118 protein-coding genes, 1 tRNA gene and 1 other RNA gene (1 of these 120 running past the window's edge) are annotated in these 108,625 nt (G+C 63.6%); 53 read left to right on the top strand and 67 right to left on the bottom strand.

The window, feature by feature from the left end; all coding sequences use genetic code 11:
• Positions 1–85: 85 nt before the first annotated feature.
• Genes ACJRPG_RS05505 through ACJRPG_RS05490 form a run of 4 tightly spaced genes read left to right on the top strand, consistent with a single transcriptional unit; the run spans position 86 to position 2,928 of the window.
• Positions 86–1,198, top strand: a complete 1,113-nt coding sequence (locus tag ACJRPG_RS05505) for a DUF3466 family protein (protein ID WP_407999034.1) — start codon at positions 86–88, stop codon at positions 1,196–1,198.
• 3 nt (positions 1,199–1,201) lie between these two features.
• A complete protein-coding gene (locus ACJRPG_RS05500) occupies positions 1,202–1,723 on the top strand; it encodes a VOC family protein (RefSeq protein ID WP_407999033.1) in 522 nt (173 codons plus the stop codon).
• A complete protein-coding gene (locus ACJRPG_RS05495; RefSeq protein ID WP_407999032.1) occupies positions 1,713–1,946 on the top strand; it encodes a hypothetical protein in 234 nt (77 codons plus the stop codon). Before ACJRPG_RS05500 ends, ACJRPG_RS05495 begins: the two co-directional genes overlap by 11 nt.
• A gap of 28 nt (positions 1,947–1,974) precedes the next feature.
• Entirely contained in the window at positions 1,975–2,928 is a 954-nt protein-coding gene (locus ACJRPG_RS05490; RefSeq protein WP_407999031.1) for a tetratricopeptide repeat protein, read from the top strand.
• A 33-nt stretch (positions 2,929–2,961) separates the two neighbouring features.
• Here ACJRPG_RS05490 and ACJRPG_RS05485 read toward each other — a convergent pair whose 3' ends face one another.
• The 3 genes from ACJRPG_RS05485 to rpoD form a co-directional block, all read right to left on the bottom strand.
• On the bottom strand, positions 2,962–3,357 hold the full coding sequence (locus ACJRPG_RS05485; RefSeq protein WP_407999030.1) for a GFA family protein: 396 nt from the start codon (positions 3,355–3,357) through the stop codon (positions 2,962–2,964).
• The gene (locus tag ACJRPG_RS05480; protein WP_407999029.1) at positions 3,354–3,563 is read right to left on the bottom strand and encodes a DUF7661 family protein; all 210 of its coding nucleotides are present in this window, start codon (positions 3,561–3,563) and stop codon (positions 3,354–3,356) included. Before ACJRPG_RS05480 ends, ACJRPG_RS05485 begins: the two co-directional genes overlap by 4 nt.
• 81 nt (positions 3,564–3,644) lie before the next feature.
• Positions 3,645–6,059, bottom strand: coding sequence for an RNA polymerase sigma factor RpoD (gene rpoD, locus ACJRPG_RS05475; protein ID WP_407999028.1), 2,415 nt, complete (start codon positions 6,057–6,059; stop codon positions 3,645–3,647).
• Positions 6,060–6,409: 350 nt separating this feature from the next.
• Here rpoD and ACJRPG_RS05470 point away from each other — a divergent pair, with 350 nt between their 5' ends.
• Positions 6,410–6,865, top strand: coding sequence for a ProQ/FINO family protein (locus ACJRPG_RS05470; RefSeq protein ID WP_407999027.1), 456 nt, complete (start codon positions 6,410–6,412; stop codon positions 6,863–6,865).
• A 5-nt stretch (positions 6,866–6,870) separates the two neighbouring features.
• A complete protein-coding gene (locus tag ACJRPG_RS05465; RefSeq protein ID WP_407999383.1) occupies positions 6,871–7,524 on the top strand; it encodes a 3'-5' exonuclease in 654 nt (217 codons plus the stop codon).
• 106 nt (positions 7,525–7,630) lie between these two features.
• Here ACJRPG_RS05465 and ACJRPG_RS05460 read toward each other — a convergent pair whose 3' ends face one another.
• The gene (locus ACJRPG_RS05460) at positions 7,631–9,031 is read right to left on the bottom strand and encodes an aminotransferase-like domain-containing protein (RefSeq protein ID WP_407999026.1); all 1,401 of its coding nucleotides are present in this window, start codon (positions 9,029–9,031) and stop codon (positions 7,631–7,633) included.
• A 69-nt stretch (positions 9,032–9,100) separates the two neighbouring features.
• Here ACJRPG_RS05460 and ACJRPG_RS05455 point away from each other — a divergent pair, with 69 nt between their 5' ends.
• From ACJRPG_RS05455 to ACJRPG_RS05445, 3 genes are all read left to right on the top strand, one after another.
• Complete coding sequence (locus ACJRPG_RS05455; protein WP_407999025.1) at positions 9,101–9,805, top strand: c-type cytochrome; 705 nt, start codon at positions 9,101–9,103, stop codon at positions 9,803–9,805.
• Between the two features lie 10 nt (positions 9,806–9,815).
• Positions 9,816–11,087, top strand: a complete 1,272-nt coding sequence (locus tag ACJRPG_RS05450; protein ID WP_407999024.1) for a c-type cytochrome — start codon at positions 9,816–9,818, stop codon at positions 11,085–11,087.
• A 129-nt stretch (positions 11,088–11,216) separates the two neighbouring features.
• On the top strand, positions 11,217–11,993 hold the full coding sequence (locus tag ACJRPG_RS05445; RefSeq protein ID WP_407999023.1) for a head GIN domain-containing protein: 777 nt from the start codon (positions 11,217–11,219) through the stop codon (positions 11,991–11,993).
• Between the two features lie 65 nt (positions 11,994–12,058).
• Here the strand turns inward: ACJRPG_RS05445 and ACJRPG_RS05440 are convergent, their stop codons facing one another.
• Genes ACJRPG_RS05440 through purU form a run of 6 tightly spaced genes read right to left on the bottom strand, consistent with a single transcriptional unit; the run spans position 12,059 to position 17,093 of the window.
• Complete coding sequence (locus ACJRPG_RS05440; protein ID WP_407999022.1) at positions 12,059–14,266, bottom strand: TonB-dependent receptor; 2,208 nt, start codon at positions 14,264–14,266, stop codon at positions 12,059–12,061.
• A gap of 9 nt (positions 14,267–14,275) precedes the next feature.
• Positions 14,276–14,740: a YcnI family copper-binding membrane protein gene (locus ACJRPG_RS05435; protein WP_407999021.1), complete on the bottom strand. Its 465-nt coding sequence runs from the start codon at positions 14,738–14,740 to the stop codon at positions 14,276–14,278.
• Positions 14,741–14,753: 13 nt separating this feature from the next.
• Entirely contained in the window at positions 14,754–15,203 is a 450-nt protein-coding gene (locus ACJRPG_RS05430) for a copper chaperone PCu(A)C (RefSeq protein ID WP_407999020.1), read from the bottom strand.
• Positions 15,204–15,242: 39 nt separating this feature from the next.
• The gene (locus tag ACJRPG_RS05425; RefSeq protein WP_407999019.1) at positions 15,243–15,650 is read right to left on the bottom strand and encodes a DUF2946 domain-containing protein; all 408 of its coding nucleotides are present in this window, start codon (positions 15,648–15,650) and stop codon (positions 15,243–15,245) included.
• Between the two features lie 15 nt (positions 15,651–15,665).
• Positions 15,666–16,208, bottom strand: coding sequence for a YaeQ family protein (locus ACJRPG_RS05420; RefSeq protein ID WP_407999018.1), 543 nt, complete (start codon positions 16,206–16,208; stop codon positions 15,666–15,668).
• Between the two features lie 12 nt (positions 16,209–16,220).
• Positions 16,221–17,093 (bottom strand): formyltetrahydrofolate deformylase, encoded by an 873-nt coding sequence (purU, locus tag ACJRPG_RS05415; protein WP_407999017.1) that lies wholly within the window; start codon positions 17,091–17,093, stop codon positions 16,221–16,223.
• Between the two features lie 120 nt (positions 17,094–17,213).
• Between purU and ACJRPG_RS05410 the strand changes: the two genes are divergently transcribed.
• The 3 genes from ACJRPG_RS05410 to ACJRPG_RS05400 all read left to right on the top strand — a co-directional run bounded on the left by ACJRPG_RS05410 (position 17,214) and on the right by ACJRPG_RS05400 (position 18,894).
• A complete protein-coding gene (locus ACJRPG_RS05410; RefSeq protein ID WP_407999016.1) occupies positions 17,214–17,759 on the top strand; it encodes a hemerythrin domain-containing protein in 546 nt (181 codons plus the stop codon).
• 115 nt (positions 17,760–17,874) lie between these two features.
• Positions 17,875–18,201 carry a KGG domain-containing protein gene (locus ACJRPG_RS05405; protein WP_407999015.1) on the top strand — a complete coding sequence of 109 codons (327 nt, stop codon included), beginning with the start codon at positions 17,875–17,877 and terminating at the stop codon, positions 18,199–18,201.
• A gap of 180 nt (positions 18,202–18,381) precedes the next feature.
• Complete coding sequence (locus tag ACJRPG_RS05400) at positions 18,382–18,894, top strand: Dps family protein (protein WP_407999014.1); 513 nt, start codon at positions 18,382–18,384, stop codon at positions 18,892–18,894.
• Here ACJRPG_RS05400 and ACJRPG_RS05395 read toward each other — a convergent pair.
• From ACJRPG_RS05395 to ACJRPG_RS05335, 13 genes are all read right to left on the bottom strand, one after another.
• Positions 18,888–19,922 (bottom strand): hypothetical protein, encoded by a 1,035-nt coding sequence (locus ACJRPG_RS05395; protein WP_407999013.1) that lies wholly within the window; start codon positions 19,920–19,922, stop codon positions 18,888–18,890. The two genes, ACJRPG_RS05400 and ACJRPG_RS05395, sit on opposite strands and share 7 nt — an antisense overlap.
• Complete coding sequence (locus ACJRPG_RS05390) at positions 19,919–22,126, bottom strand: FAD-binding protein (RefSeq protein ID WP_407999012.1); 2,208 nt, start codon at positions 22,124–22,126, stop codon at positions 19,919–19,921. Before ACJRPG_RS05390 ends, ACJRPG_RS05395 begins: the two co-directional genes overlap by 4 nt.
• Positions 22,127–22,135: 9 nt before the next feature.
• Positions 22,136–22,498 (bottom strand): DUF805 domain-containing protein, encoded by a 363-nt coding sequence (locus ACJRPG_RS05385; protein WP_407999011.1) that lies wholly within the window; start codon positions 22,496–22,498, stop codon positions 22,136–22,138.
• 90 nt (positions 22,499–22,588) lie between these two features.
• On the bottom strand, positions 22,589–23,398 hold the full coding sequence (locus ACJRPG_RS05380; protein WP_407999010.1) for a TOBE domain-containing protein: 810 nt from the start codon (positions 23,396–23,398) through the stop codon (positions 22,589–22,591).
• Positions 23,395–24,075: an ABC transporter ATP-binding protein gene (locus ACJRPG_RS05375; protein WP_407999009.1), complete on the bottom strand. Its 681-nt coding sequence runs from the start codon at positions 24,073–24,075 to the stop codon at positions 23,395–23,397. The genes ACJRPG_RS05380 and ACJRPG_RS05375 overlap by 4 nt, the downstream gene beginning before the upstream one ends.
• A complete protein-coding gene (gene modB, locus ACJRPG_RS05370; protein ID WP_407999008.1) occupies positions 24,072–24,749 on the bottom strand; it encodes a molybdate ABC transporter permease subunit in 678 nt (225 codons plus the stop codon). Before modB ends, ACJRPG_RS05375 begins: the two co-directional genes overlap by 4 nt.
• Positions 24,746–25,492, bottom strand: coding sequence for a molybdate ABC transporter substrate-binding protein (gene modA / locus ACJRPG_RS05365; RefSeq protein ID WP_407999007.1), 747 nt, complete (start codon positions 25,490–25,492; stop codon positions 24,746–24,748). The genes modB and modA overlap by 4 nt, the downstream gene beginning before the upstream one ends.
• A 52-nt stretch (positions 25,493–25,544) precedes the next feature.
• Positions 25,545–26,396 carry an endonuclease gene (locus ACJRPG_RS05360; protein ID WP_407999006.1) on the bottom strand — a complete coding sequence of 284 codons (852 nt, stop codon included), beginning with the start codon at positions 26,394–26,396 and terminating at the stop codon, positions 25,545–25,547.
• A gap of 42 nt (positions 26,397–26,438) precedes the next feature.
• Positions 26,439–26,837, bottom strand: coding sequence for a hypothetical protein (locus tag ACJRPG_RS05355; RefSeq protein WP_407999005.1), 399 nt, complete (start codon positions 26,835–26,837; stop codon positions 26,439–26,441).
• A 31-nt stretch (positions 26,838–26,868) separates the two neighbouring features.
• The gene (locus ACJRPG_RS05350; protein WP_407999004.1) at positions 26,869–29,532 is read right to left on the bottom strand and encodes a polysaccharide deacetylase family protein; all 2,664 of its coding nucleotides are present in this window, start codon (positions 29,530–29,532) and stop codon (positions 26,869–26,871) included.
• Between the two features lie 30 nt (positions 29,533–29,562).
• Positions 29,563–30,006: a hypothetical protein gene (locus ACJRPG_RS05345; RefSeq protein ID WP_407999003.1), complete on the bottom strand. Its 444-nt coding sequence runs from the start codon at positions 30,004–30,006 to the stop codon at positions 29,563–29,565.
• Positions 30,007–30,318: 312 nt separating this feature from the next.
• Positions 30,319–30,612 carry a hypothetical protein gene (locus ACJRPG_RS05340; protein ID WP_407999002.1) on the bottom strand — a complete coding sequence of 98 codons (294 nt, stop codon included), beginning with the start codon at positions 30,610–30,612 and terminating at the stop codon, positions 30,319–30,321.
• Positions 30,613–30,615: 3 nt separating this feature from the next.
• Positions 30,616–31,110 (bottom strand): hypothetical protein, encoded by a 495-nt coding sequence (locus ACJRPG_RS05335; RefSeq protein ID WP_407999001.1) that lies wholly within the window; start codon positions 31,108–31,110, stop codon positions 30,616–30,618.
• An 82-nt stretch (positions 31,111–31,192) separates the two neighbouring features.
• On the opposite strand from ACJRPG_RS05335, the gene ACJRPG_RS05330 reads away from it, so the two are divergent.
• Positions 31,193–31,690 (top strand): YgjP-like metallopeptidase domain-containing protein, encoded by a 498-nt coding sequence (locus tag ACJRPG_RS05330; protein ID WP_407999000.1) that lies wholly within the window; start codon positions 31,193–31,195, stop codon positions 31,688–31,690.
• Here ACJRPG_RS05330 and ACJRPG_RS05325 read toward each other — a convergent pair whose 3' ends face one another.
• From ACJRPG_RS05325 to ACJRPG_RS05290, 8 genes are all read right to left on the bottom strand, one after another.
• On the bottom strand, positions 31,691–32,311 hold the full coding sequence (locus ACJRPG_RS05325; RefSeq protein ID WP_407998999.1) for an FxDxF family PEP-CTERM protein: 621 nt from the start codon (positions 32,309–32,311) through the stop codon (positions 31,691–31,693).
• Positions 32,312–32,434: 123 nt separating this feature from the next.
• The gene (locus tag ACJRPG_RS05320; protein ID WP_407998998.1) at positions 32,435–32,974 is read right to left on the bottom strand and encodes an LOG family protein; all 540 of its coding nucleotides are present in this window, start codon (positions 32,972–32,974) and stop codon (positions 32,435–32,437) included.
• Positions 32,971–33,636: a TetR/AcrR family transcriptional regulator gene (locus ACJRPG_RS05315; protein ID WP_407998997.1), complete on the bottom strand. Its 666-nt coding sequence runs from the start codon at positions 33,634–33,636 to the stop codon at positions 32,971–32,973. Before ACJRPG_RS05315 ends, ACJRPG_RS05320 begins: the two co-directional genes overlap by 4 nt.
• A gap of 60 nt (positions 33,637–33,696) precedes the next feature.
• Positions 33,697–37,317, bottom strand: a complete 3,621-nt coding sequence (locus ACJRPG_RS05310; RefSeq protein WP_407998996.1) for an EAL domain-containing protein — start codon at positions 37,315–37,317, stop codon at positions 33,697–33,699.
• A 151-nt stretch (positions 37,318–37,468) separates the two neighbouring features.
• A complete protein-coding gene (locus ACJRPG_RS05305; protein ID WP_407998995.1) occupies positions 37,469–38,377 on the bottom strand; it encodes a lipase family alpha/beta hydrolase in 909 nt (302 codons plus the stop codon).
• A 1-nt stretch (position 38,378) separates the two neighbouring features.
• The gene (locus tag ACJRPG_RS05300; protein ID WP_407998994.1) at positions 38,379–40,001 is read right to left on the bottom strand and encodes a GMC family oxidoreductase N-terminal domain-containing protein; all 1,623 of its coding nucleotides are present in this window, start codon (positions 39,999–40,001) and stop codon (positions 38,379–38,381) included.
• Entirely contained in the window at positions 39,998–40,513 is a 516-nt protein-coding gene (locus ACJRPG_RS05295; RefSeq protein ID WP_407998993.1) for a hypothetical protein, read from the bottom strand. Before ACJRPG_RS05295 ends, ACJRPG_RS05300 begins: the two co-directional genes overlap by 4 nt.
• A gap of 80 nt (positions 40,514–40,593) precedes the next feature.
• The gene (locus ACJRPG_RS05290) at positions 40,594–41,355 is read right to left on the bottom strand and encodes an RNA methyltransferase (RefSeq protein ID WP_407998992.1); all 762 of its coding nucleotides are present in this window, start codon (positions 41,353–41,355) and stop codon (positions 40,594–40,596) included.
• 160 nt (positions 41,356–41,515) lie between these two features.
• Between ACJRPG_RS05290 and ACJRPG_RS05285 the strand changes: the two genes are divergently transcribed.
• The 7 genes from ACJRPG_RS05285 to ACJRPG_RS05255 all read left to right on the top strand — a co-directional run bounded on the left by ACJRPG_RS05285 (position 41,516) and on the right by ACJRPG_RS05255 (position 47,386).
• Positions 41,516–42,298 carry an inositol monophosphatase family protein gene (locus tag ACJRPG_RS05285; RefSeq protein ID WP_407999382.1) on the top strand — a complete coding sequence of 261 codons (783 nt, stop codon included), beginning with the start codon at positions 41,516–41,518 and terminating at the stop codon, positions 42,296–42,298.
• A 153-nt stretch (positions 42,299–42,451) separates the two neighbouring features.
• The gene (locus ACJRPG_RS05280) at positions 42,452–43,954 is read left to right on the top strand and encodes a DEAD/DEAH box helicase (protein ID WP_407998991.1); all 1,503 of its coding nucleotides are present in this window, start codon (positions 42,452–42,454) and stop codon (positions 43,952–43,954) included.
• Positions 43,951–44,730 (top strand): 2-oxo-tetronate isomerase, encoded by a 780-nt coding sequence (gene otnI, locus ACJRPG_RS05275; protein ID WP_407999381.1) that lies wholly within the window; start codon positions 43,951–43,953, stop codon positions 44,728–44,730. The genes ACJRPG_RS05280 and otnI overlap by 4 nt, the downstream gene beginning before the upstream one ends.
• A 71-nt stretch (positions 44,731–44,801) precedes the next feature.
• A complete protein-coding gene (locus ACJRPG_RS05270) occupies positions 44,802–45,620 on the top strand; it encodes a hypothetical protein (RefSeq protein ID WP_407998990.1) in 819 nt (272 codons plus the stop codon).
• Positions 45,617–46,042 (top strand): hypothetical protein, encoded by a 426-nt coding sequence (locus tag ACJRPG_RS05265; RefSeq protein WP_407998989.1) that lies wholly within the window; start codon positions 45,617–45,619, stop codon positions 46,040–46,042. Before ACJRPG_RS05270 ends, ACJRPG_RS05265 begins: the two co-directional genes overlap by 4 nt.
• A gap of 27 nt (positions 46,043–46,069) precedes the next feature.
• Entirely contained in the window at positions 46,070–46,435 is a 366-nt protein-coding gene (locus tag ACJRPG_RS05260; protein WP_407998988.1) for a TraR/DksA family transcriptional regulator, read from the top strand.
• A gap of 45 nt (positions 46,436–46,480) precedes the next feature.
• Positions 46,481–47,386 (top strand): universal stress protein, encoded by a 906-nt coding sequence (locus tag ACJRPG_RS05255; protein WP_407998987.1) that lies wholly within the window; start codon positions 46,481–46,483, stop codon positions 47,384–47,386.
• Between the two features lie 35 nt (positions 47,387–47,421).
• Here ACJRPG_RS05255 and ACJRPG_RS05250 read toward each other — a convergent pair whose 3' ends face one another.
• The 4 genes from ACJRPG_RS05250 to ACJRPG_RS05235 form a co-directional block, all read right to left on the bottom strand.
• Complete coding sequence (locus ACJRPG_RS05250) at positions 47,422–47,781, bottom strand: hypothetical protein (RefSeq protein ID WP_407998986.1); 360 nt, start codon at positions 47,779–47,781, stop codon at positions 47,422–47,424.
• A gap of 117 nt (positions 47,782–47,898) precedes the next feature.
• On the bottom strand, positions 47,899–48,453 hold the full coding sequence (locus ACJRPG_RS05245) for a glycine zipper domain-containing protein (protein ID WP_407998985.1): 555 nt from the start codon (positions 48,451–48,453) through the stop codon (positions 47,899–47,901).
• A 93-nt stretch (positions 48,454–48,546) separates the two neighbouring features.
• Complete coding sequence (locus ACJRPG_RS05240) at positions 48,547–49,440, bottom strand: M90 family metallopeptidase (protein WP_407998984.1); 894 nt, start codon at positions 49,438–49,440, stop codon at positions 48,547–48,549.
• A gap of 92 nt (positions 49,441–49,532) precedes the next feature.
• Positions 49,533–50,177, bottom strand: coding sequence for a winged helix-turn-helix domain-containing protein (locus ACJRPG_RS05235; RefSeq protein WP_407998983.1), 645 nt, complete (start codon positions 50,175–50,177; stop codon positions 49,533–49,535).
• Between the two features lie 262 nt (positions 50,178–50,439).
• On the opposite strand from ACJRPG_RS05235, the gene ACJRPG_RS05230 reads away from it, so the two are divergent.
• The 3 genes from ACJRPG_RS05230 to ACJRPG_RS05220 all read left to right on the top strand — a co-directional run bounded on the left by ACJRPG_RS05230 (position 50,440) and on the right by ACJRPG_RS05220 (position 52,950).
• Entirely contained in the window at positions 50,440–50,721 is a 282-nt protein-coding gene (locus ACJRPG_RS05230) for a hypothetical protein (protein ID WP_407998982.1), read from the top strand.
• A 232-nt stretch (positions 50,722–50,953) separates the two neighbouring features.
• Entirely contained in the window at positions 50,954–51,985 is a 1,032-nt protein-coding gene (locus ACJRPG_RS05225) for an OmpA family protein (RefSeq protein ID WP_407998981.1), read from the top strand.
• Between the two features lie 62 nt (positions 51,986–52,047).
• The gene (locus ACJRPG_RS05220; protein WP_407998980.1) at positions 52,048–52,950 is read left to right on the top strand and encodes a YihY/virulence factor BrkB family protein; all 903 of its coding nucleotides are present in this window, start codon (positions 52,048–52,050) and stop codon (positions 52,948–52,950) included.
• A 3-nt stretch (positions 52,951–52,953) separates the two neighbouring features.
• Here ACJRPG_RS05220 and ACJRPG_RS05215 read toward each other — a convergent pair whose 3' ends face one another.
• The 3 genes from ACJRPG_RS05215 to ACJRPG_RS05205 are packed head-to-tail and all read right to left on the bottom strand — an operon-like array spanning position 52,954 to position 55,062.
• Positions 52,954–54,120, bottom strand: a complete 1,167-nt coding sequence (locus ACJRPG_RS05215) for an AI-2E family transporter (protein WP_407998979.1) — start codon at positions 54,118–54,120, stop codon at positions 52,954–52,956.
• A 48-nt stretch (positions 54,121–54,168) separates the two neighbouring features.
• Positions 54,169–54,483, bottom strand: coding sequence for a BON domain-containing protein (locus ACJRPG_RS05210; protein WP_407998978.1), 315 nt, complete (start codon positions 54,481–54,483; stop codon positions 54,169–54,171).
• A 60-nt stretch (positions 54,484–54,543) separates the two neighbouring features.
• Positions 54,544–55,062 (bottom strand): hypothetical protein, encoded by a 519-nt coding sequence (locus tag ACJRPG_RS05205; RefSeq protein WP_407998977.1) that lies wholly within the window; start codon positions 55,060–55,062, stop codon positions 54,544–54,546.
• Positions 55,063–55,254: 192 nt separating this feature from the next.
• Between ACJRPG_RS05205 and ACJRPG_RS05200 the strand changes: the two genes are divergently transcribed.
• From ACJRPG_RS05200 to ACJRPG_RS05190, 3 genes are read left to right on the top strand one after another with little or no spacing between them, the layout of a single operon-like run.
• Complete coding sequence (locus ACJRPG_RS05200) at positions 55,255–55,698, top strand: outer membrane lipoprotein (protein WP_407998976.1); 444 nt, start codon at positions 55,255–55,257, stop codon at positions 55,696–55,698.
• 20 nt (positions 55,699–55,718) lie between these two features.
• Positions 55,719–55,871 carry a DUF3309 family protein gene (locus ACJRPG_RS05195; RefSeq protein ID WP_407998975.1) on the top strand — a complete coding sequence of 51 codons (153 nt, stop codon included), beginning with the start codon at positions 55,719–55,721 and terminating at the stop codon, positions 55,869–55,871.
• Between the two features lie 43 nt (positions 55,872–55,914).
• Positions 55,915–56,274, top strand: coding sequence for a hypothetical protein (locus tag ACJRPG_RS05190; RefSeq protein ID WP_407998974.1), 360 nt, complete (start codon positions 55,915–55,917; stop codon positions 56,272–56,274).
• 6 nt (positions 56,275–56,280) lie between these two features.
• On the opposite strand, the gene ACJRPG_RS05185 is transcribed toward ACJRPG_RS05190, so the two are convergent.
• The 7 genes from ACJRPG_RS05185 to ACJRPG_RS05155 all read right to left on the bottom strand — a co-directional run bounded on the left by ACJRPG_RS05185 (position 56,281) and on the right by ACJRPG_RS05155 (position 60,511).
• Entirely contained in the window at positions 56,281–57,417 is a 1,137-nt protein-coding gene (locus ACJRPG_RS05185; protein WP_407998973.1) for a patatin-like phospholipase family protein, read from the bottom strand.
• Positions 57,418–57,488: 71 nt separating this feature from the next.
• Positions 57,489–57,881: a hypothetical protein gene (locus tag ACJRPG_RS05180; protein WP_407998972.1), complete on the bottom strand. Its 393-nt coding sequence runs from the start codon at positions 57,879–57,881 to the stop codon at positions 57,489–57,491.
• A gap of 10 nt (positions 57,882–57,891) precedes the next feature.
• On the bottom strand, positions 57,892–58,272 hold the full coding sequence (locus ACJRPG_RS05175; protein WP_407998971.1) for a phage holin family protein: 381 nt from the start codon (positions 58,270–58,272) through the stop codon (positions 57,892–57,894).
• A gap of 21 nt (positions 58,273–58,293) precedes the next feature.
• Entirely contained in the window at positions 58,294–58,596 is a 303-nt protein-coding gene (locus tag ACJRPG_RS05170) for an ElaB/YgaM/YqjD family protein (protein ID WP_407998970.1), read from the bottom strand.
• Between the two features lie 50 nt (positions 58,597–58,646).
• Positions 58,647–59,183 carry a ferritin-like domain-containing protein gene (locus tag ACJRPG_RS05165; protein WP_407998969.1) on the bottom strand — a complete coding sequence of 179 codons (537 nt, stop codon included), beginning with the start codon at positions 59,181–59,183 and terminating at the stop codon, positions 58,647–58,649.
• A gap of 29 nt (positions 59,184–59,212) precedes the next feature.
• Positions 59,213–60,106: an OmpA family protein gene (locus ACJRPG_RS05160; protein ID WP_407998968.1), complete on the bottom strand. Its 894-nt coding sequence runs from the start codon at positions 60,104–60,106 to the stop codon at positions 59,213–59,215.
• A gap of 18 nt (positions 60,107–60,124) precedes the next feature.
• Positions 60,125–60,511, bottom strand: a complete 387-nt coding sequence (locus ACJRPG_RS05155; protein WP_407998967.1) for a DUF4398 domain-containing protein — start codon at positions 60,509–60,511, stop codon at positions 60,125–60,127.
• 189 nt (positions 60,512–60,700) lie between these two features.
• Between ACJRPG_RS05155 and ACJRPG_RS05150 the strand changes: the two genes are divergently transcribed.
• From ACJRPG_RS05150 to ACJRPG_RS05140, 3 genes are all read left to right on the top strand, one after another.
• Positions 60,701–62,743, top strand: coding sequence for an AsmA family protein (locus tag ACJRPG_RS05150; protein ID WP_407998966.1), 2,043 nt, complete (start codon positions 60,701–60,703; stop codon positions 62,741–62,743).
• A gap of 95 nt (positions 62,744–62,838) precedes the next feature.
• Positions 62,839–63,147: a BON domain-containing protein gene (locus ACJRPG_RS05145; protein WP_407998965.1), complete on the top strand. Its 309-nt coding sequence runs from the start codon at positions 62,839–62,841 to the stop codon at positions 63,145–63,147.
• A gap of 29 nt (positions 63,148–63,176) precedes the next feature.
• Positions 63,177–63,398, top strand: a complete 222-nt coding sequence (locus ACJRPG_RS05140) for a YMGG-like glycine zipper-containing protein (RefSeq protein ID WP_407998964.1) — start codon at positions 63,177–63,179, stop codon at positions 63,396–63,398.
• A gap of 86 nt (positions 63,399–63,484) precedes the next feature.
• Here the strand turns inward: ACJRPG_RS05140 and ACJRPG_RS05135 are convergent, their stop codons facing one another.
• Positions 63,485–64,204, bottom strand: a complete 720-nt coding sequence (locus ACJRPG_RS05135) for a Crp/Fnr family transcriptional regulator (protein WP_407998963.1) — start codon at positions 64,202–64,204, stop codon at positions 63,485–63,487.
• A 165-nt stretch (positions 64,205–64,369) separates the two neighbouring features.
• On the opposite strand from ACJRPG_RS05135, the gene ACJRPG_RS05130 reads away from it, so the two are divergent.
• The 5 genes from ACJRPG_RS05130 to ACJRPG_RS05110 all read left to right on the top strand — a co-directional run bounded on the left by ACJRPG_RS05130 (position 64,370) and on the right by ACJRPG_RS05110 (position 66,992).
• On the top strand, positions 64,370–65,023 hold the full coding sequence (locus ACJRPG_RS05130) for an outer membrane lipoprotein (protein ID WP_407998962.1): 654 nt from the start codon (positions 64,370–64,372) through the stop codon (positions 65,021–65,023).
• Between the two features lie 166 nt (positions 65,024–65,189).
• Positions 65,190–65,399, top strand: a complete 210-nt coding sequence (locus tag ACJRPG_RS05125; protein WP_407998961.1) for a hypothetical protein — start codon at positions 65,190–65,192, stop codon at positions 65,397–65,399.
• Positions 65,400–65,526: 127 nt separating this feature from the next.
• Positions 65,527–65,673 carry a lmo0937 family membrane protein gene (locus ACJRPG_RS05120; protein WP_145879099.1) on the top strand — a complete coding sequence of 49 codons (147 nt, stop codon included), beginning with the start codon at positions 65,527–65,529 and terminating at the stop codon, positions 65,671–65,673.
• Between the two features lie 86 nt (positions 65,674–65,759).
• Positions 65,760–66,440, top strand: coding sequence for a YiaD family glycine zipper/OmpA-like lipoprotein (locus ACJRPG_RS05115; protein WP_407998960.1), 681 nt, complete (start codon positions 65,760–65,762; stop codon positions 66,438–66,440).
• A gap of 9 nt (positions 66,441–66,449) precedes the next feature.
• Positions 66,450–66,992, top strand: coding sequence for a DUF3617 domain-containing protein (locus ACJRPG_RS05110; protein WP_407998959.1), 543 nt, complete (start codon positions 66,450–66,452; stop codon positions 66,990–66,992).
• Here ACJRPG_RS05110 and ACJRPG_RS05105 read toward each other — a convergent pair whose 3' ends face one another.
• Both ACJRPG_RS05105 and ACJRPG_RS05100 read right to left on the bottom strand, forming a co-directional pair.
• A complete protein-coding gene (locus tag ACJRPG_RS05105; RefSeq protein ID WP_407998958.1) occupies positions 66,993–67,829 on the bottom strand; it encodes a branched-chain amino acid aminotransferase in 837 nt (278 codons plus the stop codon).
• Positions 67,830–67,889: 60 nt separating this feature from the next.
• Positions 67,890–68,960: a porin gene (locus tag ACJRPG_RS05100; RefSeq protein ID WP_407998957.1), complete on the bottom strand. Its 1,071-nt coding sequence runs from the start codon at positions 68,958–68,960 to the stop codon at positions 67,890–67,892.
• A gap of 191 nt (positions 68,961–69,151) precedes the next feature.
• Here ACJRPG_RS05100 and ACJRPG_RS05095 point away from each other — a divergent pair, with 191 nt between their 5' ends.
• The 3 genes from ACJRPG_RS05095 to ACJRPG_RS05085 all read left to right on the top strand — a co-directional run bounded on the left by ACJRPG_RS05095 (position 69,152) and on the right by ACJRPG_RS05085 (position 72,688).
• A complete protein-coding gene (locus ACJRPG_RS05095) occupies positions 69,152–70,453 on the top strand; it encodes an acetyl-CoA hydrolase/transferase family protein (RefSeq protein WP_407998956.1) in 1,302 nt (433 codons plus the stop codon).
• Between the two features lie 72 nt (positions 70,454–70,525).
• Positions 70,526–71,914: a cardiolipin synthase gene (gene cls, locus ACJRPG_RS05090; protein WP_407998955.1), complete on the top strand. Its 1,389-nt coding sequence runs from the start codon at positions 70,526–70,528 to the stop codon at positions 71,912–71,914.
• A 45-nt stretch (positions 71,915–71,959) separates the two neighbouring features.
• On the top strand, positions 71,960–72,688 hold the full coding sequence (locus ACJRPG_RS05085; protein ID WP_407998954.1) for a hypothetical protein: 729 nt from the start codon (positions 71,960–71,962) through the stop codon (positions 72,686–72,688).
• On the opposite strand, the gene ACJRPG_RS05080 is transcribed toward ACJRPG_RS05085, so the two are convergent.
• The 3 genes from ACJRPG_RS05080 to ACJRPG_RS05070 are packed head-to-tail and all read right to left on the bottom strand — an operon-like array spanning position 72,685 to position 75,124.
• Positions 72,685–73,500: a metallophosphoesterase family protein gene (locus ACJRPG_RS05080; RefSeq protein ID WP_407999380.1), complete on the bottom strand. Its 816-nt coding sequence runs from the start codon at positions 73,498–73,500 to the stop codon at positions 72,685–72,687. The genes ACJRPG_RS05085 and ACJRPG_RS05080 overlap by 4 nt on opposite strands.
• 13 nt (positions 73,501–73,513) lie before the next feature.
• Positions 73,514–74,407, bottom strand: a complete 894-nt coding sequence (locus ACJRPG_RS05075) for a diacylglycerol/lipid kinase family protein (RefSeq protein WP_407998953.1) — start codon at positions 74,405–74,407, stop codon at positions 73,514–73,516.
• Positions 74,408–75,124 carry a phosphatase PAP2 family protein gene (locus ACJRPG_RS05070; RefSeq protein ID WP_407998952.1) on the bottom strand — a complete coding sequence of 239 codons (717 nt, stop codon included), beginning with the start codon at positions 75,122–75,124 and terminating at the stop codon, positions 74,408–74,410.
• Positions 75,125–75,261: 137 nt separating this feature from the next.
• Between ACJRPG_RS05070 and ACJRPG_RS05065 the strand changes: the two genes are divergently transcribed.
• A complete protein-coding gene (locus ACJRPG_RS05065) occupies positions 75,262–75,486 on the top strand; it encodes a hypothetical protein (protein WP_407998951.1) in 225 nt (74 codons plus the stop codon).
• 17 nt (positions 75,487–75,503) lie between these two features.
• Here ACJRPG_RS05065 and ACJRPG_RS05060 read toward each other — a convergent pair whose 3' ends face one another.
• On the bottom strand, positions 75,504–76,400 hold the full coding sequence (locus ACJRPG_RS05060; protein ID WP_445322655.1) for a LysR family transcriptional regulator: 897 nt from the start codon (positions 76,398–76,400) through the stop codon (positions 75,504–75,506).
• Between the two features lie 97 nt (positions 76,401–76,497).
• Here ACJRPG_RS05060 and ACJRPG_RS05055 point away from each other — a divergent pair, with 97 nt between their 5' ends.
• A complete protein-coding gene (locus ACJRPG_RS05055) occupies positions 76,498–77,511 on the top strand; it encodes a zinc-binding alcohol dehydrogenase family protein (protein ID WP_407998950.1) in 1,014 nt (337 codons plus the stop codon).
• On the opposite strand, the gene ACJRPG_RS05050 is transcribed toward ACJRPG_RS05055, so the two are convergent.
• Both ACJRPG_RS05050 and ACJRPG_RS05045 read right to left on the bottom strand, forming a co-directional pair.
• Positions 77,508–78,074 carry a hypothetical protein gene (locus ACJRPG_RS05050; RefSeq protein WP_407998949.1) on the bottom strand — a complete coding sequence of 189 codons (567 nt, stop codon included), beginning with the start codon at positions 78,072–78,074 and terminating at the stop codon, positions 77,508–77,510. The two genes, ACJRPG_RS05055 and ACJRPG_RS05050, sit on opposite strands and share 4 nt — an antisense overlap.
• 116 nt (positions 78,075–78,190) lie before the next feature.
• Positions 78,191–78,595 (bottom strand): hypothetical protein, encoded by a 405-nt coding sequence (locus ACJRPG_RS05045; RefSeq protein WP_407998948.1) that lies wholly within the window; start codon positions 78,593–78,595, stop codon positions 78,191–78,193.
• 35 nt (positions 78,596–78,630) lie between these two features.
• On the opposite strand from ACJRPG_RS05045, the gene ACJRPG_RS05040 reads away from it, so the two are divergent.
• The 4 genes from ACJRPG_RS05040 (at position 78,631) to ACJRPG_RS05025 (ending at position 80,735) form a co-directional block, all read left to right on the top strand.
• Positions 78,631–78,981: a hypothetical protein gene (locus tag ACJRPG_RS05040; protein ID WP_407998947.1), complete on the top strand. Its 351-nt coding sequence runs from the start codon at positions 78,631–78,633 to the stop codon at positions 78,979–78,981.
• 1 nt (position 78,982) lies between these two features.
• Positions 78,983–79,366, top strand: a complete 384-nt coding sequence (locus ACJRPG_RS05035; RefSeq protein ID WP_407998946.1) for a hypothetical protein — start codon at positions 78,983–78,985, stop codon at positions 79,364–79,366.
• 84 nt (positions 79,367–79,450) lie between these two features.
• A complete protein-coding gene (locus ACJRPG_RS05030; RefSeq protein ID WP_407998945.1) occupies positions 79,451–79,633 on the top strand; it encodes a hypothetical protein in 183 nt (60 codons plus the stop codon).
• A gap of 262 nt (positions 79,634–79,895) precedes the next feature.
• A complete protein-coding gene (locus ACJRPG_RS05025) occupies positions 79,896–80,735 on the top strand; it encodes a polysaccharide deacetylase family protein (protein WP_407998944.1) in 840 nt (279 codons plus the stop codon).
• Here ACJRPG_RS05025 and ACJRPG_RS05020 read toward each other — a convergent pair.
• From ACJRPG_RS05020 to ACJRPG_RS04985, 8 genes are all read right to left on the bottom strand, one after another.
• Positions 80,728–81,111, bottom strand: coding sequence for a hypothetical protein (locus tag ACJRPG_RS05020; RefSeq protein WP_407998943.1), 384 nt, complete (start codon positions 81,109–81,111; stop codon positions 80,728–80,730). The two genes, ACJRPG_RS05025 and ACJRPG_RS05020, sit on opposite strands and share 8 nt — an antisense overlap.
• Positions 81,108–81,404, bottom strand: coding sequence for an autorepressor SdpR family transcription factor (locus tag ACJRPG_RS05015; RefSeq protein ID WP_407998942.1), 297 nt, complete (start codon positions 81,402–81,404; stop codon positions 81,108–81,110). Before ACJRPG_RS05015 ends, ACJRPG_RS05020 begins: the two co-directional genes overlap by 4 nt.
• A 104-nt stretch (positions 81,405–81,508) precedes the next feature.
• Positions 81,509–82,837: a DUF4214 domain-containing protein gene (locus ACJRPG_RS05010; RefSeq protein ID WP_407998941.1), complete on the bottom strand. Its 1,329-nt coding sequence runs from the start codon at positions 82,835–82,837 to the stop codon at positions 81,509–81,511.
• Between the two features lie 408 nt (positions 82,838–83,245).
• Positions 83,246–83,335, bottom strand: a tRNA-Ser gene (locus ACJRPG_RS05005).
• Between the two features lie 47 nt (positions 83,336–83,382).
• Positions 83,383–85,404 carry a putative bifunctional diguanylate cyclase/phosphodiesterase gene (locus ACJRPG_RS05000; RefSeq protein ID WP_407998940.1) on the bottom strand — a complete coding sequence of 674 codons (2,022 nt, stop codon included), beginning with the start codon at positions 85,402–85,404 and terminating at the stop codon, positions 83,383–83,385.
• On the bottom strand, positions 85,404–86,570 hold the full coding sequence (locus ACJRPG_RS04995) for an EAL and HDOD domain-containing protein (protein WP_407998939.1): 1,167 nt from the start codon (positions 86,568–86,570) through the stop codon (positions 85,404–85,406). The genes ACJRPG_RS05000 and ACJRPG_RS04995 overlap by 1 nt, the downstream gene beginning before the upstream one ends.
• A 245-nt stretch (positions 86,571–86,815) precedes the next feature.
• On the bottom strand, positions 86,816–87,445 hold the full coding sequence (locus ACJRPG_RS04990; RefSeq protein ID WP_407998938.1) for a response regulator: 630 nt from the start codon (positions 87,443–87,445) through the stop codon (positions 86,816–86,818).
• A 3-nt stretch (positions 87,446–87,448) separates the two neighbouring features.
• Complete coding sequence (locus tag ACJRPG_RS04985; RefSeq protein ID WP_407998937.1) at positions 87,449–88,807, bottom strand: cache domain-containing protein; 1,359 nt, start codon at positions 88,805–88,807, stop codon at positions 87,449–87,451.
• 182 nt (positions 88,808–88,989) lie between these two features.
• Between ACJRPG_RS04985 and ACJRPG_RS04980 the strand changes: the two genes are divergently transcribed.
• The 5 genes from ACJRPG_RS04980 to ACJRPG_RS04960 all read left to right on the top strand — a co-directional run bounded on the left by ACJRPG_RS04980 (position 88,990) and on the right by ACJRPG_RS04960 (position 96,782).
• The gene (locus tag ACJRPG_RS04980; protein ID WP_407998936.1) at positions 88,990–91,050 is read left to right on the top strand and encodes a carbon starvation CstA family protein; all 2,061 of its coding nucleotides are present in this window, start codon (positions 88,990–88,992) and stop codon (positions 91,048–91,050) included.
• On the top strand, positions 91,050–91,250 hold the full coding sequence (locus tag ACJRPG_RS04975; RefSeq protein WP_407998935.1) for a YbdD/YjiX family protein: 201 nt from the start codon (positions 91,050–91,052) through the stop codon (positions 91,248–91,250). The genes ACJRPG_RS04980 and ACJRPG_RS04975 overlap by 1 nt, the downstream gene beginning before the upstream one ends.
• A 48-nt stretch (positions 91,251–91,298) precedes the next feature.
• A complete protein-coding gene (locus ACJRPG_RS04970) occupies positions 91,299–91,883 on the top strand; it encodes a flavin reductase family protein (RefSeq protein WP_407998934.1) in 585 nt (194 codons plus the stop codon).
• 68 nt (positions 91,884–91,951) lie between these two features.
• On the top strand, positions 91,952–94,711 hold the full coding sequence (locus ACJRPG_RS04965; RefSeq protein ID WP_407998933.1) for a response regulator: 2,760 nt from the start codon (positions 91,952–91,954) through the stop codon (positions 94,709–94,711).
• Between the two features lies 1 nt (position 94,712).
• Entirely contained in the window at positions 94,713–96,782 is a 2,070-nt protein-coding gene (locus ACJRPG_RS04960) for a putative bifunctional diguanylate cyclase/phosphodiesterase (protein ID WP_407998932.1), read from the top strand.
• Position 96,783: 1 nt separating this feature from the next.
• Here ACJRPG_RS04960 and recR read toward each other — a convergent pair whose 3' ends face one another.
• From recR to dnaX, 3 genes are read right to left on the bottom strand one after another with little or no spacing between them, the layout of a single operon-like run.
• Positions 96,784–97,374 (bottom strand): recombination mediator RecR, encoded by a 591-nt coding sequence (gene recR, locus ACJRPG_RS04955; RefSeq protein WP_407998931.1) that lies wholly within the window; start codon positions 97,372–97,374, stop codon positions 96,784–96,786.
• Between the two features lie 7 nt (positions 97,375–97,381).
• Entirely contained in the window at positions 97,382–97,708 is a 327-nt protein-coding gene (locus ACJRPG_RS04950; protein WP_112937853.1) for a YbaB/EbfC family nucleoid-associated protein, read from the bottom strand.
• Between the two features lie 37 nt (positions 97,709–97,745).
• Complete coding sequence (gene dnaX / locus ACJRPG_RS04945; protein WP_407998930.1) at positions 97,746–100,277, bottom strand: DNA polymerase III subunit gamma/tau; 2,532 nt, start codon at positions 100,275–100,277, stop codon at positions 97,746–97,748.
• Positions 100,278–100,371: 94 nt separating this feature from the next.
• On the opposite strand from dnaX, the gene ACJRPG_RS04940 reads away from it, so the two are divergent.
• The gene (locus ACJRPG_RS04940; RefSeq protein ID WP_407998929.1) at positions 100,372–101,037 is read left to right on the top strand and encodes a hypothetical protein; all 666 of its coding nucleotides are present in this window, start codon (positions 100,372–100,374) and stop codon (positions 101,035–101,037) included.
• On the opposite strand, the gene ffs is transcribed toward ACJRPG_RS04940, so the two are convergent.
• An RNA gene (gene ffs / locus ACJRPG_RS04935) (signal recognition particle sRNA small type) lies at positions 101,038–101,136 on the bottom strand.
• Positions 101,137–101,237: 101 nt separating this feature from the next.
• Positions 101,238–102,722, bottom strand: coding sequence for a 4-hydroxy-3-polyprenylbenzoate decarboxylase (gene ubiD / locus ACJRPG_RS04930; RefSeq protein WP_407998928.1), 1,485 nt, complete (start codon positions 102,720–102,722; stop codon positions 101,238–101,240).
• Positions 102,723–103,338: 616 nt separating this feature from the next.
• Between ubiD and ACJRPG_RS04925 the strand changes: the two genes are divergently transcribed.
• The 4 genes from ACJRPG_RS04925 to ACJRPG_RS04910 form a co-directional block, all read left to right on the top strand.
• Positions 103,339–104,094, top strand: a complete 756-nt coding sequence (locus tag ACJRPG_RS04925) for a transglycosylase SLT domain-containing protein (RefSeq protein WP_407999378.1) — start codon at positions 103,339–103,341, stop codon at positions 104,092–104,094.
• 131 nt (positions 104,095–104,225) lie between these two features.
• A complete protein-coding gene (locus ACJRPG_RS04920) occupies positions 104,226–106,280 on the top strand; it encodes a TonB-dependent receptor family protein (RefSeq protein WP_407998927.1) in 2,055 nt (684 codons plus the stop codon).
• A complete protein-coding gene (locus ACJRPG_RS04915; protein ID WP_407998926.1) occupies positions 106,280–107,353 on the top strand; it encodes a PepSY-associated TM helix domain-containing protein in 1,074 nt (357 codons plus the stop codon). Before ACJRPG_RS04920 ends, ACJRPG_RS04915 begins: the two co-directional genes overlap by 1 nt.
• Positions 107,354–107,570: 217 nt before the next feature.
• Positions 107,571–108,625: the start of an alpha-amylase family glycosyl hydrolase gene (locus tag ACJRPG_RS04910; RefSeq protein ID WP_407998925.1), read on the top strand. It continues 1,087 nt past the right edge of the window; the window shows 1,055 of its 2,142 coding nt (coding positions 1–1,055); its start codon is at positions 107,571–107,573; its stop codon lies off the right edge, out of view.

Genomic DNA, 108,625 nt, shown 5'->3' with positions numbered 1-108,625 from the left:
TCAGCCCGTGACAATGTGAGGAAATATGCGCAAAATAATAACGTATAGTGTCGGACAATATAAACAGACCTGTTTGGGAGGAAGCATGAAGGCATTTGCTGCTGTCAGTCTTACCCTGTTGCTGCACGGCGCGGCCATGGCCCAGGCAGGCCTTGGTGAACGCAAGACCGAAGAAAGCATCGCTGCGGACGTGAATATCGCTGGCGACGTGGTCGGCGAAATCCGCGACTCCGACGGCATCCGCCGCGCCATCCTCGCGCGCCAGGGCAAGATGATCGAGCTGGGCACGCTGGGCGGCAGCGACAGCTACGCCACCGCAGTGAACCACGCGGGCGTGGTGATCGGCGGCGCGCTCAATGCCAACAACGCCTGGCGCGCCTTTAGCTACGACCAGGAAAACGGCATGCGCGACCTCGGCACGCTGGGCGGCCGTAGCAGCCTCGCCATCGCCATCAACCGCGACGGCCACGTGACCGGCTATGCGGACGTGGACGACCGCACCTTCCACGCCTTCGTCCACAACGGCAAGGAGATGAAAGACCTCGGCACCTTCGGGGGCAAGAACAGCTACGCCTACGCCATCAACTCCTCAGGCCACGTGGTCGGCGCCGCGCAAAATGTGGACGGCTACCGCCGCGCCTTCCTCTACAAGCCTGAAACCGGCATGGTGGAACTGCCCACGCTGGGCGGCCGCATCAGCGCCGCGATGGCGATCAACGACAAGGGCATCGTCGTCGGCGCCTCCGAGACCGTGGACCGCAAATGGCACGCCTTCCTCTACGACGGCAAGCGCATGATCGACCTCGGCGCCATGATCGCCAAGGGCAACAGCTACGCCACCGGCATCAACCGCGAAGGCACGGTAGTCGGCACCATCCGCTCCGGCGACAACGCCCCGCTCACCTTCGTCTACGAGCAAGGCAAGATGCGCATCCTCCCTAACCGCAATAGCCTGTACCTGACGACCAAGGTCACGGACGACGGCAAGATCATCGGCGCCGCCTACACCGGCCACAAGTACCAGGCCTTCGCCATGCCCACGCAAGCTCCGAAAGCGGACAGCACATGGCGCATCGTCGACTGGCTGACCTTCTTCACCATCCTGCCCATCGTGCTCTGGGCCGTCAACCACGTGTGGCGCGACTACCGTGCCGGCCTGTTCGGCGCCAAGCGACAGCAAGTGCTCTGGAATACCTGAACCATGATGCTGGACGAAGCTCCCGGCCATATCTTTTCATCCGAAACCGCGCAGCCCCTGGCGCCAAGCCAGCGGTTGCACCTTATTCTGCTTGGCGTCAAAGATGTGCAGGCATCCGCACGCTTCTACGAACTACTCGGATGGCAACGCACCCGAAACAGCAATGACGGCTTCGTGAAATTCGATATGGGCGGCTATGCACTCTGCCTGATAAACCGCGACGACCTTGCTAAAGATGCCCTGGAGCCGGATGCCATAACACCGGGCTTCGCCGGAATCGCACTCATTCACTTGGCCCGGAAAGCAGGCGACGTGCCACGCATACTGGCCAAAGCCGCCGCAGCGGGTGGCGCCATCGTCAAACCTGCAACACGCACGCACTGGGGCGTGGCTGGCTACTTCAAGGACCCGGACGGGCATCTCTTTGAAGTGGACTATGAGACCACGTGGGCGTTCGATGATGCACATCACCTCTTTGTTGATGCGCCTGCGGACAACCTTGGCGGCGGCACCGATGACGCGTAATGCAAAGAGAATCTGCAGCTGGTGGGGCGCCGTATTGATGCTGCTGCTTTGCCTCTACGCCGCAATGGGCATCCTGCAAGCTGGCAGCATCTTCACCGGCGAGCGTGCCGCCCAGAATCTGCGCTTCTGGGGCTTGATCTCCACCGTCAGTCTGCTCTTCAGCATCGTCTTCGGCCTGATCGCAATCCGGCTTGGCAGGTCTGCGGAGCAAGACCTGCACTGAGATGAGCACCCTATGCAGGATTATGAGCATGCTCAATCAACCTGACAGAACAACGCGGCCCCTGATAGCCCTGCTCTGCTTGCTGTGGGCTGCTGGCGTTCACCCAGCTTCATTGCCGCCAGGCCTGGCCGATGATGGCAAAGCCCGGCTGAATGATTTATTGAACGAGAACCTGGACTACATCAGGAATCAGGGCGGCCCTTACACCGATCCCCAACGCGCGCTGCGGGAATTCGGCGGGTTCTTCGAAGCGCCTCCCTGTCCGCACTGCGAACCGCTAAAATCGCCCACAGAGGAAGAGGAAGCAAGAATCTCCGATGCCATCCGCGCCGAAGCCGAAAACGGCGACCCGAAGGCGCAATTTCGCCTGGCAGGCCGCTATGCGGAGGGCAAAGGCATGGACAGCGACATTGTCCAGGGATTGCACTGGTTGCAGCGTGCAGCCGGCAACGGCAATCGTGATGCAAGCTTTGCGCTCGCGAGGATCTATGACAGTGGCATCGGTGTACCCGCCGATCATGCAAAGGCTGCCCATTTCTATGAAACGGTGGCCGACAGCCGGGTACATGCCGCGATTGCCAACCGAAGGCTTGGCGAAATGAACGAGTTTGGCATCGGCATCCCGCAAGACTACGCCAAAGCAATGGCGCGGTATCACACAGAGATCGCCTTGAATGCGGATTCAATGAGGCCAGTACGCTGGTCACAGTGGTCGGAGTTCGCCATCGGCCGGATGTACGCTCAGGGTAAGGGCGTGCCGCAGGATTATGCGAAGGCCGCCGAATGGTTCCTCACGGTGACTGATAGAGGGGCCAGCTATGGCGGTCTGATCCCCGAAGCCGAATGCGCCCTTGCGATTATGTACTGGACTGGACTGGGAGTTCAACGCAACGAGACGCGCGGTACCTTCTTCCTGCACCGCCCTAATGCAATGAGTATGAAGGCTTGCAAGAAACTGAAGGCGGACCTGTCCTCACAATAGCACTCGCTTTTGGAGCGAAACGACCGTTCCGGTTTAGCGGTCCGCTGGATGATTGACGCCGTCGTTGATTGGCACAAACTTCAGGTCGAACGGATTCACGCCCTCCAGGCAGCCGACGTTGAAGCCGTACTGCTCCGGATTGGACCGCCGCTGGTGGTGCGTGTAGATGCCGCACACGGAACAGAAGAAGTGCTTCGCCGTGCCGGTGTTGAACTGGTAGAGCCGCAGCACATCGGCACCGCGGACGATGGTAATGCCGGATAGCGGTACGGAAGCCACGATGGCGCCCTTGCGGCGGCAGATGGAACAATCGCAGCGGCGTGGATCGACGATCCCGTCCGGCAGCGACAACTCCAGCTCCACCGCTCCACAGTGGCAGGTCGCTTTGTGTTTGGGAAGTATGCGTGTAGGACCGACTTGCAGGATCATGGCAGCACCTCAATGGATTGGCCGAAGCCGGCCAGCTCGTGGAAAATGTCATCGAGGTAGACGATGATTTCTTCGCTTCCAAGGTCCGGCGGAATCACGACGCTGTCCATCTTCCCGCGCTTGCCCGGCTCCAGGCGATAGGCCTGCCAGGCGCCCTGCTCGCGGAGCACTTCGATCTGGAACCTGCCGTAGATGTTGAACCGCATGGACCCGCCTCCTTTCGACAGTGCCAGTATGCCTCAGCGCGAAAAAAAATGGAGGCCGGAGCCTCCATTTTGCTTTGACGCTTAGTTCGTGGTCAGGAACGTCTTGAGCTTGTCCGAGCGCGATGGCTGGCGCAGCTTGCTCATGGCCTTGGCCTCGATCTGGCGGATACGCTCACGCGTCACGTCGAACTGCTTGCCCACTTCTTCCAGCGTGTGGTCGTTCGACATTTCAACGCCGTAGCGCATGCGCAGCACCTTGGCTTCGCGCGGGGTCAGGGAGTCGAGGACTTCCTTGATCACGTTGCGCATCGAAGCGTGCAGCGCTGCATCCAGCGGCGCCAGCGTGGTGTTGTCTTCGATGAAGTCGCCCAGCTGGGAATCGCCGTCCTCGCCCATCGGCGTTTCCATGGAAATCGGCTCCTTCGCGATCTTCATGATCTCGCGCACCTTCTGCTCCGGCATTTCCATCTTCTGCGCCAGCGTCGCCATATCCGGTTCGCTGCCGGTTTCCTGCATGATCTGGCGCGAGATGCGGTTCATCTTGTTGATGGTTTCGATCATGTGCACCGGCACGCGGATGGTACGGGCCATGTCCGCGATCGAACGCGTGATCGCCTGGCGGATCCACCAGGTGGCGTAGGTCGAGAACTTGTAGCCGCGGCGGTATTCGAACTTGTCCACCGCCTTCAGCAGGCCGATATTGCCTTCCTGGATCAGGTCGAGGAACTGCAGGCCGCGGTTGATGTACTTCTTGGCGATCGAGATCACCAGGCGCAGGTTGGCCACCGTCATTTCGCGCTTCGCTTCGCGCGCGCGCTTTTCGCCCGCTGCCATCTGCTTGTTGATGGCGCGCAGGTCGGCCAGCGGCAGCGCCACGCGTTCCTGCAGGTCGATCATCTTGTTCTGCAGTTCCTTGATGGCGGGGACGTTACGGCCCAGCACTGCGCTGTAGGGATAGCCGGCATCGACTTCGCCATCCACCCAGTCCAGGTCCGTCTCGCTGCCCGGGAAGACCTTGATGAAGTGGGCGCGCGGCATGCCGCACTTGTTCACGCACAGTTCCAGCACGGCGCGTTCGATGCTGCGCACCTGGTCCATCTGGCCACGCAGGGTGTCGCACAGGCGTTCCACCACCTTCGCGGTGAAGCGGATGGTCAGCAGCTCGGCCGAGATCAGCTTCTGCGCCTTCAGGTAGGACGCCGAGCCGTACGAGGCCTTGCGCATCTTGTCGTACTGGGTGGAGATCACGGCGAAGCGGTCCAGAGCGTCGGCGCGCAGCTGTACCAGCTGTTCGGCGGAGAAGCCGGCGGAGCCGCCATTGGCGTCGCCGTCTTCCTCAACGTCCAGATCTTCCTCGTCGTCCTCGTCATGCGCGGTGGCCACGACCGGAGCCGGCGTGGTGTCGTCGGAATCAACGAAACCATCGACCACATCGTCCACTTTCAGCTCGTCGTTCTCGATTTTCTCGGCCAGGGCCACGATCTCGGCGATGGTGGTCGGGCAGGCGGAGATGGCCTGGATCATGTCGCGCAGGCCTTCTTCGATGCGCTTGGCGATCTCGATCTCGCCCTCGCGCGTCAGCAGCGCCACGGCGCCCATTTCACGCATATACATGCGGACCGGGTCGGTGGTGCGGCCGAAGTCGGAATCGACGGTGGACAGCGCGGTCGCGGCAGCGGCTTCCACTTCGTCGTCGCTGGCGGCGGCCGGCACGTTATCGCTCAGCAGCAGCGCTTCCGCATCGGGTGCACGCTCGTAGACGGCGATGCCCATGTCGTTGAAGGTGGCGATAATGCCTTCGATCGCTTCCGGATCGACGATATTTTCGGGCAGCTGGTCATTGATCTCGGCATAGGTCAGGAAGCCGCGGTCCTTGCCCATATTGATCAGGTTCTTGAACTGCAGGCGGCGCTTTTCCAGGTCCTCGGCGGAGGCGTTGGCGTCCATGCCCAGCGCGTCGATGCCCTTGGCCTTGCGCTCGCGCGCCTTCGACGCGGCCTTCAGTTCGGCGCGTTCCACCGCGTTCAGCGCGGCGACTTCGTCGTTTTCGGGAGTAAATTCGCTCGGCTTGCGGCCGCGGCGGCCCGGCACTTTCACGCCCGGCAGCAGATAGCCGGAAGTATCGATGGCGGCCAGCGCGGCGGCATCGGTCACTTCGGTCACGGCCGCAGGCGCGGTGGGCGGCAGGGCCGGCGCCTCGGCTTCGGCCTTGGCCTTGCGCACGCGGGTCGCTTTCGGCGCGGCTTCCACGGGCGCTGCCACCGCTTCCACCGTGGCGGCCTTGCGGGTCTTTTTCGGCGCTTCCGCGGCAGCCGTTTCCGGCACGGCCACAGCGGCCAGGCGGGAACGGGTTTTCTTCACGACGGTAACTTTGCCAGCTTCCTCTTGCGCATTGTCGATCACATAAGCTAAAGTCGTCTTGGTTACGGCCAGCGGCGCAGCAGCGGCACGCGGCTTTTTAGCAGACAAGGTCAAGGTCTTTGGCGTTTTCGTCATTCAATATCTCTCTGAGCCATGGCTGGTGGACACGGCAAAGTGAATAATCCACCCGGCCCGGCAATGCGGTCCCGATGGCACGTATATGGGGATCATCCGGAATGAAAAAAGCCCGTTGTACGGGCCCGGCTTCCGTTGAATGTATTCAGTGCGAATAGAAGAGAGGGCACATGCCCAAACGCAGAACAACAAAGGGCCGCAAGCCCCGGTCAACAACTCTTTATTAAACTGAATCTGCACCGCCCTGCATTTGGTGCGTCGATCATTATACATGGTTTGGGCGCGCTTCGCACGCGGCATCTTGCGCCGGTATGGTATGCTGGCGGCTCTTGCTTTTTCCTATGAAGTCGATGAACACTAGCCTCACCCCTCCGCCGGCAGACGGCCAGCCGTCCGCCACGGCGCCAGCGCCAAGCGCCCGCTCCCTGCTCAAGCAATTGCAGCAACAATTCCCCGCTTTCCGCGATTGCCTGCCGCTGGCCATCGGCATCGACAAGCAATTGCTGGCTGCGCAGCCGGAGATCGACCGCAAGCTGATGCGCGCGGCGCTGGGCATCCACACCGGTTCACAGCGTTATCTGCGCGCCATGGAAAAGGCCACGGTGCGCTATAACCTGGACGGCAGCGCGGGCGCCGAAGTGACCGATGTGCACCGCAAGCACGCCAAGGACACGCTGCAGGAACGTTTCCGCAAGGAGGCCGAGCGCAAGAAAGCCGAGCGCGACGCCGCCGCGGCCGAGGAAGCGAACCGCCGCCGCCAGGAAAAGCTGGAACAGCTGACCGCCAAATTCTCCCGCAACAAATGAGCGGGATGCCCGCTGCCCAGGATCCAGCGCTGCCGCCCTATCCCGGCATTGCGCTGGCCGATGTGCGGCTGGTGAAAAGCGCGGCCGAGGCCGAGGAGGCGCGTGCTGCGCTGCTGGCGGCCGACGTTATCGGTTTCGACACCGAATCCAAACCCACTTTCGTCAAGGGACAGAGCTCGGATGGTCCCCATCTGGTGCAGCTGGCCGATGAGCGCAGGGCCTGGCTGTTCCCGCTGGGCGCGGACTACTCGGCGGTGCTGCCGGCGCTGAAGGCCGTGCTGGAGTCTCCCTCGACCATCAAGGTTGGTTTTGGCCTGTCCGACGACATGAAACGCGTGCGCAGCAAGCTGGGCATCGAGCCGCAGCAGGTGGCCGACCTGTCGGTGGTGCTGCGGGTGCCGGGCCAGAAGCACGACCTGGGCGCGAAGAGCGCGGTGGCCAAGTATTTCGGCCAGGCGCTGCAGAAGTCGAAAAAAATCTCCACCACCAACTGGGCCGCGCCGCGCCTGAGCGACAAGCAGATGCTCTACGCGGCCGACGACGCCCAGGTCGCACTGCGCATCTACCGCCACTGGATCGCGCTCGGCAACACCCTGCCCCCGATCCGCCCACCCAAACCCGCCAAACCCCGCCCGCCGCGCCCCGCGGCCAACAGCTGAGCCCTTGTCCACCCTGGGGACAGGCACCGATGTGGACACGGACTGAAGCATTGGCGCTGATCAGCCCGTGTCCACTTTGGTGCCTGTCCCCAGGGTGGACACGAAGTCAGCTGTGGGCGAGGTGGCCGAGGGTGCTTAGGGCGGATTCGTGGGTGGCGTCCCACAGGTGGCCGTAGTTCAGGCGGATGCAGTGGGCGTAGTCGCGCTTGGCGCTGAACATGGGGCCGGGGGCGATGCTGATGCCTTCCGCCAGCGCGCGGGCATGCAGCGCCAGCGCGTCGCTGCCGGCCGGCAGCTCTACCCACAGGAAGTAGCCGCCTTGCGGCCGCGTCACGCGTGTGCCAGCCGGGAAATGGGTGGCAATCGCGTCCAGCATGCGGTCGCGCTGGCGTTCCAGCACCACCCGTAACTGCCGCAGATGGCGTTCATAGCCGCCCTGCCCCAGGTAGTCCGCCAGCGCAAGCTGCGAGGGCATGGCGGCGGCCAGGCTGGTGGTCAGCTTGAGGCGCTCCACGGCGCGCGCGTAGCGGCCCGGCGCGGCCCAGCCGACGCGGAAGCCCGGCGCCAGGCACTTCGAGAAGGAACTGCAGTGCATGACGATGCCTTCGCTGTCGTAACGCTTGGCCAGCGCGGGACGGTGGGCGCCGAAGTACAGTTCGCCGTACACATCGTCTTCGATCAGCGGCACGCCGTGCTGCGCCAGCAGCGTAACCAGGGCCTGCTTTTTCTCGGGCGGCATCAGGCTGCCCAGCGGATTCTGGAAACTGGTCATCAGCCAGCACGCTTTGGGCTTGTGCTGGTCCAGCGCCTGCGCCAGTGCGCCGAGGTCCATGCCTTCGCGCGGATGCGTGGCCACTTCCACTGCCTTGAGCTCGAGCCGTTCCAGCGATTGCAGGGCGGCGTAGAAGCTGGGGGATTCCACCAGCACCGTGTCGCCGGGCCGCGCTACCGCCTGCAGGCAGAGGTTCAGCGCTTCCAGCGCGCCATTGGTGATGATGATGTCGTCCGCCGCCACCGGCGCGCCATCGAGCTGGTAGCGCAAGGCGATCTGGCGCCGCAGTTCGGCGTTGCCGGGCGGGAGGTCCGCCACCGTGGACCAGGGGTCGATGAGGCGCATGCTGTTGCTGACCGAGCGCGCCAGCTTCTCCAGCGGGAACAGCAGGGGGCTGGGAAAAGCCGATCCGAAAGGCACCATGCCCGGCGCGCGGCTGGCGTCCAGCACCTGGAATACGAGGCTGCTTACGTCCACCGCCGTGGAGGCGGCGTCGGGCCGCGATACTTCCGGCTCCGGCGGCGCGCGGCGCGCGGCCACAAAGTAGCCGGAACGGGGCCGCGACTGGATCACGCCTTTTGCTTCCAGCTGGTAGTAGGCCTGGAACACCGTGGACGGGCTCACGCCGCGCCGTTCCTGCTGCGCGCGCACCGATGGCAGCTTTTCACCAGGCCGCAATACGCCTTGCGCCACCAGTCCTTCGATTTCAGCCGCCAGCGTTTCGTATAGCTTCAAATCTGATTACCTCGTTTCGGTCGGCATCTGCGCCTGTTCCCGCGGCGCCGGGGGGAGTAAGATGTCATCATGACTATTCTCTCATCTTCCCGCTTCCGCCGGGCAGTGCTCTGCCTCGGCTTCCTGCTGCCGGTTTTCGCCAGTGCGGCGCCCGAGCTGAAGGACACGCTGGAGCAGCGCCTGGCGCCCTGCATGAGCTGCCACCAGGTCAAGGACCGCAACGATGCCTTCTTCCCGCGCATCGCCGGCAAGCCGGCCGGCTACCTGTACAACCAGCTGCTGAACTTCCGCGATGGCCGCCGCCAGTATCCGATGATGAGCTATATGGTGGAACAGCTGCCGGAAGCCTACCTGCGCGAGATTGCGCAGTTCTACTCGGAGCAGCATCCTCCCTACCCCGCGCCGCAGCCGAACAGCGCCACGCCCGCCATGGTGGAACGCGGCCGCGTGCTGGCCCTGCATGGCGATCCGGCGAAGAAGATTCCCGCCTGCGTTTCCTGCCACGGCGCGCAGCTGACCGGTGTGGCGCCCGCAATCCCTGGCCTTATCGGCCTGCCGCGCGACTATATCAACGCGCAGTTCGGCGCCTGGAAGAACAAGGTGCGCAAGGCGCATGCGCCGGATTGCATGGCCGACGTGGCAGATCGCCTGTCCGAAGCGGATGTGGCGGCCGTTTCGGGCTGGCTCTCGCTGCAGCCCGCCGATGCGGCGGCGCGTCCTGCCACTTCCTTGCCCGAGCCGCTGCCGCTGAAATGCGGCGGCGTGCCACAGTGAGGAGCGCACCATGAAAAAGACACTGCTCGCCCTCCTCGCCTTCCTCCTTGCCACCGCCTGGTTCCTGTGGCCCAGCCATGACGACGGCCCGCCACCGAGCGCCACCTCGCTCGCAATGCCGGCCGCCGAAAAAGTGGCGCGTGGCGCCTATCTCGCCAAAGCAGGCGACTGCATGGCCTGCCACACCACGCGCGGCGGCGCCCAGTATGCGGGCGGCCGCGCGCTGCAAACCCCGTTCGGCGCCGTCATTTCGCCCAATATCACCTCCGATACGGAAACCGGCATCGGCAAGTGGACGGCGGACGATTTCTGGAACGCGCTGCATAACGGCCGCGCCGCCGATGGCCGCCTGCTCTACCCGGCCTTCCCGTACACGAACTACACTGCCATCACGCGCGATGATTCGGATGCGCTGTATGCGTTCTTCCGCACCGTGCCCGCCGTGAAGCAGGCCAACCGTCCGCATGAACTGCGCTTCCCTTATAACCAGCAGATTGCGCTGGCTGCCTGGCGCGCGTTGTATTTCAAGCCCGCTGTCTTCAAGCCGGAGCCGAAGCAGTCCGCCGAATGGAACCGCGGCGCCTACCTGGTCCAGGGCCTGGGCCACTGCAGCGCGTGCCACAGCGCCCGCAATGCACTGGGCGGCAGCGACGGCGGCCTGTCCGGCGGCTTGCTGCCGGTGCTGGGCTGGTATGCGCCCTCGCTGAATTCCGATGCCGAAGCGGGCCTCGGCGACTGGGAAATCGACCATATCACCGCCCTGCTCAAGACCGGCATTTCGCCGCGCGCCACGGTGTTCGGGCCCATGGCGGAGGTGGTGCGCGCCAGCCTGCAGCACCTGGAGGACGCCGACGTGCGCGCCATGGCGGTGTACCTGAAAGCGCTTCCATCGCCGGACGGCAAACCGGAAGAGTACAAGCGTTCGAAAGCGCCGGAGGCGGTGGCCTTCCTTGAAGCCGGCGCAAAGATCTACAAAGCGCAGTGCGCCGAGTGCCACGGCGACAAGGGCGAAGGCATTCCGCCGCACTACCCGCCGTTGGCTGGCAACCGCGCGCTGACGATGGACGAAGCGGCCAATCCGGTGCGCATCGTGCTGAATGGCGGCTTCGCGCCCGGCACGGCGGGCAATCCCCGCCCCTATGGCATGCCGCCCTTCAGCCATGTCCTCGACGATACCGAGGTGGCCGCCGTGGTGTCCTACCTGCGCAGTGACTGGGGCAATAATGCCCGCCCGGTCACCGGTGTGGAAGTAAACCGCTACCGCAACGTGCCGCTGGATTAGCCAGCAGCCTGTCCCGCCATCCTGCATTCTGTTCCGCTCCGGCTGCGTTCTGTCGCACGCCGGATGCCCCCTTGTGTGCCCTGCCGTACCATGCAAGGCATACGAACACCAATACATGGGGAGAACAGAATGTTTGCTAAAAAAATCACAACCGCCGTCAGCGCCGCCCTGCTGGCCGCCAGCGCCTTCGCCGTCGTCGTACCGATGAGCGAAGCTGTCGCGGGGCCGCTGAACTGGATGCGTGGCGAGCGCGTGCAAGGTAGTGGCCACATCGTGAAACAAGCGCGCGACGTGGCCCAATTCTCAGGACTGGCGCTGAGCATCGGCGCCAAGGTGGACGTCCGGCTGGGCAACAGCGAAAACGTCAGCATCGAAGCGGACGACAACATCATGCCGCTGCTGGAAACCGTGGTGGAAGACGGTTCCCTGCATATCCGCCCCAACAAGAAGAACCTGCAGCTCGATTCCCGCAATATCCGCGTGGTAGTCACCACACGCAAGCTGTCGAACATCTCGGTCGGCGGCTCGGGTTCCGTCACGGCGGCTGAAATGCGCGGCGAAAAGGTGTCCTTCGATGTCGGCGGCTCCGGCAGCATCGATGTGCGCGAAGTGAAAAGCGAACGTGTGGCCATCGCCCTTGGCGGCAGCGGCAGCGTGAAGGCCGGCGGCAAGGCGGAACGCCTGGAAGTGTCGATCGGCGGTTCGGGCAACGTCAAGGTGGGCCAGCTGGCCGTGCGCGAAGCATCGGTGAGCATCGGCGGTTCGGGCGACGCCGTCGTGAACGCGTCCAAAGAACTCAGCGTGAGCGTGGCCGGTTCCGGCGACGTTGGCTACTACGGCGACCCGCAGGTCAGCAAAACGGTTCTCGGCTCCGGCGGCGTGAAGCGCCTCGGCAGCGCGCCGTAAGACAAAGGCGCAAGTGATGGTTTGACCCGCCCGGCAGGCTTAGGACCCGCCGGGCTTGTCATTTTCTAGAGGTCGAACTTCAGTTCGGCCACCAGCGTACGCTGGGTGTAAGGGTGGAAGGCCCAGTACTTCTTGTTGTTCAGGTTATCCACCCCGGCGGACAGCGTCCACTGCCTGCTGATGCGGTAGCGCGCACGCAGGTCCGCCACCAGGAACTCCGATACCCCCATATAGGCAAAGCCGTTCGGATCGCTGTTATCCAGCGTGCCGAACTGCTTGCCGCTATAGCGCAGGCCGAAGGTCGTGCTCCACTGCTCGCCGGCGCGCCAGGTAGCGAGTAAGGTTGCACGCCAGCGCGGCACGCGCGGCTGCTGCTTGCCCACGCTGGCCGGGAAGGCGCCGTTCTCCTTGATGGTGGAATCGGCATACGTCAGACTGCTGTTCACGGACAGCTGCGGCCACCACAGCTGATCCTCCTGCTGCGACAGCTCCAGCCCATTGGTGACAATGCCGCCCACATTCTGCACCGTGTTCACCGTTGGCGTGAGCGCCTGCGAATACAGCGCATCGCGCGTGCGCTCATGGAACAGCGTGGCGCGCACACTGCCCTTGTCCGTCAGCCGTTCCGCCGTCAATTCCGTGGTCCACGACTTCTCGGCGCGCAGGTTCGGATCGGTGTTGACCGGCTTGCCGTCCACGATGGAGCCCTGGAACAGTTCCGCCGCCGTCGGGTTGCGGACCGCGCGGCCTGCGGATGCCTTGAGCGTCCACTCGTCGTTCGCGCGCCAGGCCAGCGCCGTCTTCGGCGACCAGGCATTTTCGCTGCGGGCCGGAAGCCCGACGCCGGAGAGCTTGCCGCCGAAGGCCTGCCAGCGCTCGAAGCGGCCCCCCAGCGTGAGGCGCCAGCTTTCATCGATGCGCCAGGTGTCCTGCGCATACAGGCTTTCGAGGCGGGTTTCGCCGTCGAAGCTGGAGATGAAACGGCCGCTGGTGGCGCGGGTCCAGCCGGTAGCGCCGAACACGCGCGTGCGCAGCTTCGCCGCCTCGCGCTGCACGCCGAAATCGACGGTGTGCGTGCCGGGACGCCAGATGCCCTTCAGCGCCAGCGTATTCCAGCCGCTGCCTTCCATATCGGTGATATTGGACGGCGTGCGCGCCAGGTCGCGCTGGTAGTCATACAGGCTGGCTGCGATCTCCCAGTCGAACAGGCCTTTCGTATGCTGCTTGAGCGACAGGCCATGCATCTGGTGTTCGAGCTCGTTCAGCTGCGGCGCGAAGTCGCTCGGCGCCAGCGTATAGCGCTTCCCGCCCACATTGATATCGCCCAGCGTTACGGGCTTGCCGCTGCCGTCGCGCAGGTAGGACTCCACATGGCGCTGCGCATCGTTCTGCCACCAGCCCAGCGTGTAGCTGGCGCGCAGCGTCGGCGAGAAGTCATAGGCCAGCTTGAGCTTCGCATGATCCTGCACGGTGTGGATCTGGCTCGTGGCGCCGAGGATCAGCCATTCCCGGTTGGAGGGATTGCGGCCCAGGATAGCGCCCGTCACCGGCACACCCGCGCTGCTGTTCACACCGGACGAAACGAACTTGTTGGCAAAGGCCAGCGGCTGGCCATTGTTGTCGGTGCGCGAAAGGTTAATCCACCACGAGAACGCGCCATTGCGGTCGCCCAGCGAAGCGCTGGCCTGCTTGCCGTAGTAGTTGTCGTCCGTGCCGTATTCCGCGAACTGCTGCGCGAAGCCGGACAGCTTGAGATGCGCTTCCAGCTTCGTTGGCATGCGGGTCTGGTAGTCCACCACTGCGCCCACCGAGTTGCCGGGATAGGTGGCCGAGAACGGGCCGTACAGCACGTCCACCCGCTCGATTTCTTCCGGCGTCACCAGGCCCCAGCGCGGGGTAAATGTTGCGCCATTGCCCAGCAGGTTGGAAAGCTGGATGCCGTCCGCATACACCAGCGAGCGGGCGCTGTTGCCCGTGCCGGATGCGCGGCTGGCCAGCACAGCGTGGTCGTAGTCGCCCACATAGCGCTTGCGCACGTTCAGGCTTGGGAAGTACTTGAGCGCGTCCTCGCTGTCGAAGGCGTTGATACGCTCTTCAATCTGCTGCGCGGTGATGCTCTCGATGGTGGTTGGAATCTGCGTCGGCAGCGAACTGGGACGGCCACCGTTCACAGTGACGGTGTCCATGACCTTTTCGGTTTGCGCCTGCGCGGACGCGGCAATGCCCGCCGCCGCCAGCATCGCAGCCAGCGGTTTCAATCGGATTGTCTTCATGGCAGCCCCTCAGTGCACGTGCGCCGGGGCAGCCTCGGAAGGCAGCACATCCAGCACGGGCGCGGGCGCCTTGAGTTTCACATTGGCTTCGCCTGGCAGTTCGTCCCACGACATGCTGCCTTTCACGCAGGTCTGCACTACCTTGAAATAGCGCTTGCCTGCTTCCGGCGACAGCTTCGCCTGCATCGAGAACTCGTCGTAGTACTCGTCCGGCAGCGGGCCGCCGGTCCAGGTGATTTCGGTCGGCGAAATGGCGATTTTCCAGCCCTGCTTGGGCATGGGTTTGGCTGCGCCCACGCCTTCCGGCATGACGACGGTAAGGGCGCGCGTGGCGCTGCCCTGGCAGCCGTGGCCGACGCGGAACGTGAGCTTCTGGTAAGTGCCCGCCGTGGCGCTGCGCTGTTCCAGCGTGACATGGGCGTGCGCGTTCTGCGCCAGCAGCAGGGCTGCGGCGATGGCGATCATTTTGTTCATAATTCGCCTCCGTTTAATGGCCGGCGTGCGGGCTGTAGCTCAGGGGCTTCACAGGCACCTGAACTTCTACCTGGCTGCGCTTCTTGTCCTTGCCTTCGAAGACGAGGGTGAGCGGCACGGTGCTGCCCTCCTTCATCTGCTGCTTCAGCTGCATCAGCATGATGTGGTAGCCGCCGGACGCCAGCGCCACCGGCTTGCCTGCCGGGAGCTCGATGCTGTCCACCGGCGACATCATCATGCGGTTGTCCTTCATGGACATCTGGTGCAGCTCGGCGCTGCCCGCGACGGGAGTGCGGGCTTCAACCAGGCGCACGTCCTGCGCCGATTGCAGCTGCATGAAGGCGCCGGACGCTTTCGCGGCCGGCACGGTGGCACGGATCCACGGATCCTTGACAGTCACCTGGGCGGATGCAGTGGAAATAAAGGCGGCGCTCAGTGCGCACGCGAGAAAAATCTGTTTCATGGTTCAACTCCTGAATTGGTCGGATGGTGCGATCAAGGTTCAGGCGTTGGCGGGCGGTCCGCGCGGATGCGCGGCAACCCAGATCTCCAGCGGCTGCGGGGCCTGGTAGAACAGCGGGGGATGGATGCGCCCTGCCCCTTCCGGCAGCAGCAGCGCGAATTCAACAGGCGGCAAGCCGGTGCTGCCGGCGTGCGTAAGGCAGTAGGCGCAATCGGCCATGTTCATGGCTTCGGCTGGCTGCGGCGCAGGCTTGCTGCGGTCGGTCAGCGCGCGGAAATCCGCTTCCGTCAGCTGGCCGTAGCCGCTCAGGCGGGTGCCATCGTTCAGGCAGATTTCCCAGGTCTTCTGGCCGTTCATGGCATGCGAAACCGAAGGCGCGAGCGCATTCAGCAGGATCGCAAAGCAGGCGATCCATGCACTGAGCAGGCGTGTCGTCGATTTCTTCATGCGCGAGATTATAGCTTAGCGTTCGGATTTCCACGTTTCGCGGTCCACCTGCACGGTCTCCGTGCCGTCGGTGAGCCAGATCTGGCCATCCTGGATCGTGCATTGCAGCTGCATGCTGCGCTGGGCCATTTTCTCCAGCGCGGCCGTGGTCTCGGACGGCAGGTTGATCACGGTGAGGTTCTTCGCGCGCTCCACCTTGTTGGCCAGCTGCTTCCACCAGATCGGGCTGGCCGCGCTGTAGCTGTAGACGATGACGTGCTCGGAACGGCCGCAGCCCTTCAGGATACGGCGGTCGTCCGGCTGCCCCACTTCAATCCACAGCTGGATGGCGTCGGTGAGGTCCTTCTGCCACAGGTCCGGTTCCTCCACATCGAACATGCCCTTGGTGAAGCTCAGCGCTTCGTCGGCGTGGATGGCAAAGGCCAGCAGGCGCACCATCATGCGTTCGTCGGTTTCGGACGGATGGCGGGCCAGCGTCAGCGAATGGGTTGCGTAGTAATTGCGGTCCATGTCCGCAATCGAGAGTTCTGCCTTGTAGATCGTTGCTTTGAGTGCCATCTGAAAAATGCTTTACTTGAAAATCACGGTACGGTGGCCGTTCTGCAAAATGCGGTGTTCGACGAACCACTTGACGGCGCGCGCCAGCACCACGCATTCCACGTCGCGGCCGATGGCGGACAGCGTGTCCGCATCCATCGAATGGTCGACGCGTTCCACGTCCTGCTCGATGATCGGGCCTTCATCCAGGTCGCCGGTCACGAAGTGCGCGGTGGCGCCGATCAGCTTCACGCCGCGCTGGTGCGCCTGCGCATACGGCTTGGCGCCCTTGAAGCTGGGCAGGAAGGAATGGTGGATATTGATCGCCTTGCCCTTCAGGCGCGCACACAGCTCCGGCGACAGGATCTGCATATAGCGCGCCAGCACCACCAGGTCGATCTGGTGCGTTTCCAGCAGCTCGATGATGCGCGCTTCCTGCGCCTGCTTGGCCGATTCCGGCGCGCCGGCCGCCAGCGGCAGGTGGTGGAAGGGAATGTTGTAGCTGGCCGCCAGCTGGTAGAAGTCCATGTGGTTGGACACGATAGCCGGAATCTCCACCGGCAGCAGGCCGCTCTTGTAGCGGAACAGCAGGTCGTTCAGGCAGTGGCCGATCTTCGACACCATGAGCAGCACGCGCGGCTTGTAGTGCGCGTCGCGCAGCTCCCATTCCAGGCGCATGTCCTCGCCCAGCGCCGCGAAATCGCTGCGCAGCGCCTGGTCCGTGACCGCGGCATCCTCGCGCGCAAAATGCACGCGCATGAAGAAGCGCTTCTCGTCCTGGTCGCCGAACTGCGCGGAGTCGATGATGTTACAGCCGTGTCCGGCAAGGAAGCCGGACACCTTATGCACGATGCCGCGCTGGTCCGGGCAGGAAAGCGTAAGGATATATTCGGGCTGGGTGGTCATGGCTGCGTCAATTCAACAATGGGGACAGTATTGTCGCATGAACCACGGACCTGCTACCCGCGCGCCATAAAAACAGCGTTCCCGCTACGCTGGAAAGGCCTACCAACAAGGAGAAAGCGCATGAGTACCCAAAGCCATTCCGCCAGGGCGAAAGATGCCGTGGCCCTTCTTACAGCCGATCACAGCAAGGTCAAGCAGCTGTTCACCGAATACGAAAAACAACAGAACATCGGCGACATCAGCCTCAAAGCCGACCTCGCCTTGCAGATCTGCCTTGAATTGACCATTCATACCACCATCGAAGAAGAGATCTTCTATCCTGCAGTACGCACGGAGACGGGAGACCGGAAGATGGTGGAAGAAGCGATCCAGGAGCACGCCGAAGCCAAGGAGCTGATCGCGCGCATCCAGGGCCTCGCGGGGGATGACCCCGATCTCGACGGTACGGTCGCCCTGCTGCGGCGTGCCATCGAGCACCACGTCAGCGAAGAGGAAAGCGAAATGTTCCCGAAAGCACGGGAATCCGGCGCCGACCTGACGGCTCTGTGCGAACAGCTGCAGGAACGCAAGGAGCAGCTGGAGCATGACATGAGTGCCGCGCCATTGCGGGCCGGCACGCGGGAAGCGCGCGGCGAGCGCTCCGCCATCGGCCAGGCAGATTCCTGAGCCGCATGCGGAACTAAAGCAGCCGCCACTTCTCTAACCAGGCGAGACAGTTTCACGCTGTCTCGCGGCCCGCGCATGTTGCCCGGGTCGAACGATGGACCGAGAGAGGTGAGAGATGGCTACACAACAAGGTGACAAAGGCAGCAGCCAGAAGGCCGATGGCCAAAGCAGCCAGAAAGGCACGAGCAAACGCGGTTTCGCAGCGATGGATGAAGCCACCCAGCGCCAGATTGCCAGCAAGGGCGGCCAGGCAGCGCACCAGAAAGGCACGGCGCACGAATTCGACTCCGAAGAAGCACGCCGCGCAGGACAAAAAGGCGGCGAAGCGGTCAGCCGCGACCGCGAACACATGGCGGAGATCGGCCGCAAGGGCGGAGAAAGCCGCCAATCGGCCAACCGCGGCGCCCGCCAATCCGCCAAAGACAGCAAATCCTCCGAATGAACGACGATGGTACTGACACCGTGGGGTCAGGCACCCAGTGTCAGGTACTGACACCGGTGCCTGACCCCACGGTGTCAGTAGCTCGTCAGTAAGCGCGCACGCTTGCCGGAGCAAAAAACACGGAAAAATTGTCCGCGCTACAATAATTTTCGTCCTTTACTCCACTGATAAGAGGCCCCCATGAATGACCGCACTGAGAAAGTCGCCGGCGGCGCGCTGGCAACCCCTACCGACCTGGGCAACAAAGCCCGCGAAGATGTGGCCAAGGGCATGAACCGCCTGCTGGCTGATACCTTCGCGCTGTATGTGAAGTGCAAGAACTTCCACTGGCATGTGAGCGGCCCGCATTTCCGCTCCTATCACCTGCTGCTGGACGAGCAGGCTACGGCCATCTACGCGATGCTGGATCCGATCGCCGAACGTGTGCGCAAGCTGGGCGGCATGACGATCCGCTCCATCGGCCATATCGGCAAGCTGCAGACCATCAAGGACAACGATTCCGACTTCGTGGAAGCCACCGCCATGCTGGACGAGCTGCGCGCCGATAACCAGGCGCTGGTGAAGGCCATGCGCGAAGTCCACGAGCTGTGCGACGAGGACAACGACATCGCCACCGCCAGCCTGCTCGAGAACTGGATCGACGAAGCCGAGGAACGCATCTGGTTCCTCTACGAATCTACGCGCACTCAGTAATCATAAACGTGCTCGATGGCCATGCCTTCGGCCGGCGCTTCCAGCAGGAACTGGGACAGCGCCGCCACCGGCACCACGAGCGCACGCCGCTTGCGGCCTGGCTCCGTCACGATGGGCTGCTCGAACAGCACGCGGACGCCGGGCGGCAGCGAGCTCATACCGCGATCCGTAATCACCGACACCAGAATCATGGAATCATTGCCCGCAACATCCACCAGCCGCACATTCATCTCGGCCAGCCGCGTTGCCGCCAGCTTGAAGTTGTCGTAGCGCGGCAGCTCCAGCACGGCGCGGTCGTCCTGCAGCGTGAGCAGATGCCGCACGCCTTCCGGCGGCACGAAGTCCTGCGGCACGCTTTGCGCAACGACCTGCGTCGTCATCTGGGCCGGTTCGTAGGCGGAGCGCGTGGCCAGCTCAATCATCTTGCCGTAAATCGCTTTGACGATATATTCAGTGCTCAGCGCATAGCGCCGTTCAAGCTTGCGCACCACATCGGGGCCGATTAGCGGCGTGTCGGTCCACAGCCCTTTCAGCTTGCTCATGAAGCTGTAGCGGTACCAGGGCTCGCGGCGGATGAAGTCCACATAATCCTGCGCGGTCTGGGCGCCGTAACGGTCTTCCGCCGTCAGTTTGCCGCCCGAGAATATCCAGCTGGCGCGCCCCACGGTATTCTCGTAGATCCAGCGCAGTCCATATTCCGCCGTGGTGCTGCCCGCGATCACGCAGATCATGACGTGGTAGCCGATATTGGCCGGATAGCCGGCCCGCAGCTGCTCCGCCGTTACGCTGCGGTAGCTGGACCACAGCTGGCCGACATGCCGCAGGAAGGGAAAGCCGTGCGCCGGCTGGACCGAGGCAAACCGCGCGTACTCCGCCGGACTGCTGACGAGGAACCATTCCGGATAGGTGAGGAAAGTCTGCTCCACGCTGCGCCGCTGGTCATGCATGATGGGACTGTCGTCCGCGGCCAGCGCCGCCAGGCTGGCCAGCAGCACAACGGCGCCCGCCAGCCCGCGCAGCCACTTCATTGGCCGGCTCCGACGCGGCGGAAGGCCATCAGCACATTGTCGGACGGGTCGCCGTCCTGCACCAGGCGCTCGCCCGTGTGTTCGAAGCCGGCGGCCTCGATGCGCCGTATCCATTCGTCCACCGAATCGAAGAAGCGCAGCTCGGCTTCATTGGTCGCCCACGATTCGCCCAGCCCCGCATTGAAGACGCAGTGCGCCAGGCTCACGAACTGGTGCATCGCCTTGTCGCGCACATCGTGGTCGCGCACCACGAAGTAGCCGCCCGGGCGCAGCACGCTGGCAATCGAGTCGAGGAAAGGATCGAGCTTTTCCGGCTCCATGTGGTGCAGGCCTGCGAAGCAGCTCACCAGGTCGGCGCTCTGCTCCGGCAGCGTCAAAGGCGCATAGCCGTTCAGCGGCACGAAGGAGCCGGGCCGGAACAGCTGGCCGCGCTCCACGATATCGGGCAGCGTGTAGCCGGGTTCGCGGTCATGCACCAGCGTGACGCTGCCGCTCAGTTTCAGGTGCTTTCTCAGCGTGCGCACATACTGGCCCGGGCTGCCGATCTCCACGTAGTCGCGCAGCGGCTGCTCGCCCAGCAGGCGCGCAGTCTGCACGCCCATCTCCTTCTTCTGCACCGCCAGCGCCGGCAAGGCGTAGCGCAGCAGCGAGAGCGGCGGCGTAATGCCCGGCAGGCCGGATTGCAGCGCGCGGTAAATCGTCTCTTCGTCCTGGTGCTTGCGCGTGGTTTGCGAGATCAGCGTATGCAGCCGGTCTTCCGGATACACATTGAAGATATTCTGCAGGAAGGCATAGAAGCGGTCCGATTCATCCGCGCTGTTGTAGACGGCGTGGAACAGGCTTGGCGCCTCCGGCTCCGGCGCGTCATGCCTGATGGTGGGCGCATAGTATTTATCCCACAGCGCACCGCGCAGGCGGTAGTCGGGATCGAGCGCGCGCTTCAGCGCGAACAGCTCCTTCGCTCGCGGGTAGGCGCGGTGGAACTGCTTGGCCGTTGCGTGCAGCTGGTACGGCAGGTAATAGGTGCCGCCGCATTCGAGTGCGGCTTCGATCAGCTCACGCGTCCACACGCCCACGCGCTCCTTGGCATTGTCACGCGTACGCTGCTTGTGATAGAGCACGAAGGCAAAGGTCTCTCCCCTCGCCCACGACAGCAAGGTTCCCGGATCGCCCAGCGCATGGCGGATCGAGATATTGATGGTGTTGACCTTGTGCCGCTTGAGGATCTCAGCCATCTTCGGAATGAATTCCATCATGCGGTCATAAGGCACAAAGTATTCCTGCAGCACATAGGTGCGCTGGCGGCGGCCCACAGGTTCCAGTTCGGCGGTGTCGTAGCCCGCTTCGTAATTGCGCCAGTGGACCTTGCGGCGCATGTACAGCAGCGGATCGATCAGGTATTCGCGCCGCAGCTTGCCGAACGGCGTCTCGGACACGGACCACAGGAAATACAGTTCGGCCAGGTAGGCGCCGCGCAGCGGCTGCAGGCGCGGGCTGTCCGCAGGCAGTTCGGTCTCGCACCACGTTACCGCGCGTGCGCTCTGGTAATGCGGAGGATACAGGTCCGCATTGTGGAAGATGGCCTCCTTGCGGCCACGCACATTGGCATCAAACCACTGCAGGTAAGCATCGGTGCGCATCTTCGTGCTGTCGCGTGCAACGCGCGTATTCGGCACCAGCTCCAGCGTGGCTTCCGCAATAATGCCGATGCCGCCATAGCCGCCGATCGCGGCGAAGAACAGCTCCGCATTCTCGGTGCGGCTGCAGTGCCGCACTTCGCTGCTCGCCAGCACCAGCACAATACTCTGCACCGACAGCACCACGGGACCAAGGCCCATATAGCGCCCGTGCGCGTTCACCGACAGCGCACCGCCCACGGTGAAGTTGGCATAGGTCTGCATGATCTTGACCGACAGTCCATGCGGATCGATGAAGCGCTGGATATCGCTCCAGCGTATGCCCGCCTGCACGCGGATCAGGCGCTTGTCCGGCTCGAAAGCCAGCACCTGGTTCATGCAGCGCATGTCCAGGTGCAGGCTGCCCGGGCTGGCCGTGTGGCCGCCCATACTGAAATGGCCGCCGCCTACTGAAATGGGCAGCGAAGTCTTGCGCAACGCATCCTGCAGCTCGCTGATGCTGGTGGGCGTGGTAATGGCGAAGACCGAAGTCGGGTTCAGCTGCGTTACGTCGTTGACAGTTGGCATGGCAGGATCTTATTTGGAGATGTCAACCTGGAGATAGTCGAAGCGCGCCAGCGGGTCCGGGCCATAGACATTGCTGCCGTCCGCGCCACGGCGCAGCAGGAGCAGCAGCACCCAGATCGGCCCCAGCACGGGAATCACCAGCAGCAGCAGCGGATAGCCGGAGCGGCCGGTATCGTGCAGGCGCTGGGTGGAGATGGCGAGGGCGCTCCACAGGAACAGCAGCGCGAACACGCCCTGCGCCAGTTCGCCGCCAATTTCCCGCGCCAGCAGGCCGAAGGCGGCGCATACCAGCGCGGCGAACAGAACCCGGTAGAACCAGCCCAGGCGATGCAGGCGGCCATGACTCAGAAAGAACGCAGAAAGTAGTTCCATGGTAGTGGGCTCATCCAAACCGATTGTCGACCAGCTAAGATGCTGCCATGAAATATCTAATGGCGCAAGGAAAGGAAATTTCCCTTGTTGTTATGAGCTGGAAACGCCCAGAATAACACTGGATGCCTTGAATATGGCAGTGGCCGCTTTACCGGGAGCGAGCCCGAGTGTCTGCTCGCTTTCGCGCGTCACGGTGGCGGCCAGCACGCCGCCGCCCGGCAGCGCAATGCTCACCTCGGAATTCACGGCGCCCGCCTGTACCCGGTCGATCACGCCGGCCAGCTGGTTGCGCGCCGACAGCCGCCCTCCTTCATCGCCGGTAGCCACAATGATGGACGAAGCCTTGATCAGCGCAAAGGCCTGCGCGCCTTCCTTCAGCCCCAGGCTTTCCGTGCTTTCGTGCGTGATGATGGCAACGATCTCCTGGCCGCCGACGATATCCAGCGTGACTTCGTCGTTGACGGCGCCGCGCTTGAGCGTTTTTACGGTGCCGGAGAACTGGTTGCGCGCGCTGGTTTTCATGTTCAGGTTTTTCAGCAGGAGGAAATCGTCGGCCAGCGCATGCGACTGGCGGCTCAGGTCTTCAATGAAGCGCCGGTGCGCCGCCTCGATCTGGCGGAAATTCTGCACCAGCTGCTCGCCGCGCGCGGTAAGCCGCGTGCCGCCACCGCCCTTGCCGCCCGCCAGGCGTTCCACCAGCGGCTCGCCGGCGAGGTTATTCATCGCATCGATGGCATCCCACGCGCCCTTGTAGCTCATCTTCACCGCCTTCGCCGCCTGCGTGATGGAGCCATGTGCGGCGATGCTGGCCAACAGGGCCACGCGGTCAGGGCCGCCGAGGTGTTCGCCGTCCAGCGTCATCCACACCTTGCCTTCCAGCGCGATCTGCCTGTCGCTCATACGCCCTCCCCGGCTATGGCGCCGTCGGCCATGGTCAGCACCTGGCCGCCGAAGGTGGCGGCATCGTCGGGATCGTGCGTAATCAGCAGCATGGGAATGTCGAGGCGGCGCTGCAGTGCATCGAGTTCGGCACGCATGCGTACGCGCAGCGACGGATCCAGCGCGGCAAAGGGTTCGTCCAGCAGCAGTGCGGACGGCTCGGCGACCAGCGCGCGCGCCAGCGCCACCCGCTGCCGCTGGCCGCCGGAGAGCTGGTCCGGCGTCTGGTGCGCCACGGCGTCCAGCTCGAAGGCCTGCAGCCAGTAGCGCAGCGTTTCATTGTCCGCTTTTGCCGAAGGATTCCACAGCCCGCGCTGCAGGCCGAAAGCGATATTCTGGCGCACGTTCAGGTGCGGGAACAGCGCATAGTCCTGGAACAGGTAGCCCACCTGCCGCTGCTGCGCCGGCAGGTCGATGCGCGCCGCGCTGTCGAACAGCGTGCGCCCGGCCAGCACAATGCGGCCGCTGTCGGGCCGCATCAGCCCCGCCATCGCCTTCAGCAGCTGGCTCTTGCCAGCACCCGATGCGCCGTAGATCACCACGCGCTTGCTATGCGCCTCGAAACGCGCGCGCAGCCGGAATTCGCGCCTGCCCGAACGTAGCGTCTTGTCGACGTCGACCTGCACCAGCGCCGTCATGCCTGCACCTCGCGCGGCGGCGTGAGCCGGTTCGCCAGCAGCAGCACGGCGATGCAGGTCACGGAAGTAATCAGCACCAGCAGGTTGGCGGTATCGTCCTGCCCTGCCTGCACCGCTTCATAGACGGCAATCGACATGGTCTGGGTTTTGCCGGGAATGCTGCCCGCCACCATCAGCGTTGCGCCGAACTCGCCCATCGAACGGGCGAAAGCCAGCAAGGCGCCCGCCAGCACGCCGCGCCAGGCCAGCGGCAGCGTCACGCGCAGGAAAATGCCGAGCCGCGATACGCCAAGCACGCGCGCGGCCTGCTCGAACTGAATGTCCACGGTTTCGAACGCCGACCGTGCGGCCTTCAGCACCAGGGGAAAGCCGACGACCGCCGCCGCGATAACGGCGCCCTGCCAGGTGAAAATGAGATTGATGCCGAAGGCGGATTGCAGCCACGCGCCGATTGGCCCGTTGCGGCCGATCAGCACCAGCAGGTAGTAGCCCAGCACCGTGGGCGGCAGCACCATGGGCAGCGTGAGCACGGCATCCAGCACATCGCGGCCGAAGAACCGCGTGCGCGCCAGCAGGTAGGCGAATGCCATGCCCAGCAGCAGGTCGATGGCGGTGGCCCACAAGGCCACCTTCAGCGAAAGGCCAAGCGCAATCAGGGCAGGTTCGAAGCTCATGGGCGGCCGAAGCCGTATTTCGCGAGGATGGCCTGGCCTTGCGCGGACATCGCGAACGCGGCGAACTGGCGCGCGCCTGCGGCGTTTGGCGCAGCCGCCAGCACCGCCATCGGGTAACGGATGGGCGACGGTGTGGGCACCGGCATCAGCACTTTCACCTTGCCTGCCTGGGCCGCCACATCGGTGGCGTAGACGAAGCCTGCATCCACTTCACCGCGCGCCACATAGTCGAGGCTCTGGCGCACGGACGTGGCGAAAACGAAGCGCTCTTCGATGCCGGTCCACACGCCCGCCTTTTCCAGCGCTTCGCGCGTGTAGCGGCCCACAGGTACGCTGGCCGGGTTGCCGGTGGTGAGGCGCCGCAGCGAGGGCTGGCGCAGCGCGTTCAGGTCCGGTACCGCCAGCGTGCTGGACGCCGGCGCAATCAGCACCAGGCTGTTGCGCGCAAAGATGCGGCGGCTGCCTGGCGCCAGCAGCTTCTGCGCTTCGGCCTTGTCCATCGCGTCCTCATCGGCCGATGCAAACACATCGACCGGCGCGCCCTTGGCAATCTGCTGCACCAGCGTATCCGACGCGGCAAAGTTCAGCAGCACCTTGCCGCCAGGATGGGCTGCCTCATAGGCGCCTCCCAGTTCGCGGAAGGCATTGGTCAGGCTCGCGGCGGCGGAAACCGTCACATCGGCGGCCATGCCCCCCGTAGCGGCGCAGGCCAGCCCCAAGGCGGCAAACACTCTGTGCAGCATGAAATGGTCCTTATCAAAAGCGCTATATACTGAATTATATAGCGCTTTTGATTCACGCTGGCTCCACCCGCAATGTCCCCTCCTGCAGAGGGCGCAGCAGGATCTGGTAGACGTCCATGTCGAAACGCGCCGGTTTCGCCTTGCCGCGCGGCTTGCGGTCGCCGAGATAGCACCAGCCGTCGACCAGGTGGCGCCGGCGCAGGCCATGCGATTCCTCGACGATGGCGACCGCCCCCTGATACGGCCAGCGCGTGATATGCAACGGCGCCAGCGCGGCCTGCACGCGGGCCGTGTGCTGCGCAGCGCTCTCCTCGCCCACGCAGGCGCCGCGGCAGCGCACCAGCTGGCGCGCAAAGCAGGGCCGTCCCGGCGTGGACTTTTCCAGCCCGGTCAAGGCCGAGCACAGGCCGGCAGTCTGCGCGACGTCGCGCAGCGTCTCCAGCGCCGCCTTCTGGCTGCCGAACAGGCCATACAGCCCGTCGGTGCGGGCGAAATCCACCTCGCGCGCGAACACCACCTGCGGCGTGGCGCCCGCCAGGCTCAATGAACACATCTCTCGGAAACGCCGCAGTTTGCTGTTGAACACCGGTTGCTGCTCCTTCACCAGCTGCGCCTCGCGCAACAGCGCCCCGATTTCGCCGCCTGTCAACTCAAAATCGATATGCGCGGTGCGGCCCAGCATCTGCGCTTCGGAAGGCGTGCGCAGGTGGCTCATCACGCGGTGGCGGATATTGACGCTCTTGCCAATATAGATGGCGGTGCCGTCGGCATCGCGGAAAAAGTAAATGCCCGGCTGCGCCGGCAGCGCATCGATGCAGGCGCGGGGAATGTGCGCGGGATAGCTGAAGTTCAGGACCGTATCGGGGCAAACCAGCAGTCCCACGGAATTGACGTGGGTGTGCATGCCGCCATCATACAAGCTGCCATGTGACGAGCATATAGCACATTACTTATTACTATCTTCTGATTTCGTTGTTGCCAACACGAATTTTTTTGTGGAAAACGGGGGAATCCAGGGAGATCGCATCACCGCCTCAAACTCAACTCCTAGTCCTGCGGCTTGGCTCATTGGCGTAAGTGTGCAGCCAGAATGGGGGTCGAAGTTCAAATACGCGACATCGCCCTCATATAAAACATAATATTTTTCATTGGGACCAAGTTTTAGGTGCTTAGCCTGCGTCTCGCCATCGCGCTTGATGAATATATCCGGAACACGATCTTCTCTAGGAAAGATACGAAGCTCGTCGCCAGCGCGTTCCAGCTTATCGGTCGAACAAAGCCCCACTGATTCCGCGAAAACTGGCACTGAAGACAGCAATAGCAAAATAAAGATTAATTTATGCATAGTGGTAGTCTGCCTCAAGAAACGTAGCTGCTTATCCAAGTTTTTTCAGTTGCCCGCGCGCGTAGGCTGCGCTAGGGTGATTCGGTGCCAGTTCGAGGAAGCTGGTGTAGGCTTTTCGCGCCTGGTCGGAATTTCCTTGCCGCTGGCGCGCATCGCCGAGGTTCAGGTAGGCGATAGCACGCGAGGCATCGATCTGGATGGTGTTTTCGAACCAGCGCGCGGCTTCAGCGTATCGATCCTGTTTGTAGTACACGAAGCCCAGGTTGTTGGCTGCGAGCCCGAAGTCCGCGCGGTGTTTCAGCGCTTCGGTGAAGGCCGCTTCGGCCTGCGCGTATTGCTTTTCCTTGTAGAGCTGCAGGCCGCGGTCGTTGGCGCGCTGGGCCAGTTGCCGGCTGGAGGCGTCCACCGGCTTCGGTGCGGCCAGCTTCTGCTCGCCGCCCTGCAGGTTTTTCACGACGACAGCGTTGCCTTCGACCTGTTCACGGCGGCCGGTATCCAGCTTGTTGTTCAGCGCGATGGCTTCCTGCGACAACTGGGTGCTGCCCTCGCTCAGGAATTCCGCCTCGACGGGCAGTTGGAACACGAACTCGCCGCCTTCCGAACCGGGCAAGCTGCCGAAGGCTGGCGTCTGCTGCGATACGCTGGCCACGGCTGGCGCCACGTAGGCAGCGAGCTCGGTGGCGGTGATCATGCCGTCGCCATTCAGGTCGGCCTTGCCGCCCAGCGCCTGCAGCAGCGTCCAGGTGAAGACGGAGTGGCCATTGGGTCCGTTGTCCGCCACCATCTGGTCGGCGCCGCCGGCGGTTAACATCTGGCGGCCGATGCGGCGCGCGTTATCGCGCAGGAAGGCCGCAGTGCCGCCGCCGCGCGTCAGACCAAGACCGCTATAGCAGGCATCCATGACGAACAGCAGGTGCTTGGCATTGAGGCTCTCGGCAATGTTCTGCAGGTCCGTCATCGGGATCGCGTCCACGCTGACCTGCTGCGGATCGGAATCGGCGGGGATAATGTAGCCCAGGCTGCGGCCGGAGCTGAGCTGGCGCGTCGCGCCATGGCCTGCGAAGAAGACGAAGATGCGGTCGTCCTTCTTCAGCTTCGCCTCCGCCAGCTTCTCGTGGAACAGGGCCAGGATATTGTTGCGCGTCGCGTCACCGTTGGTCAAAGTGAAGACACGCTCGCTGTCGAAGCCGAAACGGCTCACCAGCGTATCGCGGATTGCCTTGGCATCCTGCACCGCGTACTGCAGCTTGGGCCATTTCTGGTAATCGTTGATGCCGATGACCACCGCGTAGCTGTTGGCGTAGCCGCTGCTGATGGCAACCTTGTCCGGCTGCGGCTTACCCTCTTTCGCAATGGTGAAATCACTGCCATCCCACGTGGCGAAGCTGTAGCCGTCGGCCACCAGCTTGTCCAATACCAACGGCAGCGTCTTGATCGTGCGTTCATGAATGTCGTGGAACAGGATGATGCCGCGCTTTTCCTTTTCCAGGGAACCCAGCACGCGGCTGGCAATCGAGCTCGGCACGGGGTCCGCCCAGTCCAGCGAATCGATATTCCACATCACCGAGCGCAGGCCCAGTTTGTTCAGCACCTGCAGGCCCTCGGCGTTGCGCGCACCATAAGGGAAGCGAAACAGCGCCGAGCGACGCGTATCGACTGCCTTCAGCAACTGGTCTGCATGGGCGATTTCACCGAACAACTGGTCGCCCTTCTCTTTCGACAGCATGGCGTGGCTATAGCTGTGGTTCGCCAGCACGTTGCCGCCTTCCAGCAGGCGGCGGCTGGCGGCCGCGCGTTTGCCAAGCGACTCCTTGCCGTTCGCATCGACTTCGCCGAGGTTCTTACCAACCTGGAAGAACACGCCAGGCACGCCGTACTGTTTGAGAATGGCGGCTACTTCGTCGGTATAGGTGGCATGCGGGCCGTCGTCAAAAGTCAGCACCACGGTTTTCGGTGGCAGCGATTTGCCGAAGATTTCCGCCGCCGCTTCATTCGCGTCCGGCTTGACCGGGTAAGGAACGATGACGCCGTAGTCCTTCATGATCTGCTCGCGGCTGAACAGCTTCTTCAGGTGCGACACATAATCTTCCCAGCGCTCGCGCTTCGGCACAATGGCGCGCTGGTCGAAGCGGGCGAAAATGCCGCTCAGTTCCTTATCGTACTGGCGCTCGATATCAGCCAGTGCGGCCAAGTCTTCGCTGATGCGCTTATGCAGCTTGATCGCGGGCAGGGTCTGGTTGGCCGCCGCCTGCTGCTGCATGGCGACCAGCACTTCCTGGAATACCAGGCGGTCGGCGTCGAACAGGTCAGGGGCCGACTCGATATAGGTCAGCAGAACGTCATAGGCTGCGTCTCGCTGGCCTGCGGGCGCTGCCTGCAGTTTCACCAGCAGTTCGCGGACCGTGCCCTGCCGCTCAACATTTTCATGGAACAGCACCTGCCCAACTTGAGTCGCGGCCTTGCGGTCGGTCTCCGGCATCGATTGTTCATCGGCCAGCAGGACAATGATCTTGCGATAGTTCGCCAGCATCTTCAGCAGCTCGGCCTGCAGCGGTGCATGCGCCTCCCCGGCGGTGGCCGTGGCCGGTGCTGCCGGTGCGCTCCCCGGCTGCGAGCTGGATTTCAGGTATGCCGTGGCAGCCGCAGCCGCAACGATGATGGCCGCGCCAATCACCACAGGTTTGGATAGCTTCATGGTCAGCCAAATGATTGCAATTATGCAATTTTAGCTCAGAGTCTCTGATCGCATGGGTAGAAAATAACGCTGCAACGCCGCCAAGGCGAGGCAGCCCAGGATCAGCGCCAGACAGAGGCGCACGACGGCCGCAGCCTGATTAAAGCAGATTGCAGCGCCAGGTGCGCATGAGGCCTGGAACAGCGCCTGGCGCAGCGAGTCGCCCATGTACCAAAGGCCGAGCACCACAAGTAGGAGCATGGCGGCCACGCTCAGCAGCATAGCGAGCAGGCCGCCTCGCCAGCCGGCAAGGAAGCTGACGCAAGCGCAGAGCAACGCGATGCTCGCCGAGGCGAGCATCAAGGCCGCGTTTATACGGTATGCCTCAACAAGAAACTCGTAAGCCTGCAGCGCTAGTCCTGCCCCCTCGTAAGCGGCGAAGGCGCATACGGCAGCAAGGGGGTAGCGGGCGAACCACGTCATGTGTTTTGTCATGTTTATCTTCGGCGCGAGCCCTGCGCCAACGGCTGCGGATAACAGCCATCATACGGTGCCGCGTGGCTGTGGTACAGTCCCGGCTCCATGAAATACCTCAGCGCCTATTCCGACCAGACCCGCCAGCAAGTGGCGCAAATCTTAGAGCAGAACCGCTTGGGCGAAGTGCTGCTGCAGCGCTAGCCGAAAACGCATGCCGTCCCAACGATAAGGCGCTGTACGACCACAGGAGCTGAAGGTGGAGTTTCCAAGAGGGGCCTTTGGGCAAATGCCGTAGCCAGCATGCCCACCAGTCTCGACAGGTTCGGCCAGTCACCGCCCAGACTTCCCGGCTAGCCATTCATTGATCCCGGTTTGTACTGCGCTTGCTTCACGAAGAGCCGAATCAATTTCACTTTCGGGAACAGATATGGCATCCTTCAAAATTCGATCGAACGTCCGGGCGAGACTAGCGGCGCGTTTGGCAAGCTCCTGCGGCGCAGTTCTGTCCAGCCCTATTTCAGTCAACACGTCGACAGATCCACATATGCGGTGGAATGAATAAACGAAACGGCCAATGCGTTCGTAATCCAAACTGTCGTTCGAAGCAGGTCGGTCGTGCATCATCTATCACCTATGCCTTTCGACTTCCGGGGATGTCATTCCGTTTTTCAAGCGCACCAAGCTCACATAGTCTTCGCGGTTACATTTATACAAATCCTCGTCAAAGACTATCTTTTCATTCCTCCATACGGTGGCATGAACTCCAGTACTGGCGCCACACATCCACATCGCATTGCTAGCTCCCGGAATGCCTTCAAACCGAACCCTGTAACGATCGTCACCAATATTGCATTTCCTTTCGACCGCCTCAACCTTTTCCAGGAAATATGTGGAGTGGTTGAACTTCACCAGATCGTCAAGTCTCCATAAATCCATGCGTTTGGTCGGCGGATTGGCCGGGAAGAATAGACCAATCTCAAGCGTCATATTGCGGTGATGGCACTCCATGCCGACAAGGGTGACGCCGTCCCTCTGTGGCTGGCGGAAATCGTAGCCTGGAACTTGGGCCTCGCAAAACGACGAGATAAGGAACAACAGAATTGATAAAAACACTCGCATCATATTGAGAGATCCTTGCGCTCGGCATCGATGACAAACAGTCTCATCATACGATGCGGCTCTGCTGTGGTACAGTCCCGGCTCCATGAAATACCTCAGCGCCTATTCCGACCAGACCCGCCAACAAGTGGCGCAAATCTTAGAGCAGAACCGCCTCGGTGACGTGCTGCTGCAGCGCTACCCGAAGGCGCATGCCATCCGCAACGACAAGGCGCTGTACGACTATGTGCAGGAGCTGAAAGCGGAGTTTCTGAGAGGCGCGGAGCCCGTCAACAAGGTGGAGTTCGACAGCAAGATCCACGTCATCAACAATGCGCTGGGACTGCACACGGCGATCTCGCGCGTGCAAGGCGGGAAACTGAAGGCGAAACACGAAATAAAAGTGGCGACCATGTTCAGGGATGCCCCCCTGGAATTCCTGCGCATGATCGCCGTACACGAGCTGGCCCACTTGAGGGAGAAGCAGCACGACAAAGCGTTCTATAAGTTGTGCACTTATATGGAGCCGAACTACCACCAATATGAGTTCGACGTCCGCCTCTACCTCACCCAGCTCGAATACTCAGGACAGAAGCTGTGGTAATCAGCCCTGTTTGCGGCGGCGGGCCAGGAATCCCAGCAGGCCCAGGCCGCCGAGCAGCATGCCATAGGTCTCCGGTTCCGGCACCGCGGCCACGTTGATGTTATCGAACTGGTAGAGGTGGAATGGGTTCAGCGGCTGGCCGAACGTCACCGAACTCAGGTTGTTGAAGCCGTTGAAGGTATAGGTGTCCCAGCTGAAGTCGGTGCCGATCACCAGTTCCTGCTCCACGGTGCCGCCGCCGGACAGGTGTCCGGTGAAGGTCACGCTGTTGCCGCCGCCAAGGAAGGATTTCAGGCGCACCAGGTCAATCGAATACAGGTCGAAGGCGGTGTTATCCACCCGCGACAGGGTCACGGTGCTCAGCGGCACGGCGGTCAGCGCCTCCGAGCCGGCCCAGGCAATTCCGTTGTCCTCGGTAGCCGATGCCAGCGCGGCGAGGAAGTGGCCGCCAGCCGACAGCTGGTAGCCGTCTTCGGTGTAGGTGCCAGGAATAATCAGCGTGTTCGCAACGTTGAGGTAGCCCATCGAGCCGATGTTGCTGAAGTCGATCGTATCGGCCTGTGCAGTCCCCGCCAGCGCCAGCGCGGCGACTACCGCCGCCTTCATCATTTTTTTGATCACAATGCACCCCGGAAAAAATTAGTTAAAAAAATATTATCAAACAGCAAGCGCATTACATCATGCGTCATGCAATTTTTATAATAATTTTTTGCTATCGTGCGCCGGGATGTACTGTCGAGTTATTTATGGATGAGACAGCTTTTGAATCAATAGCTTCGGGTCGTCCGCGACCCGCATCATGGCCGCGTGCTGGGGCTTGATGAAGCCCTCTTCCCGCGCGTGGGCGATGAAAGCCACCAGCTGGTCGTAGAAGCCGCCCGCGTTCAGCAGGCCCACCGGCTTGCTGTGGATGCCGAGCTGGGACCAGGTCAGCATTTCGAACAGCTCTTCCAGCGTGCCCATGCCGCCGGGCATGGCAATGAAGCCGTCCGACAGCTGCGACATCATGGCTTTGCGCTCGTGCATGTCCTTGACGATGAACTGGCGCGTGAGGCCCGTATGCCCTACTTCGCGTTCCACCAGCTGGGTGGGGATCACGCCCGTCACTTCGCCGCCCAGGCGCAGCACTTCGTCGGCGATGATGCCCATCAGGCCCACATTGCCGCCGCCGTAGACCAGCGCGAGGTTCGCCTCCACCAGCGCCGCGCCCATGGCGCGCGCCGTTTCCGCATACAGCGGGCTGGCGCCGGGATTGGCGCCGCAATAGACACAGATCGATTTCATTTGAGTTTCTTGAGATAGTCTTCGGACAGCTTCTGGAAGCGCACGCTGGTTTCGCCCCGAAGGTAAGGCCCGATCTGGGACAGCACCTGGTAGCAGCCGCGCGCCAGCGCGTCCGCCATCGACTGCTGCTCGGTGTAGTTGCGCGGGTTGCGCACGTATTCGTAGGACAGCCAGTAGGTGGCCACCACCACCATATTGGTCGCCATGGCATCGATCGCCACATCATTGGCTTCCAGCGAGTTCTCGCTGCGCAGGTCCACGCACAGCTGCTTGGCCACCTTGATCTTGTGCGCCAAAATCTGCTTGAACTGCAGCTCCAGCTTGCGGTTGCGCGACAGCAGGTCGTTCAGGTCGCGGTAGAAGAAGCGGTAGCGCCAGATCAGCTCAAACATGAAGTGCAGGTAGTTCCACACGTCCTCGATATTGGAGCGTCGTCCGTTCGGCACCTGTAGGATGCGCTCGATCTCCTCTTCGAACTGGGCGAAGATGGAGTTGACGATATCGTCCTTGTTGCGGAAGTGGTAGTACAGGTTGCCCGGCGAGATATTCATCTCTTCGGCGATCACCGTGGTGGTGATGTTCGGCTCGCCGAATTCATTGAACAAGCGCAGCGAGAGTTCGAGAATTCGTTCGCGGGTGCGTCTTGGGGCTTTTTGTTGCATGGCAGGAGAATTGGTTTATTCCCCCGCAAGCATAACACCGATAAGGCTTCTGCTGGGAAATCAGGCCGCATGCCGTCCGCGCCGCGCCACCGCCTGCCTGTGCAGGCGAAAGCCTTCACGGATGTTTTCGCGCAGGATGCCTCCCTTCCAGGGCTTGGTATAGAAGCGGTCGATCGCGCCCTGGTTGATGGCGGCCATGATCGGCGCCAGGTCGGCATAGGCGGACAGCATGATGCGGAAGGTGTCCGGCGCCAGGGTCTTTACCCGTTCCATGAACTCGATGCCGCTCATGTTCGGCATGCACTGGTCGCACACGATCACCTGCACCCTGTGCTTGGCCAGGATGTCGAAGCCTTCGGCCGCCGTCTGCGCGGTCAGGATGCGGTAGCCGTCCTGTTCGAGGAAGTCGCTCAGCACGTCCAGCATGAAGGCGTCGTCGTCCACGATCAGCAGGGTTGGCGGATCGTCGCCTGCCTCATCGTCCTCCGGCTGCGCCATGGCGCGGCCTTCGTCCAGCATGGCCTCGAATTCATCCGCCGGTACCGGACGGCTGAAGTAGTAGCCCTGGATTTCGTCGCACGCATGGCGCTTCAGGTAGGACAGCTGGGCATCGCGCTCCACGCCTTCCGCGATCACCTTCAGCTTCATGCTGTGCGCCATGTGAATAATGGCCAGCACAATGGCCGCGTCGTCCGGATTGCTGGTCACTTCGCGCACAAAGGCGATGTCGATCTTCAGTTTGTCGATCGGGAAGCGCTTCAGGTAGGCCAGCGAGGAATAGCCGGTGCCGAAATCGTCGATGGAGATTTTCACCCCCAGCTGCTTCAGGTTCTGGAGCACGGTGATGGTTTCTTCCGCATTCGACATCAGCGAGCTTTCCGTCAGTTCGAGTTCCAGCAGCTCGGGCGCAATATCGTGTTCCTTCAGGGCCCGCATCACCTCTTCCTGCAGGCCGCCGACGAAGAACTGGATGCCGCTGACGTTGACCGATATCTGCACCGCGCCGCTGGGCTTCTTCGACCACTCGGCGATTTTGCGGCAAGCCTCGTCGATCACCCAGTTGCCGACGCGGACAATCAGGCCCGTCTCCTCCAACAGCGGGATGAAGAGCGCGGGCGACACCATGCCATGGCCAGGCCGCTGCCAGCGGATCAGGGCTTCGGCGCCGCTGATGCGGCCCGTGGTGATGTGCACCTTCGGCTGGAAGTACAGCACGAATTCCTTGTTGTCGATGGCGCGGCGCAGCGCGTTTTCCATATCCAGCCGCGCCAGCGACTGCGCGTTCATCTCCGCCGTGAAGAAGCGGAAGGCATCGCGCCCGGCCTCCTTGGCGCGGTACATGGCCGTGTCGGCATACTGGATCAGGGAGTCCGCATCCACGCCGTCTTCCGGATACACCGAGATGCCGATGCTGGCGGTCACGGTCACTTCGTGGCCCTTCAGGTCGAAGGGACGGCGCATCGCTTCGCGTATCTTGTCCACCACCGCAATCGCATTCTGCCCGCCTTCCGGCAGCATCAGGATGGCGGCGAATTCGTCGCCGCCGAAGCGGCCGATGGTGTCGCGCACGCGCAGGCAGTCCACCAGGCGGCTGGAGAACTGCCGCAGCAGCTCGTCGCCGATGGTGTGGCCCAGCGTGTCGTTAATGTTCTTGAAGCGGTCCATATCGAGGAACAGCACGGCCAGCGCCCATTTATGCTCCTGCGCCATGCTCAGCGAATGCGTCAGCGATTCGTAGAACTGGCTGCGGTTCGGCAGGCCGGTCAGCGTATCGAAATGGGCCAGTTTCAGCAGGCGCCGTTCGGCTTCCTTGCGTTCGGTGATATCGCGCGCCACCGCCACCAGGATCCAGTTGCTGCCGGAGCGCAGGGTGCGCCCCTGCACTTCCACCGACAGCGGCGAGCCGTCCTTGCGCTGCAACAGCAGCTCCGTCATGGTGCCGGCGTGGTCGCCGGCCAGCAGCTTGTCGTACAGGTCTTCCAGCCGTCCCAGCTCCGAACGCAGGAAATCCTCACGCTCGTAGCCCAGCATGCGGCAGGCGGTCACGTTCACGTCCACGAAGCTGCGGTTGGCCCGGTCCACCAGGAAGATGGCGTCGGCCGTTGCGTCCATCGCGAGGCGGAAGCGGCGCAGGTCCTCATCCAGGCGGATGCGCGCGTCCATGTCGCGCTGCAGCTGCTCATGGTTGCGGCGCACTTCTTCGTACAGCAGCAGGTTCTGGAAAGCGGCCGCGATCTGCGCCGCCACGGTGACGGCAACCCGTTCGTCCACTTCGCTGAATTCATCGGCGCCCAGCTTGTCGGCCAGGTAGAGCCAGCCGTGCACGCGCTCGTGCAGCGTGATCGGCACCACCAGCAGGGAGTGCACCGGCGGATGGCTTTCCGGCAGGCCGACATGCGTGGCGTTGCCCGGCAGCCCGGCCATGCGCACCGGACGCCGGTGTTCCAGCACATCGCGCAGCACGCCAACGCTGGGGTTATCGCGCAGCTCAGGCCCCGGCACGCTGGAGCCGCAGGTCGCAAAATAAGTCAGGTAATTCTCTTCCGGTTCCAGCACTCCGATGCAGGCATAGCGGGCCACGCAGATGTCCTGCGCCACGCGGCAGCAGATCTCCACCAGCTTTTGCGGGTCGCGTTCCGCACCCAGCTCGATGCCCAGTTCGATCAGCGCGGTCAGGCGCAGGCTCACGGCCTGCAGGCTGGAGAGCGAATTGGACAGGCGCTGCGTCATCGTGTCGATGTGTTCCGGTTCGGCCGCCGTGCCTTTGCCGTTGTTCGCCATGCGCGTCAGGGTCTGGCTGCTCGATTCCAGTTCGTCCAGGTATTCCGCCACCTTGAAGTCGATGCCGCTCACGCCCGGCTCGCCCGGCGCCTGCGCCATCGGCGGCGCCACGGCGGCCTGGGCCAGGCCCAGCGCTTCCTGCACGGTGCTCACGATGACGTCGGGATCGGAAGGCTTGGGCAGGACCCAGCGCACGCCGCAGGACTGCGCCATCGCCACCGCTTCGCGCTCGCGGTAGGTGGCGGTATAGAAGATGATGGGGATCTGCGCCGTGGCGGGGTTGGCGCGCATGCGCGCCACGAACTCGTAGCCGTCCATATTCGGCATCAGGATGTCGGAGATCACCAGGTCCGGCCGCTCATTCTCCATCAGCGCCAGCGCTTCTGTGCCGCTGGCGGCGGCCATCAGGCGGTGCCCGCTGAAACCGAGCAGCGTCATGAGGAACTCGCGGTTCAGCACGTGGTCATCGACAATCAGGATGCTGGCCGTGCCGTCCGGCAGTTCCGGCGCCGGCGCTTCCGGCATCGGCTCTTCGCCGGGCAGGAAGGCTTCGATCTGTTCGACAAAAGTATCCGGCTCGATCGGCTTGCCGATATAGCCGTCGAAGCCGGCCGCCAGCAGGCGTTCGCGGTCGCCCACCATGGCCAGTGCGGTCACGGCCAGGGCCGGGGTGTGCTGCAGTTCGGGATCGGCCTTGAGGGCGGCAATCACGCCATAGCCATCGAGCTTGGGCAGGTGCACATCGCAGATGATCAGGTCCGGCCGTTCGCTGCGCGCGGCGGCCACGCCAGCCTCACCATCGCTTGCCGACAGCGGCGTGTAGCCGAAAGCACGGAGCAGATAAACCATCAGCTCCATGTTGGTCGGATTGTCTTCGATGATTAGGATGCGTGCTGACACGTCGATGCGCTCCGGGTCTCTCGGGTTACGGGGGCGGTGTTATGCGCCAGCCTTGAGTATCGCTGAAACTCCTGCGAGACAGAGCACGCATGCAAATCTCACAGAAACTCACAAGACCTTATGACACTCTCTTGCATAATCTCGAGACAGTCTAGCGCGCGTCGGCAACAACGTCAAAAATCTCGTCGAGAACGTGTGACAAAACCAGCGCATTATCGGCCAGCGCAACGTGGCCCACGCCACCGATCTCGATATTGCGCGCCCCTTCCAGCCGGCAGGAGTCCTGCGGCGCGATGATATTGTCGTGATGCGACCAGATCGAGGTGATCTTTTCGCGCCGCCCGGCATCACCCTTGTCCAGTGCAGCCAGCCACTGCGCGCCGCGCCGCATCTGGCGTGCGTTGGCGCCGATGCCGAAGCTGGCCAGCGCCGTACCGTGATGCGGCGTGCCCAGCGTGACGAGCCGGGCGACCGCCGCATCGCCGTGCGCCTGCAGGTAGGCGCGCGCGGCCAGGCCGCCCATGCTGTGCGCCACGATGACCAGCCGGTCCTGCCCCGTTGCGGCAAGCAGGCGCTGGACGGCAGCCGCGATCTGGCCCGTGTAGTGGTCGATATCGGCCGTTATCGGCTCCAGGTCCACGGCGTCATGGCTCACGCGCTGCTGCACCAGCAGGCGGCGCAGCGAAGCCCAGTAGCCGCCATTGCAGCCGTAGCCGTGCACCAGCAGCACCGGCAGGCCGCGTGGCGGCTGCGCGATGTGGATGCGCGGATGGTGCCACAGCATTGTCCATGACGATGCCCGCATCGATGCCGCGTACTCGCCGAAGAACAGGCGCAGGCTGCCGCGCCAGTCCAGGCCATGCTGCCGCGGCGTGGCGCTGCGTGCACGCCAGCTGAGATGGAAATTGTTGGCGACGATGAGCATGCGCACCAGGGCCACCAGCGCCAGCGCTGCCAGCAATGCCACGCCTCCCGGCAGCACGCCGCTGATCAGGCGCCACAGCAGCAGTGCCGCCAGCGCCTGCGCTAGCATGATGATAGCGAGCAGGCGCACCACCATCTCAGGCAGCCACCGGCTGTGCCGCCGGTTTGCCGGTCAGCTGCTGCGCCAGCTGGCTGGCGAGCCGCGCTGTGATGCCGTAGATCGACAGCTGGGGATTGGCGCCGATCGAAGTCGGGAACAGCGAGCCGTCATGCACCGAGACGTTCGACAGGCCGCGGTAGCGCCCATCGCCCGCCACCACGCCGCTGCGTTCATCGCCGGACATGGTGCAGCCGCCCATCACATGGGCCGATGCCACGCGCGTCTGCAAAGGCTTCATCGGCAGCGCCGCGATCTCCTTCTGCGCCTCGGCCCAGCTGCCGTAGTGGCGCGCCTGTTCATGCACCGGCGCCACCTTGAGCGCGCCGGCGGCGAACTGGATCTCGGCCATCGTCAGCAGCGCGCGCCGGGCGCCCTCCCACATCGGCTTGCTCATCACGTAATCCAGCTCGGGCGAGCCGTCGCTGCGCAGGTGCACGCGGCCGCCGCGCGAGTCTTCGTGGAAGCCGTCGCGCAGCAGCGCCAGCATGCCCTGCAGGTGGGAGAACTGGCGCATGGTGTCGGCATGCAGCTGGCCGAAGCCCGCCATGGTGGTCGACAACAGCACCGGGTGCATGGGCGGCACTTCCAGCTTGAAACCCACGGGCCCGTCGATGGCCTGGGTTTCCAGGAAGTGGTCGGAGTAGATGGTCTGCGGCGCGCCGCTGAAGCCATCCACCGCCTGTTCGAAGATGCCGGCCGAGACCAGCGTGGGATGCAGGAAGGTGCGCCGCCCCAGCAGGCTATGCGGATCGGGCGCGCGGGAACGCAGCAGCAGCGCGGGCGAATTGATCGCGCCGCCCGCCACCACGAAGTGGCGCGCGCGCAGCGTAATGCGGACGCCGCTGGGCGCCAGGCCGTCCGCCGACAGCGCGCTGCATTGCAGGCTGCCGGCGCGGTCGCCCTGCCACACGAAGCGCTCGGCGCGCGCGTGCGTCAGCAGGGTGGCGCCATGCTGCAGGGCCGAGGGAATGGTCGTCACCAGCATCGACTGCTTGGCATTGGTCGGGCAGCCCATGCCGCAGTAGCCCAGGTTCCAGCAGCCCTTCACATTGCGCCGGATGGCCGCCACCGGAATATTCAGCTTCGCCGCGCCCTTGCGCAGCAGCTCATTGTTTTCGTTCGGCGGCGTGGGCCAGTCCTCGATATGCAGGCGCCGCTCCATCAGCGCGAACCATGGCGCCAGCGCTTCCGGCGAATAGTCCTTCAGCGCATACTCGCGCTGCCAGAAGGCCAGCGTGGCGGGCGGCGTGCGGAAGCTGGAGGTCCAGTTCACGGTGGTCGAGCCGCCGACGGCCTTGCCCTGCAGGATGTTGATGGCTTTGTCGCGCGTTTTGCGCGCGGCGGATTCCTGGTACAGGGCGGGATAGGCCTCCGCTTCGCGCATCTTGAAATCCCTGGAGGAGCGCAGCGCGCCTTCCTCCACGATCAGCACCCTGAGGCCGGACAGCGCGAGGATTTCGGCCGTCACGCCGCCGCCTGCCCCGCTGCCGATGACCACCACGTCCGCCTCCAGCGTGCGGTGGCCGTCCAGCGTGGCCGCGTCGATTACCTTCCAGCCTGCGGCCAGCCCGGCCTGGATCGGATCCGGTATGGCGCTCATGCTGCCAGCTCCTTCATGGGACCGGGATAGCCGATCGCCGCCCAGTGCGCAGGCTGCGCGTACCAGCTGCCGATGATCAGGTCATGCAAGGCGTGGTAGGCCGACTGCAGCAGCGCCAGGCGGTGCCGGCGCCAGCTTTGCAGGAATTCCGCGATCTGTTCAGGCGACGCTTCGCTCCACGGCGGAATGCCCGCCAGCAGGCGCCGGGTGGGCGCCAGCGCCATCAGGCCGAACAGGTCCTGCACCTCCTTCTGCACGGCCAGCGGCAGGCCAAGGATGGCGATGCGCACGGCTTCGATGGCATCGTCCAGCGCCGCACCGCGTTCCGGCCCGGCAGGCAGCACCGGGCCCAGCATGACGGGAATGACGGCGGCCAGCATCCCGCGGCCGGCGGCATCGAGTTCGAACTGCTGCGGCGCCGCCTTGAACTGGCGGTACAGCAGGCCGCCAGCGGCCAGCGTCAAGGCGCCAGCCAGGCCGATCTTGAGAAAAGATCTGCGCGAAGTCTGCATGGGGTCTCCAGGTATGGTTTTTTGCTTCAGTGTACGTGAAGCGCCCGGTCCCGGTTAGAGGGAAAAATCTAGACCATGCGCTATTCCTTGCGCCCGCATTTCACAATGATCTGGCGCGCGATGCCGCGCAGGATATTCACCTCTTCAGTCTCCAGCGCGGCCCGCGAGAACATGCGTTTCAGGCGCGGCATCAGCTTGCGCGGATTGTTCGCGTCCAGGAAGCCCAGCTGCACCAATGCCTCCTCCAGGTGCGCGTACATGCCGTCGATCTGCGCCACGCTGGCCGCATCGCCCTGGAAGCCCACGTCCGATGCGGCGCGCTGGCCGTCCAGCGCCGCCATGCGGCACTCGTAGACCAGCACCTGCGCCGCCTGCGCCAGGTTGAGCGAGGAGTACTCGGGATTGGCCGGAATATTCACCAGCACATTGCAGCGCTCCACAATCTCGTTGGGCAGGCCGAAGCGTTCGTTGCCGAAGATGAGCGCGGCGCGCGCCTCGCCGGCCGCCAGCTGCTGCGCCAGTTCGCGCGGCGCCATCACGGGCGGCGAGAATTCGCGCAGCCGGGCCGACACCGCGGCCGCGAAATGGATGCCGTCCAGCGCCTCTTCCATGCTGCCCACCACGCGGGTGCGCTCCAGGATGTCGACGGCGCCGCTGGCAAAGGCCACCGATTCCTCATGCATCAGCGCCCCGTCGAAGCGCGGATTGACCAGCACCAGCTCGCTGAAGCCCATGGTTTTCATGGCGCGCGCGACCGAGCCGATATTGCCCGGACGGCTGGTTTCCACCAGCACAATTCTCAGCCTGTCAAAAAGAGTCGGTGTGCTTTCGGCCTGTTTCATTTAAAATGGAGGATTATTGCGTTGTCGATGGGCCGGAATTCTACCCTGTCGCCACTGCGCCGCTCTTTAATTCATTCATGTTCACAGACCTCCGTTGCCGAGGGCGCATTGCGCCGGGCAGGCGGAACGTCTCTTTTTACCGGATATTGCCATGCACCCAATGCTCAATACGGCCGTGAAAGCTGCCCGCCGCGGCGCCGCCGTCATCAACCGCGCTTCGTTCGACCTCGACCGCGTTAATGTTACTGAAAAGAAACACAACGACTTCGTGACCGACGTTGACCAGGCCGCCGAGCAGGCCATCGTGGAAGTGCTGCAGAAGGCTTATCCGGACCATGGCTTCATCACCGAGGAAGGCGGCGTGATCGGCGCTGTGAACGACGAGAGTGAATTCGTGTGGATCATCGATCCGCTGGACGGCACCACCAACTTCATGCACGGCTTCCCCCAGTACGCCATTTCCATCGCGCTGCAGCAGCGCGGCGTGGTCACGCAGGCGCTGGTCTACGATCCGGTGCGCAACGACCTGTTCACCGCCACCAAGGGCGCCGGCGCCTACCTGAACGAAAAGCGCATCCGCGTTAACAAACTGGACCGCATTTCCGGCGCCCTGCTCGGCACCGGCTACCGCGAAGGCAACCCGGATGCGCTGGCCGAATACCTGAAGATGTACGGCCTGCTGGGCACCCGCTGCCAGGGCATCCGCCGCGCCGGCGCCGCCGCGCTGGACCTGGCCTATGTGGCCTGCGGCCGCCTGGACGGCTTCTATGAAAAGAACCTGAAGCCCTGGGATATCGCCGCCGGCGCCCTGCTGGTGACGGAAGCGGGTGGCATCGCCGGCGAGTTCAACGGCGAAGCCAATTACATGGAAACCGGCCACATTATCGCCGGCAGCCCGAAAATCTTCGGCCAGATGGTTGGCCTCCTGGCAGAATTTGCATAAAAACAAGTTTCTTCCGGTAACTTTGTTACAAAAAAGGAGGCGCAAAGCCTCCTTTTTTATTGCCGTAGCGAAATATATTCCTATAATCACTGTTATACTCGCGCTGCGCCCGCGATACCGTGCGCGCCCTCCGCTTCTCCTATAAAGATCATTATGTCCTTCTCCCAACTTGGCCTGTCTGACGCCATCGTGCGCGCCGTCACCGAAACCGGTTATACCGCGCCCACCCCAATTCAGACGCAAGCCATTCCCGCCGTGCTGCAGGGCGGCGACCTGCTGGCCGGCGCCCAGACCGGCACCGGCAAGACCGCCGGCTTCACGCTGCCGGTGCTGCACCGCCTGTCCACCGATACCGTGGGCCAGCAGCTGGCCAATAACACCTCGCCGCGCGCCATCCGCGCCCTGATCCTGACCCCGACCCGCGAACTGGCGGCCCAGGTCGAGGAAAGCGTCAAGGTCTACGGCAAGTACACCCGCCTGAATTCGGCCGTCATTTTCGGCGGCGTCAGCATCAACCCGCAGATCAAGCAGCTGCGCCACGGAGTTGACATTCTGGTCGCCACGCCGGGCCGCCTGCTGGACCATATGGCCCAGGGCACGGTCAAGCTGGACAAGATCGAGATCCTGATCCTGGACGAGGCCGACCGCATGCTGGACATGGGCTTCATCCGCGATATCCGCAAGGTGCTGGCCGCCCTGCCGCCGAAGCGCCAGAACCTGCTGTTCTCGGCCACCTTCTCGGACGAGATCAAGGCCCTGGCCGACGGCCTGCTGGACAAGCCGGCCACCATCGAAGTCGCACGCCGCAATTCGACGGTGGAAGTGATCGCCCAGAAGATCCACCCGGTGGACCGCGACAAGAAGCACCCGATGCTGTCGCACCTGATCCGCACCCACAAATGGACCCAGGTGCTGGTATTCACGCGCACCAAGCACGGCGCCAACAAGCTGGTGGAACAGCTGGGCAAGGACGGCGTGGGCGCGATGGCGATCCACGGCAACAAGAGCCAGTCGGCGCGCACCCGCGCACTGGGCGAATTCAAGGACGGCACGCTGCAGGTGCTGGTGGCCACCGATATCGCCGCGCGCGGCATCGACATCGACCAGCTGCCGCACGTGGTCAACTACGACCTGCCGAATGTGCCGGAGGACTATGTGCACCGCATCGGCCGTACCGGCCGCGCCGGCGCCAAGGGCGAAGCCGTGTCCCTGGTCTGCGTGGACGAGCACGACATGCTGAAGGACATCGAAAAGCTGATCAAGCAATCGCTGCCGCGTGAAGTGATTCCGGGCTTCGAGCCGGATCCGACGGCCAAGGCGCAGCCCATCCAGCTGCGCAGCGGCGCCGGCCACCACCGCAACCCGCGTCCGGGCGGCAATGGCGGCGGCCGTGGCAAGCCGAATGGCGGCCAGCCGGCACGCGCTGCCGGCAATGGCGGCAATGGCCAGCAGCCGCGCGGCAACGGCAGCGGCCAGCAGGCGCGCAGCAACGGCAGCACGCAGCAGCCTCGCATCCTAGGCAATCCGAACGGCGGCAACGGCCAGCGCAGCGCCGGCCAGCGCGACGGCGGCGTCCGCAACGGCACCCCGCGCAGCGGCGCACCGCGTCCGGGCGGCAACGCTCCCGCCCGCAGCGGCGGCGGCCGCGGCCGCTGATGCGCTTCGCCGCCAACCTGTCGATGCTGTTCACGGAACTGCCGTTCCTGGACCGCTTCGGCGCGGCGAAGGCGGCGGGTTTCCAGGGCGTGGAATTCCTCTTCCCCTACGCCCTTCCTCCTGAACAGATCCGTGCGCAGCTGGACCGGCACCAGCTGCAGCTGGCGCTGTTCAACCTGCCGCCCGGCGACTGGGACGCGGGGGAACGCGGCATGGCCTGCGACCCGCGCCGTGCAGAAGAATTCCGTAGCGCCTGCGAACTCGGCCTGCGCTATGCGCTGGCGCTGGGCGTGCCCAATGTGCACTGCATGGCCGGCCTGCGCCCCGCGCACGCTGCGCCGGAAGACGCGCAGCGCAGCTATGCCGACAATCTCTGCTACGCCGCCGATTTATTCGCACCGCACGGCATCGGCGTGCTGATCGAACCGATCAACCGCTACGACATGCCGGGCTACTTCCTGAACGGCAGCCGCCAGGCGCTGGACATCATCGCCCAGTGCGCGCGCCCCAACCTCTTCCTGCAATACGACATCTACCACATGCAGCGCATGGAAGGCGAGCTGGCCAATACCATCCGCGCCGCCCTGCCCCTGATCCGCCACATGCAGCTGGCCGATACGCCGGGCCGCCACGAGCCGGGCACGGGCGAAATCAACTACCCCTACCTGTTCACTCTGCTGGACGAGCTCGGCTACGAAGGCTGGATGGGCTGCGAATACCGTCCGCAGGCGGGCACGGAAGCCGGCCTCGGCTGGTTCATGGCCCTGCAACACTAACTTGCGCTGCCGCAAGTAGCTGCGGCCTCATCGGAGCAAGATGGCCTTTCCCGTGACCGCGGAGATCCATCATGCGCCCATTCCTTGTTCTTCTCCTGCTGGCTGCGCTCAGCGGCTGCGCCACGCCCGAGCCCTCCCGCCTGCGCGAGGTGCGCGCCTTCGCCAATGAAGCGCCCAAGCTGGCCGGATTCGCCGACCTGAGCCAGCGTTTCCGCGACACCTACCAGCGCGAGCAGCCCTACCTGAATGCGGCCAGCGTGCGCACCGAAGTACAGCTGGACGACCGGCGGCGCGAGGCCTATCCGGATTTCGTGGCCCTGCACCAGTCCGTCATGCTCTACATGCGCGTGCTGGGCGCGCTGGCCGACGGCGGCACCTATGACGCCGGCGACCAGATCAAGGGGCTGGCATCCGGCATCAAGGCCTGGCCGGATACCGGACTGACCGACCGCCACGTGAACGCCTATGCCGGCCTCACGCGCGCCCTGGCCCGCGTGTTCACCGGGCACGCCCAGGACCAGGCGGTGCAGACCCTGCTGCGCGAAGGCTACACGCCGCTGCAGGAATCGCTGGACGCGATGGCCGTGCTGCTGCGCACCTTCGACCAGCACCACGACAATGAACAGGCCATCGTGCTCGGCATGCTGGACGTGGAAATCCCCTTCGCCAACACGCCGCGCGACCGCCTGCTGGCCGCCATCGCGAAAGCGCACCGGCAGGAGAAAGTGCGCGAATACCACCTGCTCGGCCTGCGCCACACGCTGGCCCTGCAGCACGTGGAAGCGATCCGCAAGCAGCATGAGGCGCTGGTGCTGCAGCCCGCCCTGCACACGCCCGCGCCGCGCCCCGTCGTCCTGTCCAACGCCGCCATCCAGGGAGCCACGCCATGAGCCAGACCGCCGCCACGCCCGCCGACATCGCCGCGCTGGCCGACAGCCTCACCGCCTGCGCCGGGGAACTGCATGCGCGCATCATGCGCGAGATCCGGCGCGAAGCCCTGGGCCACGAAGAAGCCCAGACTCTGTTCGACCAGGAAGTGGCGCTGCGCCTGCAGGCCAACAAGCTGTATGTGGACGCCGCCGTACTGGCGGCCGGCAGCCTCGCCCTGCCGCGCCGGCAATTGCTGGAACTCACGGAACAGGCGCGCGAAGCCATCCGCCGCATCGAGCGCACCAAGCTGGTGGTGGACATTGCAGGGAACCTGCTGCGCCTGGCGGCCGCGGTTGCCGCCGCCAGGCCGGAAGACCTGGCGCCCGCCGCCGAAGACCTGAAGGCCACGCTGTCCGCACTCAAGGACAATCGGCAAGCGTAACGCGGCCCCGCGTCGTACAATCGGGGCATGGATACGCTGCTTCCGGATCAGCTCGAATACCTGCGCTCCCTGCTGACCCGGCAGCTGGACGGCCTGCTGGCGCAGCCCCAGGAAAGCGAAGGCGGCCTGCGCGTGCAGGCGGTGGAGGAAATCGAAACTTCGCCGGCCGACAGCGCCAGCAACCGCACCATGAACGAACTGGCGCTGGAGGCCGATGCGCTGCGCCAGAACCAGTTGCGCGCCCTGCGCAGCGCGCTGGCCCGGCTCGACAGCGGCGACTACGGCGATTGCGAACAGTGCGGCCAGCCGATCGGCTTCCAGCGCCTCAGGGTCAGTCCCGAAGCGCGTTTCTGCATCGCCTGCCAGACCCGCCGCGAGCAGGCGCGCCGCTGAGCCATCCGTGCGCGGCGCGGCGGCCCGCCCGCCTATAATCGGCCCATGGGCTACAAGACTATCCTGGTGCACGTGGACGACTCGCCCCATTCGCGGGCGCGCGTCATGCTCGCGGCCGAACTGGCGCTGCGGGAAGGCGCTTATCTGATCGGCGCGGCCACCACCGGCGTCTCGCGCTTCCTGTACCAGAACGAAATCGTGGATGAGGAAGACCCGAACCTGGCACGCCACCTGGACGTGCTGCGCGAACGCGCCCAGCGCGCGCTGGCCGAATTCGCGCCGCAGCTGCGCGCACTCGGCGTGCAGCACTTCGAAGAACGCATCCTCGACGATGAACCCGGTGCAGGCCTCAGCCTGCTGGCCCGGCATGCCGACCTGGTGGTGGTGTCGCAGGCCGACCCGGCCCAGCGCGGCAGCGCGGGCGAGTTCCCGGCCGAGGTACTGACGGAGTCCGGCTGCGGCGTGCTGGTGGTGCCGCATGGCGCGCGCGCCAATGGTGCGATTGCCGTCAGCAGCGCGGGCGTGGCCAGCCCCGGCGGGCCGCTGCCGGGCCGTCGCACCCTGGTGGCCTGGAATGCCAGCAAGCAGGCGGCGCGCGCGGTGCGCGAGGCGCTGCCGCTGCTGCGGCGGGCCGAACGCGTGACTGTGGCCATCGTGGACGCCGACCTGCATCCCGCCGCCTTCGGCGAACAGCCGGGCGCCGACCTGCTGGCCTGGCTGGAACGGCATGGGGTGCAAGCCACGGTGGCGTTGCGCCAGACCGCGCGCCAGGGCCTGCTGAAGCGGCCCGGCGATACGGGCGAAGCCCTGCTCGGCCTGGCCGAAGAGGAGTCCTGCGACCTGCTGGTGCTGGGCGCCTACAGCCACTCGCGGGTGCGCGAAACCCTGCTGGGCGGCGTGACCCGCACCGTGCTGGAAACCATGGGCCTGCCCGTGCTGATGGCGCACTGACGACATACGCGGCTGACGGGTGATGTCGTCGGCGTTCAGGCGTCGGAACGCCAGTCCTGGTCGCGTATCTTGGCCACCTGGCGCTGCGCCAGCAGCTTCCACAAGGTGAGCGCATGCTGGCGGTCGGCCGACATATGGCGCGGCTTGGCCAGCGCAATCTCGCAATCGCGGTCCGACCATTCCTCGTAGCGGATGGCGCCGTTGGCCGCCACCTCCATCTGGTACATCAAGCCGTCGTCATAACCGAATTTCAGCACCGCCGAGCCCGGCCCGCCTTCGGGGCCGCGCGCCTTGCCGTCGTACACCTCGGCCAGCACGGAAGCCAGCTGCGCTTCCGTCGGGGCCGGAACGTCGCGCCCATCCGGGCGCGTGAGGACTACCCATGCCTGTGTCATGAACGCTCCTCCTGTCGACGGAGGCGGGGGCCGCCTCCTGTGCCGATCATGCGCCAAAATGGCTGTGCACGCCAGCAATTGTTAATGCTTCACAACAGCCGCCCCGGCGCAAACGTTTCAGTGCACGAGCTGTGGCAGGGAGAGCGGATTGAAGTCGGTCCAGTCGCCGTTGACGATGCTGCCTTCAGCCTTCTCGATATGGTTGGCGCCCAGGTCGCGCAGTGTCTGCACGGCCCGGCCTTCGTCGCCATCCTCCACGGCCACGGCAATCATCATGCCGGCCTTGCGCGGCTCAACCATGTTCTCGCCGCTGCCCTGCTCCGGCTCGCCGCGCTCTTTCATATGCGAGAAGCTGTAGAGCGATCCCACATGGGCGCCCACCAGGCCGCCGACCACGGGGCCCAGCGGGCCGGTCAGCGGCACCGTGGCCGCGCCCACTGCAGCGCCGATGGCGCCGCCGGTGGCCGCCCCTTTGGCCAGGCCTTCCGGCGATTCCTTGGCGCCGGGCGACAGGGTACGGTCGCCGCCCAGTTCATGGGTGTCGTGCTGGCCCGGCTGGTTCAGGTAAAAGGAACTGATGCGCTCGTCTGGGAAACCCGCGTCGCGCAGGGCCTGGCGCGCGCTGTCGACCTGGTCCTGCAACTGGAAATGTCCGGCAATAATTGTTGTCATGTTTTTCTCCCGCATGGTTGTACGCTGCCAGCTTGCCGCGCCGGGGCCCGGCCTTCCGTACGCTGACGCACACAGTCCGTGCAGGATGAGCTGCTACCAGCTGGCCCAGGCGATATTGCGGGTGCCCGGCAGTACTGGCGGCGCTTCGGGCGCCGGGGGCGGCAGTGGCCGGTCCAGCCAATCGCGCGGATCCACGCGGTAATATTTGAGCAGCTCGCCGAACAGCATGGGGTGGCGCTCGGCCATCTGCCACGGCTTTTCGAAATAGGTTTCTGTGGCCACGGCAAAGAATTCGGCGGGACTGGTGGCGCCGTAATGGTCCATCACGCTGTCCTCGCGCCCGTAATAGGCGTCGTAGCGCAGGTTGGCGAAGTCGCGCGACAGCACCTCGGACCAGCTGCGGTAGCTGTCCTGGCTGCCAAGATAAGGGGCGCCGTTGGTGCTGCCGGACTCGCTGTCCAGCTGGTGCGCAAACTCATGCAGCACCACATTATGGCCGTCGGTCCAGTCGCCCGCACCGCGCCGCACATCGTCCCAGGACAGCACCACGCGCCCGTCTTCCCAAGACTCGCCCAGCATATGCTGGTGCACGTCCGTGACCACGCCGCCCGGTCCCATCTCCTTGCGTGGCGCGGCGAAGGCGCCCGGATACAGCAGGATGGTGTGCAGCGCAGGATAGACCTTGCTGTGCCGGTTCAGCAGCAGCAGGCAGGCCTGGCCCGCTATCGTCACGCGCATCTCGTCGCTGACGTGCAGGCCGGCGCAGCCCACGAATTTTTTCTGGTGCAGGAACTGCACCACCAGGCGCTGCAACTGGGCCTGCAAGGCCGGCGCCATGCGCTCGTAGACGGCGATATTGCGGCGCAGGATGGCCTGCGCGGAGGCGGGCAAGGGACGGGCCAGCGCGCGGCGCAAGGACCAGCGCGGATAGACAAATGGCGCCGCAACTGCGAGCGCCAGGAGAGAGAGCCAGAGCAAAGCTTCCATGGGATGCCGTCCATAACAGATCAGTTCCGCCACAGATGGGGTAACTTGCCGGCATTTCAACATGCCGGCAAGGGAAGCTTAGCACTACGGCATTACGACTGCGCTTTTTGCAGCGAGGACGGAGCGCCGAACAGGGCAGCCACCAGCGGATCGCGCGTGACCGGGCCGCGGTTCACGCGGATTGCATAGTGGGTATCATCGGCCAGGATATGGAAGTGACGGCCGGCGCCGGCCATGCTCTGCTCGCGCAGGCTTGGACGTTCCTTGCGCGGCGGCGCACCTTCACGCTTCGGCTGGGCGATGGCGGCCAGGAAGGCCTGCACGCGCTCGGCGTCCGGGGTCAGGCGGTAGACGGCCTTGCCCAGGTAGGTTGCGGTGCCTTCGATATAGCGCGCCAGTTCGATCACGCCCGCTTCGCGCAGGTCGCGGATGTATTTGCGGGCGCCGGACGGCGAGAATTTGAGGAACCAGGCAATTTCGTCGGCCAGCATTTCATGGTTCTGCAGCTCGCCGATCAGTTTTTGCATGTTTTCAATGCGGCGCAGGGTCGCCGAAGTCGAGCGCACGCGCTCGATCGACGCGAGCGACAGTGCCTTGCGCTCGGTTCCCGGACCCGGACGCTCGACCAGTGCCAGACGCGGCTTGACGGAGGACACGGAGGCCGAAGTGTCACGCGCTTCATTTTGAGCGCCCATCATTTCGCTGGTTGGCAGGTCATGAGTATTGGTTGCGTGCATGTGAAACTCCTTAAAAACGGTGCCAGAAAACGCGGCTGCCGGGTAGCCGCGCGGTAAATCGCTTGTATCAATGGCTATAGATTGCGCTCTGGGGCGGTCTGAGTCTGTGCGGCAACGAACACAACTCGGGCAATTTATTTCCCGTCCGACATGGAATGCGGAAATGGGCCCGGCTGTGTGCGTTCTCGAACAGAGCTGTAATGCTTGGACTCCTAATCTGGACTCCGGTTCATCGACAGACCTTTACGAAAGGACGAACACCATGAAATATTCCATCCTGATTGCAGCGGTTGCCGCCCTGAGCCTGACCGCCTGCGAAAAAACCGTTAACAACAACCCGCCGGCCGATGCGCCGGCCGCTGTGGCAGTGCCAGGCCCGCAAGGTCCGGCAGGTCCGGCCGGCGCCCCGGGTGAGCCCGGCAAGCCAGGCGACACCGTGGTAGTGGCCCCCGCCGACTCCACCGTTACCCCGGCGACCCCGGCCGCGGACAGCGCCACCACTCCGCCGCCAGCCGACGGTACGGCCACCACGCCGGCCCGATAAATTACTTTTGGTACACTTACGGCCGTGCCTCTCCTCTACCGGAGGAAGGCACGGCTTTTTGTTTGGACTCTTCCGGTAACCAGCGGTTTGTATGAAAACCGCAACAAGTTTGATTTAACGCAAGCTTTTTGTGCGCTAGCGCACCGATGGTGGGAACTGCGCCCCCCTACACTGCGTCCAACAGCCATCACGAATCGCTGGATTAAATTTTTTAAACGCATCAGGAGCATCAATGAATAAAAATATTGCTATCGCCGCAGCGCTGCTGTGCGCTTCCTTCGCCGCCTCGGCCCAGGACACCACCATCAACCCGAACTGGTATATCGCTCCGAGTGTGAATGCACTGAAGCCGGACAGCGACTGGGTCACTGACAAGACCGGCTTCGGCGGCGGCCTGAAATTCGGCCGTGCCGTCGCGGAAAACTGGGACGTGCAAGTGGGCTACACCTATGCTCGTTCGAAAGAAAACGGTACCCGCTATGAACAGCAAACCGTTGGTCTGGACGCTCTCTACCTCTTCTCCCGCAAGACCTTCCGCCCCTTCGTGCTGGTAGGTATCGGCGCCGAGCGTGACAAGACCAACCCGTTCCAGAGCTTCGCGCAGCCACGCCGCACTTCGCCATTCATCAGCGCCGGCCTGGGCTTCCAGTCCTCGATGAACGACCGCTGGTCCTTCCAGGCTGACGTGCGCAATGTGCACGGCTTCCTGCGCGGCGACGAGTTCCCGCACTCCAAGTCGAACAACGTCTACCTGACCCTGGGCTTCAACTACCTGCTGGGCGATGCGCCTAAGCCGGCGCCTGCACCGGCACCGGTCGTGGCGGAACCGCCACCACCGCCACCAGCACCAGTGGCTCCGCCGCCACCACCGCCGCCAGCCCGTTTCGAGAAGGTGACGATGTCCTCGACCGAACTGTTTGAATTCGACAGCGCCAAGCTGAACCCGAACCAGCCAAAACTGGACGAGATCGCCCGCGTGCTGAACGAAAACACCAGCATCAACGACATCAACATCACCGGCCACGCTGACCGCATCGGCTCCGACAAGTACAACCAGAAACTGTCCGAGCGCCGTGCTGAATCGGTCAAGGCCTACCTGGTGGGCAAAGGCGTGAGCGCCGACCGCCTGAAAGCCGAAGGCAAGGGCGAAAGCCAGCCTGTGGTGCAGTGCAACGACAAGAAACGTTCGGACCTGATCAAGTGCCTGGAACCGAACCGCCGCGTCGAAGTCGAGCAAATCACCATCGAACGCCGCGTGCAGTAAGCGCTTGGCGTGATCGATCAAAAAGGGGCGTTATGCCCCTTTTTGTTTTTCGGAGACCAAAAATGAATTGGAGAAAGTTTCCGCATCTCGCGAAGAAGCTGCCCAATGTGGGCTATTGCGCGCTGAGCGAATGGTTTGAACACAGCGCCGCCAGCAAGGGCGCCGCGCTCGCCTTCTATACCCTGTTTTCCATCGCCCCCATCCTGGTGCTGGTGATCGCCATTGCCGGCATCTTCTACGGCAAGGACGCGGCGCAGGGCGAACTGTTCCTGCAGTTGCGCGGCCTGGTCGGCAGCCAGGGCGCCGAAGCGATCCAGCTGATCCTGGCCGGCGCGAAGAACGAGGAAGAAGGCAAGATCGCCACCATCATTGCCGGCGCCCTGCTGCTGTTCGGCGCCACCAGCGTGTTTGCCGAACTGAAGTCCAGCCTGGACGCGATCTGGGAAATCCCGCCCATCAGCAGCGGCACCATGTGGGACGTGGTCCGCACCCGCCTGCTTTCCTTCGGCATGATCCTGGTGCTCGGTTTCCTGCTGCTGGTGTCGCTGGTGGTCAGTGCCGCGCTGTCGGTGCTGGAACGGATCGCGCACGGCTACTGGCAGAACACGGCGCTGCTGCTGACTGTACTGAATTACGTGATCAGTTTCTGCGTGATCGCCGCCATGTTTGCCGTCATCTACAAGATGCTGCCGCGGATCAAGCTGTCCTGGCGCGACGTGGTCATCGGTTCGCTCGGCACGGCCGCCCTGTTCACGCTGGGGAAATACGCGATCGGCGCCTACATCGGCAACAGCGGCGTGGCCAGCAGCTTCGGCGCGGCGGGGTCGATGATTGCACTGCTGCTGTGGGTTTATTACTCGGCGCAGATTTTCTTCCTCGGCGCCGAGTTTGCGCGCCAGTATGCGCTGCAGATCGGCAGCCTGCGCCACCACCCGCGCGACGCGCAGGGAAGGCTCAAGGTGTGAAGATCATTCGCCGAGCAATTCGGCGATGACCTCCATGCCCTCCACCCGTTCGGCGACCACTTTCAGGATCACGATCACGGGGACGCCGAGCAGCAGCCCCCACACGCCCCACAGCCAGCCCCAGAACAGCAGGCTGACGAAGACCGCCGCCGCATTCATGCGCGCGATGCGGCCCGTCATCCAGGTGGTGACGAAGGTGCCGACCAGGGTGGCGATGGCGAGCGAGGCCCCCGTCACCAGCAGCACCATCTGCAGCGAATCGAATTGCAGGAAGGCCACCAGGCCGGTGGCGCTGGTGATCAGCAGCGGGCCGAAGTAAGGCATGATGTGCAGCAGCCCGGCCACGATGGCCCAGGCGCCGGCGTTTTCCAGGCCGATGGCCGTAAGCGCCAGCCACATCAGCAGGCCCAGCAGCACATTCGTCACCAGCAGCATGAACATATAGGACTGGATCGAGCTGTTGATGTCTTCCAGGATGTGCACGGTGATTTTCTTCTTCGACAGCGAGGGTCCGGTCAGCTTGACCAGCTTGCGCTTGAAGGTGTCGCCGGACAGCAGCAGGAAGAACACCAGGAAGATCACCATCGTGGCCTGGCTCAGGAAGCCGATCAGGCCGCGCGAACCGGCCCAGATCCAGTCGATGACCTTGATGCCGCCGGTGTCGCTCATGGCCGGCATCGGGCGTTTCGCGGCGCGGCGCGCCTGCTGGCCCGCCGTCGCCATCTCGATCTCGTTGGCCACGGCCTGGATGCGCTGGATGGTGCTGTTGCTGCCGCTGGTGGTGCTGGCCAGCAGCTTGGAGAGCTTGTGCGAGACGGTGGGCAGCTCTTCCACGATATTCCGGAATTCCCCATGCACGCGGTCCAGCATCATCGCGGTGCCGAACAGGATGGCGCCGGTGACGATGGTGGAGCCGATGGCGCGCGGAATGCGCAGCCGCTCCAGCCACACCACGAGCGGGTTCAGCGTGTAGGCGATGAGGATGCCGAGCAGGAAGGGAACGAGGAAATTGCGGGCCCACTGCACGGCGTACAGGAAGGCGACGGTGGCAATGATGCCGAGTGCCAGGCCGCGCGCATTGACATGCAGCGGCAGGCGCAAGGTGCCGGGGGATGCAGCCGCTTCGACGGTGTCGTTATCGGCGGGAACGGTGCGTGGCGGCTGGTCCATATGGGTTCAAGCCCGGCGCCTGCGTGGCAGGCGCCGGCTGCGCCGGAATTACTTCACGCGGATGTCGTTCTTCACCGACTGCACGCCTTTCACGCCGCGGGCGATTTCGCCGGCCTTGGTGATATCGCCAGGCTGGGCCACGAAGCCGCTCAGCTGCACGGTGCCCTTGAAGGTTTCAACGTTGATCTCGGTAGCCTTCAGGGTTGGCTCGTTGAAGATGCTGGCTTTCACCTTGGTGGTGATCACGGCGTCGTCGATGTATTCGCCGGTGCCTTCCTTGGAAGCGGTGGAAGCGCAGCCCACCACGGAGAAGACGGTAGCAGCGGTGAACACGGCGGTTGCGATTTTTTGTGCGATTTTCATGGTGGTTCTCCTTCTTGGTGTGGTCAAAAATGCTCAGGAAGCGAGCGTCATTAATCCAGTTCAGTAACCGAACTGGCTCTTCGCAGCCGAGACGCACTGGTCTTTGGCTGTACCGGCCAATGCATCGCATTTTTCAGCTGCGACCTTGTACTCGGCGATTCGTTTGTCTTCACGCGCCGCATTGCGCGCTTCGATCACTTTCTTGTCGGCCTTGGCATCGGCCAGCGCGGCCACGTGGGTCGCTTTGGCGCGCTGCAGGCACACATCCTTGTCATTGCCGGTAAAGGCATCGCAGCGGGTTTTATCCAGCGCGAAATCGGCATCGGCGATATCCTTGCGCGCCTTGGTATAAGCGCGCAGCGTGTTCTTGTATTGCGCGCTTGCATCCGCCTCAGCCCGCACGCGGGCCGCTTTCGCTTCCGCCACGCACACATCCTTCGGGTTGCCGGTAATGCTGTCGCAGCGCGCACGCGCCACCTTGTAGTTGGCGGCCGCAGCAGCCTTGGCGTTGTTGTACAGCGCTTTCGCTTCCGGCGTCGCAGCGATTGCGGCGCCGCTGGCCACGAGCAGTAATGTCATGAGCAGTTTCATTGCTGCGCTCCCTTTTTTTCTTATTGCGATGACGAGAGTGTCCAACAGTTGCGCCTTGTGTTCTGTACGGTGGCGTACATTGCGACAAGGGAAACACAACAATAAAAGGTGCGTCATCGCACAGACCGCGACAGCCGCGCTGCCTAAGCTGGAAGCACATTCAAATCAGGAGGACAGAACATGAAGACGACACCAGTACTGGCGGCCATCATGGTCGCCGTCGCAACCCTGACCGGTTGCGCCAGCAGCAGCTACCCGACGGACACCAACTACTCCACCCGCAACGATGCGTCTACCTACGGCGTGATCGACAACATCCAGGTGGTGCGGGTGGACCCTGCCACCAGCGGCGCTGGTGCAGTAGCAGGCGGCCTGGTAGGCGCGCTGGTGGGTAACCAGGTGGGTTCGGGCAGCGGGCGCGCAGCCGCCACGGCAGCGGGCGCCATCGGCGGCGCAGTGGTGGGCAATAGCGTGGAACGCAACCGCAACCAGCCGCACGACGTCTACCAGGTGTCCGTGCGCCTCGACAACGGCGACTACCGCACCATCAACCAAGACAACGTCTATGACCTGCGCGTGGGCAGCCGTGTGCGCGTGGTCGACGGCCGCGTCTACCGCTATTAATCTGAACGGGAAACTACACTATGGGCACCATACTGCTGATTATTCTGGTCCTCGTCCTGATCGGGGCGCTGCCAACCTGGCCGCATAGCCGCAACTGGGGCTATGCCCCGAGCGGCATCGCCGGCCTGATCGTGATCATCCTGCTGATCATGTTGCTGACCGGCAGGTTATAAGGAACAAGGGGCGCTGCGGCGCCCCTTTTTACAGGAGCACATCATGAAACATACCCTTATCGGCATGATGCTGGCGGGCCTGTGCTGCACCGGCTTCGCGCAGACCGGCGACACCACCCCGCCCGAGGTGGCAAAGAACCAGGCAAAGGAAATTGCGCGCGGCGAACCGGCGCGCTGGCAGAAAGCCGACCGCAGCATGCAGGCGCAGATCGCCACCAAGCGCAAGGAAATCGGCGCGGCCCTGAACGAAGCGAAAGTGGAGTGCAAACAGATGGCCGCGGGCGAGCGCGATGAATGCATGCGCGAAGCACGCGCCACCTACCAGGAAGACATGGCGAATGTACGCGAACTGGTGGCGCAGTCGAACCAGATGGGTTCGGACTACGACAGCACCGGCCAATAACACTTCTCAGGCGGCCTGCTCGTGCGGCGGCAGTTCATGCAGCACGAGCGGGGTGTCTTCCCTGACGGCGGCCAGCCAGCCGGCGGCCTTGATCGCGCGCGTGGCGTCGCGGTAGCCCTGGTCCCATCGCCACTCGATGGAGCCCTTCGAGAAATTGATGTCCTTCATCGGCATATGCCAGTCGTGGCCTGCATACGGCAGGCGCACCACGTGCAGCGTGCTGCCGCAGCCCATCGCCTCCAGCTCGCGCGCCGCCTGGGCGCTTTTCTCCTCGTCCGGCAAGGCCGCGTACAGGTCGCGCAGCGTCTGCTGCATGCGGCGCGTGTTCACATAGTCGGCCAGGTGGCGCCTGGAGCGTGACGCGAAGGTGACGTCCTTCTGGCGCGTCTGCACTTCTTCCAATGTGGTGGGCTCCGGGCCTTCGGCGGCCCACAGGTCGACCATGAAGCACAGGGTATCGGCGCCGCTGCGGTCAGCCAGCACGGTTTCCAGGGGGGTGTTCGAATACAGGCCGCCATCCCAGTACAGATCGCCGTCGATGCGCACCGGCGGGAAACCGGGCGGCAGCGCGCCGCTGGCGCGGATATGGTCGGCGCAGATCTGGCCATCCTTGCTGTCGAAGCTCACCAGGCTGCCGCATTTCACGCGCAGCGCATTGGCGGTGAGGCGCATGCCTTGCGGGCTGTTCAGGTAGTCAAAGTCCACCAGCTCCTTCAGTGTTGCCGTGAGTTCGGCGGTGTCGTAGAAGCTGGCCTGTTCCGGCGCCACCGGCAGGCCGAGGGCAAAGGGGTTCAGGGGACGCGGCCGGAAGAAGCCGGGAATGCCGCGCAACAGCGCATCGAAGGTCGAGAGGCCGACGTTGTGGCGCCGCTGCTGGTCGCTCAGGTGCGACATATTGATGCCGTTATTCTGGGCTACCCGGTCCCAGAAGGCCTTGATGCGCGTGAGCCTGTCCTCATGCCGGTTGCCGGCCAGGATGGCGCCGTTGATGGCGCCGATCGAGGTGCCGACGATCCAGTCCGGCGCCAGCTTGTGCTCGTGCAGCGCGTGGTACACGCCGGCCTGGTAGGCGCCCAGCGCACCGCCGCCCTGCAGCACCAGGACGATGCGCAGGCCCTGGGGGTTGAGTCGATTCGCAGCCATCTGGCCTCCTTTAGCGCCAATGGTATCGCATATAAAAAAACGCCGCGCGAGGCGGCGTTTGACTGATTGCTTCAGATTCCGGGATCGATGCCCCGCTTGCGCCGCAGCAGCCAGGCCGCGACACCGGCGCCGACCACGGTCAGCGCCAGCACCGGCTTGATCAGCCGCTTGCGGGCAATGAAGGAGCCCACCGTAATCGCATAGGGCATCAGCGCCTTGTAATTGACGCCGCCGAGGAAGCCGCCGCCACCGCCGCCGCCTCCCCCGCCCAGCAATCCGCCCAGCCGGGCCTGCGCCACGCCGACGGCATGGTCGAAGGCGCCATGCAGCAAAGCTTCCGGATGCAGCGCATTGACCACCTGCGCCTTCGAGTGCAGCACGCTGATGCGGTACAGCTCCCCTTCCCTGATCAGCCTTTCCTTATTGGCCTGCGCCGCACGGCGCTGTTCTTCCTTGTCGCTCATCGCCATCCTCTCACAACAGCATATCGCGGTCGGCTTTCAGCTCGGCCATGGTGGCCGGCAGCGCCAGCTTGCCCTGCTTGATGACCTTCATCATGTGCATGATGAGGCCGACGGCCACCACCAGGAACACGCCGGTCAGGATCAGCAGGATCTTCCAGCCCAGGGCTTCCCAGGCCAGGTAGATCAGCGTGGCGGTACCGAAGGCGATGGCAAACCATGCCGCCAGTATCGCCAGGGCGAACAGCACCGAGAGCTGCACGAGGTGGTTGCGCACCTCGGACAGCTCGCAGGCCGCCAGTTCGATCCGTGCCAGCAGCAGGCGCAGGCTGTTTTTTGCGACCCCGGCCAGGGAACCGATCAGGCCGGGAGCTTGTGGCTCGGAGTGTTCCATAGGGACTCCAGCCAGCGGCGCTTATTTGCGGCCCAGGATCACGCCAACCAGCAGGCCGACACCCGCTGCCACGGCGATCGAACGCCATGGATTTTCCTTGACATAGGCATCAGTGGAGCTGGCAGCCTGCTTGCCGTATTCCACGGCGGCCTGCTGGGCTTCCTGGGCCTTGGCCAGGGCGGTTTCCAGGGCGCGCATGCCGCGGCCGCGCAGTTCGTCCGCCTTTTCGCCGGTCAGGGCCGTGGCGGCGGTGAACAGGGCCTGCGCGTCCTTCACCAGGGTTTTCACGTCGTTATTTACGGTACTGATGTTATTTTCCAGCATGATTGGCTCCTTGTTAATAGTACGAAAGTGGAAACTTTACAGCGGACTGGCTATTCAAGCAAATCCCGCATATCGTCCGCGTGCTCTTCCTCGATGGCCATGATCCTGATCAGGAGCTGTTTGGTGGTCGGATCGCTGTCGCCGATGCGTTCAATCATCTGGCGGTAGGACTCGATTGCCACGCGCTCGGCGATCAGGTTAGCACGGACCATCGACTGCACTTCCATGGAGTCATCATACTCGGCGTGGCTGCGGTCCAGCAAAGTGGCCGGATTGAAGTCCGGCTGCCCGTTCAGCTGCACGATGCGTTCGGCCAGCCAGTCGGCATGCTCCTGCTCCTCGGTCGCATGTTCGAGGAATTCGGCCTTGATGCCGGCGTTGTCGCGGCCGGCCACCGTGTAGTAATGGCGCTTGTAGCGGTTGATGCACACCAGTTCCGTGGCCAATGCTTCATTCAGCATCTGCAGGACGGCCTCGCGGTCGCCCTTGTAGCCTGCCGTAACCGGACCATCGGACAGGTTCTGCGCCGCGATGCGGATAGCTTCCTTGTCGATGCCGCCAGTTTGGGTTGGGTTGGATTCAGCCATGATTTTCCTTCTTTGCGTTTAAAACTAATTTAGCGGCGTGCCTGCACCGGTGCGCCTGCTTCGCCGAGCACAATCTCGACACGGCGGTTCAGCTGGCGGTCGCCGGCGGTAGCATTGCTCGCCACGGGGTAGGCTTCGCCATAGCCGCGCGTCTGCACGCGGTTGCTGGCGATCCCCATCTGCATCAGCGCATTGCGCACCGATTCGGCGCGGCGCTGCGACAGTTCGAGGTTGTGCGCGGTGGAGCCGGTGCTGTCGGTGAAGCCTTCGATCAGCACATTGCGGTCCGGATTGTCGGTCAGGATCTGGCCCAGCTTCTGCACGGTGGACATGCCCTGCGAAGTCAGCACCGCCTGGTCCACGTTGAACAGCACGTCGCCCAGCGTCACCACCATGCCGCGTTCCGTTTGCTTGGCGTGCAGCTCGGCCAGTTGGGCGGCGAGAATGGCGGCAGCGTTTTCCGCGTTGCGCTTTTGCGCCTCCGCATTGGCCGCCTGGTTCTGCGCCGCCTGGGCTTCGGCCTGCGCCTGTTCGGCGGCGCGCTTCGCAGCTTCCGCTTCAGCGGTACGGGCTTCCAGGCGGATCTGGTCGCGCTGCTGGCCGGCCTTCGCGATATCGGCTTCGGCCTGTTTTGCGCGCGCCACTTCCTGCGCCGTCGCTACCTTCTGCTTGGCGATATAGGCCAGCTGGTCGATCTTTTCCAGGCTTTCCTTTTCGGCCGCTGCGGTATTCGCCGCATTCAGCGCATCGGTCGCCGCCTTCAGTTCCATCGCCGCATACTGGCCTACGGCGGGATTATTCTGGGCCGCCGCGAAGTCGCTGCGCGCCTGTTCCAGCGTGCTGGTGGTGGTCGGCACGGAGCTGCAGGCGGAAACGGCGATGGCCAGTGCCAGCAGGGCAGGCTTGAAGATCATTTTTTTCATGATGGTGTCCTTCCCTTATTATTTGGTGGTCAGATTGCTGTTGGCGCGGTCCAGCTCTTCGCGCAGAACGCGGATATCTTCCTGCAGCGTATTGGCGGCGGCCGTGGCCTTCTCCGAACTGGCCTTGCTTTGCGCCAGCTTGGCATCGGCCTGGGCCTGGGCAGCCAGGTCGCGTGCGGTGTCATAGTCCTTCGCAGCCAGCGCCTGGTTCGCGCGCAGCATCTTCTCGCGTGCGGACGCCATTTCCGCCGGCGCCAGCTCCGCCGCACCGGCGGCAGTCGCATTCTCGACAGCGTTGCGTGATACGGCCACGTCTGCCGTTGCAGGAACTTTTTCGCTTGCGCATCCGCCCAGTACGGACAGCGCCAACGCAGCGGATACAGCCAGAGTGAAACGAGGTTTCATTATTCTTCTCCTCAATATTCGTGTGATGGTATTGACGTTATAGCTGCGCAGCCCCGGCGAATCAGTGCGGAACCGCACATATGCGGACAAGCGTGCCGCTGCTCTGCCTCACGGTGCGCGACCGCACATTGCCTGCCGTTCAATTGGTGTAGCCTGCAGGCTTATTTGTATTCATACGAGAGGACCGCCATGTCCATGCCACGCCGCACCAGGATCGCCCTTGCCGTCGGCGGCACGGTGATCGCCATCCCGGCCATTGCCCTCATCGTGCTGCTCAACTATGACTGGAACAAAGCCAAGCCCTGGCTCAACCAGAAGACCAGCGAGGCTATCGAACGCCCCTTCGAAATCCGCGGCAACCTGTCGCTGACCTGGGAGAAGCAGCCCAAGCCGGCCCAGGACCGCAGCTGGCGCGACTACATCCCATGGCCGCACCTGGTGGCGCAGGACGTCCACATCGGCAACCCGGCGGCGATGGCATCGGATGCCAAACTGGAGATGCCGGCCGATATGGCCAAGGTGAAAGCCTTCGCTTTCTCGCTCAATCCTTTCGGCCTGCTGCACCACCAGATCTCGATTCCCGAGCTGCGCTTCGATTCGCCGCAGGTCTACCTGCGGCGCATCGATGACGGCCGCAATAACTGGACCTTCAAGAAGAAGGAAAAGAAATCGCCATGGGAACTGGACCTGCAGCGCATCGTATTCAGCGAAGGCGAGATCAAGCTGGTGGATGCGGTGCAGAAGATCGACGCCACCGCGAAGGTCGATACGCTGGACAACGATCCGAAATACGGCGTGCAGTGGAAGCTGTCCGGCACCTGGCATAAGGCCAGCATCGGCGGCGGCGGCAAGACCGGCGCCGTGCTCTCGCTGCAGGACGAGGACCTGCCCTTCCCCATCCTGGCCGATGTGAAGCTCGGCCTGGTCAACGTGGCGGCCGAAGGCACGCTCACCAGGCCTATCCAGCTGGCGGCGGTGGACATGATGGTAAAAGTCAGCGGCGCCTCCATGGCGCGCCTGTACCCGATCACCAACCTGGTGCTGCCGGAAACGCCCCCCTTCTCCACCTCGGGCCACCTGGTCGGCACGCTGGCCAAGGAAGGCGGCAAATGGAGCTACGAGAACTTCACGGGCCGTGTGGGCAGCAGCGATATCGGCGGCAAGCTGACTTACGAGATCAGGGAACCGCGCAGCCATCTCACGGGCTCGGTGCGCTCCAAGCTGTTGCAGTTCTCCGACCTCGGCCCGCTGATCGGCGCCGATTCCAACGAGAGCAAGGAGAAACGCGGCGTGGAGGCGGTGCAGCCCGCAAACAAAGTGCTGCCGGTGGAGACCTTCAAGACCGAACGCTGGACCGCCATCGACGCCGACGTCAGCTTCAAGGCCGACCGCATCACGCGCACCAAGCAGCTCCCCATCAGCAACCTGTACACCGAGTTCCACCTGAACGACGGCGTGCTGAAGCTGACCCCGCTGAATTTCGACTTCGCGGGCGGGAACCTGAAATCGACGGTGCAGCTGGATGGCAGCGGGCGCAAGGTGAAAAACGCGATCGCGGCGCAACTGGATGCGACGGGCCGCCACATCAAGCTGAAGGAACTCTTCCCCAACCTGCCGCAAATGCAGGCCACGGTGGGCGAGATTAATGCCGAAACCAAGCTGACCGCCACCGGCAATTCCGTCGCCACGCTGCTGGCCTCTTCGAACGGCGAGCTGAAAACGCTGATCAACGACGGCACCATCAGCAAGCTGCTGCTGGAGCAGATGGGCCTCAACGTGGGCAACATCATCGTTACCAAACTGGTTGGCGACAAGCCGGTGCAGCTGAACTGCCTGGCGGGCGATTTCGTCGTCACCAACGGCGTGGCGCAGACGCGGCTCTTCGTCGCCGACACCACTGACGCCACGGTCTACGTGACGGGCGGCCTGAGCCTGGCCAACGAACGCATGGACCTGACCTTGAAACCCGAGAGCAAGGGCCTGCGCATCATCTCGCTGCGCGCGCCCATCTATGTGCGCGGCACCTTCAAGAAGCCCGATGTGGACGTCGACAAGGGTGTGCTTGCCATGCGCGCCGGCGGTGCCATTGCACTGGCCACGCTGGCGGCCCCGGTGGCCGCGCTGGCGCCGCTTGTCAGCGGCGGCGGCGGCGGCGCCGATTGCGGCAAGCTGCTGGCTGTGGCAAGCGAAAAACCGAAGGCGCCGCCGCCCGGCAAAAAGATGAAAAAGTAATACCAAAGTAACAAAGCGTTACTGGGTGCGATGGCGAACAGAACGTATCTGCCCTGCTGCCTATGATGGAAGCGTGTTCAAACAAGGAGCGCAACATGAAGCAACTGACTTCTCTGCCAGCCGTCCTGTCCGGGCTTGCACTGGCTGCCCTGGTGGGCTGCGCAACGCCCGAACCGGCGCCGGTTGTGGCCTCGACGGACGATGTAACGCTGACCAACAACGTGCGTGCCGCCCTGGCGAATCAAAAGGGCCTGAACCCTGGCGACGTGATGGTGGAAACGTATAGCGGCGAAGTGCGCCTGAGCGGGTTCGCGCCTTCGCAAGAGGAAATCGACACGGCAGTGGCTGCAGCGCGCAGTATCACTGGCGTGAAGGTTGTCAGGAACGACATGCAGGTGAAATAAGCTCTTCACAATCATCCAAGGAGATCATCATGAATATCAAACAGATCGTAGGCCGTGCTTCCATCGTTGCTGCCGTGCTGGGCCTGAGCGCCTGCTCCGGCATGTCCACCCAGGACCGTAACACCGCCATCGGCGCCGGCGTTGGCGCAGTAGCAGGTTCCGCCCTGTCCGGCGGCTCGGCACTGGGCACCGTGGGCGGCGCAGCCGTCGGCGGCGTGATCGGCAACCAGGTCGACAAGCCACGCCGCTAAGCGCAAAGGGGCCTCAGGGCCCCTTTTAAAATTGGGGACAGACCCGGATTATACGAAACGCATAATCCGGGTCTGTCCCCAATTTCTTAGCTGTTGTCTTTTACCAGCTCGTAGCAGCGGCAGGATACGGCTTCCAGGCCGGCGGAATCGAGGATCTCGATGTTGCCGCGGCTGTAGGTAATCAGCTTCTGGTTCTGCAGCGCGCTGGCGGCCTTGGTGACGCCGACGCGCCGCACGCCCAGCGCATGTGCGAGGAACTCGTGGGTGAGGTGGAATTTCTCCGACTGCAGGCGGTCACGCGTAATCAGCAGCGAGCGTGCCAGCCGTGCTTCCAGCACGTGGAAACGGCTGCACACTGCGATCTGGATGGCCTGTGCCAGCAAGGTGTCGGTATAGCGGTGCAGCAGGTGCTGCAAGGCTTCATTGCGGCTGAACTCCGCGCAGAAGTCGCTGGCGCCCATGCGCAGCATGCGGCCCGCGCGCTGCACCACGGCGCGCACCTGCGCCTGCTCATGCCCCAGCGCCACGGAGGCGCCGATCATGCCCTCGCGTCCCACCGACCCCACTTCGAGCGTCATGCGCCCTTCGGCCACCGCCAGCAGCGAGATCAGTGCATCCACGGGGAAGTAGACGAAACGGACCGTCTCGCCAGGTTCGAACAGCAGGTCCCCCACCTCCGCCTCGACCGTCTCGCACAGCGATTCGAGATGCTGCAGGTCCTCGGCGGGCAGGCTCGCGAGCAAACGGTTGCTGGCGGTCTGGGGCCGGGAGGGACTGCTTTGCACGGTGTCGAAGTTCAGGTTCATCAGCAATAAGGCCTGTCAGTTCGGCGCGTTTCACATGGTAAGCCGAGCGTAACGACTCTCATTACCCATGTATGTACGGTGACGCACGGAACGAGAAGCGGTGCCGCAGGACAATGCTTCCACCCGCTGCACGCTTTGCGCAGCATTCACACGAAGGGAACAATCATGGACAATCCAGTCACTCACAAGAACACCCATCCAGTACTGCTAATCGCCGCCATCGCGGTGATCCTGTTCTGCACCGTGGGCATTGCCGCTGTTATGGGCTGGCTGCCCTCTTCCATCGGCAGCGCCGACACCACGCCGGTTGCGGCGGTCCCTGCGGAACCTGCCTACCCGCCGCCATCGGCCGCGGTCAACGATAGCCAGTACGCCGCGAACGCCGCCGTCGGCGGCGCAGCGCTCGGTGCGGCCGCAGGCGTTGCGGCGCCACGTCCCCAGCCGGCGCCGGAACCTGAACCTGTGCGCGCCGCTGCGCCCGCGCCGGTCTGCAAGAACTGCGGCGTGGTCGAGAACGTGCGCGTGATTACGCAGCGCGCTTCCGGCAGCGGCGTTGGCGCCGCGGGCGGCGCTGTCGTGGGCGGCCTGCTGGGCAACCAGGTGGGCGGCGGCCATGGCAAGGACCTGGCCACCATTGCCGGTGCGATCGGCGGCGCCGTGGTCGGCAACCAGGTGGAAGGCAATATGAAAGCCACCAAGAGCTATGACGTCACGGTGCGCATGAACAATGGCGCAACCCGCACTATTCACACCACGTCGGCCAATTGGCAGGAAGGCGACCGGGTGCGTATTGTGAACGGTCAATTGCGCGCACGCTAAGCCGAAAACACAACAGATTACTTTCTCCCCATACAAGCCCTGTGGCGTGCCACAGGGCTTTTTTTCGCTATGTGTGATGCCGAACAGAGTGCGTGATCGATGCCGCCGGACAATGAATTCACGCTGTCGCACAAAGCGGAAACGGTTTGTGAAGAGGAGAACAAGAATGAACAGGGTACTTTGGGGTTGGATCATTGCGGCAGGGCTGCTGCTGGCCCGTATCGGCTATGCAGCGCTGGAATCGGGCGAGACCTCTTCGCCGGAAATTACCGTAATGCTGCTGCTGACGGGCGGCCTGCTGATCGGCCTGTTCGGCATTACCGGCCTGCTCGGCATGCTGGGCTGGGTGCCGCGGCTGGCGGAAAAACATGATTGAATGCAAACGTTGTCTGAACTGTACGTCAGCGTACAGAAGGTATGAGGGGCGGCGCCGATAATGGATTCCATGACGGCGCCGTTTTTTATCGCCGGCCATTCAACCCTAAGAATGAGAGGACACAATCATGCTTTATACAATTGCGGTAGTACTGATTATTCTATGGCTGCTGGGCCTGGTGACTTCCTATACCATCGGCGGCTTCATCCACATTCTGCTGGTCGTCGCGATCATCATGATCCTGCTGCGCCTGATCAGCGGACGCGGCGTCTAGCGCACGATCCAAAGTAACATTCCACGACAGGCCCTGATTGTTGCGAGACAATCAGGGTCTGTCCTTATCTGAGAAGGAGACACACCATGACGACGATACTGAACCGGGCAGCAGCTGGCGCCGTGGCGCTGGCCATGACTGTCGGCGCAACGGGATGCGCGAATATGGATAGCACGCAGCGCGGCACCGCCACCGGCGCCGGCATTGGCGCCGGCCTGGGCGCGATCCTCGGCGCCAGCACCAGCGGCGGCGGTGGCGGCCGCACGGCGACCGGCGCCGTGCTGGGCGCGGCGGCGGGCGCCGTGGTCGGCAATATCTGGTCCAAGCGCATGGAGAACCAGAAGCAGGCCATGGAACAGGCCACGCGCGGCACCGGCGTGCAGGTGAGCCAGACCGGCGACAACCGCCTGCGCCTGGAGATCCCCAGCGATATCTCCTTCGATACCGACCGCGCCGACATCAAGTCCAACTTCCGCCCCATCCTGGACCGCTTTGCCAGCACGCTGCAGGACAATCCCGCCGCCAGCGTAACCATCATCGGTCACACCGACAGCACCGGCAGCGAGCAGCACAACCAGTCGCTCTCGGTTGACCGTGCCTCGCATACGCGCGACTATCTGGCTACGCGCGGCGTGTCGCCGACCCGCATCGTGGTGGAAGGCCGCGGCGAGCGCGAGCCGATCGCGTCCAACGATGACAATACTGGCCGCGCCCGCAACCGCCGCGTCGAAATCTTCGTCGCGGAACCTGCACCGCGCGGCGGCTAAGGAGACTGTATGAAACTGTTCCTGTCCATGCTGTGCGCCGGCGGCCTGCTAGCCGCCCTGCCCGCCTCCGCGCAATCCATGAAGCCCGGCCTGTGGGAGATGGAAACCAAAGTGGCCTCGGCCAATCCCGAGACCATGCAGGCGCTGGCGATGGCGCAGCAGCAGATGGCCAATATGCCGCCCGAGCAGCGCAAGATGGTGGAAGACATGATGGCGAAGAACGGCGTCAGCATGGGGCTGGCCAAGGGCGGCGGCGTGGCCGTGAAGTACTGCATGACGCAGGAGATGGCGGACCGGAATGAGCTGCCGTCCGGCCAGCCGGGCAACTGCACGTCCACCCGCACGCCCGTCCCGGGCGGCATGAACGTGGCCTTCAAATGCAGCAAGCCCGCGTCCAGCGGCAACGGCCAGGTGATCTTCAACGGGAACACCGGCTACTCGATGCGCATGAATGTGAACAGCGCAGCCGGCGGCCAGCCGCAGAACATGACGGTGGAAGGCAGCGGCCGCTGGCTCAGCGCCGATTGCGGCGCCGTGGGCAAGGTGCAGTAATCAGTTCGCTTCCATGAAGGCGAAGTAAAGGTCGCGCGCTTTGGTGGCCACCGGGCCTACCGCCAGCGCGCGGCCTTCGTAGTTCACGCAGGGCGTGACCTTGCCGTAGTTGCCGGTATTGAAGATCTCCACCGCCGTTTCCAGCTCCTGCGGCATCACGGTACGTTCCACCACCGTGATGCCCGCCTCCTTCAGCAGCGCGATCACGCGCGCCCGCGTAATCCCCGCCAGGAAGGTGCCGTTCAGTGCAGGCGTTACCACTTCGCCTTGCGGCGTCACCAGGAACAGGTTGGCGGACGCGAATTCGGCCACATTGCCCTCGCTGTCGCACACCACCGCGTTGTCGTAGCCGCGTTCCTTCGCGTCGCGCAGCGCGCGCGAGGTGTTCGCATACAGCGACGAGGCCTTGGCGTCGGTCGGCGCCATCAGCGCCGTCGGACGGCGCAGCTGCGACAGGCAGGCGCTGAAGCCGGTGAACGGCGGCATCGGCGCATCGAACAGCGTCAATGCGAAGCCGCTCTTTTCCGGCACGGGGATCAGCAGGCCCTCGGTGGCAAATACCAGCGGGCGGATATACAGCTCGGCGTCGGCCGGGAAGCGTGCCACGCCTTCGCGCACCAGCGCTTCCATTTCATCCACGGTCAGCGGGCATTGCATGCCCAGGCTGGCCGCGGAACGGATCACGCGTTCCAGGTGCGGGCGCAAGTCCGGCATGCGGCCGCGCACCGAGCGCGCGCCGTCGAACACCGAGGAACCCAGCCAGACGCTGTGGTCCATCGCACCGAAGATGGGAGTATTGCCGTCGCTCCAGGCGCCGTTGAAGTAAGTGAGGTACATGCCGCCATCCTGCTGAATTGTTGAGTAAGCCTCACAATTTAGCACAGGCGGCATGGCCTGTCAGAAGGCGTGGCGCAATCCCATGCTGATGCCGCTGCGGCCGCGCCCGCGGTCGGTATAGGTGCCGACGGTGTAAGGCGCGTTGTTCTCGGCGCGGATCTTCGCATACGAGGCGTAGACGGCAGTGCGTTTCGACATTGCATACGTCATGCCGACAGCAAGCTGGTTCGCATCCTGGTTGGCCAGCGTGCGGTCGTCCTTGCGGATATAGGAGACCATGAAGGTGGCATTCCCGCGCGGGACGGAGATGCCCACCAGTTCATCGCGGCTGCGGGTCGACGGCGAGGACAGCACCAGGGCGCCGATCGGATTGTTCTGGTCCCATGGCGAGCTGCCCACGCCGCGGTTGACGCCATACGCTGCATACACGGTCGCCGGCCCCAGGTTCGCATTCGCCGCGATCAGCGTATTGCGGGCCGAGAGATCGACCGGCGCCGTGGACCCTGCCGCTTCCAGGAAGTTGTTCTTGCGCTGGTGCGCAATGCGCAGGTTCACGATGCCACGCTCGTAGCCGATCATGGCGCCATAGCCGCGGTTGCGCGAACTGCTGAAGGTCGATTCGCCGAAACTGTAAATGGCCGAACCGGTCAGCCCGTGGAAGGGGCGCGAGCGGTACTTGATGGTGTTGTCGTAGCGCTTGTAGCCATTGCCGATCAGGTTGTCGGCGGTGCCGGTGGTGCCGCCGTGGAAGGGATCGGCCACCTCGGCCAGGGCTTCGTACTGCAGGTTGTACTGGCGGCCCAGCGTGAGCACGCCCCAGCGGCTGTCCAGGCCCACATAGACCTGGCTGCCGAACAGGCGGTTCTCGTCGCTCTGGCCGGTGTCGTTGCGGATGCCGGCTTCCAGCCGGTACACGGCGGACACCTCGTTGCCGAGGTTTTCGCGGCCGGTCACGCCAAGCACGGAGCCAGTGGACACGCCGGGAGAGACTTTGGTGCTGGGGCAAGGGCCCGTGCAGTTATGTTCTGACACGACGCCGGCATCCAGAACGCCATAAATCTGGGTGGAGCTGCTTTGGGCCCACACTGCCAAGGGACTGAGGCAGATGAGCGCGATCATCGGGGTCTTCATGATGCTCTCTAAGGTCAAGTCAACAATACACCGATTGGCTCGGCTATGCCACCTTGCTTGCTTTTCCCCCAAAGCTTGGTAGCAGTTTAGTGCTTGCTCTTGCTTTCATTCTGTGCGCAGGCCAACAAAAAACGCAAGCTTTTTGCTCAAGCGCGGTATAGTGAATTACCACGTCCATGAAAGGCCGGTCCATGAGACAATCTGCCCGCTCCCTGTACGAGAGCAAACGCCAGAGCGCAGCTGACGCGCTGCAGCACCTGAAAGATGGCGATTTCATCATTGTTCCCACGGGCGCGGGCGAACCGCCTGCCCTGCTGCATGCACTCTCCGAACAGCGCCGCCAGTTTCTCGATATCAAGGTGGCGCAGATCCTGGCCATGCGCAAATACGGCTATTTCGACTGCGATACCACGGCGCATGTGCGCCATGTGGCGCTGTTCTTCGGCGGCGCCTCGCGTGCCGCCGGCCAGGCCGGCTGGGCCGATTTCATTCCCTCCTATTTCTCCGAGATTCCGGCCCTGATCGAGCGCGGGCAGATCGCTTCGGACGTGGTGTTCTCGATGGCGTCGCCGATGAACGAACACGGCTGGTTCGCGCTCAGCCTCGGCGCCGATTACACGATGGCGGCCGTGAAGAAAGCGCGCGCCATCGTGCTGGAAGTGAATCCCAATGTGCCTTTCGCGCATGGCCAGTGCCACATTCACATTTCCCAGGTGACGGCGCTGGTGGAAAGCAGCGATCCCGTGCTGGAAGTCGGCCTGCCAGCCATCGGCCCGGTGCAGGAAGCGATCGGGAAATATGTGGCGGACATGATCGAGGACGGATCGACGCTGCAGATCGGCTACGGCGGCATTCCCGATGCTGTGGTGCAGCAGTTGACGAACAAGCACGATCTCGGCATCCACACCGAAATGATCGGGGACGGCATCCTGACACTGGTGGAAGCCGGTGTGGTGACAAACCGGCGCAAGAACTTCCTGCCGGGGAAAATGGTGGCGACGTTTGCGCTCGGTTCGAAGCGCCTGTATGACTTCATGCACCACAACGCGATGCTGGAAATGCATCCGGTGGATTTCAGCAACGATCCCTACATCGCGGGGCAGAACGACAAGCTGGTGGCCATCAACGCCAGCCTGCAGGTGGACCTGCTGGGACAGTGCGGTTCCGAGAGCATTGGCCACCTGCCCTATTCCGGCACCGGCGGCCAGGTGGACTTTGTGCGCGCCGCCAACCGTTCGCGCGGCGGCAAGGCCTTTATCGTGCTGCCGTCCACCGCCAAGGATGGCGCCATCTCGCGCATTGTGCCTACGCTGACGCCCGGCACCCATGTCACCACGGGCAAGAACGACATCAACTATGTTGTTACCGAGTACGGCGTAGCCCAGCTGCGCGGCAAGTCGGCGAAGCAGCGGGCCGAGGCCCTGATCAGTATCGCCCATCCCGATTTCCGCGGCGAACTGCGCGCGGCCGCCGCGAAAATACAGCTCTGCTGAGCGTTCGCTGGCGTACATTCAGATTTTTTCCTGAGGGTTAGACTGGTCTCAACAGGCCTGCCAGGAGAAAATATGAAGCACAGCACCGCACGACACTGGATCGCAGCCCTCCTGATGGGATGGACGGTGGTGGCCTGCGCCCAGCTTCCGGCGGTCGATCCCGACAAGGCGAAGGCAGTTGCGGCGGATACGCCGGTCATCAAGTCCGCCAATGGCGTGCTGCCGGAAAGCCGCGCCAATGCGCTGCTGAAGAAACGCTGGGCCAGGAATACGCTGGACCTCAAGGCGCAGGCGGCGCTGGAAGATGCGGCAACCGGCGTTCCCCTCATCGCAGGCAACACGGTCAAGCTGCTGTTCGACGGCCCCGCCACGATGGCGGAGATGATGAAAGCTATCGCCGCCGCAAAGAACCATATTAACTTCGAAACCTATATCTTCGACCAGGATGAACTGGGCGAGAAGTTTGCCGACCTGCTGATCCAGAAGCAGAAGCAAGGCGTGACCGTCAACGTGATTTATGACAGCGTGGGCACCATCGGCGTGCCGCAGGAATTCTTCGACCGCATGCGCCAGGGCGGCGTGCGTCTGATTGCCTACAATCCCGTGAACCCGGCCAAGGTGCGCGGCAATGGCTGGAAAGTGAACAACCGCGATCACCGCAAGATGCTGATTGTGGACGGGCGCGTCGGTTTCACGGGCGGCATCAATATCAGCGACACCTATGCCAAGAGCTCGCCCTTCCGCTCCAAGTCCCGTCCGCGCGACAAGGACGATGTGGGCTGGCGAGATACGCATGTGAAGATCGAGGGCCCGGCGGTGCAGGCCATGCAGTGGCTGTTCATCCAGCACTGGACGGCGCAGGATGCGGAAGACCTGCGCGAAGCGGAGTACTTCCCGAACCCGATCATTGCGGGCGACAAGGTGGTGCGCGTGCTGGGCAGCGAGCCTGGCGGCAAGTTCGAGATCTACAAGGCGCTGCTGCTGGCGATCCAGCAGGCGAAGAAGTCCATCCACATCACCTGCGCCTATTTCGTGCCGGACGACCAGACCCTGCAGGCGCTGATCGATGCGGCGAAACGCGGCGTCGATGTGAAGCTGGTGCTGCCCAGCGTGTCGGACAGCGGCCTGGTGTTCCATGCGGGCCGCGCTTTTTATACACCGCTGCTGGAGGCCGGCGTGAAGATCTACGAACTGAAGCTCTCCGTGCTGCACGCGAAGACGGTGGTGATCGATGGCGTTTGGTCGACCGTGGGCTCGACCAATATCGATACCCGCAGCTTCCTGCACAATGCGGAGGTGAACGTGATCGTGATGGGCGATGCCTTCGGCCTCGAAATGGAGAACGCCTTCCGCGAAGACCTGCGCAACTCGAACGAGATGACGCTGGACGCCTGGAAGCACCGCGGCTTCGTGGTCCGCGCCAAGGAATTCATGGCCCGCTTCTGGGACTACTGGCTCTAGCACGATTGAGCTGCCTCAAACTTCGGTGCTGCCCGGCGCGGACAATTGGCCATTCTGGCCGACCACTTGCCTCCGCTTGACAGCGAACCGCGTGGGGATGATCATCCCCGCATCACCGCGCGCGTCACGCGGCTGGAGGTCGTCGTGGAAGAAGTCATCACCCGCCTGGACCGCTTCGAGCAACGCACCGAAGCCAACTTCCGCCAGCAGGCGGCGGAATTCCAGTCCCTGCGCATGCTCATCGAAGAACACAGCCGCGAATGGCGCTCGCTCCGTGAGCACGACAACCAGCAATGGCGCGCCGAACTCAAAGCCCGCGACGAGAAATGGCAGGCTGCGCTGGAGACCCGCGATGAGAAATGGCAGGCTGAACGGAAAGCAGACAACAGTGCATGGCAGGCCGCTTTCAAGGAAATGAACGAGAAATGGCTCGCCGCCCGCAAGGAAGACAACGACAAATGGCTTGCCGCCCGCAAGGAAGACAACGACAAATGGCAGGCTGCACGTGAGGCGGACAACAACAAATGGCGGGTTGAACGAGAAGCAGACAACGAAAAATGGCGGACTACACGGGATGCCGATAACGAAAAATGGCGGGTTGCGCGAGATGATGACAACGCAAAGTGGCAAACCCTGATCGACTCCAAATCTGAAAAATGGCGCGATGCCCTCAGCGCAGACCGTACCCGTGAAATGCACTACCTGCTCGGCCTGCTGACCGCGTTCGGGGCAGGTGTGCTCGCGCTGCTGGGGCGCCTTGCGAACCTCTACTAGTCGACTGACGACTCCCAGGTATTCCCCGTGCGGCGGAACAGTTCGGAGTTGGCGATTTTGAACGCGCCCGCCTCGTCGGACCAGCTGTAGCGCACCACCTCGATCTCGTCCCTATCGATTTTCAGCACATTGAAGGAATTCTGCTCACCCCGCCCGCGTGTGGATGTGGCAGTACCGGCCTGCACCACCAGCGCCGCATAGCCGCTGATCTTGTAGCGCCTGGCGCTGCTGGCCGAATGGCTCGCGTGCAGGTGCCCCGCCAGCAGCAGGTCCACGCCGCAGCGGGAAAAGGCTTCCATCGCCATCGGCGCCCGGTCCACCAGGTCGTCCTCATCCGAGTTTTCAGGCAGGTCGAAGGGATGGTGCGTCACCACGATGCGCGTCAGATCCTTGCCGAGGCCAGCAAGGCGGTCGTGCAGGCGCCCGATCTGCTCCTTGTTGACGCGGCCGTCCTTGAAGGTCAGCGAACGCGCCGTATTGAGGCCCATCACCGCAATCTCCTCGTCGATGTATTCCGGCGCCAGGTCGGGCGTTATGTATTTGCGGTACTTGTCCAGCGGCGTGAGGAAGCGCGCGGCCACGTTATACAGCGGAATATCGTGATTGCCGGGCACGATGATCTGCGGCTGCGGCAAGGTATCCAGCCAGGCCTTCGCCTCCCTGAACTGCGCACTGCGCGCGCGCTGCGTGAGATCGCCGGAGACCACCACCACGTCCGGCTGCACACCGAACACCACTTCCTTCAATGGTTCAAGCAGCTTGTAGTCGACCCGTCCGAAATGGATATCGGACAAATGCACGACGGTTCGCATCATCTTCTCCTTATTATGGTTGTGGCACCAGCACCGTCAAGGCTGCCCGGCGCGAGCGGTAGCGCAACGGCGGTGACATCGTGGTCACCTCCCCATCCGTTGCCACCCGCAAGCGCTCATGCCGTGTATGGATTTCCAGTTCCTGCGACAAGAGCACATCGAAATCGCGCGCCTGTTTCAGGCGCCCCAGTAAAGCGTGCATGGCGAGCCGCACCAGCCCGAGCCGCGTGGGCCGCTGCGCCACATACAGGCTCAGCTGGCCGCTGCTCAACTGCGCACGCTCGCCGATATTGAATCCCTCCATCAGGTATTCGTTATTGCCGATGAAAACAAAGGGCGTGCGCCGCGCATGCGCTTCCCCGTTCACGAGCAGGCGCACGCTCAGGAAGGGAAAGCGGCGCAAGGCGGCCAACACCGCCCAGCAGAACGCCAGCCACTTGCCCCGCCCCAGCCGCCGCTGCTGCCGTTCTCGGTCGCGCACGATGTCCGGATACAGCCCCAGGCTGGAATTATTCAGGAAGATGCGGCCATTGACCTCGCCCACATCCACTTGCGCCGGCACCCCATGTGCGATCGTGGCGACCGCCTCATCCAGCGCCAGCGGAATGCCGAGATCCTTCGCGAAATGGTTCAGCGTGCCCATCGGCAGCACACCGAAGGTGGCGCCGCTATCGACCAGCACCGAGGCCACGCAGTTGATGGTGCCATCGCCGCCGCCGGCCGCGACGAGGCGGATGCCGTCCGCCAGCGCCTGCCGCGCCGCCTCGATCATCTCATCGCCGCTGTGCGCCAGCGTGATGCGCGGCGCCAGGCCGGCGGCGCCGAACTTGCGCTGCAGCTCATTTACCAGCGAGCTGTCATGCCCCAGTCCCGCCCCGGCATTGATGATGACGGCGATCTCGCGCATCTATTGGTCCTCGCGCGCCGCACGGCGCCGCCGCAGCGACGAAACGGAAGTGATGCACACCGCCAGCCACGCCGCACTGCCCGCGATCGCTGCCAGCGTGTCGCTGAGGAAGTGCACGCCCAGATAGATGCGGCTCAGCGCCACCAGCCCCACCATCAGCGCCGCGCCGCACATCGCCCACAGGCGCACGCGCCAGCTGCTGCTCACCACCACGATATAGCTGGCCAGCAGGCCGTAGAACAGGGTCGCCCCCGCCGTGTGCCCGCTGGGGAAGCTGTAGGTGGCGAGCGTCAGCAAGGGCTCATCGAACACCGGCCGCTGCCGCTGGTAGGCATGTTTGAGCAGCACGTTCATCAGCATGCCGCCGGGCAGCGAGATCACCAGCGCCAGCAGCCAGTAAGGCGCCTGCTTGCGCCAGAACCAGATGGCCAGCGCCACGCCCATGCAGCTCACGCCGATCGTGCTGTGCAGGTGCGTAAGGCCCAGCATGAAGCTGGTCAGCGGCTCGAAAGCGTGTTCATAAAACCAGCGCGACACGGCGTGGTCGATGTGCCAGATGGTGTCCTGCTCGCCCACGTCCTCGGCGATTTCGGCGAACACGGACACGGCGGCCAGCAGCAGCGCCACACCGGCCGTCAGGTGCAGGCCCAGCGCCCCGCCGGGGGTCAGGCGCGCCTCCAGGAAGCGCAGGATCTTGCTGTAAGCGATGCGGCTCATCGGTTTGACGCAAAAACAACGATTGATAAAAAAACCTGATTTTTCATACAGTCCTGTGTTTTTGTACAGTAGTTGTGCTAAGCTGTATTCCATTGCAGCACAGAACACTCATCGTTAACCGCTCAGAAGGAATGATCATGGCAACTATCACCCCTGGTTTCGGCTCCCGCTTTGGCCTCGAGTACGCTCCCATGTCCTTTTTAGTCCGCTTCGGCAAACGCGAAATGCTGGTTTGCCGTGATTTTCGCAAGCGCTTCTACGCCGTCAATCCCATCATCGAATGCGATACCGGCGTGCAGCCCGGCCATATCGAGATCCTGCTGTTCAGCCGCTGGTTACTGATCTTGTCGAAAGCACACTGATTCATCTGTGCAGTTTTTCACATCCGTTCGTATTCCGCGCGCAGGAAGTCGCGCAAGGCGATCACGGTGGGCGTGACCTGCATGCGGTGCATGCACAGCAGATAGAGCGGCACCTCTTCACCCGCGATATCTGGCAGCAGCACCTGCAAGCGGCCGGCCTGAAGGTCGGCGGTCACGTCCAGGCGTGACTTGTAGGCGATGCCCTGCCCTGCAACGGCCCAGCGCCGCACCAGGTCGGCATCGTCGGCACAGCGGTTTCCCGTCACCGCAACGGTTACCGGCCCGCTGTCCGCCGGCGTGAAAGTCCAGCGGTCGTAAGTCACTTCATCGATCATGAAACGCAGGCAGTTATGCTGCGGCAGTTCGTCCAGCGTGGCGGGCTTGCCGTGGTGGCTGATGTATTCCTTCGATGCCACCAGCACGCGCCGGTTTTGCGGCGCAACCGGCATGGCGATCATGCTCGAATCCTCCTGCTTCCCGTAGCGCAGCGCGATATCCACCGGCTGCCGGTACAGGTCGGCCAGCCGGTCGCTGCAGCTGATCTGCAGGCTCACACGCGGGTACTGGGCCTGGAATTTGTCCAGCCAGCTCAGGAAGACGTTGCGCCCGGAATCCGACGGCATCGAAATCTTCAGCGTGCCGCCCGGCGTATCGTGCTGCTGGCGCACCGAGGCATGGCCTTCCTTCAGCAGGCGCAGCGCTTCCCGCGCGTGTTTCAGGTAGCGCTCGCCCTCCTCCGTCAGCCGGAGCGAGCGCGTGGTGCGCGCAAACAGCCGCAGGCCCAGTGCCTCTTCCAGGCGGCGCAGGGCCGCGCTGGCCAGTGCCGGTGAAATTTCCAGCCTCCGGGCCGCGGCCGACAGGCTGCCCTGGTCGGCAGTGGCGATGAAAACGTCCAGATCGTCCGTGCGCAGCATTATCGTCATTTCCATGAAAGTGTTTCGGCAATTTTAGTCTTTTTCCAGATAGTGGTTTGGCGGATGATCGCTCCATCCAACCCTCAAAGGAAAGCACATGAAAGCCATTGCCTACCGCAGCTCGCTGCCGATCGACCATCCGGACGCGCTGCTCGATATCGAATTGCCTGCGCCCGCCGCAACGGGCCGTGATCTGCTGGTCGAGGTCAAAGCCATTTCGGTCAATCCGGTGGACACCAAGATCCGCCGCTTCGTCAGCCCGGCCGACGGCCAGGCCAAGGTGCTGGGCTGGGATGCCGCCGGCATCGTCAAGGCCGTGGGCCCCGACGTCACCCTGTTCAAACCGGGCGATGAAGTCTGGTACGCGGGCGACCTGAACCGTCCCGGCACCAATAGCGAACTGCATCTGGTGGACGAGCGCATCGTGGGCCACAAGCCGCAGAAACTGGACTTCGCGAAGGCGGCCGCCCTGCCGCTGACGGCCATCACGGCCTGGGAGCTGCTGTTCGAGCGGCTGGAAGTCAGCCGCGACAAGAGCGTGCACGGCAAATCGCTGCTGGTGACGGGCGCCGCAGGCGGCGTGGGTTCCATCCTGGTCCAGCTGGCGCGCCAGCTGACCGGCCTCACCGTGATCGGCACGGCTTCGCGGCCGGACACGGCGGAATGGGTGAAGCAGTTGGGCGCCCATCACGTGATCGACCACAGCAAACCGCTGGATGAAGAAATCCGCCGCCTCGGCCTGCCGCCGGTGAATTACGTCGCCAGCCTGAACCAGACCGACACCCATTTCAATGCCCTGGCCGAGCTGATTGCGCCGCAAGGCAAACTGGCGCTGATCGACGATCCGGATGCCATCGATGTGCGCAAGCTGAAGCGCAAGAGCGTATCCCTGCACTGGGAGTTCATGTTCACCCGCTCGATGTTCAGCACCAGCGATATGCAGCAGCAGCACGCGCTGCTGAACGATGTAGCCAGGCTGGTGGATACCGGCGTGCTGGTGACGACGGTGGGCGAGCGCTTCGGCGCGATCAATGCCGCCAACCTGAAGCGCGCGCACGCCCTCATCGAGAGCAACCGCGCCAAGGGCAAGATCGTGCTGGAAGGCTTCTAAGAGGCCGTTTGCAGGGCGGCGCGCGCGGCGTGCGCCGCCTCGCTGGCATCGGCCGCCTGCTGTTCGGCCTGCATCTGGCGCAGCAGGGACAAGGCGCGCTGGTCGTGCTCGGCCAGCGCCTGCTGCAGCCGGGTGGCGGTATCGCAGCAGTCATCCACGACGCCGGTGAACATCTGCTGCACCTTGTCCAGCAGCCGCGAGCGATGGCCTACCGAGGCAAACAGCTGCGCCACGCCGAGGCAGAGATCGCGCAGCGACTCGATGGTGCGCTTGGTGGCTTCGATATCGTCGCGCATGCCGCCGTCGAGATCGATCATCTCGGTGCGCGCCTTCTCGCTTTGCGACAGGCGCTCCACCGTCAGCAGCCAGCGGTGGATGCGGGTGGCAATGCGCGCCAGGCGCAGCGTTTTCCCGAACAGCATGCCGCAATAGTTCAGGCAAATCAGCGACAGCGGCAGGCGCGCCAGCACCGCCGGCAAGCCGGCGCGCCGCAGCCATTCCTCCGTCTGCCTGTACTTCTGCAGCAAGCCACTGAGCCCTGCGATGACCGGATCCTGACGCATGGCGACCTCCCCGAATGGGCGGCGGTGCGACGCACCGCACGATCATTCCAGTATAGGTAGTTCGCCCACCGGCAGTGCCTGTCCGCGTTTGAGCCAGCTTAAACCCGGCGCTGTTTTTACTGCTCCTTCTTGCCGACGGAGCGGGCAATCGCATCCTGCAACTTGTCGCCGTGCGGCCCGGCGCTGGTTTCCTCGATGCTGCCGACCTTGCGCGCCTGGTCGGACTGCTGGTCGGCGCTGATTTCCTCAGCGACGTTAAAGCGGCCGTCTTCGCCGCTGCCATCGCCCGCCGGCAGCAGGCCCTCGGAACGCGCTCCCGCCGGCTCGCCCATGGCGCCGCCCACATCATCCAGTCCCGTTCCCATGGATTTGGCCGCGCCATCCGGCGGCGGTGAATTGTAGTCGGCGCCCTGCGGCACCTGCTCGCCGACGATTTTCTTTTCGTCCTGCTTCGGCACCTGGTCCGGCAGGTGGGTGTGGATGGGCGGCTGGTCCGCGCGCTGCTGGTTATCGTTACGCATGAATGCCTCCGTAGCTTCAATGTTATCGAAGCTTCATGCTAGCGGATCGCCGGAAATCGCCGCACAGCATTGCCTTTATAAAACTTACAAATTCGCTGAACTTGCCGAGTGGCAGCATGGTATCGTGCGTTTTCCTTTTTTTAACAAACAAATCGGAATCCATGTCCTACATAAAACATATTTTGTCCATTTCCGCCTTTACCGTGCTCGCCGGCTGCGCCGGTCCTGAAGGATCCACCGAAGTGGCCTTCAAGGATGACAGCTATACGCCAACCGGCAGTCTCATCCCGCGCAAGAAAGTTGAACGCGATGGCAAGCAACATATTGTCAGCGGAGAAGAACTCCAGCGCGTTATTGACAGTACCCCAACTGCCCTTAAACAATAAAATGCGCTCTGTCCTGCACGCCCGTACTGCCGCCCTGCTCGCCATTGCCGCTGCCCTGACGGGCTGCGCCGTCAGCCGCGCGGACTTCCACGCCAATCCCCAGGCGGCCAGCAACTATGAAATCTGCAAGGCGCTGCAGGGCGAGGAAGCGGCTACCGACCGCCGCTTCGTGAGCGACCTGAACTCCGAGCTGCTGGACCGCCGCATCAGCCCGGCTGCCTGCGGCCAGATCGTGCAGCAGAAGGAAGCGGAGATCGGCCTGGCCGTCGTCGCCAGCGCGCTGGTGGTGGCAGCCGTAGCCGCCGACAACGAGGATGAGCACGACCGTCCGCGTAAACGGCGCGACTGCATCAGGCGGGACGGCAAGCGCTACTGCCGCGACTGACCCCGGCAAATGCAGCTGAACTGTTACCCAGCGCACACCGTGCGCATGGGTAGCACGTTATGCTTCTTGCAAAGGAGGTCCATCATGTTCCAGATTAAAAAAGCCTACTCGCGCAGCGACGTGCTCACTGAGCTGCTGATCAACCGCGCCCTCGCCATCCAGGGCAGCACCGGCCTGAAGGACGCGCACCGCTTCCTCACCCGCCATCGCATCAAGCCGCAGGTCATCAAACGCGTGCTGTCCAGTCCTAACGACCGCCGCCACTAAGCTTCGTGCGCGGCCGACGCCTGATGACAACGGCCGCGCACAGACATCCGGCACTCCATCCCACTCCCCGCAATCCGCTCCTCCCTCCAGCAGCGTCAATGTACGGGCGCACCAGGGTCCTACGATGACCTCAGCCCAGCAGTAGCGCGGAAACTACCACACAAATAGTCTCGCGCGACGCATGCAATCGTGCGCCAGCCCTCTGCTGCTCATCTGTAAGCTGCCTTCCAGTGCTCAACAATTCACCCTGACTGGAGTGTCCATGTGGCTCAATCTCTTCAAACGCACTGACAAGTTTGTGGCCTTACGCAAGGAATTGAACCGCTGGGATGCCGCAGGCCGAACTTGCCAGCTCTGGCTGCGCGACGACGATCTGGCGGCGATTACCCCGCAGTTCAACCGGCTGCGGGCTCTCGTTGAAAAGCATGACGTGCCGGCACTGCTGGCTGTTATCCCCGGACAGGCGGCGCCCACGCTGGGCAAGGACACCATGGCCGTGCACCATTTCCAGTTTGCCCAGCATGGCTGGCGGCATCAGAACCACGAGCAGCCCGAGAACAGGAAAAGCGAGTTCGGCCCCGCGCGCAGCAGCGCAGCCATCCGGCACGACATGCTGAAGGGCGCGCGCCGCATGGGCGAGCTGTTCGGTGAGCGCTACATCAATGTTTTCGTCCCACCCTGGAACAACTTGGCGCCAGACAGCATGGCGGCCACCAGCTATGCCGGGATGTCGCGCCACGTCAGCATGGGGAAGATCAAGCTGCCGGCAGGCATGGTGGAAACCAACACCCATGTGGACCTGATGCGCTGGACAGCCACTCCCAGCCTCCAGGCCCCGGACTGGATTGCAGCTCAGCTCAGCCACTATCTCGGGCGCCAGCGCAAAGGCAAAGACACGCTGCCCGCGGTGGGGCTGCTAAGCCATCATCTGGTGATGGATGGCGACGGCTGGCAATTCCTCGACGAACTGCTCGCCTTGACAAGCAGCTACCCCTGTGTACGCTGGGCGAAGCCTTCCGAACTCTTCCATCTGCCGGTGCACGAGAGTGGCCCGCTTCGAGCGCCGCTTGTGCCCGCCGCGCAGGCCCTCGGCTTTACGTAAGCCGGTTTTTCGCGTGGCCGGATCGCAGCCCGAAGCCATAGGCGAAGGTTACGAGGATGCCTGCCGCCACCGCCCCGCAACCGACCGGCACCGCCAGGGCAAGCGGAGCAAACGCCCACATGCCTGAGTAGACGAGTCCGCTCAGCACCAGCGACCAGCCGGCAACCCGCCTGAGCTGGCGTGCCGCGGCGTTCGGAACGAAAGCCTTGGGCATGCGGTTGCCCCACCAGGCGATCATGAGGCCGTTCGCGCCGATGACGAGGCGCGTCACGGTTTCACTGTCCAGATACCCCAGCTTGCGTGCGAGGCTGGCGCACAAGGCAAGCACAAGAATGCCAACGCCCCAGGCCAGGCTTCCCGCCACTTCCTTGTTCATCGCGCAATCTCCTTTCCTGGTTCCGCCGCCTCGGCGGCCGGCCCAAACGAGTGGACAAAGCCCAGCAGCGCTTCTTCAAGCACCGAGAGCTTCAGGTGATAGATGAGGGACTTTCCAGCCTTCTCGACATGCACCAGGTCGGCTTCTTTCAATACTGCAAAATGGGCCGACATGGTCGGCTTCGATACATTGAACTGCGCACTGAGCTCCCCGGCGCTTAGCGGCCCCTTGCGCAGGAGCTGCAGCACCCGGCGGCGGGTCGGATCGGAAAGGGCTTTGAATACCTGGCTCATGATGTGATAATTAGCTAACCATCGAAATGTGTCAAGGCTTTTTGGCAAAAAAATGCCGATCCCAGCGGGATCGGCCGCGCACGACAATATCGACAAGTGGACTTTTAATTGATGGGAACAGGCCAACGCAAGGAATCGCTGGCTGGGAACTCACGGAAAAAGTTATCCCGGTCGTATTCCATTACTGCCGGTGTTTCACTCTTCAGTTGCGTCCAGGTGTAAGTCCTGCGCAGGCTCTCACCCGGATAGATGTGGTTGAATGCGCCATATTGAGGCATTCCTGCCGCCGTACCGAAGTACAGCTTCCAGGTGCCCTCCTCAATCGCCAGGGCGGTGTTATTGGCTTGAAGGTAGGTAATCTTGTAATCCACGTAATTCGTTCCGCGCTCGGTGACGGTGAGGCGTTCAAGCGTCACTGTCATACCATTCTTCGCCAGGTATGGCGTGTTCAGCAAACGCTGCTCAGTCACTCTTATCTGGAGAGAACCATTGAACTTGCTGCCTCCATCGTTAATGACGAGACCAACTTGATAGGTGCCGGGTAAGTCGGGAGTGAAACTCAACTGCGAGGCCGCACCGTCGACACGCGCCTGGCTGCCGGTGGGCTTACCCATCAGCGTCCAGGTATAGCTGGCCTGAGCACTCACGGCCCTTGCCGGGATCGACTTGATCACGAGGGTACTGCCGACAGCCCGCGTCCCGCTCAACGATAGTTCGATCGTCGCTCCAGGCGCGCCAGTGCCAGGATAGGCCACTCCATCTTCCTTGAATGACAGTCCGTTGACGATTTGCGTGGCGATACTGGCTCTGTTCTCGGGACTCTCGCTGAACGCTTCCAGGATTTGCGCGAGCGCCGCCCCCTGCCGCTGCACGCCCTGCCAATATTGGAGCCCCGAGGGGTCAGGATCACGTTCCAGCACATTGCGATATAGTCCGGTAATGATCGCCGGGTCGGTCGAGCTTTGACCGTAGATCCCCTTGAACTCGGGCGAGCTGACGAACCCCTGTGCGATAGATTCCAGCGAGGCGCCGCCGTTACGCACGCCTATCCAATACAGCAGCCCTGAGGCATCGGGCTTGCGGGCAAATGCCGCACGGTAAAGACGATAGACCGAAGCCATGTTTCCGTCCTCCACATAGGGGAGCAGCGAGGTGTCGGAAAACCGGATAGCCGCATTCTTTGGAACAAATATACCTGCATCGGACGGATCGTCAACCAGACGAGCAACGCTACCACCGTCGGCTGCGCTGACGAAATAAGCAGCACGCTGGTATGGCAGAGTGATGGCTGAACTGGTCGCTGACCTGGACGGGCCTGCCGCACTACGGACCTGGGCGCCCGAGGGCTGGGTCTGGTTCGAGCCTTCGGGGCCGCCGCCACCACATGAGGCCAGGACGATCAACGGTGCAAACCAGAACAAACGAGGAGACATAGGGAGACCCATTCAAAAAGTTGGAACTATTATACGTTTAATGAATTTACGGAAATCTCTCGAATAGTTGCGGCAAAAAAAAGCCGGCCCTGGCGGGGCCGGCTACAAACAACCATCTCCACATGTTGAGAAATAGTCGGGACGGTTCAACTTTAGGGGAGATGTTGCTTGGGGGCTATTGCTGTGCGGTCAGGCGTGCATGGTAAGCGCTAAGTCGGGATCGGCGGCACTGGTAGCGCGCGCCCACGGCGCGCGACGCTGCCCGCCACGCGGGCAGCAATCGGGCGATTCGAAGAGGCATGGCCCTGCAGGGCCATGGCCTTCGAATCTCACACGGGGAGCGCGCAGGCGCTCCCCTCGCTTCCGCCAGGAAATAAAAAACCGCCTTGCGGCGGTTTGTTTATTTCCTGGCGGAAGCGGTGAGATTCGAACTCACGAACGGGTTTCCCCGTCGGCAGTTTTCAAGACTGCTGCCTTCAACCACTCGGCCACGCTTCCTTGGGGACCTGCATTATACCGAAACCTGCTGGGCTGGCCAGTGCGAATCAGGCCGGCGTCCAGTTTTCCTTCAGCGCGCGCTCGAAATCGGCCGCCGGCAGCGGCTGGGAGAACAGGTAGCCCTGCACTTCGTCGCAGCCTGAGCTCTTGAGGAAGGCCAGCTGCTCGACCGTTTCCACGCCTTCGGCGATCACTTTGTGCTTCAGCTGCTGCGCGATGCTGATGATGGTGCTGGCGATGGCGCAGTCGTTGGCGTCCGAGGGGATGCCGGTGGTGAAGCTGCGGTCGATTTTCAGCGTGTCGATCGGGAAGCGCTTGAGGTAGGACAGCGATGAGTAACCGGTGCCGAAATCGTCCAGTGACAGGGTCACGCCCAGCTCCGTGATGCGGTCCATGATGCCGATTACGCGGTCGATGTTGTTCATCAGCGTGCTCTCGGTGATTTCCAGCTCCAGCCACGAGGGCTCCAGGCCGTAGCGGCGCAGCGTTTCCTGCACGCGGCCCGGTAGCGCGGAGGTGAATTCGCGCGCCGAGACGTTGACCGCAAGGCGGATCGGCGGCACGCCCGCCATCTTCCACGCCTGTGCCTGCGCACACGCGGCTTCCAGTACCCACTCCCCTACCTGCACCACCAGCCCGGTGGATTCGGCCAGCGGGATGAATTCGGCCGGCGGCACCAGGCCGCGCTCGGGGTGCTTCCAGCGCACCAGCGCTTCGGCGCCGATGATGTGGCCATCTTCGATGGAGAACTTGGGCTGGTAGTGCAGCTGCAGCTGGCCGCTGCCCAAGGCCTGGCGCAGGCCGGATTCGATGCGCATGCGTTCCTGCATGCCCTGGTTCATGTCCTGGCTGTAGAAGGCCACCCGCTCGCCGTCCGGATTGCCCACCTTGGCGCGGTACATGGCAATGTCGGCCTGGCGCAGCAGGGTTTCGCCATCGTTGCCGTCCTGCGGGTAGACGCTGATGCCAATGCTGGCGTCCACGCGCAGGTCGTTGCCGTCGATGAGGAAGGGTTCGTTCAGTACGGACAGCAGCTTCTGCGCCACCATGCTGGCTTCGTAGTGCTGGCTGATGTCGAACAGGCCGACCGCGAATTCGTCGCCACCGAGGCGCGCCACCAGGTCCTGATCGCGCAGCGCGAGGCGGAAGCGGCGCGCCACCTCCCGCAGCAGTTCGTCGCCTGCGGCGCGGCCCAGCGTGTCGTTGATCAGCTTGAAGCGGTTCAGGTCGATGAACAGGATGCAGCCATGCAGCTTGCTGCGCTGTGCCACCGTGAGCGCCTGGTCCACCAGCTTGGTCAGCAGCGAGCGGTTGGGCAGGCTGGTGAGCGCGTCGTAGTAGGCCAGGTGGTGCAGGCGCTCTTCCGCCATCTTGCGTTCGGTGATGTCGGTCAGGTAGGCGATCAGGCCGATCGAGCGGTCTTCACGGTCGCACAGCGGCGACAGCGAGAGGCTGGCCCAGAATACTTCGCCGTTCTTCTTCTTGCGCCGCACTTCCATCAGGCGCCCGCCCTGTTCGAGGAAGTCGTCGCTGAAGGTGGTGTCTTCTTCGTCGTACAGGAAGAGGATGTTGCGGCCCACCGCTTCCACCGAGCTGTAGCCGAACAGGCGCTCGGCGCCCTTGTTCCAGCTGGTGATAAAGCCGTTCAGGTCCATCGTCAGCACGGATTCGTGGATCTGGTCCAGGATCTGCGACTGGTGCTGCAGCTGCGCTTCCACCTGCACATAGGCGTGCGTGGTGCGCTGCGCCACCGAGTGCACCTGCATCACGCTGCCGGCCAGGCTGGCCAGGCTGGCGAGGTGCTTGCGCTCCGTGTCGGAATAGCTTTCGCGGCCGCCTACTTCAAAGCGGCCGAAATACTGGTCGTCGAACATGACGTCCTGCTGCAGGCCGCTGGCGGCACGCGGGTCTTTGTCCTGGCGCGGAATGAAACGGCCCCACAGGCTGTGCGTGACTTCGCGCGCGATGCGGCCCAGTTCTTCCGACAGGGCCGGGCCGCGCAGGCGCAGCACCGCGTCGCACAGGGCTGCGCTGCTGCTGAGGAAATCGGTAACGGGGTGCTGTGGCATCAGGTGTTCCTGCTGACCTGGATGGCCCAGTGATAGGCCTGCAACTGGCTTTGCCAGAAGGCTTCGTTGCTGAAGCCGGCCTTGCGCACCGCGGCAGCTTCGGGCGCCTGCGCTTCCACCAGCGACAGCAGTTCGCCCAGCTCGCCGCTGCGTTCAACCAGCGCCCGCACCACGTCCAGGTCCAGCTGCAGGCCGGCGACAATATCGGCCATCGGCATCGCAAGCAGCAGGTCCAGCAGCGAGAACACGCCGGTGATGAAGGCAAGGTCCTGCGCTTCGCGGTCCGCGCCGCGCAGCTTGACCAGCGCTTCCATCTGCGCGGCGCGCACGGCGGCCAGCGGCAGCAAGGGGTTGGCGGGACCGGTGTCGTTCTGGCGGGCGTAGAGCAGCAGCTGCAGCCAGCGCTGCAGCTGGCGCCGGCCCAGCATATTGATGGCCTGCGTGAAGCTGCGGATCGGGTTCGGGAAGCCGAAGATGGCGGAGTTCACCAGCTTAAGCAGGTGGAAGGCCAGCGCCGGATCTTCCTTCAGCAGGGTTTCCAGTTCGCGCGAATCGGCGTCGCGCGCCAGCAGGCCAAGCAGCGCCAGGATGCGTTTGCGCGAGGTGCCGTCGCCCGCCACCGCGGCGTCGGTCTCGAAGGCGTAGCGGCCGCTGACCCAGTTGAAGCCCGCATCGAGGTATTGCTCGCGCCGCGCGTCGCTGTCCACATGGCGCACCCAGTGGGGGCCGGGCAGCGCCACCATCGCCAGCACGCTCGGCATCGGGCCGGCATCGAAGGCCAGGCCGGTGATGCCGGTTTCGGAAGCCGGCAGCGTTACTTCGCCTTCGGACAGCAGGCGGTAGCCTTCGTCCGCCAGCAGGCGGCAGCGCTGCAGCGCGGCGCGCGAGCCGAAGACGGCCGCGGGCAGCTGGAACACAACACGGCTTGCCGGGAGCGTGGCGTAGTGAGACGGGTCGAGCGACAGGGGATCGTGCAGCGGCAGGATGCAGTCGAGCGGTGCGAGGGCCGCCGCCATGTCCGGATAGCTGAACAGCCGCAGCAAGGCCTGGTAGGCGTCGCCACCATCGGCATGGGGTTGGAAGGCCAGCCCTACCCATTCATTGCGGGCATTGGACACGGCCTGTAACCCCACCAGCGGGAAGGTGCTTGAATCAACGGCAGGCATCACGATCTCGGTGCGGGTTTGCGCGAATCGTAGTTCAAATATTGACGGAAGGCAACCCGTTTGCGCAGGGCAACACACCGAAACATTTACCACAAAGCAACAAAAATTATTATCAGGAAAACATTACTGCTGAGTTGTGCAATATACCAGAAAATACGGCGGAATCAGGGTTTGCTCAGCCCCGCTGCGCAAAAAGCGTGAGTATTGGAGAGAATCTGTGCTTCTGCCGAGACATTTCCGGTCAGTTACAAATCGACGTTGCCTAATGGTGCGTGCTGCACTGCAAACTTGATGAGCTCGGCCTGCCCTTCGATGCCGAGCTTGCGCTTGATGTTGAGGCGGTGGGTCTCCACGGTGCGCACGCTGAGATCGAGCTGGCGCGCGATCTGCTTGTTCGATTCGCCGTTGGCGATGTGGCGCAGCACTTCCTGCTCGCGCAGCGTGAGCTGGTTGTCCTGGTTCTGCGGCTTGGCCAGCTGGCGCGCCAGCGCGGCGCTGTAGTAGATGCCGCCCGACATCACGGTTTCGATGGCGACCACGATGTCCTTGCCGGGCGAGTCCTTGAGCACATAGCCGCGCGCGCCGGCCTGGATGGCTTGCGACACGTATTCCAGCTTGTCGTGCATGGAAAGCACCAGCACGGCCATATCCGGGAACTGCTCGCGGAAGCGCGCCGTGGCTTCAATGCCGTTCACGCCCCGCATATTAATGTCCATCAGCACCAGGTCCGGCTGGTGGGCGCGCGCAGCCTCCAGCGCTTCCCCCGCACTGCCGGCTTCGCCCACCACTTCGAACTGGGGCATGGCCTCCAGCCGGGCACGCAGTCCATCGCGCACCAATGGGTGATCGTCTACCAGCAGAATCCTGATTGCCATGCCTTAGCTCCGGTTGGGTACATGGGCCGTGACCACCGTTCCCTCCGCCGACGAGGCGAGTTCGAAACGGCCGCCGATGGCCTCCATACGCTCCATCATATTGCGCAATCCGATTCCGCGCTTGGGATGCTGCGCAATGCCGGCCGCGTCGAAGCCCTGGCCATCGTCGCGGATGCGTAGCGTGACCTCGTCCGTCCCGCCCTGCAGCAGCACGTCCACCTTGTGCGCCTGCGCGTGGCGCTCGATATTGGTCAGCGCCTCCTGCGCGATGCGGAACAGCACCGTGTTGGCCATTTCAGGCAGGCCGTCGGTGCAGCCCTCGGCACGGAACGCCACCGGCGTGCCGCTGTTCTGCTGGTATTCCTCGGTGAGGTGGGCCAGCGCGGCGGCCAGGCCGATATCGTCCAGCACCGCGGGACGCAGGTTGTGCGAGATGCGGCGCACCTCGCCCAGCACATTATTCAGCTGCTCGGCCGTGTGCTCGAACACGCCGAGCGCCGCCTTCTGCTGCTCGGCGCCGCCGGACAGGCGGATAATGCCCGCCTCGATCTGCAGCTTGATGGACACCAGCCACTGGCTGATGCCGTCGTGCAGGTCGCGCGACAGGCGCGCCCTCTCCTCTTCCTGCGATTCCACCACGCGCTGCGCCAGCGCCTTCAGCTTGGCATCGGCCACGCGCGATTCGCTGACGTTCAGGGCCAGCCCGCTGGCCGCCACCACCAGCGCGCTGAGGATCGCAATGCCCGCGATCCACAGCATGGTGTTCTGGATATTGCCACGCTGCTGGGCATCCACCTTGGCCAGGGCCATCTCCACATCGTCGAGGTAGATGCCGGTACCCATCATCCAGCCCCACTTCTCCATCTGGATCACATAGCCCAGCTTTGCCACTTCCTTGTGGGCTGAGGGCTTGGTCCATGAGTAGCGTTCCAGGCCGCCGCCCTCGCGGGCGCGCGCCAGCAGGCGCTGGATGGTCGGGCTGCCCTCGGCGTCGCGCAGCTCGAACAGGTTGCGCCCCACCAGCTCCGGCTGGCGCGGGTGCATCAGGCTATTGCCCTGCATGTCGTAGACGAAGAAGTAGCCGTCGTCGCCGAAGCTCAGCGAAGCCAGGATGCGCTTGGCCTCATCCTGCGTGGCCTGGTCCGTACGGCCCGATTGGTAAAGGTGCGCGATCGAATGGGAAGCCAACGTAACATAGTGCTTCAACTCCGCTTCCTTGCTGGCGAGGTAGGCCTGTTCGATGGTCTGCTTCTGCTGTTGCGCCAGCAGGCGCGCCTGGTGCTGCACCGCGAGCGCAATGGCGCACAGGGCGAGGATCAGGGGCGCAATGGCCAGGAACAGGACTTTCTGCCGGAGTTTCATTCCACGATTGTACGTGGAGAGCGGGCAGCCGCGCTCCGTAGTACTACGCAGGCCACTTGCGTAGTCCTGCGCTTGTGGCAGATATGCGATTCCTGAATACTCCGCATAAGCTGCACGCAGACCATATCCCGACAGCAGAAACGGGCAGCGCGCGGCACTCTCATACCCTTTGGAGGACTTCAATGAATCCCGTACTGAGTAAACTCGGCTGGGCAGCGCTATCGCTGGCCGGCGCCGGGGCGCTGGGCGTCGTCGCGCTGAACCGCGGCGAACCGATCAGCGCCATCTGGATCGTCATCGCCGCGGTCTGCGTCTACCTGATCGCTTACCGTTTCTACAGCCTGTTCATCGCGCGCGACGTGATGGGCCTTGATGCGCGCCGTATGACGCCGGCCTACAAGCACAATGATGGCCTGGATTATGTGCCGACCAATAAGAACGTGCTGTTCGGCCACCACTTCGCGGCCATCGCCGGCGCGGGTCCGCTGGTCGGCCCGGTACTGGCGGCGCAGATGGGCTACCTGCCCGGCATGCTGTGGATCCTGGCGGGCGTGGTGTTCGCCGGCGCAGTGCAGGACTTCATGGTGCTCTTCATCTCCACCCGCCGCGACGGCCGCTCGCTGGGCGACCTGATCAAGTCCGAGCTGGGCCCAATCCCCGGCAATATCGCGCTGCTCGGCACCTTCATGATCATGGTGATCATCCTGGCCGTGCTGGCGCTGATCGTGGTGAAGGCCCTCACGCATTCGCCATGGGGCAGCTTCACCGTGATGGCGACGATTCCTATCGCCCTGTTCATGGGCGTGTACTCGCGCTATATCCGCGTGGGCCGTGTCGGCGAAGTGTCGCTGATCGGCTTCGTGCTGCTGATGCTGGCCATTGTGGGCGGCCAGTATGTGCAGGAGAATCCGGCGCTGTCGCCGCTGTTCGACTTTACCGGCACCGAACTGACCTGGATGCTGATCGGCTACGGCTTCATCGCCTCCGTGCTGCCGGTGTGGCTGCTGCTGGCGCCGCGCGACTACCTGTCCACCTTCCTCAAGATCGGCACCATCGTCGGCCTGGCGCTGGGCATCGTGATCGTCGCGCCTTACCTGCAAATGCCGGCTGTTACCAGGTTCATCGACGGCAGCGGTCCTGTGTGGGCGGGCAATATGTTCCCCTTCCTGTTCATCACCATCGCCTGCGGCGCCGTCTCCGGCTTCCACGCGCTGATCTCTTCCGGCACCACGCCGAAGATGATCGAGAACGAAACCCATGCGCGCTTCATCGGCTATGGCGCGATGCTGATGGAATCCTTCGTCGCCATCATGGCGCTGGTGGCTGCATCGACCATCGAACCGGGCGTCTACTTCGCCATGAACAGCCCCGCCGCCCTGATCGGCACCACCGCCGAATCGGCAGCTGCCGCGATCTCCGGCTGGGGCTTCCGTGTCACGCCTGAAATGCTGACGCAGATGGCAGCGGACGTGGGCGAACACTCCATCATCTCGCGCGCAGGCGGCGCGCCAACGCTGGCGGTGGGCATGGCGCATATCCTGTCCAACGTCATCGGCGGCAAGGCCATGATGGCCTTCTGGTACCACTTCGCGATCCTGTTCGAAGCACTGTTCATCCTGACCGCAGTGGATGCAGGCACCCGTGCCGGCCGCTTCATGCTGCAGGACCTGCTGGGCGCCTTTGCACCGTCGCTGAAGCGTACCGAATCCACCTTCGCCTCGCTGCTGGCCACCGGCCTGTGCGTGGCGGCATGGGGCTACTTCCTGTACCAGGGCGTGGTGGATCCGCTGGGCGGCATCAACACCCTGTGGCCGCTGTTCGGCATCGCCAACCAGATGCTGGCCGGTATTGCGCTGATCCTCGCCACCTGCGTGCTGTTCAAGATGAAGCGCGGTAAGTTCGCCTGGGTCACGATGGTGCCGACAGTGTGGCTGCTGCTGTGCACCCTGACCGCAGGCTGGCAGAAGATCTTCGACGCGAATCCGAAGATCGGCTTCCTGTCGCATGCCGATAAGTACTCGGCCGCGATTGCCGAAGGCAAGGTGCTGGCGCCGGCCAAGTCGATGGATCAGATGCACCAGATCGTGTTCAACGACTACCTGGATGCATCGCTGGCCGGCTTCTTCATGGTGGTGGTGCTGGCAGTGCTGGTATTCGGTGTGCGCACTGCGCTGCGTGCCCGCGCCAACGCCAAGCCATCGCATAACGAGAGCCCGGCGCAGCTGATGCCGGCGGCACCGTAATGTTCCAGGACATCGTCAAGGCAGGCCGCTATCTCGGACAGAGCATGCGGCTCATGTGCGGCCTGCCCGAATACGACACCTATGTCGCGCACCGGGAGAGCACCCATCCGGACGAACCCGTGATGAGCTATGAAGAGTTCTTCCGCGAACGCCAGGAAGCCCGCTACGGCGGGGCCGGCAAGCGCGGCGGCTGCTGCTGACGTAAGATCCCCGCTTCGGCGGGGATTTTTCTATTGAAGGACGAATATATGGATAGCCATATCGCGGCGGTGGAACTGGGCAAGGCCTATCGCCTGATCAACCATGGGCCGACGGTGCTGGTCTCGGCGCGCCACGGCGGCGTGGACAACGTGATGTCGGCAGCCTGGTGCTGCGCCCTCGATTTTGCACCGCCCAAGCTGACCGTGGTGCTGGACAAGGCGACCAGGACGCGTGCGCTGGTGGAGCGCAGCGGCCAGTTCGTGATCCAGGTGCCCACGGTGGCCCAGCTGCAGCTGACGCAGGACGTGGGCAACCGCAGCCTGGCGGACATGCCTGACAAGCTGCCGCGCAGCGGCGTCCAGCTGTTCGATATCGGCGGCCATGCACTGCCCTTTGTCGCCGGATGCTCCGCGTGGCTGGCCTGCAAGCTGATACCGGAGCCGCACAACCAGCAGGCCTACGACCTGTTCATCGGCGAAGTGACGGCCGCCTGGGCCGATACGCGCGTATTCAGCCAGGGCCGCTGGCATTTCGAGGATGCCGATCCCTCCCTGCGCAGCCTGCACCATATCGCCGGGGGACATTTCTACGCCATCGGCGAGCCCTTGGCCGCCCGCAACGACGAAGCATAGAGGCAGATCAAGGCAGGCCATTGCCCGAAGGTATATTTTTCCGGCAGGAATCTTCTTCGGCGGTGGCAATGCTCAACTTCGAACGCTCCAGCCTCAGCCAGAAGCTGACGCTGACCTCCCTGCTCTCTACTGGCAGCGCGCTGCTGGTGGTATTCGTGGCATTCGCGTTCGCGACGGTGCATCACCAGCGCGCGGCCCAGGAGCGCCAGCTCGCCACGCTGGCCGAGACCACGGGCGCGCAAAGCATCGTGCCCCTGCTCGGCGCGGACCGCGCGGCCGCGCAGCAGGTACTCGGCGTGCTCGCCACCCAGCCCGGCATCCAGTGCACGGCCCTCTTCGACCGCAACGGCGCCCTCTTCGCCACAGCTGACCTCGTGTCCACCTTGGTGCCTGCCCCCAAGGTGGACACGAGGTCAGCTGTGGCACGCACGGTCTGGATAGGACCGCCATGGGACCCGGCGCTGCGCCTGTATCGTCCTCTGCATGTAGATCAGCACCTGGTCGGCATCGTCATGATCGAAGCGAACCAGCGCCAGCTCCTGATGGACATCGCCGAAAGCCTGGCGCTGACCGGGGCAGCAAGCGCCATCGCCCTCGCCATTGCGCTCTTCTTCGCCAGCCGCTTCCGCACCAGCATCGCGCAGGCAATCACGCAGCTGATCACCGCCGCGCGCCAGGTCTCGCACAGCCAAACCTATGCGCAGATCGAGCACCAGCGAAGCGACGAACTGGGCACCCTGATCGACAGCTTCAACGCCATGCTGTCGCAGGTGGAGCAGCGCGACCTCAAGCTGCTGCAATACCGTGACCAGCTGGAACGCCAGGTCAGCCTGCGCACTGAGCAGCTGGAGAAGGCCAAGAATGCGGCCGAAGCGGCAAGCCAGGCCAAGAGCGCCTTCCTGGCCAATATGAGCCACGAAATCCGCACGCCGATGAATGGTGTGCTGGGCATGACCGAGCTGCTGCTGGCCACCCCGCTGAACGAGCAGCAACGCCATTACACCGACACCGTCAAGCGCTCCGGCGAGCACCTTCTGGTGATCATCAACGACATCCTCGATTTCTCGAAGGTGGAAGCGGGCAAGCTCACCGTCGAGTACATCCACTTCAACCTGCGCGAACTGCTGGACGATATCGACTACGTCTTCACGCCGCAGGCGCAGGCCAAGCAGCTGGCGATGGATTTCGACATCGCGCCCGATATTCCGGTTGCCGTCTGCGGCGATCCGAACCGGCTGCGCCAGGTCATCGTCAACCTGCTGGGCAATGCGGTGAAGTTCACGGACCAGGGCCGCATCCTGCTGCGTGTTTCAATCACGGCGGAAGACGCGCAAGCCGTATGCCTGCGCATCGAAGTGCAGGACACGGGCATCGGCATCTCCCGCGAAGCGCGCGACCATATCTTCGATTCCTTCTCCCAGGCCGATGGCTCCACCACCCGCAAGCACGGCGGCACCGGCCTGGGACTGGCCATCTCCAAGCAGCTGGTGGAACTGATGGGCGGCGCCATCGGCATGGAACAGCCCTTGGGACGCGGCTCGCTGTTCTGGTTCACGGTGCGCTTCGACAAGCGCGCCATCGAAGCCGAGGCGCCGGCCGGCAGCAAGCAGCTGCGGGCGCTCATCGTGGATCCCGACCCGGAAGGCCGGCAGGCGCTCGAAAGCACGCTCACACGCTGGCAGCTGCGCTGCGATACCGCCTGCGATGGCGACGAATGCCTGCACCTGCTGCGCGCCGCCATCGCCTGCGGCCAGCCTTACGACGTGGCCCTGATCGATATGGCGCTGCCCATCCTCAGCGGCCTGGCGCTGGGGGCGGAGATCAAGGCAGATGCCGAGCTGTCCGGCGTGCGCCTGCTCCTGCTCAGCACCGAACGCTCTGCGGCGGACACGCGCCAGCGGCGTGAAGCCGGTGTGGCCTTCCAGCTGATCAAGCCCGCGCGCGAAGGCGATCTGTACGCCTGTATCGTCGCGCCGCTGCGCGCCAGCGAAGGCGTGCGTCCCGGCGCTCCTGCGCCTGCGCTGCGCCGCTCCACCCAGAAGCGCCTGACCGCACTGCTGGCCGAGGATAATCCCGTCAACGTGGAAGTCGCTTCCGCCATGCTGCAGACACTGGGTTTCGATGTGCGGCATGCGGCGAACGGCGAGCAGGCTGTGCGCGCGGTGCAGGAAGGCGGCATCGACGTGGTGCTGATGGATTGCCAGATGCCGGTGATGGACGGCATGGCGGCAACCGCCGAAATCCGCCGCCGCGAACAGCAGGAAGGCGGCATGCGGCAGCTGCCCATCATCGCCATTACCGCCAATGCCCTGCAGGGCGACCGCGAAACCTGCCTCGCCGCCGGCATGGACGACTACCTGAGCAAGCCTTTCACCCAGCAGGGCCTGGCCGAGCTGCTGGCGCGCTGGATCGCCCTGCCCCGCGCCGCAACGGTGCACCACGGCGACCTGCAGGTTCCGGCGCTGGCGGTGCGCGAAGCAGCCATCAACCAGAAAGCCCTGGATGCAATCCGCGCGCTCGGCAGCCAGGGCGAAGCGCTGCTGGAGCGCGTGATTCATACCTATGTGGACGATACCCCCGCCATGCTGCGCCAGCTGCACGCTTCGGTGCAGAACGGCGACACGCAGGCCATGCGGCAGGCGGCGCACAGCCTGAAGTCCAGCAGCGCCAACGTGGGCGCGGATGCGCTGGCGCAGCTGTTCCGGGAAATCGAACAACTGGGACGGCAGGGCACGGCGCATGGCGCATCCGTGCTGATGGCCGATATAGACCGCGAATTCAGGGCAGTCCGGCAGTCCTTCAGCGCCATGCTTGAAAAGGAGACCTGATATGGCCACCGTGCTGGTTGTGGACGACGATCCCGTGATGCGCATGCTGATGCTGCGCATGCTCGAACAGGTCGGGCTTCCCGCCATCGAGGCGGAGAACGGGGAACGCGCCCTTGCATTGTTCGCCGAACGCTCTCCCGGCCTGGTGCTGCTGGACGTCGACATGCCGGGAATGGACGGCTTCGCCGTATGCCGCGCGATTCGCGCCCAGGAACAGCATCATGCGGTTCCTGTCATTATGGTGACGGGCGGCGATGACCTGGACGCCGTGACGCAGGCTTATGAAGACGGCGCCACGGACTTCGTTTCCAAGCCGATCAACTGGCCCATTCTCGGCCACCGCGTGCTCTACGTGCTGCGCGCCAGCGACGCGATTGCACGGCTGCGCGTGGCGGACGCGCATAACCGCGCCGTGCTGGCGGCCATTCCCGACACTTTCTTCCGCCTGAGTCCCGAAGGCGTGTACCTCGACTATGAACAGGGCCATGCCCCGGCGGCGGTATTCAACGAACAGGCCTGCGCAGGCCGCCACGTCAGCGAAGTGCTGCCGGAGCCGATTGCAGGGCGGCTGATGGCGCAGCTGGAAGCGGTGCTCAGCACGCAAAGCATCCGCTCGGTCGACTATGAGCTTGAACGCGACGGCGCCGTGCATCACTTCGAAGCCCGGCTGGTCAACACCGGCGCCGGCGCGGTGCTCGGCCTGGTGCGCGATATCAGCGAACGCAAACGCACGGAGGAGCAGATACGGCGCCTGGCCTATTGCGACAGCCTTACCGGCATTCCGAACCGCCAGGCTTTCCTGGAAACCCTGGAGCGTGAACTGGCGCGCTCGCGCCAGCACGGCAACAAGTTCGCCGTGCTGTTCATGGACCTGGACTCCTTCAAGCGCATCAACGACACGCTGGGCCACGATATCGGCGACCTGCTGCTCAAGGTCGTCTCCGAACGCCTGCGCGAAACGATACGCCCCAGCGACATGGTCTCGCGCAGCGAACACGCCAACCTGGCGCGCCTGGGCGGCGACGAATTCACCATCCTGATTCCCGACCTGGAATGCGTGGATGACGCGCTGAACGTGGCGCACCGCGTGCGCGACGCCATGCGCCGTTCCTTCCTGCTGGACGGCCACGAGATCTTCGTCACGGCCAGCATCGGCATCTCGCTCTATCCCGAGGACGGCGAGGACTGCACCTCGCTGCTGAAATACGCCGACACCGCCATGTACCACGCCAAGAACTGTGGCAAGAACAACGCAAAACTGTACAGCTCCTCCCTCACCACGCAGATCATGAGCCACGTAAAACTGGAAGTGGGACTGCGCAAGGCCTTGCAGAACAACGAGCTATACCTGCTGTACCAGCCGCAGTTCGACGTGCCTACCGCACGCATCGTTGGTGTGGAAGCGCTGGTGCGCTGGCGGCATCCGGAACTCGGCGTGATTCCGCCCAACGATTTCATTCCGCTGGCCGAGGAAACGGGCCTGATTGTGCCGATCGGCGCCTGGGTGCTGCATACCGCCTGCCACCAGGCGCGCGCCTGGCAGCGGCAGTGCCACCGGGCGCTGCGCGTTGCAGTCAACCTGTCGGCGCGGCAGTTCAAGGATGAAGGCCTGGCGCAGACCGTGCTCGCCGTGCTGCACGACACCGGCCTCGATCCGCGCATGCTGGAGCTGGAGCTGACCGAGGGCACGCTGATGGATGACGCGCTCGCCACCATGGCCACGCTGGAGCAGTTGCGCGGCATCGGCGTATACCTGTCGATCGACGATTTCGGCACCGGCTATTCGTCCATGAATTACCTGAAACGCTTCGATGTGCGGGCACTCAAGATCGACAAGAGCTTTATCAGCGGCCTGCCGCAGGATTCGGAAAACGCCGCCATCACGCGGGCCATCATCGCGATGGCGCATGGCCTCAAACTGGCCGTGGTGGCGGAAGGTGTGGAGACCGGCGAGCAGCTGGCCCTGCTGCAGCAATACGGCTGCGACCTGGCCCAGGGCTACCTGCTGGGCAGGCCGTCGCCGGAGCATGCGATTACGGAGATGCTGGCGGTGCCTGCGCTGAACCAGTAGCTCAGGTGCTGCGGCGGTCCAGCATGGCGCGGGCGATGGTGCCGGCATCCACGTATTCCAGCTCGCCGCCAACCGGCACGCCGCGCGCCAGCCGCGTTACCTGCAGGCCGCGCGCCTTCAGCATCTCGCTGATGTAATGGGCGGTGGCTTCGCCTTCGTTGGTGAAGTTGGTGGCGAGGACTACCTCCGCCACCGTGCCGTCGGCAGCGCGCGACAGCAGCTTTTCCAGATGGATGTCCTTGGGCCCGATGCCGTCCAGCGGCGACAGGCGGCCCATCAGCACGAAGTACAGGCCTTTGTAAGTCAGGGTCTGCTCGATCATGGCCTGGTCGGCCGGCGTTTCGACTACGCAGAGCAGGCGCCGGTCGCGCGCCTCGTCGGAGCACAGTTCGCAGACTTCGGATTCGGTGAAGGTGTTGCAGAGCGCGCAGTGGTGGACGGCTTCAACCGCCTGGTACAGGGCGCGCGACAGCATGGCCGCGCCGTCGCGGTCATGCTGCAGCAGATGGAAGGCCATGCGCTGCGCCGACTTGGGCCCCACGCCGGGCAGGCGGCGCAAGGCTTCGGTCAGGAACTCCAGCGATTTGGCCATGACTTCCTTAGAACGGCATCTTGAAACCGGCCGGCAGGTTCATGCCGGCGGTCAGGCCGCTCATTTTCTCGGCGGCGGTGGCTTCGGCCTTGCGCACGGCGTCGTTGAAGGCGGCGGCCACCAGGTCTTCCAGCATGTCCTTGTCGTCCGCCAGCAGCGACGGGTCGATGGACACGCGCTTCACGTCATTCTTGCAGGTCATCACAACTTTAACGAGGCCGGCGCCGGACTGGCCTTCGACTTCGATCAGGGCCAGCGATTCCTGGGCCTTCTTCATATTGTCCTGCATGGCTTGCGCCTGCTTCATCAAACCGGCGAGCTGATTCTTCATCATGATGGTGTACTCCGTAGTAGTTCCGAGGGAATTGTAATTAATGTGCGGGGGTCACTGGCGCAACGATGGAGCCGGCGACCACGAAGGCGCCAAACTCGCGCGCCATGGCCTGCACGAAGGGATCGTTGTTGACGGTCTGCTCGGCCGCGCGCTGGCAGGCCTCGCGGTGCGCCTGCGCTTCGGCCGTGGTGGTGTACCACACCGGACCGGTTTCCGTTTCCACGCGCGCCGGACGGCCGAAACGCTCGCTGAGCGCAGCGGTCAGTTTCTCGATGTTCGGCGGCGTGCACCAGGTGTCGATCGGGCAGCGCAGCTTGAACAGCGCCGCGTTGCCGTCGATGGTGCAGCTCACCAGCTCGGCCTGCGTGGCCAGCTGCTGCGACACGCCGCGCAGCGGCAGGTGAGCGGCCAGCATCGGCCAGTTGCCGTCCCAGTTCAGCTCCGGAACGGGCGTGATCACATATTCATATGGGGCCTTGGCCGGCGCCTTGGCCTGCGCCGGGCGTGCCACTGGCGCGGCCGGGAATTCCTCGCCGTCCATGTGAGCGGCGCCTGCAGGCGTGGCGCTGTCGTCGGATAATTCAGTGACCCACGGCGGCAGGTCGTCTTCTTCCGTCACCGGCGCAGACTGGCGGGCCGCCGGCTGCGCGGGCGCAGTTTGCGTCTGCTGCGCTTGCGGCGGTGCTTCGATGACGGCGGCGTCGCCGATGTTCGCGTCTTCGGGTGCATCCTCCCATGGTGCGGGGGCGCGGGCGGCAGGCCTTTGCGCTGCGGCTTGCGGCTGTGGGGCTGCGGCCGATTGCGCCTGCGGCGCGGCGACGGCTTGCGGCTGCGGCGTGGCGGCTTGAGGCTGCGGCGCTGCGGCGGACGCCGATGGTGCGGCAGAAGCGCCTCCAGCGTCCGGCGTGACTTTCATTGACGGACGCGCACCGGTACGCGCCAGCGTTGCGGCGCGCGCGGCTTCCAGCGCAGCGTTGATTGCAGCGCGCGCCGGGCTTACTGGGCCTGACGATGCAGGACGCGGCGCCGCTGGTGCTGCCTGTGCGGCTGCTGCCTGCGGTGCCGGTGCGGGAGCCGCAGCGGCTGGTGCCTGCGGTGCGGACGCTTGCGGCGCCGGTGCTGCGGCAGCAACGGGCGCTTGGGGTACCGGCGCTTGCGGAGCCGCAGCAGCCGGCGCCTGGGCGCCTTGTGCCGCTGCCGGCTCGGGTTCGCCGAAGGCGGCAGCCATTGCCGCTGCGTCAGAGGCTGGGGATGTGCCAGCTCGCGGCGCAGTTGCCGGCTCGCTCACTGCTTGCGCAGCGGCAGCCCCCGCCACCACGGCCGGATGCGGCGTCATGCTCGCATGGCTCGCGAGCGAAGCCGAGGCCGCGCGCGGCGCAACGCCTGCCGCAGCCGCCGCAGCGCGTGCCGGATTCGGACCGGCAGGACGAGCCGCTACCGGCGCAGCCGGGAGTCCCTCTGCGCCGCCGATGCCGGGCCGAAAGGCAAGCATGCGTAGCAGCGTCATGGTGAAGCCCGCGTATTCATCCGGCGCGAGCCCGAGCTCGTTCCGCCCATGCACGCAGATCTGGTAATACAGCTGCACTTCCTCGGCATCGAAAGACTGCGCCAGGCGCACGATGTCCGCGTGTTCCGGCAAATCTTCCGGCACCGCCGACGGCACCGTCTGCGCCAGCGCGATCCGGTGCAGCAGCGTGCCCAGGTCCTGCAAGGCGCCGTTATAGGACAGCGAGCGCGAAGCCATTTCATCGGCCACCGCCATCAGGTCGGCGCCATCCTGGTTCGCCAGCGCGTCCAGCAGGCGCACGAGGTAAGACTGGTCCAGCGCGCCCAGCATGCCTTGCACAGCATCCAGCGTCACCGCGCCTGCCGCGTAGGCAATCGCCTGGTCGGTCAGCGACAGCGCATCGCGCATCGAACCATGCGCGCCCTGTGCCAGCAGGCGCAAAGCGGGCTGCTCGAAGCTGACGTTTTCCTGGCCCAGGATATTTTCGAGGTGGCCGACGATATGCCCCGGCGGCATCTGCTTCAGGTTGAACTGCAGGCAGCGCGACAGCACGGTGACAGGAATCTTCTGCGGATCGGTGGTCGCCAGGATGAATTTCACGTGCTCCGGGGGCTCTTCCAGCGTCTTCAGCATCGCATTGAAGGCGTGATTGGTGAGCATGTGCACCTCGTCGATCATATAGACCTTGAAGCGCGCATTTGACGGGGCATACACCGCCTGCTCCAGCAGCTGCGCCATTTCATCGACGCCGCGGTTGGACGCCGCGTCCATCTCGATATAGTCCACGAAGCGGCCGCCATCGATGGCGGTACAGGCTTCGCACACGCCGCAAGGCGTGGCGGTGATGCCGCCCTGCCCGTCCGGGCCCGTGCAGTTCAGCGACTTGGCCAGGATACGCGACAGCGTGGTCTTGCCGACACCGCGGGTGCCGGTAAACAGATAGGCATGGTGCAGACGTCCCGTGCCCAGCGCATGCGTCAGCGCACGGACGACGTGCTCCTGGCCAACGAGCGTTTCAAAGTTCCGGGGACGGTATTTGCGAGCGAGGACTTGATAGGACATTCAGTGATTTTACCGTAGTTGGAGAGCCGTGAGGTCAACAATAGCCAAACCTCTTCACTTCGCTTACACTTGATTTTTTCCTAACACAACAACCATGAAAAAACTCCTGCCCGTCTTCCTGCTGCTGCTCGCCAGTTCCGCCATCGCACAAGAGCGCGAATGGATCCCGTACAAGAAATTCGTCGAATCGCTGAAGCTGGACAAATACTATTCCCTGCCGGCCGCGCAGCGCGACAAAATTGACCTGAGCCTGAAGATCATCCCACAGAACAAGGCCATCAAACCGGGCGACATCGGCCTGGCCGTGGTGCACAGCGGCGGCCGCACCCCGCTGCCGCTGGACGCCGAGGGCCGCATGCATGTGGTGCCGAATGCCAAATGGCTGGCGGAAGACGCCAAAATCATGACAACCATGCCAACCGGCGAAAAGGCGCGCATGGCCTACATCCTGAATGCCCTGGTCCCGGCGGGCACGCAATGGCCGTATGCGAACCTGATGGGCAGTGTGGAGCAGTCGAACGAGGCAATCGGCAAGGTGGCGGGTGCTTTCAGCCTGTTTGCGCCGAAAATGAAGTGGATCGTGCTGAAATTCGACCAGCCGGCCAAGGTAACGGTGCAAGCCCGCGCCGGCGCGCTGCAGTACGCCACCGATGCGAAGCACCAGATCCGGCTGAAGCCGGATAACGCGCTGCTGAAGGAAAATCCGCTGATGGTAGCGACCGCACGGCCGCTGGAAGCGGAACTGATGGAAGACGAATAAGGAGGCGAGCCTGATCTGCGGCACTTGCGGTTAACAGCCGTGGCTGCTTCGTTCCCGACCTGACCAGGTTAGCCATGCCGCAATGCGCAGGGGCCCGCCCGGCGAACATTATACCTGCTCCCGCCATAAGTGGGAAATCCGATAGCCGAGCCCGTGTCCACCTTGGTGCCTGACCCCAAGGTGGACACGGGCTCGGCGATTCAGAGGCCGAGCTCCTGCCAGATCTGGTCGACCTTCTGCTTGACCTCGGGGGACATGTGGATCGTCGTGCCCCATTCGCGGGTGGTTTCGCCGGGCCACTTGTTGGTGGCGTCGATGCCCATCTTGCTGCCAAGGCCGCTTACCGGCGAGGCGAAATCGAGGTAGTCGATCGGGGTGTTGTCCACCATCGTGGTGTCGCGCGTGGGGTCCACGCGGGTGGTGATGGCCCAGATTACCTCGTTCCAGTCGCGGATGTTGACGTCTTCGTCCACCACCACGATGAACTTGGTATACATGAACTGGCGCAGGAAGCTCCACACGCCGAACATCACCCGCTTGGCATGGCCCGCGTACTGCTTGCGGATCTGCACCACCGCCATGCGGTAGCTGCAGCCTTCCGACGGCAGGTGGAAGTCGATGATTTCGCTGAACTGCTTTTGCAGCAGCGGCACGAACACTTCATTCAGGGCCAGGCCCAGCATCGCCGGTTCGTCCGGCGGTTTACCTGTATACGTGGAGTGGTAGATCGGGTCGCGCCGCATCGTGATGCGGTCGATGGTGAAGACCGGGAACCAGTCCTGCTCATTATAGTAGCCGGTGTGGTCGCCATACGGGCCTTCCAGCGCATGCTCGTAGCCCGATGGATGGTTTTCGTCCGGGTAGATATGGCCTTCCAGGACGATTTCGGCCGATGCCGGCACCCGCAGCTCGCTGCCGATGGCCTTCGTCAGCTCGGTGCGGCTGCCGCGCAGCAGGCCGGCGAACTGGTATTCGGAGAGGGAATCCGGCACCGGCGTCACCGCGCCCAGGATGGTTGCCGGGTCGGCGCCCAGCGCCACGCAGACCGGGTAAGGCTGGCCAGGATTGCGGATGGCATGCTCGCGGAAATCCAGCGCGCCGCCCCGGTGCGCCAGCCAGCGCATGATTACTTTATTAGGGCCCAGCACCTGCTGGCGGTAAATGCCCAGGTTCTGGCGCTTCTTGTTAGGGCCCTTGGTAATCACCAGCCCCCATGTAATAAGGGGCGCCACATCGCCCGGCCAGCAATGCTGGATCGGCAGGCGGCCCAGGTCCACGTCCTGCCCTTCCCACACGATCTCCTGGCAGGCCGCGCCGCGCTGCTCCTTGGGCGACATGTCCCACAGCGATTTCACCAGGGAGCCAAGCCCCATCAGGTCCTTGAAGTCCTTGGGCGGTTCCGGCTCCTTGAGCTGCGCCAGCAGGTGGCCGATGCGGCGCAGTTCGCTCACATCCTCGGCGCCCATGCCCAGCGCCACGCGGCGCGTGGTGCCGAACAGGTTGCCCAGCACCGGCATCGTGAATCCGGCGGGGTTTTCGAACAGGAGCGCCGGGCCGCCGGCCCGCAAGGTGCGGTCGCAAACCTCCGTCATCTCCAGATGTGGCGAAACTGACAAGGAAATGGGCTTTAATTCGCCCATTTTTTGCAGTTGGGAAATAAAATCACGCAGATCTGAGTATTTCATACAATTTTTACGATTTTTATGCTTCGGACGCCCATTCTGAGCTCTTCCGGTCAAGTGGTTGATTCTATTGGTTTTTGCTCATCCATAGCTCCAAAACCTAGATTCAAAAGTTATAAAAAACAGTTGTGTTAGTATTGACTGGATATAAAACGGCTTCTACAATTCGTTTTACTTGAAGCGAGTTATGGCAATTTCGTCAACAGAGTTGCCTCTCATTCATTCACGGAGTCCGGGCTCCATCAGACATTTTAAGGAGTGTTTTCCAGGGCGTCTGCCCTCCCCCCGGTACAAGTTGTATTGCAACTGGCCCACTGAGAGGCCAGCTCAAGCAAGCAATCTCGCGTTCGAAGCGCGCTCCCTGCGGCGACGAACGATTAATTTCTGTGTACGGCATTGGCGTATCTGCAGCACGGCGCGAACTCGCGCGGCGCATGCACGCTCTTTTCGGACATTAGGGGAGTTCTTAATGAATATTCGCATTACCGGGATGGCTGGTGCCGCCCGCTCGCTGGCTGTATCGCCAGTCGCGCGCCTTGCTGCGCAACGTGTTTCTCTTCGCAGTGTATTTACGACTGCTCAACATACCCTCACCGTATTCGGCGTCAGCGCCCTGGTGATGATCGCTGTCCTGTTTGCCCGCCCAGACCTGGCGCGCTCCCTGTCCAAGGCGATTGCCGAAGACGAAGCTGTGGCGCCGGCTGTCGTGGCCCCGCCGCTGTCGGCCCTGATGGAAGCCCCGGCCGTGAAACCGGTCTCCGCCGCCGCTGAAGAAGCGCCGCTGACAGAGGAAGAAAAAGCCCTGATGGGCACCCGCAAGCAGCAGGAGTGGGTGACGTCCTGGCTGGCCAAGCGCTACCGTGTGGCGGGCGACGCGACCAATATGCTGGTGTCCACCGCCTACCTGACGGCACGCGAGATCAAGCTGGATCCGCTGCTGATCCTGGCCGTGATGGCGATCGAATCCGGCCTCAATCCCTTCGCGGAAAGCCCGATGGGCGCGCAGGGCCTGATGCAGGTGATGTCCAAGGTCCACCACGACAAGTTCCAGGAAATGGGCGGCGTGCAGGCGGCGCTGAACCCGGTGGCGAATATCCGCGTCGGTTCGCTGATCCTGAAGGACTATGTGACCCGCGGCGGTTCGGTGGAAGCCGGCCTGAAGAGCTATGTGGGCGCGGCCGCCTTTGAAACCGATGACGGCTACGGCTCCAAGGTGCTGGCCGAATACCGCCGCCTGAAGCAGGTTTCGGCGGGCAAGAAGGTGCCGACCTTCACCGCGCCTTCCGCACCGGTCCTGGCCAAGACGACGACAGTGCAGGCGCCGGCCGTGGCCTCCGCCGCCCCGGCGGCCGCGACCGAACTGGCCGGTCTCTGATCTAGCGATTCCTCCCGAATGCCGTCCGGCTCACGCCGGGCGGCATTTTTGTTTTCGGCAGCTCCGCAGACAATGAGAATGAGAAGTGTTATCATTCACTGTTTGTTATCATTGTTTCGGAGAAATTTGGTATGTCGACCCGCCCTGCCCTGACCCGCTGCGCCGCTGCCGTGGCCCTTGCCCTGCTCGCACAGCAGTCGTTTGCCCAGGATGCGGCGCTGGAGACCGTGCAGATCACCGGCAACTGGCTGGGATCCGGCCTGCAGAACAGCGTGAAGAACTTCGCCGGCGCGCGCACCGTGGTGCAGAAGGATGAGATCGACCAGACCGGCGCCGCCTCGATTGCCGACGTGCTGCGCCGCATTCCGGGCGTGCAGGCCAGCGAGAACTCGGGCACGGCCGGCAGCGCCATTTCCCTGAACATCGGCGTGCGCGGCCTCACCGGTCGCTATTCGCCGCGCTCCACCGTGCTGCTGGACGGCGTGCCGCTGGCCGTGGCGCCTTACGGCCAGCCGCAGCTTTCCTTCGCGCCGGTGAGCCTGAACAATATCGAATCGATCGACGTGGTGCGCGGCGGCGGCGCGGTGCGCTACGGCCCGCAGAACGTGGGCGGCATCATCAATTTCAGCACCCGGGCCATTCCTGAAACGGCAGGCACGGTGAGCGGCGACGCCAGCCTGCGCTACAACGACTTCAGCGAAGGCGGCCATAATACGCAGTACAGCGCCTTCATCGGCGCACAGGGCGAGAATGGCCTGGGCGTGGCGATCCTGTATTCCGGCATGGACGGCACGGAATGGCGCGCGGGCAGCGATGAGAAGATCAATGACCTGGCCTTCAAGTTCCGCTACCGGATCGATGCCGCCAGCCAGTTCTACGGCAAGCTGTCCTATTACGATGTCACCTCGAAAACGCCGGGCGGGCTCACGGTGGCGCAGTACAAGGCCGATCCTTTCCAGAACACCCGTCCTACCGACTTCTGGAACGGCGAACGCAAAGGCATCGACCTCGGCTACCTGAACGCGCTGTCCGCGACCCAGGAATTCGAGATCAAGACCTATTACAACGAGAGCACGCGCCAGAGCGCCCTGATTAATGCCGCCCGCACCCAGCTGGCCTACCAGCCGCGCAACTACACGGTGCTCGGCATCGAGCCGCGCTATACCCAGCGTGTGGTATCCGGCGCGGCAACGCATGACATCACGGCCGGCTACCGCTACCTGCGCGAGCGCGGCGACGACAACAGCTACAACCTGACCATCGCCAGCGGCGCGCGCAGCGCCACCGTGAGCTTCGACAACCAGACCGACGCCCACGCCTTCTATATTGATGACCGCATCGCCTTGGGCGCCTGGCGCATTACGCCGGGTGTGCGCTTCGAGCACATCGAATCGCAGCGCGATGACCGCGCCGCCCGCAGCAGCTTCGAAACCGAAAACGACAAGGCCCTGCCTTCGCTGAACGTGGCCTACCTGGTGAATCCGGCGCTGACCCTGTTCACCAACTACAGCACTTCCTTCGGCCCGGTGCAGAACCTGCAGCTGAACTCCCAGACCGCCAGCAATCCCCTGAAGCCTGAACTGGCCAAGACGGCTGAGCTGGGCGCGCGCTACAAGCACAAGGGCCTGAGTGCGGAAGCGACCATCTACCAGCTGCGCTTCGATAACCAGATCATCCAGGTGCCGGGCATCACCCCGGCCACCTTCCGCAATATCGGGGCGACGCACCACGAAGGCCTCGAGAGCGCCATCGACTACCGCTTCGACCGCGACGGCGCACTGGCGGGCTTCGAGGTCTATGCCAACTACAACTATACGAAGGCGATCCAGAAGTCCGGCGATACCATCGGCAAGGACGTGCCCTTCTACTCGCGCAATACCGGCACCGTCGGCGCGCGCTACGCGGTGGGCGCCTTCACCATCAACCTGTCCGGCACGGCGCAGAGCAAGCAGTATTCCGACGCGGCCAATACCGTGGCGGAAGCGGCCAATGGCGGCGTTGGCCGGATCCCCGGCTTCAATGTGTGGAACGCGCAGCTGGGCTACAAGCTGGGCGGCGTAGAACTGCTGGCGGGCGTGAACAATGCCGCCGACAAGCGCTATTACACCCGTAACGTGGACGGCAACGCAGGCCGCATGGTGGGCGCACCGCGCACCGTGTACCTGCAGGCACGCACCAGCTTCTGATGGCATTGAAACTCCGGCAGCTGTGGCTGCGCACGCACCGCTGGCTGGGGCTGGGCGTCGGCTGGATCCTGGCACTGGTGGCGCTGATGGGCGCCCTCATGGTGGTGGTGGGGCCGCTGGACCGGGTCCTGCACCCGGAGCTGTTCATGGCGCGTTCCGGGCCGCAGGCCATGGTGGCGCTGGAGCCGCTGCGCGCGCGGCTCGTTGATGAATTCGGCAAGGACGCTACCCTCACCTTCCGCCCGCCGCGCGAAGCGGGCGACAGCCTGTGGGTGCTGGTGCGCGCCAAATGGAGCGGCACCGTCTATATCGATCCTGCCAACGGCCTTGAACAGGGCCGCCGCGGCGAATCCGAGGGTTTTCGCAACTCCCTGTTCAAGCTGCACAGCGCACTGGGCCTGGGGGATACCGGCAAGGCCATCCTGGCCTGGATTGCGCTGGGCTATCTGTTCTTCCTGATCAGCGGCCTGGTGCTGTGGTGGCCGCGCCGCTGGCCCCCCTCGCTGCGCATCGAGCTGCGCAAAGGCTTGCTGCGGGGGCTGTTCGACCTGCACCGCACCGGCGGCGCCGTGCTCGGCCTGCTGATCGCCGTCTCCGTCGCCACCGGCGCCTACATGGCGTGGCGCCCGCTGGGTGAGGTCGTCACCTCGCTGGCCGGCGGCACGCCCGTGAAGCCGCCCAAGGTGCCGAAAACCAGCGCGAAGCTGGCGCCCGTCTCGCTGGATACGCTGGTGGCCACGGCGCGCGCGCAATTTCCCGATGGCGCGGTCGGCTATATCCAGGTGCCGGGACAGGACAGCCGCCCGGTACGCATCCGCCTCATCCTGCCGGACGACCCGCACCCGAACGGCCTCACCTCCGTATGGATGAACCCACGCGGCGGCGCCGTGCTGGGTATGAACCGCTGGAATGAACTGGACCCCGGCGCGCGTGCGGTAGCCATCGTTTATCCACTGCATACGGGCGAGCTGGGCGGCGCCTGGCTGGAGGCGCTGGTCATGCTCAACGGCCTCATGCTTGGCACCCTGGGCATCAGCGGCATCTCGCTGTGGTGGAAGCGCCGCCGCCCTTAATTCGCTGTTTTGTATCAAAACTACGTAAACAAGTAATTTTGACTACACTTGTTTCACGCCAAAAACTCACCATTTCTCACTCAATATACCCCAGTCACGTCTTTCCTTGACTTTTTATGTAGTTAAACTACTGTAAACGGGGCCAGCCTATTAAATATTTCAAACTCCCGCCCCGGCAGGCTGGCACCCTGTAGATAAAAACACTGGAGACTGAAATATGAAGACCGGACTGAAAGCTTCACTCTTGCTGCTTGCACTGAACCTGGCCCCGGCCTGGGGCGCGCCGGACACCAGCGTCACGAACAAGCAGAGTTTCGCCACCGATGTGATCTACCAGATCGTCACCGACCGCCTGCTCGACGGCAACGCGGCCAACAATCCCAGCGGCACTTCCTTCTCGGCCGGCTGCACCCAGAAAAAGCTCTACTGCGGCGGCGACTGGAAAGGCATCCAGAACAAGATCGACGATAACTACTTCAGCAATATGGGCATCACCGCGCTGTGGATCTCGCAGCCGGTGGAAAACATCACCGCCGTACTGAACTACTCCGGCACCAACAGCACTTCCTACCACGGCTACTGGGCGCGCGATTTCAAGAAGCCCCATCCCGCCTTCGGCAGCCTCACGGACTTCAGCAACATGGTCAACGCGGCCCACGCCAAGAACATCAAGGTGATCATCGACTTCGCGCCCAACCACACCTCGCCGGCCGACTCCGCCAATGCGGGCTTCGGCGAAAACGGCAAGCTGTATGACAACGGCACGCTGATGGCCTCCTATGCCAGCGACCCGAACGGCTATTTCCACCACAACGGCGGCACCAGCTTCTCCAACCTGGAAGACGGCACCTACCGCAACCTGTTCGACCTGGCCGACCTGAACCACGCGAACAGCACCATCGATCTGTATATGAAGGCGGCCATCAAGATCTGGCTGGACCTGGGCATCGACGGCATCCGCTGGGACGCGGTCAAGCACATGCCTTTCGGCTGGCAGAAAAACATCATCGCCTACATCAACGGCTACAAGCCGGTGTTCTCCTTCGGCGAATGGTTCCTCAGCCCGAACGAGGTGGATACGGCGAACCATTATTTCGCCAACCGCAGCGGCATGAGCCTGCTGGACTTCCAGTTCGGGCAGAAGGTGCGCCAGGTCTTCAAGGACGGCAGCGCGGACATGGTGAGCCTGAACCAGATGATCAGCGATACGGCCAGCCAATACACCGTCGTCAATGACCAGGTCACCTTCATCGACAACCACGACATGGATCG

Source organism: Pseudoduganella rhizocola, from assembly GCF_045984285.3.
In the GTDB taxonomy this organism is placed as follows: Bacteria; Pseudomonadota; Gammaproteobacteria; order Burkholderiales; family Burkholderiaceae_D; genus Rugamonas.
Note: the sequence above shows the minus strand (reverse complement) of the source record. Positions and strands in the feature narration are given on the sequence as shown.

Bases quoted from the DNA above. Each gene is read 5' to 3' on its own strand.
- ACJRPG_RS05505 (WP_407999034.1), top strand. From the start codon at position 86: ATGAAGGCATTTGCTGCTGTCAGTCTTACCCTGTTGCTGCACGGCGCG.
- ACJRPG_RS05500 (WP_407999033.1), top strand. From the start codon at position 1,202: ATGATGCTGGACGAAGCTCCCGGCCATATCTTTTCATCCGAAACCGCG.
- ACJRPG_RS05495 (WP_407999032.1), top strand. From the start codon at position 1,713: ATGACGCGTAATGCAAAGAGAATCTGCAGCTGGTGGGGCGCCGTATTG.
- ACJRPG_RS05490 (WP_407999031.1), top strand. From the start codon at position 1,975: ATGCTCAATCAACCTGACAGAACAACGCGGCCCCTGATAGCCCTGCTC.
- ACJRPG_RS05485 (WP_407999030.1), bottom strand. From the start codon at position 3,357: ATGATCCTGCAAGTCGGTCCTACACGCATACTTCCCAAACACAAAGCG.
- ACJRPG_RS05480 (WP_407999029.1), bottom strand. From the start codon at position 3,563: ATGCGGTTCAACATCTACGGCAGGTTCCAGATCGAAGTGCTCCGCGAG.
- rpoD (WP_407999028.1), bottom strand. From the start codon at position 6,059: ATGACGAAAACGCCAAAGACCTTGACCTTGTCTGCTAAAAAGCCGCGT.
- ACJRPG_RS05470 (WP_407999027.1), top strand. From the start codon at position 6,410: ATGAACACTAGCCTCACCCCTCCGCCGGCAGACGGCCAGCCGTCCGCC.
- ACJRPG_RS05465 (WP_407999383.1), top strand. From the start codon at position 6,871: ATGCCCGCTGCCCAGGATCCAGCGCTGCCGCCCTATCCCGGCATTGCG.
- ACJRPG_RS05455 (WP_407999025.1), top strand. From the start codon at position 9,101: ATGACTATTCTCTCATCTTCCCGCTTCCGCCGGGCAGTGCTCTGCCTC.
- ACJRPG_RS05450 (WP_407999024.1), top strand. From the start codon at position 9,816: ATGAAAAAGACACTGCTCGCCCTCCTCGCCTTCCTCCTTGCCACCGCC.
- ACJRPG_RS05445 (WP_407999023.1), top strand. From the start codon at position 11,217: ATGTTTGCTAAAAAAATCACAACCGCCGTCAGCGCCGCCCTGCTGGCC.
- ACJRPG_RS05440 (WP_407999022.1), bottom strand. From the start codon at position 14,266: ATGAAGACAATCCGATTGAAACCGCTGGCTGCGATGCTGGCGGCGGCG.
- ACJRPG_RS05435 (WP_407999021.1), bottom strand. From the start codon at position 14,740: ATGAACAAAATGATCGCCATCGCCGCAGCCCTGCTGCTGGCGCAGAAC.
- ACJRPG_RS05430 (WP_407999020.1), bottom strand. From the start codon at position 15,203: ATGAAACAGATTTTTCTCGCGTGCGCACTGAGCGCCGCCTTTATTTCC.
- ACJRPG_RS05425 (WP_407999019.1), bottom strand. From the start codon at position 15,650: ATGAAGAAATCGACGACACGCCTGCTCAGTGCATGGATCGCCTGCTTT.
- ACJRPG_RS05420 (WP_407999018.1), bottom strand. From the start codon at position 16,208: ATGGCACTCAAAGCAACGATCTACAAGGCAGAACTCTCGATTGCGGAC.
- purU (WP_407999017.1), bottom strand. From the start codon at position 17,093: ATGACCACCCAGCCCGAATATATCCTTACGCTTTCCTGCCCGGACCAG.
- ACJRPG_RS05410 (WP_407999016.1), top strand. From the start codon at position 17,214: ATGAGTACCCAAAGCCATTCCGCCAGGGCGAAAGATGCCGTGGCCCTT.
- ACJRPG_RS05405 (WP_407999015.1), top strand. From the start codon at position 17,875: ATGGCTACACAACAAGGTGACAAAGGCAGCAGCCAGAAGGCCGATGGC.
- ACJRPG_RS05400 (WP_407999014.1), top strand. From the start codon at position 18,382: ATGAATGACCGCACTGAGAAAGTCGCCGGCGGCGCGCTGGCAACCCCT.
- ACJRPG_RS05395 (WP_407999013.1), bottom strand. From the start codon at position 19,922: ATGAAGTGGCTGCGCGGGCTGGCGGGCGCCGTTGTGCTGCTGGCCAGC.
- ACJRPG_RS05390 (WP_407999012.1), bottom strand. From the start codon at position 22,126: ATGCCAACTGTCAACGACGTAACGCAGCTGAACCCGACTTCGGTCTTC.
- ACJRPG_RS05385 (WP_407999011.1), bottom strand. From the start codon at position 22,498: ATGGAACTACTTTCTGCGTTCTTTCTGAGTCATGGCCGCCTGCATCGC.
- ACJRPG_RS05380 (WP_407999010.1), bottom strand. From the start codon at position 23,398: ATGAGCGACAGGCAGATCGCGCTGGAAGGCAAGGTGTGGATGACGCTG.
- ACJRPG_RS05375 (WP_407999009.1), bottom strand. From the start codon at position 24,075: ATGACGGCGCTGGTGCAGGTCGACGTCGACAAGACGCTACGTTCGGGC.
- modB (WP_407999008.1), bottom strand. From the start codon at position 24,749: ATGAGCTTCGAACCTGCCCTGATTGCGCTTGGCCTTTCGCTGAAGGTG.
- modA (WP_407999007.1), bottom strand. From the start codon at position 25,492: ATGCTGCACAGAGTGTTTGCCGCCTTGGGGCTGGCCTGCGCCGCTACG.
- ACJRPG_RS05360 (WP_407999006.1), bottom strand. From the start codon at position 26,396: ATGCACACCCACGTCAATTCCGTGGGACTGCTGGTTTGCCCCGATACG.
- ACJRPG_RS05355 (WP_407999005.1), bottom strand. From the start codon at position 26,837: ATGCATAAATTAATCTTTATTTTGCTATTGCTGTCTTCAGTGCCAGTT.
- ACJRPG_RS05350 (WP_407999004.1), bottom strand. From the start codon at position 29,532: ATGAAGCTATCCAAACCTGTGGTGATTGGCGCGGCCATCATCGTTGCG.
- ACJRPG_RS05345 (WP_407999003.1), bottom strand. From the start codon at position 30,006: ATGACAAAACACATGACGTGGTTCGCCCGCTACCCCCTTGCTGCCGTA.
- ACJRPG_RS05340 (WP_407999002.1), bottom strand. From the start codon at position 30,612: ATGATGCACGACCGACCTGCTTCGAACGACAGTTTGGATTACGAACGC.
- ACJRPG_RS05335 (WP_407999001.1), bottom strand. From the start codon at position 31,110: ATGATGCGAGTGTTTTTATCAATTCTGTTGTTCCTTATCTCGTCGTTT.
- ACJRPG_RS05330 (WP_407999000.1), top strand. From the start codon at position 31,193: ATGAAATACCTCAGCGCCTATTCCGACCAGACCCGCCAACAAGTGGCG.
- ACJRPG_RS05320 (WP_407998998.1), bottom strand. From the start codon at position 32,974: ATGAAATCGATCTGTGTCTATTGCGGCGCCAATCCCGGCGCCAGCCCG.
- ACJRPG_RS05315 (WP_407998997.1), bottom strand. From the start codon at position 33,636: ATGCAACAAAAAGCCCCAAGACGCACCCGCGAACGAATTCTCGAACTC.
- ACJRPG_RS05305 (WP_407998995.1), bottom strand. From the start codon at position 38,377: ATGGTGGTGCGCCTGCTCGCTATCATCATGCTAGCGCAGGCGCTGGCG.
- ACJRPG_RS05300 (WP_407998994.1), bottom strand. From the start codon at position 40,001: ATGAGCGCCATACCGGATCCGATCCAGGCCGGGCTGGCCGCAGGCTGG.
- ACJRPG_RS05295 (WP_407998993.1), bottom strand. From the start codon at position 40,513: ATGCAGACTTCGCGCAGATCTTTTCTCAAGATCGGCCTGGCTGGCGCC.
- ACJRPG_RS05290 (WP_407998992.1), bottom strand. From the start codon at position 41,355: ATGAAACAGGCCGAAAGCACACCGACTCTTTTTGACAGGCTGAGAATT.
- ACJRPG_RS05285 (WP_407999382.1), top strand. From the start codon at position 41,516: ATGCTCAATACGGCCGTGAAAGCTGCCCGCCGCGGCGCCGCCGTCATC.
- ACJRPG_RS05280 (WP_407998991.1), top strand. From the start codon at position 42,452: ATGTCCTTCTCCCAACTTGGCCTGTCTGACGCCATCGTGCGCGCCGTC.
- ACJRPG_RS05270 (WP_407998990.1), top strand. From the start codon at position 44,802: ATGCGCCCATTCCTTGTTCTTCTCCTGCTGGCTGCGCTCAGCGGCTGC.
- ACJRPG_RS05265 (WP_407998989.1), top strand. From the start codon at position 45,617: ATGAGCCAGACCGCCGCCACGCCCGCCGACATCGCCGCGCTGGCCGAC.
- ACJRPG_RS05260 (WP_407998988.1), top strand. From the start codon at position 46,070: ATGGATACGCTGCTTCCGGATCAGCTCGAATACCTGCGCTCCCTGCTG.
- ACJRPG_RS05255 (WP_407998987.1), top strand. From the start codon at position 46,481: ATGGGCTACAAGACTATCCTGGTGCACGTGGACGACTCGCCCCATTCG.
- ACJRPG_RS05250 (WP_407998986.1), bottom strand. From the start codon at position 47,781: ATGACACAGGCATGGGTAGTCCTCACGCGCCCGGATGGGCGCGACGTT.
- ACJRPG_RS05245 (WP_407998985.1), bottom strand. From the start codon at position 48,453: ATGACAACAATTATTGCCGGACATTTCCAGTTGCAGGACCAGGTCGAC.
- ACJRPG_RS05240 (WP_407998984.1), bottom strand. From the start codon at position 49,440: ATGGAAGCTTTGCTCTGGCTCTCTCTCCTGGCGCTCGCAGTTGCGGCG.
- ACJRPG_RS05235 (WP_407998983.1), bottom strand. From the start codon at position 50,177: ATGCACGCAACCAATACTCATGACCTGCCAACCAGCGAAATGATGGGC.
- ACJRPG_RS05230 (WP_407998982.1), top strand. From the start codon at position 50,440: ATGAAATATTCCATCCTGATTGCAGCGGTTGCCGCCCTGAGCCTGACC.
- ACJRPG_RS05225 (WP_407998981.1), top strand. From the start codon at position 50,954: ATGAATAAAAATATTGCTATCGCCGCAGCGCTGCTGTGCGCTTCCTTC.
- ACJRPG_RS05220 (WP_407998980.1), top strand. From the start codon at position 52,048: ATGAATTGGAGAAAGTTTCCGCATCTCGCGAAGAAGCTGCCCAATGTG.
- ACJRPG_RS05215 (WP_407998979.1), bottom strand. From the start codon at position 54,120: ATGGACCAGCCGCCACGCACCGTTCCCGCCGATAACGACACCGTCGAA.
- ACJRPG_RS05210 (WP_407998978.1), bottom strand. From the start codon at position 54,483: ATGAAAATCGCACAAAAAATCGCAACCGCCGTGTTCACCGCTGCTACC.
- ACJRPG_RS05205 (WP_407998977.1), bottom strand. From the start codon at position 55,062: ATGACATTACTGCTCGTGGCCAGCGGCGCCGCAATCGCTGCGACGCCG.
- ACJRPG_RS05200 (WP_407998976.1), top strand. From the start codon at position 55,255: ATGAAGACGACACCAGTACTGGCGGCCATCATGGTCGCCGTCGCAACC.
- ACJRPG_RS05195 (WP_407998975.1), top strand. From the start codon at position 55,719: ATGGGCACCATACTGCTGATTATTCTGGTCCTCGTCCTGATCGGGGCG.
- ACJRPG_RS05190 (WP_407998974.1), top strand. From the start codon at position 55,915: ATGAAACATACCCTTATCGGCATGATGCTGGCGGGCCTGTGCTGCACC.
- ACJRPG_RS05185 (WP_407998973.1), bottom strand. From the start codon at position 57,417: ATGGCTGCGAATCGACTCAACCCCCAGGGCCTGCGCATCGTCCTGGTG.
- ACJRPG_RS05180 (WP_407998972.1), bottom strand. From the start codon at position 57,881: ATGAGCGACAAGGAAGAACAGCGCCGTGCGGCGCAGGCCAATAAGGAA.
- ACJRPG_RS05175 (WP_407998971.1), bottom strand. From the start codon at position 58,272: ATGGAACACTCCGAGCCACAAGCTCCCGGCCTGATCGGTTCCCTGGCC.
- ACJRPG_RS05170 (WP_407998970.1), bottom strand. From the start codon at position 58,596: ATGCTGGAAAATAACATCAGTACCGTAAATAACGACGTGAAAACCCTG.
- ACJRPG_RS05165 (WP_407998969.1), bottom strand. From the start codon at position 59,183: ATGGCTGAATCCAACCCAACCCAAACTGGCGGCATCGACAAGGAAGCT.
- ACJRPG_RS05160 (WP_407998968.1), bottom strand. From the start codon at position 60,106: ATGAAAAAAATGATCTTCAAGCCTGCCCTGCTGGCACTGGCCATCGCC.
- ACJRPG_RS05155 (WP_407998967.1), bottom strand. From the start codon at position 60,511: ATGAAACCTCGTTTCACTCTGGCTGTATCCGCTGCGTTGGCGCTGTCC.
- ACJRPG_RS05150 (WP_407998966.1), top strand. From the start codon at position 60,701: ATGTCCATGCCACGCCGCACCAGGATCGCCCTTGCCGTCGGCGGCACG.
- ACJRPG_RS05145 (WP_407998965.1), top strand. From the start codon at position 62,839: ATGAAGCAACTGACTTCTCTGCCAGCCGTCCTGTCCGGGCTTGCACTG.
- ACJRPG_RS05140 (WP_407998964.1), top strand. From the start codon at position 63,177: ATGAATATCAAACAGATCGTAGGCCGTGCTTCCATCGTTGCTGCCGTG.
- ACJRPG_RS05135 (WP_407998963.1), bottom strand. From the start codon at position 64,204: ATGAACCTGAACTTCGACACCGTGCAAAGCAGTCCCTCCCGGCCCCAG.
- ACJRPG_RS05130 (WP_407998962.1), top strand. From the start codon at position 64,370: ATGGACAATCCAGTCACTCACAAGAACACCCATCCAGTACTGCTAATC.
- ACJRPG_RS05125 (WP_407998961.1), top strand. From the start codon at position 65,190: ATGAACAGGGTACTTTGGGGTTGGATCATTGCGGCAGGGCTGCTGCTG.
- ACJRPG_RS05120 (WP_145879099.1), top strand. From the start codon at position 65,527: ATGCTTTATACAATTGCGGTAGTACTGATTATTCTATGGCTGCTGGGC.
- ACJRPG_RS05115 (WP_407998960.1), top strand. From the start codon at position 65,760: ATGACGACGATACTGAACCGGGCAGCAGCTGGCGCCGTGGCGCTGGCC.
- ACJRPG_RS05110 (WP_407998959.1), top strand. From the start codon at position 66,450: ATGAAACTGTTCCTGTCCATGCTGTGCGCCGGCGGCCTGCTAGCCGCC.
- ACJRPG_RS05105 (WP_407998958.1), bottom strand. From the start codon at position 67,829: ATGTACCTCACTTACTTCAACGGCGCCTGGAGCGACGGCAATACTCCC.
- ACJRPG_RS05100 (WP_407998957.1), bottom strand. From the start codon at position 68,960: ATGAAGACCCCGATGATCGCGCTCATCTGCCTCAGTCCCTTGGCAGTG.
- ACJRPG_RS05095 (WP_407998956.1), top strand. From the start codon at position 69,152: ATGAGACAATCTGCCCGCTCCCTGTACGAGAGCAAACGCCAGAGCGCA.
- cls (WP_407998955.1), top strand. From the start codon at position 70,526: ATGAAGCACAGCACCGCACGACACTGGATCGCAGCCCTCCTGATGGGA.
- ACJRPG_RS05080 (WP_407999380.1), bottom strand. From the start codon at position 73,500: ATGCGAACCGTCGTGCATTTGTCCGATATCCATTTCGGACGGGTCGAC.
- ACJRPG_RS05075 (WP_407998953.1), bottom strand. From the start codon at position 74,407: ATGCGCGAGATCGCCGTCATCATCAATGCCGGGGCGGGACTGGGGCAT.
- ACJRPG_RS05070 (WP_407998952.1), bottom strand. From the start codon at position 75,124: ATGAGCCGCATCGCTTACAGCAAGATCCTGCGCTTCCTGGAGGCGCGC.
- ACJRPG_RS05065 (WP_407998951.1), top strand. From the start codon at position 75,262: ATGGCAACTATCACCCCTGGTTTCGGCTCCCGCTTTGGCCTCGAGTAC.
- ACJRPG_RS05060 (WP_445322655.1), bottom strand. From the start codon at position 76,400: ATGCTGCGCACGGACGATCTGGACGTTTTCATCGCCACTGCCGACCAG.
- ACJRPG_RS05055 (WP_407998950.1), top strand. From the start codon at position 76,498: ATGAAAGCCATTGCCTACCGCAGCTCGCTGCCGATCGACCATCCGGAC.
- ACJRPG_RS05050 (WP_407998949.1), bottom strand. From the start codon at position 78,074: ATGCGTCAGGATCCGGTCATCGCAGGGCTCAGTGGCTTGCTGCAGAAG.
- ACJRPG_RS05045 (WP_407998948.1), bottom strand. From the start codon at position 78,595: ATGCGTAACGATAACCAGCAGCGCGCGGACCAGCCGCCCATCCACACC.
- ACJRPG_RS05040 (WP_407998947.1), top strand. From the start codon at position 78,631: ATGCTAGCGGATCGCCGGAAATCGCCGCACAGCATTGCCTTTATAAAA.
- ACJRPG_RS05035 (WP_407998946.1), top strand. From the start codon at position 78,983: ATGCGCTCTGTCCTGCACGCCCGTACTGCCGCCCTGCTCGCCATTGCC.
- ACJRPG_RS05030 (WP_407998945.1), top strand. From the start codon at position 79,451: ATGTTCCAGATTAAAAAAGCCTACTCGCGCAGCGACGTGCTCACTGAG.
- ACJRPG_RS05025 (WP_407998944.1), top strand. From the start codon at position 79,896: ATGTGGCTCAATCTCTTCAAACGCACTGACAAGTTTGTGGCCTTACGC.
- ACJRPG_RS05020 (WP_407998943.1), bottom strand. From the start codon at position 81,111: ATGAACAAGGAAGTGGCGGGAAGCCTGGCCTGGGGCGTTGGCATTCTT.
- ACJRPG_RS05015 (WP_407998942.1), bottom strand. From the start codon at position 81,404: ATGAGCCAGGTATTCAAAGCCCTTTCCGATCCGACCCGCCGCCGGGTG.
- ACJRPG_RS05010 (WP_407998941.1), bottom strand. From the start codon at position 82,837: ATGTCTCCTCGTTTGTTCTGGTTTGCACCGTTGATCGTCCTGGCCTCA.
- ACJRPG_RS05000 (WP_407998940.1), bottom strand. From the start codon at position 85,404: ATGCCACAGCACCCCGTTACCGATTTCCTCAGCAGCAGCGCAGCCCTG.
- ACJRPG_RS04995 (WP_407998939.1), bottom strand. From the start codon at position 86,570: ATGCCTGCCGTTGATTCAAGCACCTTCCCGCTGGTGGGGTTACAGGCC.
- ACJRPG_RS04990 (WP_407998938.1), bottom strand. From the start codon at position 87,445: ATGGCAATCAGGATTCTGCTGGTAGACGATCACCCATTGGTGCGCGAT.
- ACJRPG_RS04985 (WP_407998937.1), bottom strand. From the start codon at position 88,807: ATGAAACTCCGGCAGAAAGTCCTGTTCCTGGCCATTGCGCCCCTGATC.
- ACJRPG_RS04980 (WP_407998936.1), top strand. From the start codon at position 88,990: ATGAATCCCGTACTGAGTAAACTCGGCTGGGCAGCGCTATCGCTGGCC.
- ACJRPG_RS04975 (WP_407998935.1), top strand. From the start codon at position 91,050: ATGTTCCAGGACATCGTCAAGGCAGGCCGCTATCTCGGACAGAGCATG.
- ACJRPG_RS04970 (WP_407998934.1), top strand. From the start codon at position 91,299: ATGGATAGCCATATCGCGGCGGTGGAACTGGGCAAGGCCTATCGCCTG.
- ACJRPG_RS04965 (WP_407998933.1), top strand. From the start codon at position 91,952: ATGCTCAACTTCGAACGCTCCAGCCTCAGCCAGAAGCTGACGCTGACC.
- ACJRPG_RS04960 (WP_407998932.1), top strand. From the start codon at position 94,713: ATGGCCACCGTGCTGGTTGTGGACGACGATCCCGTGATGCGCATGCTG.
- recR (WP_407998931.1), bottom strand. From the start codon at position 97,374: ATGGCCAAATCGCTGGAGTTCCTGACCGAAGCCTTGCGCCGCCTGCCC.
- ACJRPG_RS04950 (WP_112937853.1), bottom strand. From the start codon at position 97,708: ATGATGAAGAATCAGCTCGCCGGTTTGATGAAGCAGGCGCAAGCCATG.
- dnaX (WP_407998930.1), bottom strand. From the start codon at position 100,277: ATGTCCTATCAAGTCCTCGCTCGCAAATACCGTCCCCGGAACTTTGAA.
- ACJRPG_RS04940 (WP_407998929.1), top strand. From the start codon at position 100,372: ATGAAAAAACTCCTGCCCGTCTTCCTGCTGCTGCTCGCCAGTTCCGCC.
- ubiD (WP_407998928.1), bottom strand. From the start codon at position 102,722: ATGAAATACTCAGATCTGCGTGATTTTATTTCCCAACTGCAAAAAATG.
- ACJRPG_RS04925 (WP_407999378.1), top strand. From the start codon at position 103,339: ATGATCGCTGTCCTGTTTGCCCGCCCAGACCTGGCGCGCTCCCTGTCC.
- ACJRPG_RS04920 (WP_407998927.1), top strand. From the start codon at position 104,226: ATGTCGACCCGCCCTGCCCTGACCCGCTGCGCCGCTGCCGTGGCCCTT.
- ACJRPG_RS04915 (WP_407998926.1), top strand. From the start codon at position 106,280: ATGGCATTGAAACTCCGGCAGCTGTGGCTGCGCACGCACCGCTGGCTG.